This is a genomic window from Paenibacillus antibioticophila (assembly GCF_000455265.1).
GTDB classification, from domain to species: Bacteria; Bacillota; Bacilli; order Paenibacillales; family Paenibacillaceae; genus Fontibacillus; species Fontibacillus antibioticophila.
Map to the genome: position 1 here is coordinate 2,383,151 of NZ_HG005139.1, position 115,343 is coordinate 2,498,493.

112 protein-coding genes, 2 tRNA genes and 1 pseudogene (1 of these 115 cut by a window edge) are annotated in these 115,343 nt (G+C 50.4%); 31 read left to right on the forward strand and 84 right to left on the reverse strand.

The features are described 5' to 3' along the window. The first annotated feature begins 104 nt into the window (after nt 1–104). Together msrB and TX85_RS10980 are read left to right on the forward strand one after the other, a co-directional pair. Nucleotides 105–1,079 (forward strand): peptide-methionine (R)-S-oxide reductase MsrB, encoded by a 975-nt coding sequence (gene msrB / locus TX85_RS27570; protein WP_233500743.1) that lies wholly within the window; start codon nt 105–107, stop codon nt 1,077–1,079. A 17-nt stretch (nt 1,080–1,096) separates the two neighbouring features. Next, nucleotides 1,097–1,459: a DUF423 domain-containing protein gene (locus TX85_RS10980; RefSeq protein ID WP_044479159.1), complete on the forward strand. Its 363-nt coding sequence runs from the start codon at nt 1,097–1,099 to the stop codon at nt 1,457–1,459. 56 nt (nt 1,460–1,515) lie between these two features. Here TX85_RS10980 and TX85_RS10985 read toward each other — a convergent pair whose 3' ends face one another. Next, a complete protein-coding gene (locus TX85_RS10985) occupies nt 1,516–2,175 on the reverse strand; it encodes a YitT family protein (RefSeq protein WP_044479160.1) in 660 nt (219 codons plus the stop codon). A gap of 295 nt (nt 2,176–2,470) precedes the next feature. Continuing rightward, nucleotides 2,471–2,971, reverse strand: a complete 501-nt coding sequence (locus TX85_RS10990; RefSeq protein ID WP_044479161.1) for a Crp/Fnr family transcriptional regulator — start codon at nt 2,969–2,971, stop codon at nt 2,471–2,473. Nucleotides 2,972–3,138: 167 nt separating this feature from the next. Between TX85_RS10990 and TX85_RS10995 the strand changes: the two genes are divergently transcribed. Continuing rightward, nucleotides 3,139–4,353, forward strand: a complete 1,215-nt coding sequence (locus tag TX85_RS10995; protein ID WP_101781137.1) for a chromate transporter — start codon at nt 3,139–3,141, stop codon at nt 4,351–4,353. Here the strand turns inward: TX85_RS10995 and TX85_RS11000 are convergent, their stop codons facing one another. From TX85_RS11000 to TX85_RS11040, 9 genes are all read right to left on the reverse strand, one after another. Further along, nucleotides 4,354–4,833, reverse strand: a complete 480-nt coding sequence (locus TX85_RS11000; RefSeq protein ID WP_044479162.1) for a hypothetical protein — start codon at nt 4,831–4,833, stop codon at nt 4,354–4,356. Then, nucleotides 4,830–6,083, reverse strand: coding sequence for a DNA polymerase IV (locus TX85_RS11005; RefSeq protein WP_044479992.1), 1,254 nt, complete (start codon nt 6,081–6,083; stop codon nt 4,830–4,832). The genes TX85_RS11000 and TX85_RS11005 overlap by 4 nt, the downstream gene beginning before the upstream one ends. 199 nt (nt 6,084–6,282) lie before the next feature. After that, nucleotides 6,283–7,029: a type I methionyl aminopeptidase gene (gene map / locus TX85_RS11010; protein ID WP_044479163.1), complete on the reverse strand. Its 747-nt coding sequence runs from the start codon at nt 7,027–7,029 to the stop codon at nt 6,283–6,285. Between the two features lie 56 nt (nt 7,030–7,085). Next, entirely contained in the window at nt 7,086–7,787 is a 702-nt protein-coding gene (locus TX85_RS11015) for a TetR/AcrR family transcriptional regulator (RefSeq protein ID WP_044479164.1), read from the reverse strand. 609 nt (nt 7,788–8,396) lie between these two features. Beyond that, nucleotides 8,397–8,684 (reverse strand): stage VI sporulation protein F, encoded by a 288-nt coding sequence (locus TX85_RS11020; RefSeq protein WP_044479165.1) that lies wholly within the window; start codon nt 8,682–8,684, stop codon nt 8,397–8,399. Nucleotides 8,685–8,764: 80 nt separating this feature from the next. Continuing rightward, complete coding sequence (gene recG / locus TX85_RS11025; RefSeq protein ID WP_044479166.1) at nt 8,765–10,810, reverse strand: ATP-dependent DNA helicase RecG; 2,046 nt, start codon at nt 10,808–10,810, stop codon at nt 8,765–8,767. A gap of 14 nt (nt 10,811–10,824) precedes the next feature. After that, the gene (locus TX85_RS11030; protein WP_044479167.1) at nt 10,825–11,697 is read right to left on the reverse strand and encodes a DegV family protein; all 873 of its coding nucleotides are present in this window, start codon (nt 11,695–11,697) and stop codon (nt 10,825–10,827) included. 28 nt (nt 11,698–11,725) lie between these two features. Beyond that, complete coding sequence (locus tag TX85_RS11035) at nt 11,726–13,489, reverse strand: DAK2 domain-containing protein (RefSeq protein WP_044479168.1); 1,764 nt, start codon at nt 13,487–13,489, stop codon at nt 11,726–11,728. A 14-nt stretch (nt 13,490–13,503) separates the two neighbouring features. Beyond that, nucleotides 13,504–13,863 (reverse strand): Asp23/Gls24 family envelope stress response protein, encoded by a 360-nt coding sequence (locus tag TX85_RS11040; RefSeq protein ID WP_044479169.1) that lies wholly within the window; start codon nt 13,861–13,863, stop codon nt 13,504–13,506. A gap of 307 nt (nt 13,864–14,170) precedes the next feature. Here TX85_RS11040 and rpmB point away from each other — a divergent pair, with 307 nt between their 5' ends. Further along, the gene (rpmB, locus tag TX85_RS11045; RefSeq protein ID WP_044479170.1) at nt 14,171–14,359 is read left to right on the forward strand and encodes a 50S ribosomal protein L28; all 189 of its coding nucleotides are present in this window, start codon (nt 14,171–14,173) and stop codon (nt 14,357–14,359) included. A gap of 95 nt (nt 14,360–14,454) precedes the next feature. Here rpmB and spoVM read toward each other — a convergent pair whose 3' ends face one another. From spoVM to TX85_RS11080, 7 genes are all read right to left on the reverse strand, one after another. After that, entirely contained in the window at nt 14,455–14,535 is an 81-nt protein-coding gene (spoVM, locus tag TX85_RS11050; RefSeq protein WP_044479171.1) for a stage V sporulation protein SpoVM, read from the reverse strand. Nucleotides 14,536–14,712: 177 nt separating this feature from the next. Beyond that, nucleotides 14,713–15,369 carry a ribulose-phosphate 3-epimerase gene (gene rpe, locus TX85_RS11055; protein ID WP_044479172.1) on the reverse strand — a complete coding sequence of 219 codons (657 nt, stop codon included), beginning with the start codon at nt 15,367–15,369 and terminating at the stop codon, nt 14,713–14,715. A gap of 11 nt (nt 15,370–15,380) precedes the next feature. Continuing rightward, nucleotides 15,381–16,289, reverse strand: a complete 909-nt coding sequence (gene rsgA, locus TX85_RS11060) for a ribosome small subunit-dependent GTPase A (protein ID WP_044479173.1) — start codon at nt 16,287–16,289, stop codon at nt 15,381–15,383. 245 nt (nt 16,290–16,534) lie between these two features. After that, nucleotides 16,535–18,598, reverse strand: coding sequence for a Stk1 family PASTA domain-containing Ser/Thr kinase (gene pknB / locus TX85_RS11065; RefSeq protein WP_081671700.1), 2,064 nt, complete (start codon nt 18,596–18,598; stop codon nt 16,535–16,537). Further along, nucleotides 18,595–19,368, reverse strand: a complete 774-nt coding sequence (locus TX85_RS11070; protein ID WP_044479174.1) for a Stp1/IreP family PP2C-type Ser/Thr phosphatase — start codon at nt 19,366–19,368, stop codon at nt 18,595–18,597. Before TX85_RS11070 ends, pknB begins: the two co-directional genes overlap by 4 nt. Before the next feature lie 6 nt (nt 19,369–19,374). Continuing rightward, the gene (gene rlmN, locus TX85_RS11075) at nt 19,375–20,421 is read right to left on the reverse strand and encodes a 23S rRNA (adenine(2503)-C(2))-methyltransferase RlmN (RefSeq protein ID WP_044479175.1); all 1,047 of its coding nucleotides are present in this window, start codon (nt 20,419–20,421) and stop codon (nt 19,375–19,377) included. Between the two features lie 114 nt (nt 20,422–20,535). After that, nucleotides 20,536–21,519, reverse strand: coding sequence for an AraC family transcriptional regulator (locus tag TX85_RS11080; RefSeq protein WP_049894903.1), 984 nt, complete (start codon nt 21,517–21,519; stop codon nt 20,536–20,538). 184 nt (nt 21,520–21,703) lie between these two features. Between TX85_RS11080 and TX85_RS11085 the strand changes: the two genes are divergently transcribed. Then, nucleotides 21,704–22,435, forward strand: coding sequence for an SDR family oxidoreductase (locus TX85_RS11085; protein ID WP_044479176.1), 732 nt, complete (start codon nt 21,704–21,706; stop codon nt 22,433–22,435). 150 nt (nt 22,436–22,585) lie between these two features. Here TX85_RS11085 and TX85_RS11090 read toward each other — a convergent pair whose 3' ends face one another. From TX85_RS11090 to TX85_RS11160, 15 genes and pseudogenes are all read right to left on the reverse strand, one after another. Then, complete coding sequence (locus tag TX85_RS11090; RefSeq protein ID WP_049894904.1) at nt 22,586–23,257, reverse strand: DUF1048 domain-containing protein; 672 nt, start codon at nt 23,255–23,257, stop codon at nt 22,586–22,588. After that, complete coding sequence (locus TX85_RS11095; protein WP_044479996.1) at nt 23,244–23,561, reverse strand: PadR family transcriptional regulator; 318 nt, start codon at nt 23,559–23,561, stop codon at nt 23,244–23,246. Before TX85_RS11095 ends, TX85_RS11090 begins: the two co-directional genes overlap by 14 nt. A 290-nt stretch (nt 23,562–23,851) precedes the next feature. Continuing rightward, nucleotides 23,852–25,246 (reverse strand): 16S rRNA (cytosine(967)-C(5))-methyltransferase RsmB, encoded by a 1,395-nt coding sequence (gene rsmB, locus TX85_RS11100; RefSeq protein ID WP_071784186.1) that lies wholly within the window; start codon nt 25,244–25,246, stop codon nt 23,852–23,854. Then, nucleotides 25,243–26,193, reverse strand: a complete 951-nt coding sequence (gene fmt / locus TX85_RS11105) for a methionyl-tRNA formyltransferase (RefSeq protein ID WP_044479998.1) — start codon at nt 26,191–26,193, stop codon at nt 25,243–25,245. Before fmt ends, rsmB begins: the two co-directional genes overlap by 4 nt. Nucleotides 26,194–26,225: 32 nt before the next feature. Beyond that, nucleotides 26,226–26,722, reverse strand: a pseudogene (def, locus tag TX85_RS11110) (peptide deformylase). 244 nt (nt 26,723–26,966) lie between these two features. Next, nucleotides 26,967–29,516, reverse strand: coding sequence for a primosomal protein N' (gene priA / locus TX85_RS11115; protein ID WP_044479177.1), 2,550 nt, complete (start codon nt 29,514–29,516; stop codon nt 26,967–26,969). Next, entirely contained in the window at nt 29,513–30,733 is a 1,221-nt protein-coding gene (gene coaBC / locus TX85_RS11120) for a bifunctional phosphopantothenoylcysteine decarboxylase/phosphopantothenate--cysteine ligase CoaBC (RefSeq protein WP_044479178.1), read from the reverse strand. The genes priA and coaBC overlap by 4 nt, the downstream gene beginning before the upstream one ends. A gap of 122 nt (nt 30,734–30,855) precedes the next feature. After that, on the reverse strand, nt 30,856–31,077 hold the full coding sequence (gene rpoZ, locus TX85_RS11125; protein WP_044479179.1) for a DNA-directed RNA polymerase subunit omega: 222 nt from the start codon (nt 31,075–31,077) through the stop codon (nt 30,856–30,858). A 31-nt stretch (nt 31,078–31,108) separates the two neighbouring features. Continuing rightward, a complete protein-coding gene (gene gmk, locus TX85_RS11130) occupies nt 31,109–31,705 on the reverse strand; it encodes a guanylate kinase (protein ID WP_044479180.1) in 597 nt (198 codons plus the stop codon). A gap of 13 nt (nt 31,706–31,718) precedes the next feature. Beyond that, a complete protein-coding gene (gene remA, locus TX85_RS11135; RefSeq protein ID WP_044479181.1) occupies nt 31,719–31,979 on the reverse strand; it encodes an extracellular matrix/biofilm regulator RemA in 261 nt (86 codons plus the stop codon). 50 nt (nt 31,980–32,029) lie between these two features. Further along, nucleotides 32,030–32,917 (reverse strand): YicC/YloC family endoribonuclease, encoded by an 888-nt coding sequence (locus TX85_RS11140; protein ID WP_044479182.1) that lies wholly within the window; start codon nt 32,915–32,917, stop codon nt 32,030–32,032. Nucleotides 32,918–32,952: 35 nt separating this feature from the next. Next, nucleotides 32,953–34,869: a bifunctional homocysteine S-methyltransferase/methylenetetrahydrofolate reductase gene (locus TX85_RS11145; protein WP_044479183.1), complete on the reverse strand. Its 1,917-nt coding sequence runs from the start codon at nt 34,867–34,869 to the stop codon at nt 32,953–32,955. Between the two features lie 612 nt (nt 34,870–35,481). Further along, complete coding sequence (gene dapF, locus TX85_RS11150) at nt 35,482–36,315, reverse strand: diaminopimelate epimerase (RefSeq protein ID WP_044479184.1); 834 nt, start codon at nt 36,313–36,315, stop codon at nt 35,482–35,484. 103 nt (nt 36,316–36,418) lie between these two features. Then, nucleotides 36,419–39,217 carry a calcium-translocating P-type ATPase, SERCA-type gene (locus TX85_RS11155; RefSeq protein WP_044479185.1) on the reverse strand — a complete coding sequence of 933 codons (2,799 nt, stop codon included), beginning with the start codon at nt 39,215–39,217 and terminating at the stop codon, nt 36,419–36,421. 1,115 nt (nt 39,218–40,332) lie between these two features. Next, entirely contained in the window at nt 40,333–41,460 is a 1,128-nt protein-coding gene (locus TX85_RS11160; protein ID WP_044479186.1) for an IS110 family RNA-guided transposase, read from the reverse strand. A 730-nt stretch (nt 41,461–42,190) separates the two neighbouring features. Between TX85_RS11160 and TX85_RS11165 the strand changes: the two genes are divergently transcribed. Then, a complete protein-coding gene (locus TX85_RS11165) occupies nt 42,191–43,960 on the forward strand; it encodes an Rqc2 family fibronectin-binding protein (RefSeq protein ID WP_044479187.1) in 1,770 nt (589 codons plus the stop codon). Nucleotides 43,961–43,991: 31 nt separating this feature from the next. Here TX85_RS11165 and TX85_RS11170 read toward each other — a convergent pair whose 3' ends face one another. From TX85_RS11170 to TX85_RS11205, 8 genes are all read right to left on the reverse strand, one after another. Then, nucleotides 43,992–44,855, reverse strand: coding sequence for a PHP domain-containing protein (locus TX85_RS11170; protein ID WP_101781138.1), 864 nt, complete (start codon nt 44,853–44,855; stop codon nt 43,992–43,994). Between the two features lie 47 nt (nt 44,856–44,902). Beyond that, nucleotides 44,903–45,808 carry a selenium metabolism-associated LysR family transcriptional regulator gene (locus TX85_RS11175; RefSeq protein ID WP_044479189.1) on the reverse strand — a complete coding sequence of 302 codons (906 nt, stop codon included), beginning with the start codon at nt 45,806–45,808 and terminating at the stop codon, nt 44,903–44,905. Between the two features lie 121 nt (nt 45,809–45,929). Further along, nucleotides 45,930–46,361 (reverse strand): hypothetical protein, encoded by a 432-nt coding sequence (locus TX85_RS11180; protein ID WP_044479190.1) that lies wholly within the window; start codon nt 46,359–46,361, stop codon nt 45,930–45,932. Nucleotides 46,362–46,540: 179 nt separating this feature from the next. Further along, nucleotides 46,541–46,804 carry a YlbG family protein gene (locus TX85_RS11185; protein ID WP_044479191.1) on the reverse strand — a complete coding sequence of 88 codons (264 nt, stop codon included), beginning with the start codon at nt 46,802–46,804 and terminating at the stop codon, nt 46,541–46,543. A gap of 39 nt (nt 46,805–46,843) precedes the next feature. After that, nucleotides 46,844–47,284, reverse strand: a complete 441-nt coding sequence (locus tag TX85_RS11190; protein ID WP_044479999.1) for a YlbF family regulator — start codon at nt 47,282–47,284, stop codon at nt 46,844–46,846. A gap of 116 nt (nt 47,285–47,400) precedes the next feature. Next, nucleotides 47,401–49,098 (reverse strand): helicase-associated domain-containing protein, encoded by a 1,698-nt coding sequence (locus TX85_RS11195; protein ID WP_044479192.1) that lies wholly within the window; start codon nt 49,096–49,098, stop codon nt 47,401–47,403. Beyond that, the gene (locus TX85_RS11200) at nt 49,049–50,791 is read right to left on the reverse strand and encodes a DNA repair helicase XPB (RefSeq protein WP_044479193.1); all 1,743 of its coding nucleotides are present in this window, start codon (nt 50,789–50,791) and stop codon (nt 49,049–49,051) included. The genes TX85_RS11195 and TX85_RS11200 overlap by 50 nt, the downstream gene beginning before the upstream one ends. A gap of 158 nt (nt 50,792–50,949) precedes the next feature. Continuing rightward, nucleotides 50,950–52,122, reverse strand: a complete 1,173-nt coding sequence (locus tag TX85_RS11205) for an amidohydrolase (RefSeq protein WP_081671701.1) — start codon at nt 52,120–52,122, stop codon at nt 50,950–50,952. A 210-nt stretch (nt 52,123–52,332) separates the two neighbouring features. On the opposite strand from TX85_RS11205, the gene TX85_RS11210 reads away from it, so the two are divergent. Next, nucleotides 52,333–52,674, forward strand: coding sequence for a YugN family protein (locus TX85_RS11210; protein ID WP_044479194.1), 342 nt, complete (start codon nt 52,333–52,335; stop codon nt 52,672–52,674). A gap of 10 nt (nt 52,675–52,684) precedes the next feature. Then, on the forward strand, nt 52,685–53,941 hold the full coding sequence (gene ftsW / locus TX85_RS11215; RefSeq protein ID WP_044479195.1) for a putative lipid II flippase FtsW: 1,257 nt from the start codon (nt 52,685–52,687) through the stop codon (nt 53,939–53,941). 85 nt (nt 53,942–54,026) lie between these two features. Here ftsW and TX85_RS11220 read toward each other — a convergent pair whose 3' ends face one another. Then, nucleotides 54,027–54,389, reverse strand: coding sequence for an Asp23/Gls24 family envelope stress response protein (locus tag TX85_RS11220; RefSeq protein ID WP_044479196.1), 363 nt, complete (start codon nt 54,387–54,389; stop codon nt 54,027–54,029). A 156-nt stretch (nt 54,390–54,545) separates the two neighbouring features. Here TX85_RS11220 and cax point away from each other — a divergent pair, with 156 nt between their 5' ends. Then, complete coding sequence (gene cax / locus TX85_RS11225; RefSeq protein ID WP_044479197.1) at nt 54,546–55,616, forward strand: calcium/proton exchanger; 1,071 nt, start codon at nt 54,546–54,548, stop codon at nt 55,614–55,616. A gap of 64 nt (nt 55,617–55,680) precedes the next feature. Here the strand turns inward: cax and TX85_RS11230 are convergent, their stop codons facing one another. From TX85_RS11230 to TX85_RS11250, 5 genes are all read right to left on the reverse strand, one after another. After that, nucleotides 55,681–55,968 (reverse strand): YlaN family protein, encoded by a 288-nt coding sequence (locus tag TX85_RS11230; protein WP_044479198.1) that lies wholly within the window; start codon nt 55,966–55,968, stop codon nt 55,681–55,683. A gap of 148 nt (nt 55,969–56,116) precedes the next feature. Further along, complete coding sequence (locus TX85_RS11235) at nt 56,117–56,362, reverse strand: HPr family phosphocarrier protein (protein WP_044480002.1); 246 nt, start codon at nt 56,360–56,362, stop codon at nt 56,117–56,119. 77 nt (nt 56,363–56,439) lie between these two features. Next, the gene (locus TX85_RS11240; RefSeq protein ID WP_044479199.1) at nt 56,440–57,558 is read right to left on the reverse strand and encodes an aminopeptidase; all 1,119 of its coding nucleotides are present in this window, start codon (nt 57,556–57,558) and stop codon (nt 56,440–56,442) included. 141 nt (nt 57,559–57,699) lie between these two features. After that, a complete protein-coding gene (locus TX85_RS11245; protein ID WP_148444358.1) occupies nt 57,700–58,491 on the reverse strand; it encodes a hypothetical protein in 792 nt (263 codons plus the stop codon). Nucleotides 58,492–58,700: 209 nt separating this feature from the next. Then, on the reverse strand, nt 58,701–60,656 hold the full coding sequence (locus TX85_RS11250; RefSeq protein ID WP_233500686.1) for a sensor domain-containing diguanylate cyclase: 1,956 nt from the start codon (nt 60,654–60,656) through the stop codon (nt 58,701–58,703). Between the two features lie 467 nt (nt 60,657–61,123). Between TX85_RS11250 and rpsD the strand changes: the two genes are divergently transcribed. After that, a complete protein-coding gene (gene rpsD, locus TX85_RS11255) occupies nt 61,124–61,723 on the forward strand; it encodes a 30S ribosomal protein S4 (protein WP_044479201.1) in 600 nt (199 codons plus the stop codon). Between the two features lie 59 nt (nt 61,724–61,782). On the opposite strand, the gene TX85_RS25370 is transcribed toward rpsD, so the two are convergent. Continuing rightward, nucleotides 61,783–64,392 (reverse strand): EAL domain-containing protein, encoded by a 2,610-nt coding sequence (locus tag TX85_RS25370; RefSeq protein WP_049894905.1) that lies wholly within the window; start codon nt 64,390–64,392, stop codon nt 61,783–61,785. A 397-nt stretch (nt 64,393–64,789) separates the two neighbouring features. On the opposite strand from TX85_RS25370, the gene TX85_RS11265 reads away from it, so the two are divergent. Continuing rightward, nucleotides 64,790–67,888, forward strand: a complete 3,099-nt coding sequence (locus tag TX85_RS11265) for a transglycosylase domain-containing protein (protein WP_044479202.1) — start codon at nt 64,790–64,792, stop codon at nt 67,886–67,888. A gap of 70 nt (nt 67,889–67,958) precedes the next feature. Here TX85_RS11265 and acsA read toward each other — a convergent pair whose 3' ends face one another. Continuing rightward, nucleotides 67,959–69,686 carry an acetate--CoA ligase gene (gene acsA, locus TX85_RS11270; RefSeq protein ID WP_044479203.1) on the reverse strand — a complete coding sequence of 576 codons (1,728 nt, stop codon included), beginning with the start codon at nt 69,684–69,686 and terminating at the stop codon, nt 67,959–67,961. Nucleotides 69,687–69,953: 267 nt separating this feature from the next. On the opposite strand from acsA, the gene TX85_RS11275 reads away from it, so the two are divergent. Both TX85_RS11275 and TX85_RS11280 read left to right on the forward strand, forming a co-directional pair. After that, complete coding sequence (locus tag TX85_RS11275) at nt 69,954–70,586, forward strand: GNAT family N-acetyltransferase (protein WP_044479204.1); 633 nt, start codon at nt 69,954–69,956, stop codon at nt 70,584–70,586. 37 nt (nt 70,587–70,623) lie between these two features. Continuing rightward, the gene (locus tag TX85_RS11280; protein ID WP_081671702.1) at nt 70,624–71,841 is read left to right on the forward strand and encodes an acetoin utilization protein AcuC; all 1,218 of its coding nucleotides are present in this window, start codon (nt 70,624–70,626) and stop codon (nt 71,839–71,841) included. On the opposite strand, the gene TX85_RS11285 is transcribed toward TX85_RS11280, so the two are convergent. From TX85_RS11285 to TX85_RS11300, 4 genes are all read right to left on the reverse strand, one after another. Beyond that, nucleotides 71,825–72,529, reverse strand: a complete 705-nt coding sequence (locus TX85_RS11285; protein WP_262362631.1) for a 5'-methylthioadenosine/adenosylhomocysteine nucleosidase — start codon at nt 72,527–72,529, stop codon at nt 71,825–71,827. The genes TX85_RS11280 and TX85_RS11285 overlap by 17 nt on opposite strands. Before the next feature lie 138 nt (nt 72,530–72,667). Further along, nucleotides 72,668–73,672: a catabolite control protein A gene (ccpA, locus tag TX85_RS11290; RefSeq protein ID WP_044479207.1), complete on the reverse strand. Its 1,005-nt coding sequence runs from the start codon at nt 73,670–73,672 to the stop codon at nt 72,668–72,670. 78 nt (nt 73,673–73,750) lie between these two features. Continuing rightward, nucleotides 73,751–74,095 (reverse strand): bacillithiol system redox-active protein YtxJ, encoded by a 345-nt coding sequence (ytxJ, locus tag TX85_RS11295; protein WP_044479208.1) that lies wholly within the window; start codon nt 74,093–74,095, stop codon nt 73,751–73,753. Nucleotides 74,096–74,202: 107 nt separating this feature from the next. After that, nucleotides 74,203–74,643, reverse strand: a complete 441-nt coding sequence (locus TX85_RS11300) for a hypothetical protein (protein ID WP_044479209.1) — start codon at nt 74,641–74,643, stop codon at nt 74,203–74,205. 134 nt (nt 74,644–74,777) lie between these two features. On the opposite strand from TX85_RS11300, the gene TX85_RS11305 reads away from it, so the two are divergent. Continuing rightward, nucleotides 74,778–75,305 carry a type 1 glutamine amidotransferase domain-containing protein gene (locus tag TX85_RS11305; protein ID WP_044479210.1) on the forward strand — a complete coding sequence of 176 codons (528 nt, stop codon included), beginning with the start codon at nt 74,778–74,780 and terminating at the stop codon, nt 75,303–75,305. Nucleotides 75,306–75,472: 167 nt separating this feature from the next. Here the strand turns inward: TX85_RS11305 and ptsP are convergent, their stop codons facing one another. From ptsP to TX85_RS11335, 6 genes are all read right to left on the reverse strand, one after another. After that, nucleotides 75,473–77,191 (reverse strand): phosphoenolpyruvate--protein phosphotransferase, encoded by a 1,719-nt coding sequence (gene ptsP / locus TX85_RS11310; RefSeq protein WP_044479211.1) that lies wholly within the window; start codon nt 77,189–77,191, stop codon nt 75,473–75,475. A gap of 172 nt (nt 77,192–77,363) precedes the next feature. After that, nucleotides 77,364–77,789 (reverse strand): CoA-binding protein, encoded by a 426-nt coding sequence (locus tag TX85_RS11315; RefSeq protein ID WP_044479212.1) that lies wholly within the window; start codon nt 77,787–77,789, stop codon nt 77,364–77,366. A 27-nt stretch (nt 77,790–77,816) separates the two neighbouring features. Further along, nucleotides 77,817–79,109, reverse strand: a complete 1,293-nt coding sequence (aroA, locus tag TX85_RS11320) for a 3-phosphoshikimate 1-carboxyvinyltransferase (protein ID WP_044479213.1) — start codon at nt 79,107–79,109, stop codon at nt 77,817–77,819. Between the two features lie 36 nt (nt 79,110–79,145). Further along, the gene (locus tag TX85_RS11325; RefSeq protein ID WP_044479214.1) at nt 79,146–79,670 is read right to left on the reverse strand and encodes a shikimate kinase; all 525 of its coding nucleotides are present in this window, start codon (nt 79,668–79,670) and stop codon (nt 79,146–79,148) included. A 176-nt stretch (nt 79,671–79,846) separates the two neighbouring features. Continuing rightward, a complete protein-coding gene (gene gndA, locus TX85_RS11330) occupies nt 79,847–81,256 on the reverse strand; it encodes an NADP-dependent phosphogluconate dehydrogenase (protein ID WP_044479215.1) in 1,410 nt (469 codons plus the stop codon). A gap of 162 nt (nt 81,257–81,418) precedes the next feature. After that, nucleotides 81,419–82,015 carry a hypothetical protein gene (locus TX85_RS11335; RefSeq protein WP_044479216.1) on the reverse strand — a complete coding sequence of 199 codons (597 nt, stop codon included), beginning with the start codon at nt 82,013–82,015 and terminating at the stop codon, nt 81,419–81,421. A 186-nt stretch (nt 82,016–82,201) separates the two neighbouring features. On the opposite strand from TX85_RS11335, the gene TX85_RS11340 reads away from it, so the two are divergent. Then, a complete protein-coding gene (locus TX85_RS11340; protein ID WP_044479217.1) occupies nt 82,202–82,825 on the forward strand; it encodes a YktB family protein in 624 nt (207 codons plus the stop codon). On the opposite strand, the gene TX85_RS11345 is transcribed toward TX85_RS11340, so the two are convergent. Beyond that, nucleotides 82,817–84,130, reverse strand: a complete 1,314-nt coding sequence (locus TX85_RS11345; protein ID WP_044479218.1) for an MFS transporter — start codon at nt 84,128–84,130, stop codon at nt 82,817–82,819. The two genes, TX85_RS11340 and TX85_RS11345, sit on opposite strands and share 9 nt — an antisense overlap. A gap of 195 nt (nt 84,131–84,325) precedes the next feature. Here TX85_RS11345 and TX85_RS11350 point away from each other — a divergent pair, with 195 nt between their 5' ends. Next, nucleotides 84,326–85,801, forward strand: coding sequence for an aminotransferase class I/II-fold pyridoxal phosphate-dependent enzyme (locus TX85_RS11350; protein WP_044479219.1), 1,476 nt, complete (start codon nt 84,326–84,328; stop codon nt 85,799–85,801). A 390-nt stretch (nt 85,802–86,191) separates the two neighbouring features. Here the strand turns inward: TX85_RS11350 and TX85_RS11355 are convergent, their stop codons facing one another. The 5 genes from TX85_RS11355 to TX85_RS11375 form a co-directional block, all read right to left on the reverse strand. Then, entirely contained in the window at nt 86,192–87,721 is a 1,530-nt protein-coding gene (locus TX85_RS11355) for a choice-of-anchor Q domain-containing protein (protein ID WP_044479220.1), read from the reverse strand. A gap of 19 nt (nt 87,722–87,740) precedes the next feature. Then, nucleotides 87,741–88,256 carry a carbohydrate kinase family protein gene (locus TX85_RS11360; RefSeq protein ID WP_233500687.1) on the reverse strand — a complete coding sequence of 172 codons (516 nt, stop codon included), beginning with the start codon at nt 88,254–88,256 and terminating at the stop codon, nt 87,741–87,743. Then, nucleotides 88,253–88,852, reverse strand: a complete 600-nt coding sequence (locus TX85_RS11365; RefSeq protein WP_233500688.1) for a family 4 glycosyl hydrolase — start codon at nt 88,850–88,852, stop codon at nt 88,253–88,255. The genes TX85_RS11360 and TX85_RS11365 overlap by 4 nt, the downstream gene beginning before the upstream one ends. Nucleotides 88,853–89,218: 366 nt before the next feature. Continuing rightward, nucleotides 89,219–89,536: a DUF1292 domain-containing protein gene (locus TX85_RS11370; protein ID WP_044479221.1), complete on the reverse strand. Its 318-nt coding sequence runs from the start codon at nt 89,534–89,536 to the stop codon at nt 89,219–89,221. 90 nt (nt 89,537–89,626) lie between these two features. Beyond that, nucleotides 89,627–90,181 (reverse strand): copper amine oxidase, encoded by a 555-nt coding sequence (locus TX85_RS11375; protein WP_044479222.1) that lies wholly within the window; start codon nt 90,179–90,181, stop codon nt 89,627–89,629. Nucleotides 90,182–90,330: 149 nt separating this feature from the next. On the opposite strand from TX85_RS11375, the gene TX85_RS11380 reads away from it, so the two are divergent. After that, nucleotides 90,331–91,065: an MBL fold metallo-hydrolase gene (locus TX85_RS11380; protein ID WP_044479223.1), complete on the forward strand. Its 735-nt coding sequence runs from the start codon at nt 90,331–90,333 to the stop codon at nt 91,063–91,065. 61 nt (nt 91,066–91,126) lie between these two features. On the opposite strand, the gene TX85_RS11385 is transcribed toward TX85_RS11380, so the two are convergent. The 4 genes from TX85_RS11385 to TX85_RS11400 form a co-directional block, all read right to left on the reverse strand. Then, nucleotides 91,127–91,372, reverse strand: coding sequence for a DUF3892 domain-containing protein (locus TX85_RS11385; RefSeq protein WP_044479224.1), 246 nt, complete (start codon nt 91,370–91,372; stop codon nt 91,127–91,129). An 88-nt stretch (nt 91,373–91,460) separates the two neighbouring features. Further along, the gene (locus tag TX85_RS11390; RefSeq protein WP_044479225.1) at nt 91,461–91,904 is read right to left on the reverse strand and encodes a GNAT family N-acetyltransferase; all 444 of its coding nucleotides are present in this window, start codon (nt 91,902–91,904) and stop codon (nt 91,461–91,463) included. Nucleotides 91,905–92,132: 228 nt separating this feature from the next. Beyond that, complete coding sequence (locus tag TX85_RS11395; protein ID WP_044479226.1) at nt 92,133–92,339, reverse strand: hypothetical protein; 207 nt, start codon at nt 92,337–92,339, stop codon at nt 92,133–92,135. 161 nt (nt 92,340–92,500) lie between these two features. Continuing rightward, entirely contained in the window at nt 92,501–92,689 is a 189-nt protein-coding gene (locus tag TX85_RS11400) for a hypothetical protein (RefSeq protein ID WP_044479227.1), read from the reverse strand. Nucleotides 92,690–92,828: 139 nt separating this feature from the next. On the opposite strand from TX85_RS11400, the gene TX85_RS11405 reads away from it, so the two are divergent. The 5 genes from TX85_RS11405 to TX85_RS11420 all read left to right on the forward strand — a co-directional run bounded on the left by TX85_RS11405 (nt 92,829) and on the right by TX85_RS11420 (nt 95,051). Next, nucleotides 92,829–92,901 (forward strand) — tRNA-Val (locus tag TX85_RS11405). Nucleotides 92,902–93,273: 372 nt separating this feature from the next. Continuing rightward, nucleotides 93,274–93,558, forward strand: a complete 285-nt coding sequence (locus TX85_RS11410) for a hypothetical protein (RefSeq protein WP_044479228.1) — start codon at nt 93,274–93,276, stop codon at nt 93,556–93,558. 95 nt (nt 93,559–93,653) lie between these two features. Next, the gene (locus TX85_RS27960) at nt 93,654–93,737 is read left to right on the forward strand and encodes a putative holin-like toxin (RefSeq protein ID WP_222860711.1); all 84 of its coding nucleotides are present in this window, start codon (nt 93,654–93,656) and stop codon (nt 93,735–93,737) included. Between the two features lie 328 nt (nt 93,738–94,065). Next, complete coding sequence (locus TX85_RS11415) at nt 94,066–94,833, forward strand: polysaccharide deacetylase family protein (RefSeq protein WP_049894906.1); 768 nt, start codon at nt 94,066–94,068, stop codon at nt 94,831–94,833. A 26-nt stretch (nt 94,834–94,859) separates the two neighbouring features. Next, nucleotides 94,860–95,051 carry a hypothetical protein gene (locus TX85_RS11420; RefSeq protein ID WP_044479229.1) on the forward strand — a complete coding sequence of 64 codons (192 nt, stop codon included), beginning with the start codon at nt 94,860–94,862 and terminating at the stop codon, nt 95,049–95,051. A 133-nt stretch (nt 95,052–95,184) separates the two neighbouring features. On the opposite strand, the gene TX85_RS11425 is transcribed toward TX85_RS11420, so the two are convergent. Then, on the reverse strand, nt 95,185–95,913 hold the full coding sequence (locus TX85_RS11425) for a PIG-L deacetylase family protein (RefSeq protein WP_044479230.1): 729 nt from the start codon (nt 95,911–95,913) through the stop codon (nt 95,185–95,187). A gap of 104 nt (nt 95,914–96,017) precedes the next feature. Here TX85_RS11425 and TX85_RS11430 point away from each other — a divergent pair, with 104 nt between their 5' ends. Further along, the gene (locus tag TX85_RS11430) at nt 96,018–96,647 is read left to right on the forward strand and encodes a helix-turn-helix transcriptional regulator (RefSeq protein ID WP_044479231.1); all 630 of its coding nucleotides are present in this window, start codon (nt 96,018–96,020) and stop codon (nt 96,645–96,647) included. 60 nt (nt 96,648–96,707) lie between these two features. On the opposite strand, the gene TX85_RS11435 is transcribed toward TX85_RS11430, so the two are convergent. Beyond that, nucleotides 96,708–96,968, reverse strand: coding sequence for a DUF1450 domain-containing protein (locus tag TX85_RS11435; RefSeq protein WP_044479232.1), 261 nt, complete (start codon nt 96,966–96,968; stop codon nt 96,708–96,710). Between the two features lie 199 nt (nt 96,969–97,167). On the opposite strand from TX85_RS11435, the gene TX85_RS11440 reads away from it, so the two are divergent. After that, nucleotides 97,168–97,779 carry a superoxide dismutase gene (locus TX85_RS11440; protein ID WP_044479233.1) on the forward strand — a complete coding sequence of 204 codons (612 nt, stop codon included), beginning with the start codon at nt 97,168–97,170 and terminating at the stop codon, nt 97,777–97,779. An 81-nt stretch (nt 97,780–97,860) separates the two neighbouring features. Here the strand turns inward: TX85_RS11440 and TX85_RS11445 are convergent, their stop codons facing one another. Further along, nucleotides 97,861–98,886, reverse strand: coding sequence for a LacI family DNA-binding transcriptional regulator (locus tag TX85_RS11445; RefSeq protein ID WP_044479234.1), 1,026 nt, complete (start codon nt 98,884–98,886; stop codon nt 97,861–97,863). Between the two features lie 110 nt (nt 98,887–98,996). On the opposite strand from TX85_RS11445, the gene TX85_RS11450 reads away from it, so the two are divergent. Continuing rightward, the gene (locus tag TX85_RS11450) at nt 98,997–99,914 is read left to right on the forward strand and encodes an ROK family protein (protein ID WP_081671703.1); all 918 of its coding nucleotides are present in this window, start codon (nt 98,997–98,999) and stop codon (nt 99,912–99,914) included. A 39-nt stretch (nt 99,915–99,953) separates the two neighbouring features. Then, nucleotides 99,954–100,898, forward strand: a complete 945-nt coding sequence (gene manA / locus TX85_RS11455) for a mannose-6-phosphate isomerase, class I (protein ID WP_044479236.1) — start codon at nt 99,954–99,956, stop codon at nt 100,896–100,898. Between the two features lie 60 nt (nt 100,899–100,958). On the opposite strand, the gene TX85_RS11460 is transcribed toward manA, so the two are convergent. From TX85_RS11460 to TX85_RS11475, 4 genes are all read right to left on the reverse strand, one after another. Then, nucleotides 100,959–101,486 (reverse strand): DinB family protein, encoded by a 528-nt coding sequence (locus tag TX85_RS11460; protein ID WP_044479237.1) that lies wholly within the window; start codon nt 101,484–101,486, stop codon nt 100,959–100,961. A 41-nt stretch (nt 101,487–101,527) separates the two neighbouring features. After that, entirely contained in the window at nt 101,528–101,740 is a 213-nt protein-coding gene (locus TX85_RS11465; protein ID WP_392391819.1) for a DUF3006 domain-containing protein, read from the reverse strand. 5 nt (nt 101,741–101,745) lie between these two features. Next, nucleotides 101,746–102,678, reverse strand: a complete 933-nt coding sequence (locus tag TX85_RS11470) for a ComEC/Rec2 family competence protein (RefSeq protein WP_049894907.1) — start codon at nt 102,676–102,678, stop codon at nt 101,746–101,748. 139 nt (nt 102,679–102,817) lie between these two features. After that, nucleotides 102,818–105,040: an Ig-like domain-containing protein gene (locus TX85_RS11475; protein WP_044479238.1), complete on the reverse strand. Its 2,223-nt coding sequence runs from the start codon at nt 105,038–105,040 to the stop codon at nt 102,818–102,820. A 252-nt stretch (nt 105,041–105,292) separates the two neighbouring features. Here TX85_RS11475 and TX85_RS11480 point away from each other — a divergent pair. Next, nucleotides 105,293–105,378 (forward strand) — tRNA-Leu (locus tag TX85_RS11480). 110 nt (nt 105,379–105,488) lie between these two features. Here the strand turns inward: TX85_RS11480 and TX85_RS27580 are convergent. Both TX85_RS27580 and TX85_RS11490 read right to left on the reverse strand, forming a co-directional pair. Then, nucleotides 105,489–105,998: a WGxxGxxG family protein gene (locus TX85_RS27580; RefSeq protein ID WP_049894908.1), complete on the reverse strand. Its 510-nt coding sequence runs from the start codon at nt 105,996–105,998 to the stop codon at nt 105,489–105,491. Nucleotides 105,999–106,068: 70 nt separating this feature from the next. Then, nucleotides 106,069–107,424 (reverse strand): aminotransferase-like domain-containing protein, encoded by a 1,356-nt coding sequence (locus tag TX85_RS11490; RefSeq protein ID WP_044479239.1) that lies wholly within the window; start codon nt 107,422–107,424, stop codon nt 106,069–106,071. Nucleotides 107,425–107,500: 76 nt separating this feature from the next. Here TX85_RS11490 and TX85_RS11495 point away from each other — a divergent pair, with 76 nt between their 5' ends. Beyond that, nucleotides 107,501–108,310 carry a PhzF family phenazine biosynthesis protein gene (locus TX85_RS11495; RefSeq protein WP_044479240.1) on the forward strand — a complete coding sequence of 270 codons (810 nt, stop codon included), beginning with the start codon at nt 107,501–107,503 and terminating at the stop codon, nt 108,308–108,310. Here TX85_RS11495 and TX85_RS11500 read toward each other — a convergent pair. The 4 genes from TX85_RS11500 to TX85_RS11515 all read right to left on the reverse strand — a co-directional run bounded on the left by TX85_RS11500 (nt 108,290) and on the right by TX85_RS11515 (nt 113,200). Continuing rightward, entirely contained in the window at nt 108,290–108,757 is a 468-nt protein-coding gene (locus tag TX85_RS11500; RefSeq protein WP_233500690.1) for an ASCH domain-containing protein, read from the reverse strand. The genes TX85_RS11495 and TX85_RS11500 overlap by 21 nt on opposite strands. A gap of 23 nt (nt 108,758–108,780) precedes the next feature. Continuing rightward, on the reverse strand, nt 108,781–109,320 hold the full coding sequence (locus TX85_RS11505; RefSeq protein ID WP_049894909.1) for a CDP-alcohol phosphatidyltransferase family protein: 540 nt from the start codon (nt 109,318–109,320) through the stop codon (nt 108,781–108,783). A gap of 96 nt (nt 109,321–109,416) precedes the next feature. Next, the gene (locus TX85_RS25875) at nt 109,417–112,668 is read right to left on the reverse strand and encodes a carbohydrate binding domain-containing protein (RefSeq protein ID WP_071784187.1); all 3,252 of its coding nucleotides are present in this window, start codon (nt 112,666–112,668) and stop codon (nt 109,417–109,419) included. 331 nt (nt 112,669–112,999) lie between these two features. Next, complete coding sequence (locus TX85_RS11515) at nt 113,000–113,200, reverse strand: hypothetical protein (RefSeq protein ID WP_044479241.1); 201 nt, start codon at nt 113,198–113,200, stop codon at nt 113,000–113,002. A 318-nt stretch (nt 113,201–113,518) separates the two neighbouring features. Between TX85_RS11515 and TX85_RS11520 the strand changes: the two genes are divergently transcribed. After that, the gene (locus TX85_RS11520; RefSeq protein WP_044479242.1) at nt 113,519–113,812 is read left to right on the forward strand and encodes a hypothetical protein; all 294 of its coding nucleotides are present in this window, start codon (nt 113,519–113,521) and stop codon (nt 113,810–113,812) included. 115 nt (nt 113,813–113,927) lie between these two features. Here TX85_RS11520 and TX85_RS26785 read toward each other — a convergent pair whose 3' ends face one another. Further along, nucleotides 113,928–114,113: a hypothetical protein gene (locus TX85_RS26785; RefSeq protein WP_148444359.1), complete on the reverse strand. Its 186-nt coding sequence runs from the start codon at nt 114,111–114,113 to the stop codon at nt 113,928–113,930. Nucleotides 114,114–114,298: 185 nt separating this feature from the next. On the opposite strand from TX85_RS26785, the gene TX85_RS11525 reads away from it, so the two are divergent. Together TX85_RS11525 and TX85_RS11530 are read left to right on the forward strand one after the other, a co-directional pair. Continuing rightward, nucleotides 114,299–114,493 (forward strand): type II toxin-antitoxin system HicA family toxin, encoded by a 195-nt coding sequence (locus TX85_RS11525; protein ID WP_044479243.1) that lies wholly within the window; start codon nt 114,299–114,301, stop codon nt 114,491–114,493. 102 nt (nt 114,494–114,595) lie between these two features. Continuing rightward, entirely contained in the window at nt 114,596–114,958 is a 363-nt protein-coding gene (locus TX85_RS11530) for a type II toxin-antitoxin system HicB family antitoxin (protein ID WP_158297323.1), read from the forward strand. Nucleotides 114,959–115,052: 94 nt separating this feature from the next. Here TX85_RS11530 and TX85_RS11535 read toward each other — a convergent pair whose 3' ends face one another. Beyond that, nucleotides 115,053–115,343, reverse strand: the 3' portion of a protein-coding gene (locus tag TX85_RS11535; protein ID WP_044479245.1) for a YmaF family protein. 105 nt of this gene lie beyond the right edge of the window; 291 of the gene's 396 nt are visible here — the last part of the coding sequence; its start codon lies beyond the right edge, outside the window; it ends in the stop codon at nt 115,053–115,055.

Here is a 115,343-nt window from a genome sequence, read left to right on the forward strand (position 1 = left end):
GACCCTGGACAGCTTTCAGTTTTGGGGCAAAAAACGTTATACTGGAAGCCGGAGCAAGTTCCAGCCTGTTATTAATGATGCCAAATGAAAATGGAGGGATCAGCATGAATATACCGCAATCTTCCGGCCGCGAGCTGGCCACCTTTGCAGGAGGCTGCTTCTGGTGCATGGTTTCGCCCTTTGAAGAGCTTCCCGGAATACACGGGATCGTATCCGGTTATACCGGCGGCCGTACCGCCAATCCGACATACGAGGAAGTCTGCGCCGGAGATACGGGCCATTATGAAGCCGTACAGATTACGTTCGATCCGGCCATCTTTCCTTACCAAAAGCTCCTGGAGCTATTCTGGCAGCAGATTGACCCGACGGATGAAGGCGGGCAATTCCATGATCGGGGAGAATCGTACCGGACAGCTATTTTCTACCATAGTGAGCAACAGCGGGTAGAAGCGGAGCATTCCAAGGCAGAGCTTGCCGCCAGCGGCCGTTTTGACAAGCCGATTGTAACAGAGATTTTGCCGGCTGCCCCATTCTATGCCGCTGAGGACTATCATCAAGACTACCATCGTAAGAATCCCGGACATTACAAACGCTATCGCAAGGGCTCGGGCCGGGAAGACTTCATTGATCGTCATTGGTCGGGTCCCGCCAATCCGGAGGAGTTGAAGACGCGCCTCACACCTATCCAATACGAGGTCACGCAAAAAAATGCTACTGAACGTCCCTTTACCGGCGAATACTGGAACCACACGGATGAAGGAATCTATGTGGACATCGTATCCGGAGAGCCGCTGTTCAGCTCGCTCGACAAATATGATGCCGGCTGCGGCTGGCCGAGCTTTACCCGTCCCTTGCGTTCCTACAGCATCAAGGAAAAGACAGATACCAGCCATTTCATGATCCGCACGGAAGTGCGCAGCCGGGAAGGGGATTCCCACCTGGGGCATGTATTCGAGGACGGCCCCGAACCTACCGGACTTCGCTACTGCATTAATTCCGCCGCGCTTCGCTTCGTACCGAAAGAGAAGATGGAGGCGGAAGGCTACGGCGAATACCTGTATTTATTCGAGAACAAATAGCAATGAGGTGATGATCGATGCATACATTGCTCGTGCTCGGCGGAATCATGATGTTCCTTGCCGTAGCGCTCGGAGCCTTCGGGGCCCATGCCCTGAAAGACAAATTGACTCCGGATCGTATGAAGAACTACCAGACAGGAATCCAATACCAGATCGCACATGGACTCGGCCTGCTTCTTCTCGGTACTGTGCAGGGAGATACGGTGAATACTTCTCAGATCACTGTCTCCGGCTGGTTGTTGACTGCCGGAATCGTGCTGTTCTCCGGGAGTCTGTATGTGCTTAGTCTGACAGGAATCCGGAAGCTGGGTGCAATTACGCCGCTTGGCGGACTCTGCTTTCTTGCCGGATGGGTGCTGTTTATCGTTGCCGTGGTCTAGGTCCTGTTCTATGATCTTCTCTGTAGTCACAAAAAAACGGCTCAAGCCCAGAAGGCTTAAGCCGTTTTCTTCTTCATGCCGTAAGTAACCGGACGCCGCGGAGCAGCAGCTCTGTGTCCAAACTGTACGGTCCATGTAATCATCTGTCCGGCGATCATGACCGCCAATATTGTAAACATCGTCTCTTTCAATGGTAAATATAACAACGAGACAACGAGCACGATGGCATCCATCGCCATGAACACGGTGCCGATCTTTAAACCGGTCCACTGACTTATCATGAGCGATAAAATGTCGTCCCCGCCTGTTGCGCCCCCTGCACGGATAACCAGACCCGCACCCAAGCCGGTTAGCAATCCGGAGAATAGCGCCGCCATCAACAGATTGGAACCAAAGTCCATCCGCAGCGGCGAGAAGCTGTCACATAATTCATAAAATAACGAAAACGACATCGAGGCAATAAGCGTATGTGCAATGAATTTCCGGCCCTTCAGCCATACAGCTAATATAAAGATCGGAATATCCAGCACAAGCATTGTCAGTGCAGGCGGCAAATCAAACAAATATTTACCCAATAGCGCAAGTCCAACAAATCCGCCCTCCGACAGGCCATTCTGAAAATTAATATGATAGTAAGAAAATGCCAATAAAAACGAACCTGACAACATGATGAGTAACTGTCTACTGTTAATTTTCCATTTTGTTATGTTCCTCATTTGATATCCCTCTTATCGCAGATTGGTTGACTTTATGGTCCAACCCTACGTGTAAGAAGGCTCTTGAGGAATTCATCCTTCGCATGATTACACGCTTCTTTCGTAGGATTGTTGGCCATAAACCGACGCTCCACGAAACAAGCTAAGTGTAAGAGAGATCATAACGTTTCCAAATCGTCCTTGGGGAATTTGTCCTTCGGGAACACATGGTATCCTGATCCTTTCTGTTTTTGTCTTATCTTATTATAACACAAAAATTTTAATGACTAAACAGCTTAGCAGCTTCCATCTTTTTTTAGTTATGATGGCGCAATAACCGATTGACAGTCTCCCGCCGCACGCCGATAAATTGTCCGATTTCTTCCTGTGTCAAATACTCCGTAAGCGGCGCTCCGTTCGCGTGCCGGCCAAGCCAGCCCGATAGCAGCTCCAGTCGTTCGGCAGGGGTACCGATCGTCAAATGATCAAGCCGTTCCTGCATGAACCTGACCTTTTCCTGCGGCAGACGGGCTACATCCATCGTTTTCGCAGGATCCTCCTCCAGCTCCTTGTACCATTTCTGGGCCGGGATCATCTCTACCTCGCTCTTGATTAAGGCGATAGCCGTTCCGTGCGCATCCTGCGGCGAGATCAGAGAATGATGGGGAACCGTCTCCCCGGGATACAGGATATTAAACAGCACGATATTTCCGTTCTCATGAAGTCGGGTCACCTTGAACAATCCGCTTTTGATGTGATATAAATAATTCCCCTCATCTCCTTGCCGGAACAAGATGTCTCCTTTATGTAATATCATGCTATCTCTCCATTTCTCTGCGTACTCTGACCCTATTATAACAAAAATCACTTCCTGAGGGCATAGGATTATCCACTTATGATTGTCTGATAATTTATTTTCACGTAGAATCACATTAGGCAGCTTGCGTCCGTGTCGGAATTGACGATAAAGGAGGAGTAACAGGCGTGAATAATCATAAAATCACAGCCCGTCAGGGATATAGAAATAAGTTGCGATCATTTCTTGAAGTGCTGGCTGTATCAACTAAACTTGGTCTTATCTCATTCGGAGGCCCCATCGCTCATCTGGGGTATTTTCATGACGAGTATGTTCGCCGCCGCAAATGGTTGGACGAGCGAAGCTATGCCGATCTGGTTGCACTGTGTCAATTTCTTCCTGGTCCTGCCAGCAGTCAGGTAGGCATCGGAATCGGCGTCATCCGTGCAGGACTGCTCGGCGGACTGACCGCTTGGCTTGGCTTCACGCTTCCATCGGTCATCGCGCTCGTCCTGTTCGCCCTTCTTTTGCAAGGGTTTGATATTGGGAGTGCAGGCTGGATTCATGGTCTTAAGATTGTCGCTGTTGTCATTGTCGCTCAAGCCATCCTTGGCATGGGTAAAAAACTTATTTCTGATCGGAATACAGCAACCATTGCCATTATTAGCACATCCATAACTCTTTTATGGCAGACTGCTTTTAATCAGGTTCTGCTTATTGCTATTGCAGGCATAATCGGCATCATGTTGTACAAGAAAACGCTAATCTCTGAAACAGCAGACTTGAACATTCCCGTTAGCCGCGGCTTTGCTGTCCTCTGCTTAGCCGTCTTTTTTGGACTCCTGATTTTTCTGCCGTTCGTGAGGCAATTTGCTGATTCGGATTGGCTGTCTTTGTTCGATAGCTTTTACCGGTCAGGATCGCTTGTTTTTGGTGGCGGCCATGTCGTTCTTCCGTTGCTGGAGCGGGAAGTTGTACCTACAGGCTTAATCAGCGAATCCGACTTTTTAGCAGGATATGGTGCGGCTCAAGCTGTGCCCGGCCCCTTATTCACCTTTGCCGGATATTTGGGAATGATGATAAGCGGAGGGAAGGGCGCCTTAATTGCTACGGCAGCCATTTTTCTTCCTGCCTTTCTTTTAATCGTAGGAGCACTTCCCTTCTGGAGCACTTTGCGCAAAAACGCTAAAGTTCAAGGTGCCTTAATCGGAATTAATGCAGCAGTGGTAGGCATCTTGTTGGCGGCGCTGTATAATCCGCTTTGGACTACGGCGATCCTAGCCCCTGCCGATTTTGCGCTGGCGTCTATTTTATTTTTGATGCTCGTTTTTTGGAAAGCTCCGCCGTGGGTTATTGTCATTGCCGGCGCTATCGGCGGCACTATAATCAGCTTTGCAACCTAGTTAAATAGACTGCTCCTCCCTGTTTAATTGAGAGAGAATACGCATCGAGTATTTCGTAAAGCGGACGCTGATCTCGGACCGCAATACTTCTCTCACAATACCAAACCGATCCTCATAGCCGCGGCAAATATAACGATGATAAATAATTCCGTCATGGGTCTCATCGCTAAATATTTTTATGTTCCGTTGCCTTAATTCCCGATTGGTTTTGGACAAATCTCTGGAGATGTCCTTCATTATGATTTGAATGAATTGTTCATGGATTTGCTTAAATAAATGAGTTGAAATCCGAAGATCCTGCAAACTCTTCTCACACATGGTCAACATATAGGGAAACATAATAGCGTCCCGAATCATCGTGAGCTCTTCCGTCGTGACCCTTCCTGTCTGAGGATGCTTATTCCGGTTCTCATACTGCTCCTGGTGTTCCGTTAAAAGCATCTTCGACTTCCATCTCTCATTTCCATCAAGCTTGCTCATTTAAAATGCCCCCCAATCTGACCTGCACGCTCTCGTGCTACACCAGCCTCCACCAACGAAGAGGCTCTGATAATCGCATCGCTGCCATACCGTTCCTTAATGCGGTCGGTAGCCCGTTCAACTGCATAGGCAGCGTTCCTATCCTCAAACAGAGTCAATTGATCAATTCGATCGTCCGACAGCTGTGTTAACGAAATATGCAAACGGCTTACCGGCAGCCCGTTCCAGTGATCCAGGAACAGCTTTCGAGCGGCCTGGGCAACCTCATGGGTTAATGAGGTGGGTTGATGCAACGTCATCTGACGGCTAAACGAGAAAGTCTTCTCCCCGTCCGTCTCCACTGCTCCAACAGACACGCCCCGGCCTTGATAACCATGCCTGCGCGCCCGCCGGCAAACCTCGATCACCAGCTCAAGCAAGACAACTTCAATATCCTCCAGGCGCCCGTACAAGCTGCTCCTCAAGGCTTTTCCGTGGCTTATTGATTTCAACGCACCGCGAATGGAGGAGACTACGGGGCTGGAATCCTTACCGTTCGCAATTTGCCAGTAGTACTCTGATTGAATATCGGATTGCTTTCGGAACTCCCTGCGCATCATTTGCTTAAATTGGCCTAACTCCAGACGGGCAATATCACCTATGGTGTTTAGACCCATATGGCGAAAATGCTTGGTCATACGGGAGCCGACCATAAACATCTGGTGAATCGGCAAGGGCCACAAATCCCTCTCCATATTTTCAAAGCCCAATTTAAAAATACCGTCCTGCCTTTTTTTCGCAAAATTATCCGTTGCCATCTTGGCTAGGATTTTTGTAGGACCCATCCCGACCCTGGACCATACCCCCGTCGATAGTTTTACTTGCCACTGAATCCATTGAGCAATCTCATCTGCAGACCCGCATAGGGATATAGAACCTGTTACATCCAAAAATTGCTCGTCAATACTGTAGGGCTCAACTTGATCTGTTACGGATTCAAATATTTGCGTAATTAATAAAGATATGGTGATATAGCGCTGCATTCTGGGGCGAATAACTACCAAATCAGGACAGAGGGCTAATGCTTCTCCGACACGTTGCGCGGTAGTAACCCCTCTTGACTTGGCAAGAGGACAGGCTGCTAAGATAATTCCCGATCGGCGAGACGGATCACCTACAGCTACAGGCTTGTTGTAATATTCCGGATGAGCTGCTTTTTCAATGGAGGCATAAAAAGACTGTCCGTCCACAAGAAAAATGATGTTAGACATTTCCGAATCACCAGCTTTGTCGTATTGAGGTTTCTTTAAGGCAGTTGTTCGCCGCCCGGAACACTTGTTCTTATTATATTCATAATACGAACAAATATTCTCATCCGTCAACAGGTTAATACTGGATACGCCGATATACAAAAAAAGACCGCCGCGACCACAGCATCACGCTGCCTCGGGACGGTCTTTGATCGTCTTTTTATTGAGCTGTCAGAATCAACGGCCCTTCGCTAGTAATTGCAATCGTATGTTCAAATTGCGCCGACAGCTTGCCGTCAGCCGTTCGGGCTGTCCATCCATCCTCATCAATCCGGATTCGGAAGGTGCCTTCATTAATCATCGGCTCGATAGTGAACACCATTCCCTCCTTCAAACGAATGCCTTTTCCAGGTACTCCAACATGCTCATATTCGGGCTCTTCATGCAGCTGTCGGCCGATGCCATGCCCGAGCAGATCCCTTACCACCCCATAGCCGTGGGATTCAGCATGCCGCTGAATAGCCGATGTCACATCGCCAAGCCGGTTCCCGGGAAAGGCTTGGGAAATCCCCAGCTCCAGACATTCATAGGTTACCTGCAGCAGCTTCTCCGCGGCCGGGGAAGGCGTGCCAACCGTATAGCACCAGCATGAATCACCGAACCAGCCTTCATATTCGGCTACAATATCGATTTTGAGCAAATCCCCGTCCACCAACGGACGGGAAGAAGGAAAGCCGTGCGCAATCACATCATTGACAGACATACAGGTTTCCGCCGGAAAGCCGTTGTATCCTTTCGTAAATTGCTTGGCGCCAAGCTCCTCGATATGCCGGGCGATCATGTCATTCAGTTCCTGTGTGGTTCTTCCCGGAACGATCGATTTGGCAATCTCCCGGTGGCAGGCCGCCACGACCTCGCCGGCCCGCTTCATTTCTTCAATTTCCCGCATGGATTTCAATGTGATCATATTGGTTCATCTCCCCACTCTGCTTCTGATTCAATTCTTGATCAATCCGCTTATTTTCATACAAATCCTCTTCCTGCCGCAAAGCGGATAAGCTCTTCCATCTCACCCTTCAAGGCGCCCCGCCGGATCGAAGGCAATGCACAGGCGGCAAGCGCGGCCAGCAGCCATTCCCCCTGACGCTCTGCCTCAGCTCTATGCTGTACATTACTAGTATGCGCTGCTTCCTGTACCAGAATAGCTTCTACCTGGGAAACCAGCGGCAGCAGCACGGCGGAACGGTAAGCAGGGGACAATCGCGCTGCTGTCTCCGGCTGGAGCATCCGGTATTGATCCGTCCCCAGATAACAAGCCAGAAAAAGAGCCCGATCTCTTTCCCAGGCATGGAGCAATACTGAACACGCCTCTCTCAGCCGTTCCATAACACGCAAAGAACCCCTTTCCTCGCCACGAGGACTCCTATCCTCACCAACAGAAGCCGTTGCCATGCCGCCAGAGTCTGATCTCCCGTCCGGGGACAGCTCACCAACCCATAATTCCTCAGCTCTCTCCAGCGCCTGATATAGCATATCTGATACAAGATCATTCTTGTTATTGTAATAATGGTATACCGTGCCATAACCCAGTCCTGCCGCAGCCGCCACATCGCGGATCTCCAGCAGAATCCCCTTATCCAGATATACCTCCGCCGCAGCCTGTAAAATCTCGCGGATACGACGCAGCCGGATCTCTTCATTTTGTTCTTTCGTTCGCGGTGTCATAGACCAGGCACCTCACTCTTCCCACAAGCTTATTTTTGACATGCTCTCATGTCGATATAAAAAGTATAACAGATTATGTAAAGAAATAATATACTGGTGCTTTAAAATGTCTTATAAGCCGAAAGCAGAACCCGCAGCATGAGGATATCGACTGGAATCCGCAAGGAGGAAAGGTCTGTTTTGTACGATATTTCATACAAAGCACCTCCTTTTCATGGTAATAATAGTGTTTTATACGAAAAACCGTACAACTTTTTAAGTTTGAGGTACCGGGCCTTATTGTTTATACGATTTTTCGTATAACATACATCAATCAGGATAGGTTTTGGAACAACTTGTGTGGAAAATCGTACAAATCCCTTTGTGCTTCATCATAAGTATTCGTTTTCGAATCTATAAGTGTTCGAATAAGTGTCCGGTCTATAATTGTTCAAGTCTAATATTGCTCAGGCCGCGCCCCAAGGGGCTCTCCGGATCTTCAATCGCGTCAAGCACCGATTTTAAAGTCCCAGCCCGCCTCAAAATACAAAAAAAAAATCAGCCGGAACCTTCCGGCTGACAGCTTCGCCCGCCGCACTCTCATCTCACCTTGCCTGCTCCGTTATGTCCCTAACGGAACATACTCCACAGACGAATGAGATGGAGCGTGCTTTGGGGATCGATCTTTTGATACAACACAAACTGGACAATCTGCTCCTCCTGAACGCTGGTCAGCCTCTCTCCCATCAGTGCGGCAGACTTCTTCACCAGCCGCCTTACCTTCACTCTGTCTTGAAGATCGGCTTTGGTCAAACCTTCGACAAGCTTCTTCACCCGCTCCTTGGTCGTCGGATTCTTCATTTTGAGCTTAATCCGTTCCACAAGCTGGGGACTGATTCCGAATTGCTTATAACTCAAAGACAGCGACACCTCCCGTTCAATGGGCCTTCTTTCTAGTGTATGAAGGGAGGGCTGTACAATGTGACAACAACGATCCGCTAGTCGATAATCTCGCCCTGCAAAATCTGCTCCCGCTGCAAATAGCTCCGCAGCGGCCCATACTCCGGCGACGTCCAGAAGACGCGCTCGCCGACCAGCCGGGCGGCATCGTCCCGCGCCGCCTCCAGCACCGCGAAATCGCTGACCATGTCCGCGATTCGGAACTCCGGCACCCCGCTCTGCTTGGTGCCGAAGAAATCCCCGGGACCGCGCAGCTCCAGGTCCCGCCTTGCCACCTCGAAGCCGTCGTCCGTATCGGTCATGACCTTCATCCGCTCCTGACCGACCTCCGACTTCGGATCCGCGATGAGCACGCAGTACGAGGCGTGCTCGCCCCGGCCGACCCGGCCCCGCAGCTGGTGCAGCTGCGAAAGGCCGAACCGGTCGGCATCCATCACAATCATCAGCGTCGCGTTCGGCACATCGACCCCGACCTCCACCACCGTGGTCGAGACAAGCAGCTGCACCTCGCCATCGTAAAATGCCCGCATAACCTCGTCCTTCTCCGCCGAGGTCATCCTTCCGTGCAGCAGGCCAACCTTATAATCAGGGAATGCCTGCTGCATCGCCACGTACAGGTCGATCGCATTCTGTACGTCCAGCTTGTCCGATTCTTCGATTAGCGGGCAGATCAGGTAAGCCTGCCGCCCCTGCGAAATCTCGCCGGAGATAAAGCCCAGCACCCGATCCATCATCGAGTGCTTGACCCAATACGTCGTAATCGGCTTCCGGCCTTTGGGCCGCTCCGACAGCGTCGATACATCCATATCCCCGAAAGCCGTTATCGCCAGCGTGCGCGGAATCGGCGTTGCTGTCATCGTCAGCACATCAGGGCTAAAGCCCTTGCGGCGCAGAATACTGCGCTGATTCACGCCAAAGCGGTGCTGCTCATCCGTTACCACCAGGCTAAGCGAGCGAAAGAACACATCCTCCTGGATCAGGGCGTGCGTACCGACGACAATATCAATCAGCCCCATCTGGAGCGAAGCCAGCAAATCCTTGCGCTTGCGTCCGGTTACACTGCCGGTCAACAGGCCGACCTGGATGCCGAATGGCTCGAACATCCGAGTCAGCGAGCGGACATGCTGCTCTGCCAAAATTTCGGTCGGCACCATGAAGGCGCCTTGATGACCGGACTTGACCGCTGCGAACAACGCGATAGCCGCGATAACCGTCTTGCCTGAGCCGACATCGCCTTGCAGCAGCCGGTTCATACAGTAAGAAGAGCGCATATCCTTGAGGATTTCCAGCTCCACCCGCTTCTGGGCATCGGTCAGCTCAAAGGGAAGACTGCGCACGAATTCGCGAATCTCTGAATTGGTGGCTCCATGGCTTACGCCGTCCTGCCGCTCGTGATTCATAGCACGATAAGCTTGCAGCTTAAGCTGAAAAAGGAATAGCTCTTCATACACCATCCGGCGCCGGGCCCACCCGCCCTCTTCGCTGTCCGTAGGCTGATGGATGCACTGAATGGCCCGGCGGCGCGGCATCAGATCATATTTCTTCAGCAGCTCGCCCGGCAAATTCTCCGGAATCATCTCCCCATACTGGCGGAGTGCCTGTCCGATCGTCTTGCGGATCCAGGCCTGCGTAATCTTTCCGCCAACCGAATAGACCGGCTGCAGGCTTCCGCTCCGCAGCGTCCCTTTATCGGGGAACTCCGATTCGGATACCGTAAGCTGGCTGCGCCGCAGATCCCATTTCCCGGTCAATATAATATCCCGCCCCGCCGTCAGCTCCTCCCGTAAAAAGTGACGGTTAAACCAGGTCGCCGTAAACATCCAGTCCTCCGCCACCATCTTGCAGGTCAATCTTGACTTTTTACCGTACCGCTGCAGGACCGGAACCCCGATAATTTTAGCCTGAACCGTTATTTTATCGCCATCCTTCGCCTCGGTCAGCGAGCGAAGACGATAATCCTCATACCGGTACGGATAATATTCAATTAGATCATTTACCGTAAAGACGCCAAAGGCGTGAAGCTCTCCTTCTTTAAGAGCGCTCACGCCGCTGACCTGCCTTACCGGAATCTCATGTAATTCCATAAGACTCTCCTATCTTATTCTGCTGGCCAGATAAAGGTAGCCACCGTTCCCGGCCCGACGTGAGTGCCGACAACTGCGCCGATACTGGTCCGCACGACCTCATGGATCGTGAAGTGCTCACCCATCAGTCTGAGGATTTCCTCGGCTCCCTCCGGATTCACACAATCGCAGACTGCAATATTAATGTCCCTCTGGTCACCGTAATCCTTCACGAACAATTCAACGACCCGGGATACAGCTTTCTTATGTCCTCTGATCTTGTCGACGGCATAGATCGCACCCTCGTCATTGACGGACAGGATTGGCTTAATATTCAATAGCGTACCAAAAATCGCAGCGGCTTTGCCCAGCCGACCGCCCTTTTGCAGATAATCCAGGACATCGACGAGAAAATAAACCTGCCGCGCCTTGCCGACACGATCTACTTCGGCGACGATTTCCGGAACGGAAGCTCCGGCTTTGGCCATCCGCGCCGCAAGGACGACTTGTAGACCGAAGCCATAGGTCGCGGACAAGGAATCGATGACGGTAATGTCAACAGCCTCGCCGTGCTCCTCCTCGATCATGCTCTTGGCCAGCACCGCGGACTGGTACGTGCCACTCATGCCGGATGAAATATGAATCGAAATAATCGATGCTTCCGGATATTGCTGCATCAGGTTCTGATACACTTCAACGTACTGGGATGGAGAGGTTTGTGAAGTCGTTGGCAGGTCCCGCGATTTTGACAGCCTGTCATAAAATTCTTCTACGGTGATGTCAATTCCTTCTATAAAGGTCTCCTCTCCAAAAGCGAGGCGCATAGGCACGATATGAATCCCATACTCCTCGACTATCGCCTTTGGCACGTCTGCGGTACTGTCAGCAACGATAATAATCTGCTTCATAGATATCCCCGCCCTTTCATGGCTCCGATCAGGATTCAACCGAGAACAAATAATAATAGATCGGCTGTCCGCCGCTGTGAATCTCTACTTCGGCTTCAGGATACGTTTCCTCTATCCAGGCTTGAAGCTGTTCCGTAATGGCCTCATCCGCCTCTTCGCCAACAAGCATGGTCACAATTTCATCCCCGTTCACAATCATCCTGGCAAGCAGTGCCTGACTGGTCTCAAGCAGCCCCGCTTCCGTGCTGACAATCTTGGAGTCGGCGATGCCGATATAGTGTCCTGCAGTAATCTCAAGCTCGTCGAAAACTGTATCACGGACCGCATAAGTCACTTGCCCTGTCTTCACATGGGCAACCGCGTTCATCATGTTCTCCGTGTTGTTCTCTACACTTTCATCCTCCTGGAAAGCGAAAGCGGCCGCAATGCCTTGAGGAATACTCTTGCTTGTGATCACGGTTACGCTGCGCTCGCCTTCAAGCAAATCGCGCGCTTGCTGGGCTGCCAGAACAATATTCGAGTTGTTCGGAAGCACAAATACATGCTGGGCGGAAATCGAGTGGATCGCCTTCACGAAATCCTCCGTGCTCGGATTCATCGTCTGTCCGCCGGACAGAACCACATCTACGCCCAGACTCGTGAAAATATCAGTAATGCCCTGGCCCGAGGCCACAGCAATAAATCCGTAAGGAGCGAGCTCGTCGGCGGGCAGCTTGGCCGGATCGGCCGAACGTGCCGGCTCCGCAGGGATATCGGCAAACAGCTCCGGCATCGGAGCCGCATCCATGCCCGCTGTAAGCAAATCTCGATGCTGCTCGCGCATGTTCAGAATATGAATCTGCGTAATTTCTCCGTAAAGCAAAGCAAGATTGAGCACTTCGCCAGGAGCTTTAGAATGAACATGTACTTTAATGATTTCATCGTCTGCAATTACAATGATGGAATCTCCATTTTGTGACAGCGCTTTCCGGAATTGATCCTCATCGAAGAGAGATCCGGGAACGCCCCCTAATTTACGATTGATAAAAAATTCCATATCATATAAAAATTCAATGTCTTCTGTTTCCAGCTTGGCCTGCGCGGAAGAAGCGTGCACATGATCCGCTGCCAATTTAACCGGTTGAGCCGGTGCAAATTCCACAGCTTGTCCCTGTACGGCTGGATCAGGCTGTACCTGTCCTGTAAGCTGCGCCAGGAATCCTTCATAAATATAGACAAGACCTTGACCGCCGGAATCAACTACCCCTACCTGTTTCAATACCGGCAGCAGTTCAGGCGTATTGGCGAGCGCTTCCTTCGCCTTTGCGAGCACCTCCGTCATGAGCTCGGTGACGTCCGTTGTCCGTCTGGCATAAAACACGGCATGCTTTGCAGCTTCTTTGGCTACCGTAAGGATCGTGCCTTCTACCGGCTTGACCACAGCTTTGTAAGCGGTATCTACCCCGCTCTGCAGAGCCGCTGCGAATTGAACCGTATTCAGCTCTTCATAGGAAGCTGCGTACCGTCCGAAGCCACGGAACAATTGCGAAAGGATCACGCCGGAGTTTCCGCGGGCGCCCATCAGCAATCCCTTGGACAGAACTCCTGCACGGCTGCCAAGACCGCCTGTTCCGTTGCTTTTCAATTCATTTACGCCGGCCGTCATCGTCAGGTTCATATTCGTGCCCGTATCCCCGTCGGGAACCGGAAAGACATTAAGTGAATTGACATGCTCGGCGTACTGTGAGAGACGCTGCGCCCCGGCAAGTACCATGGCGGTAAAATCTGTTCCATTTAAAGAACGCTTACTCAAGAGAATTCCCCTTCCTAGCTTGATACACGTACGCCTTGTACTACGATGCCGACCTCAGCTACATCGAGTCCAACGATTTCATTCAATACGTACTTTACTTTTTGCTGTATGTTGTGTGCGACCTCGGAAATTTTTGTCCCATAACTGACTATAATATAAAGATGAATTGCCAATCGGTTATTCTCAAGGTTCACTTCCACACCCCTGGTCAGATTCTCGCGACCAATCAACTCGGCGATGCCGTCCTTAAATTGCTTTCGGCTTGCCATTCCTACCAGTCCATAACACTCCATGGCGGCCGATCCGGCGATAACCGCTATCGTTTCATCCGAGATATCGATGTGTCCATATTCGGTATCCAATTGTATAGCCACGCCTGCACTCACTCCTCCCTTGAAATTATTATGGACTAAACAATATTGTACTATAAGAATACAGAGAAATAAATAAAAGATACAATCGGACTATGAAATAAAGTTCCATGATCTGTTGACGCCGCTTTTTTCACTGTGATATTATATAAAAGTATTGTTTTATGCGGTTTCTTATGGCTTCATCCCGCTCAGGGCAAGAATCATCAGGAATCGACCGGCACTTTCAGGCCGGCTTGAACAATAACCGTGAGTACGCTTTAGAGCTGTTATTTTCAAGAATGGTGTATTGGAACAGGAGGTGTAAGGAATGTCTCGCAAATGTTATGTAACTGGCAAGAAACCAAGCAGCGGTAACCATGTCTCCCATGCTAACAACCGCAATCGTCGCAGCTGGGGCGTAAACGTGCAAAAAGTTCGCATCCTGGTTGACGGTAAGCCTAAGCGCGTATACGTTAGTACCCGGGCTTTGAAATCCGGTAAAGTGACCCGCGTGTAAGGGTTCGAATAAGCATATAGACAAAAAGCACCTTTTCTGATTAGAGGTGCTTTTTTCGTGTTCTATGAAGGCCCGCCGCAGAAGTATAGTGTGTATTAATTTTTGTGGAATGTGTTCAGTACGGCCTTAACGAAGCCTCCAAGAAATTTAGGCAGCTTGAATGTGTAAAATCTCATCGTTCACCCTCCCCATCATTCTCATGCCCTTACCTTATTGTATGATTCGATCCTTCGTTCAGTGTATTCTCACCGCAAAAAAAAGGCTACATGAGAACCCTGCTCATGTAACCCATTGTATGCGCCGCTTCTTTGGCCTATGCCATGGATTCGGCGGAATGTATTGGATCGAGGCCGCTACGCCCGGCCAAGACTGGTCCTGATCTCCTCCATCGCTGCGCGGCGGTCACTGCGCCCGAATACCGCATTGCCTGCTACCAGCACATCCGCGCCGGCCTCTACGACCAGCGGAGCGGTAGGAGCGGCAATTCCTCCATCAACCTCAATCCGGTAGTTATACCCGTGCTGCGTTCTCAGCTCATCGAGCTCGCGGATTTTCCGCAAGGTTGCCGGTATAAAGGCTTGTCCTCCGAAGCCTGGATTCACTGTCATGACAAGCACCAGGTCCACATCCTCCAGCACCTCGCGGATCGCGGATACAGGCGTTGCCGGATTAATGGCTACTCCGGCCTTTGCACCCTGTTCCTTGATCAAATGCAAGACCCGGTGCAAATGCACGCAAGCTTCGGCATGAACCGTAATCACATGTGCGCCCGCCGCTGCGAACGCGGGAATATATTGCTCCGGCCGTTCGATCATAAGGTGAACATCCAGCGGCAGCTGGGTCAAGGGTGCGATAGCTCCCATCACCAGCGGCCCGAAGGTCAGGTTCGGTACGAAATGTCCGTCCATGACGTCGACATGCAGCCAGTCCGCACCACCGGACTCCACCTCGGCCACTTCCTGCCCCAGCCTCGAAAAGTCGGCGGATAAAATAGAAGGTGCAATAAACACTGCGACATCAGCTAGTACCTCCTCTTCTTGTCTTTCATCTCTTGTTGAAATTGCACGTAATGCTCATAGCGGCTTGAAGCCACCTCACCGCGCTCCAACGCTTCTCTGACCCGGCAGCCCGGCTCGTGCAGATGGCTGCAGCCCCGGAACTTGCAATCGTCCGCAAGCTCCCGGAATTCCCTGAAGCAGGAGGAGAGCTCCTCTACGCCCAGCTCCAGAAAATCCAGCTGGCTGAATCCCGGCGTATCGGCCACATATCCCCCGTTATCCAATTCGATCAGCTCCACATGACGGGTGGTGTGCCTTCCCCGGCCCAGCTTCAGGCTAATCTCGCTCGTTTCGAGCGATAAGCCCGGCAGCATGGCATTCAGCAGGGTGGATTTGCCTACCCCGGACTGTCCGGAGAATACACTGATCTCGCCGGCCAGTCGGGATCGGACCTCATCGGTGCCGAGTCCGCTTACCGAGCTGGTAACGATCACATCGTAGCCAATCTCTTCATAGAGCTGCTTCACCTGTTCGGTTGGATCGGCTTCCTCCGCCTTATCCGCTTCCCCAAGCAGGTCCTCCTTGGTCAAGCAGATAAGCGCTCTCAGCCCGGCGTGTTCAATATGTACCAGGAACTTGTCCAGCAATGACAAGTTCAAATCCGGCTCCTTCAAAGAGAAGAGCAGCACGGCAAGCCGGGCATTGGCAATAGGAGGACGGACCAGCTCCGTCGCGCGCGGCAGAATTTCATCCACTGTGCCCTCCCCATTCTCCGTAGGCGTATAGATAACCTGGTCGCCCACGAGCGGAGTCAGTCCCTTCTTTTTGAAAATGCCCCGCCCCCGGCATTGAATGACTTCCCCGGGAGCGGAACCTTCCGGCTTAACATAGTAATATCCGCTTAGTGCTTTTACAATCAAGCCCTCAGGCATAATCGGCCTCGCTTTCACTCGATTTAAGAGGTTGTTCAAAAAGTCATCTTTTGATCACGAAGTATCCCAAGGAGTTGATTCGACATCGAATCTTGCGTTCACCCTCGAAGTCCGAGCGGATGCTTACGAGGTATGCTTCCTTTGGAAGCATTTCGCTCATGCAGGTTCTGCCTACACTCCGTTCCTCCTTCTTCGGGTTCTCGCAACCTTCTCGGTGCTAAAAACCTGATTTTTGAACACGCACTTTAAGGGTTCACAACTATTCCCGTATCCGGAATTTCTTCCTCTCCGTCCCCCATCGTATCATCTACCTGTTCTCCAGGAAGCGGCAGGGTCGGTACGGTGCCTTGCTTCGCATCGATATAGGATACCGGATAGGTCTCCAGGAAGGCCCCGTCCCGATGCACGGATACGGCAGCATCCTTGTTCGGAGCCAGAACGAGATTGACGGTCAAATACTGCGGCTTGCCTACCGTCTGGGTGCCCCATTCCTGGTTTTCTCCGCGTGCATCCGTGTATACGATACGGATTTTGCTCATTTGGCCTTCTGCGGCCGGCGCTACCGGCACTTCAAAGGTATATTCCACTGCTTCCGGAGGATAACCGGTGCTTACGAACAATGTAACCCCCTCTGAGTCGGCAGGCACCTGCTCATTTGGCGGAAACGGCCATTGCTCTACAATTTTGCCGGCCTCCACCTCAAAGCTGGGCTTCTCCTTGATTCCATCCTTTGCAATCGGTATGCCACGCTCCTTCAGAAGAGCCTGCGCTTCCTTGAGTGTCTTATTGTACAGGTCAGGCATTTCTGTGCTCTCTTTGCCCTTGCTGACGGTAAGCAGTACCTCTACGTCCGTAAGATCGTAGTCCACGCCTTCCTCCGGGGATTGTATGAATATCTTTCCAGGCTCTGCAGTATCGGAGAAGTCCTCCTTCATTTTAATACGGGATCTGTCAATTCCCTCGAGAATAAGCTTTTCCACTGCATCCTCGTAAGTCAGTCCGAGAACAGACTCCATTTTCTCCAGCGGCTTGACCGTGCCCACCTTCAGATCGATCAATGAGCCCTTTTTTACCTTGATGCCTTCCGGCTTGCTCTGCTCGAATACGATGCCTTCCTCGACACCCTCTTTATACACTCTGTCAATCGTGCCGATCTCAATGCCGGCCTCCGACAGCTTCAACGTGGCTTCCTGTTCACTGAGATTCACCACATTAGGGACCGGCACCTCAGGTACAGTTACCATTTTATTGACGTAAAGCGCCACGCCCAGCATGGCGAGCAGCACAACGACTGTCAAGCTGATCCACAGAACCGCTCTGCTTTTGCCCGAGGATTTCTTGGGAGATCTGTACTCATCCGCTGACTGGGAATCCCGCGACAGCTTGGAGGCTCCGCCCATAGCTTTGCCTGTCGGCTTAATGGCGGGAATAATTCGGGTGCTGTCGGCATCCTCTTCATCGGAGAAGTACAGCTTGGATTCCGTTCGCCGCTCCGGCAAGAGACTGGTCTCCAGGTCACGAAGCATTTCCTTGGCGGATTGGTAGCGCTCGGCCGGATTTTTGCGCATGGATTTCAGAATAATATTTTCCACGCTCTGCGGGATCATCGGATTGACCAGCCTCGGCTCCTCGAACTGCTCCTGCAGATGCTTCAAGGCTACGCTGATCGGACTTTCCCCGAGAAAAGGCAGCTGTCCGGTCAGCATTTGATAGAGAACAATGCCGAGCGAATACAGGTCGGACTTTTCACCGGTAGCTACCCCCTTGGCATGCTCCGGAGAGAAATAATGCACCGATCCGACCACAGAGCCTGTCTGTGTAATCGTGGCAGAGGTCACCGCTCTGGCAATGCCGAAGTCGGTCACCTTCACCCGGCCATTGCGGCCGATCAGAATATTATGCGGCTTAATGTCCCGGTGAATAATCTGGTTATGATGGGCATGATCCAGCGCATCTGCAATTTGGGAAGCAATTCGTACGGACTCTTCCACCTGCAGCGGTGCGCGTTCTTTTATAATTTCATTAAGATTTTGGCCTTCTACGTACTCCATCACGATATAATGGACGTCTTCCTCCTGCCCTACATCGTAGACACTGACAATGTTCGGATGTGACAATGATGCAGCTGACTGCGCTTCACGGCGGAAACGGCGGATAAACTCCTCGTCATTCACAAATTGCTGACGCAATACTTTTATGGCAACGTAACGGTTCAGCAGAATGTCCTGCGCCTTATAGACCAGGGCCATTCCGCCTCCGCCGATACGCTCGATAATTTGGTAGCGACCGCCCAACTCGTGTCCGATCATGAATTCCACTCCTCTCCGCTTGACAATTCCTCGGCACATTGCTCCAGAAGCGCAACGGTAATGTTGTCATCGCCCCCGGCATCCAAAGCAAACTGCAATAGTCTGCCTGCCCGCTCATCGAGGCTGAGATCGTCAGCCTGCAGCGTGAGAATCATCTGGTCAAGCGTTACATAGTTGCTGAGCCCATCACTGCAGAGCAGCAGCATTTCCCCTTGCTCCAGGGAAACAAAGTGCAGATCAGCCTCCACCTTGGGATCTGTTCCGACCGCCCGGGTTACCACATTGCGGTGCGGATGGACGCTCGCCTGCTCCTCGCTGATCTGCTTCGTCTTGAGCAGTTCGTTAACCAGCGAATGATCCTCGGTCAGCTGTACCATTTTGCCGCTACGGTACTTATATACCCGGCTGTCTCCAATATGTCCGATAATGCCGTCCTTCTCGTTCAGCAGCACCGCTACAACCGTCGTTCCCATGTTATGATACTCGTCGCTCTCCGATGCCTTCTGATACACCACATCGTTCGCATGCAGAATGGCTTGCTTCAGCTGCTCGGCCAGCTCTTCGACTTCCAGCCCTGGAGGGAGCGGCTGCAATTGGCTCACAATGGTCTCCACCGTCAGCTTGCTGGCCAGATCGCCAGCCTGGTGTCCTCCCATTCCATCTGCGACAATGGCCAGGGTGTAACCCTGCTCCAGAGAGGATACCCAGGAACTGTCCTCGTTGACCGAACGGACATGTCCCACATCGCTTACATACACAGTTCTAATCACACTTGATCACCTCGCACCAGACTCCATGTGCTTCGCCCGCAATTGACCGCAGGCTGCCGCAATATCATGGCCTTGCTCACGGCGGATCGTAACATTAATTCCTTTCTCCGCCAATATCCGCTGGAACTGAAAAATGTCATTTCTGGATGTTCTGACGTACTTGCGTTCAGGAACATGGTTGACCGGAATCAGATTGACATGGCAGAGCATGTTCTTCAGAACCTGCGCCAGCTCCTCCGCATGCTCGGGGCGATCATTCACACCGCCAATCAAAGCATACTCGAAGGACACTCTGCGTCCGGTCTTGGCTATATAGTAACGGAGCGATTCCATTACATCGTCAAAAGGAAATCTCCGATTGACCGGCATCAGCTTGGACCGCAGCGCATCGTTAGGCGCATGAATCGAAATCGCGAGATTGATCTGAGTGTCCTCGTCGGCAAACTTGTAAATGTTCGGGACAATCCCGCTCGTTGATACAGTAATATGCCGTTGTCCGATATTCAAGCCCTTTTCATGGATCATTATCCGCAAAAATTTCATAGTCTCTTCGTAATTTTCAAACGGCTCGCCGGTTCCCATAATTACGATACTGCTGACCCGCTCTCCACGGGGATCCAATATTTTCTGTGCCTGAACCACTTGGGCAACAATCTCTCCCGCGGTCAGATTCCGTTTAAGCCCTCCAAGTGTCGAGGCGCAGAACGTACAGCCCACCTTGCAGCCGACCTGGGTCGTCACACAGATGCTATTGCCGTAATTATGCTTCATAATAACGGTCTCGATCGCATGATCATCATGCAGGCCGAACAAGAATTTGACCGTGCCGTCCTTCGACTCATATTTCGTAATCTCATTCAGCGTGACGAAGGCGAATTGCTCGTCCAGCTGCTCGCGCAGCCGCTTGGACAGGTTCGTCATCTCTTCGAACGAGTTCACCCGCTTCACATACAGCCAGTCAAAAATCTGCCCTCCGCGAAAGGCCGGCTCCCCTTGCTCTACGGCCCATTCCTGAAGTTCCTCCAGGCTGTAGTCATATATAAAAGGTTTCATTTATTCACACACCATTTCATAAAAATTGAGTTCAACTAGTACAAATAGCCACTCATTCTTTCTATTTTAACATAAATAGCTATACTACTAAAGCATGTCTGGGTCAAGGCAGTTCTAACTCCCGTTTCCCCCGCTTGCAGATGTTGAAGCTGATCCGCTCGCAGCCTGCAGCGACTCTCTCAATTGCTGGACGTCCAGCATAGGCGGCTTCCCGAACATGCGAGCGTACTCGCGGCTGAATTGCGACGGACTCTCGTAGCCCACCCGGAAGGCGGCATCCGCCACCTGGGTTCCCTCCGCCAGCATTAAACGTCTGGCTTCGTGCAAGCGAACCGATTTCTGATATTGCAGCGGACTAAATGCGGTAACCTGCTTAAAATGTTTGTGAAATGCAGATACGCTCATATTTACCGACTTAGCTAACTGTTCTACGGTCAACATGCGGTCGTATTGCCGGTTTATAATGCGGATTGCTTGAGCGATATTGTAAGCATGGCTGCCATGGATACCAAACTGTTCAAGGCTGCCTGATGGCTGATCCTGAACGATACGATACAGAATTTCACGTATAATCAACGGCTCCAGTACAGGTATATCGCCCGGTGTATCCAGCAGACCTACCAGCCGGACGACGGCATTCAGCAACGCCGAAGAGGTTTGTTGCACCGAGAGTCCCCGATGGCTTTCCACTCGGGAAGCCTCCTCGCGAGCGGAACGGAGCGAAGCCGCTTGCATGGCAATCTCCACAATCATCTCGGGCTTAAAGCACAGCTTCAACCCTAAATACGGAACCGAGGGCGACGCTTCAACAATACTGCTTGCTACAGGCAACTGTACAGAGGTAAGGAAGTACGCCGAGGAATCATACCGATAGATTTGACCCGCGAGTGTGGACAGCTTGGCTCCTTGCGCCACAATACAAACCGAGGGCTTGTAGACCGACTCAAAGGGGGCCGACGGCTGCACTGCGTGCATTAGTGACAAGGAAGGAATCGCCGTCTGATACGTTCCAGCAGCCGGAGCATGGCGGTACAACAGATGTGTTAACTGCTGTAACGCTTCCGTTCTGGATTGTGCTTCATCCGCTATCTGTTTCATCAAGGGGCTCCTTTGCTACCGTATTTATTCGTTGTTTTATTATAGAAGTGTGAAAGAGGATTAGGCAAGAACGGAAGATGAATGAGCTAACAGGCAGCCCTTCGCTCTGGTTATAATCATCTCACAAGGGCCCGGAAGGCATATCTAAGCTTGGCCTTAATTATCGAAGCGGAGGAGAAGGACTATGCATGGAAAAGTAGCTATCATCACCGGGGCCTCACGGGGCATCGGGAGACAAACAGCCATTCAACTCGCCCAGGCGGGGGCGAAGGTCGTGATCAATTATTCAACCCGGCAGGAAGAGGCGGAAGAAGTGGTGAAGGGCATCGTAGAAAGCGGCGGCGAAGCCCTGGCCATTCAGGCTGACCTCAGTCAAGTTAATCAGGTGGAGGCATTATTCGCAGAGACCATAGGCCGGTTCGGCCGCGTGGACATTCTGGTTAATAACGGCGGGATCATGAACAACTACCCTCTTGAGGAGGTTACGGAAGAGATTTTCGACCGCCATTTCTCTATTAATGTAAAAGGAACCTATTTTGCTTGCCAGCAAGCTATGAAGCATATGGCGCCGGGCGGAGCTATCGTGAATTTCTCCACCTCTGTATCCGGTGCGATGCTGCCAACTTACAGCGTCTACGCAGCCACCAAAGGAGCCGTCGAGCAACTGACACGGCAACTGGCGAAGGAGTTCGGACCGCGGAATATTACAATTAACTGTATCGCCCCAGGTCAAGTAGCTACGGAGCTGTTCCTGACCGGAAAATCTCCGGAGCAAATCGAAGCCTTTACGCGGATGAACGCCTTTGGCCGACTGGGTGAGCCCGAAGATATCGCCAGCGCTATCGAACTGCTTGTCAGCGACAAGGCCCGCTGGATCACGGGGCAGACCTTGAGAGTCAACGGCGGGTTCAATTAAAGGAATTTTTAACAGAGCAGCAGGTCGATTTGCCGGGTTGGTATACGAACGAAAATAGAGCGAGCCAGAAGTCTGTAAGAACCGACTTTCTGGCTCGCTCGATTTTACATAGCACATAATTATATTGTCCCTATCCACAATCCACAGATGTCAATTACGGGAGAGCTTCAAATCGGCTTTGTTGGAGAGCCTCTTGAACCACTGGTGCAGGAGGAACATAACTATCGTGACGGCAAGGCAGGACCAGAAATTAATTGGAACAGTCCAGATGCCCTTGAACACAATGGTTGAATAGACATACCCGCCAATCGCTATGAGATAGACCCCAATGCCAAGAATAAACCAGGTTTTGGTGCCAAATATGGAAGCTTTAAGGGCGTATAGCACAACAAGGATGGTAATCCCTGATAGGCCAATAATGACCACAAAGGGCAGCAAGCTAATGCTTTCCGTTTTGAGTGAAGGAATGAAATAAGAGAGCAGTTGAACAACTGTATAGACCGCAAAAAGGGTTGAAAACAAAAGGGTTGTGTATCTCAATATATCCAGCAGCCAGGACTGCTTGCTTTGCCGGGGAATATCGGCAATTAAGGCATCGCAATAGGCATGCAGATCGTCGCCGAAAACATCCTGTGCGGATTTTCCATGCTGTTGAGCTTCAATCAGATGTTCCAATAGCTCCAGCAAGATGCTTTCCGTTGCATACTCAGAGCGGGCATTTAATCGAATGTATATCATGGCGTCTTCATACACCTTCAGGTTTTCTTTATTCAGAAGTTCACGTCGTTCATTGTTGCGTTTAATCATTTCAGTTGTGTTCATCGCGTTTCCTCCTTAAATAAGTGATGGCCTGGGACAACTGAGCCCAGCTTTCGTCAAACAGTTGCAAGGCCTGTTCTCCTTGCTCAGTAAGATGATAGTACTTGCGGTCTGGTCCACTTGCCGAAGGCTTCATGGTGCCCTCGATCAGCCCATTTTTCTGCATACGCAGCAGCAACGGATAAATACTGCCTTCCTTGACCATGACCAATCCTGCTTCATGCAGCTTCTCACTTAATTCATACCCGTATACTTCCTTTTCTGAAATAATAGCAAGCATGCAGCCCTCAAGCAGCCCTTTCAGCATCTGGCTCTGACTATCCAACTTCCGATTCCCCTTTCTCTATATTGCAATGCAAGATACCTTGGCGCAAAAGCACACTATATTGCATTACAAGTTAGATAATAAGTGAAGTGTAACATACACTACTTTGCAATGCAAGTTAGCGGTGGGATAATTTAAGGGTAGTGCAACCTCATTATTTTCACCGAATACCGGCCGCACAAGAAAAGCCAGGCCTCCCGAAAACGGCAGAGGCCTGGCCCTGTTTTCCTTGCTTTAGAATTGTGGCGGCTTATTTCGCTACTCTGTTACCGTCACGCTTGATCATGCTTCTTGCGTAACCGTGCGATATAGAAACCGTCGGAATGAGCATCCTGAGGCAGGATTTGCAAGCCGATGCTCCCACGCGCCGATGCCGCAGCCAGCGGCTCAGTCTCCCAGGCTGACGGCTTGTCTGCAGCCAATTCGAACTCTGGATGGCGGCTTAAAAAGTTGCTCACCATCTCCACATTTTCACGCGGCTCAATCGTACAGGTGCTGTAGACCAGCAGGCCGCCCGGTTTAAGCAAGTCTCCAGCCGTGTCGAGCAACGTACGTTGAATGCCGGCAATTTCTGCAATATCGCCAGCCGTCTTGGCCCATTTCAAGTCCGGCTTGCGGCGAATCACACCGAGTCCGGAGCAAGGGGCATCCAATAAGATGCGGTCAAAGGAATTCTGCTCCAAGCGCTCACCCAGCTTCGAAGCGTCTCCCGTCGAAATATCGATATTGGTCAGACCCAGACGGTTCGCTTGATCCTCGACTAGCTTCGCCTTATGCGGATGGATGTCGTTGGCCAGCACCAGGCCGCTGCCCTGCATGATCTCGGCGATATGACAGGTTTTCCCTCCAGGAGCTGCGCAGCAATCCAGCACGGACATGCCTGGCTCCGGATCTAGCGCTTCGGCCACCAGCACAGAGCTTTCGTCCTGTACAGAAATCAAACCCTCCCGATACCAGGGAGTGAGGGCCATATTGCCCCCGCCGCCCTCCACTACGATTCCGTCTTGGGAAAGCTTGGATGGAGCGGCCGACAGCCCTTGTTCCTTTAGCAATCGCAGCATGTCTTCCCGGCTTGTCTTCGCCCGGTTCACGCGAATACTGATCGAAGGCGGCTCGTTATTGGCCCGGCAAATTGCCTCCGCCGTTTGTTCGCCATACTGCTCCAGTAAGCGTGCCACCAGCCATTCCGGGTGAGAATGCTCCAGGGCGATGCGCTGAACAGGGCGAAGTCCCTCCGGCAGCTTCAACTCCTCCTTACGGCGGAGTACGTTGCGGAGCACTCCGTTAACCATACCCGAGATACCTTGATGGCCTCGCTTCTTCGCCAGGTTCACCGCCTCGTTGACTACGGCGTGCGGGGGAATACGATCAAGATAATAAAGCTGATAGAAGCTCATCCGCAGCAAATTGCGGACCCAGGGGGCCAACTTCCCCATCCCCTTGGTCACAAACGGCTCCAGCAAGAAATCAATCGTGTTAAGCCGCTGAATTGTCCCATAAACCAGTTCTGTAGCTAGCCCCGCATCAGGCCCGGAAAGGCCGGATTTCTGCAACGCCCCATTGAGCAGCAAGTTGCTGTATGCCCCCTCCTGTTCCACGGCGGTCAGCACTTGCAGCGCTACACTTCGGGACGTGGATTTGGCCGGACTGCGCCCGCCGCTGCTCATGATAGAACCGTCCCTGGCTTCATAACCCCGCCGCGGATGAACTCTTCCGCTTCCATCGCCTTCTTGCCGGCAGGCTGAACCCGTGTCAGCCATACCGAGCCGTCCCCGGTTTTCACTTCAATGCCTTGCGGTGAGAGGCTTAGCACGGTACCAGGAGCTTGCCCGCCACCATTACCGGCAACTGTCCCTTCCGCGTTCCCGTATTCTGCATCAGGCTTGGCAACCGCCCAGATCTTGAACACCTCGCCGTTCCAGGTCGTAAATCCACCGGCAAAGGGAACCAACCCCCGTACGCGATCATAAATGGCACGCGAACTGGCTGACCAGTCAATTCGCTCATCCTCACGCGTCAAGTTGGACGCATAGGTTGATTCCTCGTCATTTTGCGGAATGCGGTCAGACGTTCCTGCCAAAATGGATGGCAGCTGCTCCACCAACAGCTTAGCCCCGGCTTCGCTCAGCTTCTCAAACAGCATGCCCGAGGTATCCTCGTCTTCGATCGGGACAACAGCTCTTGCGATCATATCGCCCGTGTCCAGGCCCTCCGCCATATACATCAGCGTAATGCCCGTTTCCTTCTCGCCGTTGATAATGGCGCGCTGGATCGGCGCCCCTCCGCGATATTTGGGCAGCAGCGAGCCGTGTACGTTCAGACAGCCGAATCGCGGCAAATCCAGCACCGACTTGGGCAAAATCTGACCATAAGCCGCTGTCACGATCAAATCCGGCGCCAGCGCAGCCACCTCCGCTACCGCTTCCGGAGCGCGAAGCCGCTGCGGCTGCAATACCTGGAGGCCATGACGCAGAGCCGCTTCCTTGACCGGAGTCGGCGTAAGCACCTTCTTCCGCCCTTGCGGGCGGTCAGGCTGGGTGACTACCCCGACGATCTTGTAGCCGGCGGAGATGAGCGCCTCCAGAGACGGAACTGCGAAGTCAGGGGTTCCCATAAATAAAATGCTTATTGATGAAGTTGTCTGGCTCACGCTTCCGCCTCCTCTTCGTTCTCTTCCTCCTGGTCCGTAATTTCGTAGACACGTTCAGCAAGCGAGGTATACAATACCCCGTTCAAATGGTCAATCTCGTGTAAAAATGCTCTGGCAAGCAGATCCGTACCCGTATAGGTCACTCTTTTGCCATTGCGGTCCAGGCCTTTTACGGTCACCGTCTGTGCACGTCGGACATCCCCGCGAAAGCCCGGGATGCTGAGACAGCCTTCCGGTCCGAATTGCTCGCCCTCTGCGGAGACCACTTCCGGATTAATCAACTCGATCAGCCCATGATCGTCTCCCACTCAACCACAATCAGCCGTTTCAATACACCGATTTGCGGGGCGGCCAGCCCGACTCCATCCGCCTCATACATGGTATCGGCCATATCGGTAAGCAGCTTCTTCACCCTTGGTGTAACCCGGTCTACCTTTTCCGCTACCTGGTGCAGCACTTCATTCGGCTCAAGCACTATTTTTCTGACTGCCATTTAGGTCACCATCTTTCTCGATAAGTTATAAGTTGAATAATGGTTATACGTGCTGGGGCAACGTGTGAAGTGTACTTACGATCGCTGTTGTTCGCGGATTTCTTGAATGAATCAAACCATTTCAGGGTAGAATTCCACTCACAAAGGCGAACGCTCTGCTTCTTCAGTACACTTCACACTTATGCCCTAATACGTTTTAATTAGTTCAACTTATATAAATCGCTCATGTTATATATATTTATGATTACATCAGCATTTGCGGATCCACATCGATACTGATTTGCAGCGAAGCATCCTTCAGCTGGCCCAGCATCGCCTCCGCCATCTCCTTCACCAACGCAACTGCATCCAGGTCACCGCGGTATTTCACCATGCATTGGAAGCGGTAGCGGTTCTTGATGCGCGGAATCGGCGAAGCAACCGGCCCCAGAATATCCAGCGCCTCCGCAGAAAGGCGATCGAGGCTGCCGAACCAGCCAAGCCTCTGCGCCTTCAAGCGCAAGTCCCCGGCGAAATTCTCTGCCATTCGCAGCAGCAGCGGCAGCTTCTCATGAGACATCGTCACCAGAATAAGCCGGCTGTACGGCGGATAATGCAGCGTCCTGCGGTGCTTAAGCTCCTCGCGAACATACGAAGCATAATCATGCCCGCTTGCATGGACAATCGAATAATGCTCCGGCATATAGGTCTGGATGAATACTTCGCCCGGAAGCTGATGGCGGCCAGCGCGTCCGGCTACTTGGGTCAGGAGCTGGAACGTCTTTTCTGCCGAGCGGAAATCAGGAAAATTAAGAGCCGTATCGGCTGCGATTACACCCACGAGAGTCACGTCAGGAAAATCAAGTCCCTTGGCGACCATCTGCGTGCCGAGCAGCACATCTCCCTTTTTCTCCCGAAACGTCTGGAGCAGGCGTTCATGCGAGCCCTTCTCGGTTGTGGTGTCCACATCCATTCGAATCACCCGTATCCCGGGGAATAGCTTGGCAAGCTCCGCCTCAACCCGTTGGGTACCCGTTCCGAAATACCGGATATGCTCGCTTCCGCACTCCGGACATACGGCCGGCGCAGGTGCTGCGTACCCGCAATAATGACAACGCAAATTGTTCGACTTCTGATGATAGGTCAGCGAAATATCGCATTCCGGGCATCCGGCGACATAGCCGCAGGTACGGCACATCACAAAGGTAGAATGCCCTCTCCGGTTCAGAAACAGTACGGTCTGCTCGCCCTTTTCAAGCCTGGAGGCAATCCCTGCATGCAGCGCCCGGCTAAACATCGAGCGATTGCCATCCTTCAATTCTTCACGCATATCGACAACCCGAACCTCCGGCAGTCTGCTTCCGGATGGCCGCTGCTTCATCTCCAGCAGCAACGGGGCGAACAGATCGTCGGATTGTGAGCGCGCTGCATAATAGCTCTCAAGCGACGGCGTAGCGGAGCCAAGAATAACGGCGGCTCCATGCTGTCTGGCACGGCGAACCGCCACATCTCGGGCATGATACTTCGGCGTCTCCTCCTGTTTATAGGAGGTCTCATGCTCCTCATCAATCACAATCAGTCCAAGCTCGGAAAAAGGAGCAAAGATCGCGGACCGCGCTCCGATCGCGACCTGTACTCTCCCTTCCCTGATTTTACGCCATTCATCATAGCGTTCACCTGTAGACAAGCGGCTGTGCATTACAGCCACCTTGCCGCCAAAGCGTCCCTTAAAGCGCTCCACCATTTGCGGTGTGAGCGATATTTCCGGAACAAGCACGATAGCTTGTCTATCCTGAGCAATACAGCGTTCGATCGTCTGCAGGTACACCTCGGTCTTGCCGCTTCCGGTTACACCGTGCAACAGGAATACGCCATACTCCCTGGCATCCAGCGCCTCGCTTACCTTATGGTACACCTGCTCTTGTTCCGGCGTTCGTTCCAGCGCTTCCGTTCCCTTGAATCTGCGGCCTGCGTAAGGATCGCGGAATACCTCCCTGTCCTCAATAACGACATAGCCTTTCTCAGCAAGCTTGTTTACAGTTCCCGCGGTAACGCGCAGCTCGGACAGTACCTCCTGCAAGGACAGAGTAATCCCTGCCTCCACCAGAAACTGCAGCACTTCCTTTTGCCTGCGGGCCTGCGTGCTGAAGGACGCCAAGGCAGCTACTGACGCTTCTCCGGTCACAGCTGCTGTTACAGTCTTCACGGTCTTCTTCCGGATCTTGTCTTTGATCATCTGGCTTTCGGTAAGCAGGCCGCGTCCGATCAAGCCTTTGATCTCGGCCGCTCGCTCAGGATAACGCTTGCTTAGATGCTCCAGCGTTGTCTGTCCTGCCGAAGCAACGTAATCCATGATTTCCCGTTCCTCGCCGCTTAACAGAGAGAGCAGTGCCTGATTGGCGTTAACACCGGACTCCGCTTTAACAGTCTCGGCTTCGGAAGCAGCGGTCTCTGCCACCGATACCATTACTTCCGCCCTGCCCTTTAATGCTGTAGGAATCATCGCTTGAAGCACCGCGATCTTGCTGCATGCATATTTTCCGCTCATCCAATAGGCAAGCTCCACCAGATCCTGCGGCAGCGGCGGCGTCAGGTCCAGCAGTTCCTGGATCGCTTTCATCCGCTTCGGATCCATTTCCGATTCCGTGTGAAGGGAGACGACAAACCCTTGCACCGTCCTCCGCCCAAATGGAACGCCAACTCTGCTTCCTACCTCGATCCAGTGGCTCATGCTTTCCGGAATTAAATAATCAAAAGGCCGATCGGTCTCCCGGCTCGGCACGTCAACAATTACTTTAGCCACGGTATAAGTCATGACTTATACTCCTCCAGCCGCTTGGCGGCCAGTTCAAGAATGTACAATCCAAGCTGATCCTTGGACATCATCGGCATTGCCTCAACAAGCCCGTTCCGGTCATAAATATGAACGATATTCGTATCTGTACCGAAGCCGGCCCCCTCACGGGTTACATCGTTGGCAATAAGAAGATCGCAATTTTTACGCTTCAACTTATCCATCGCATACTGCTCCAGATCGTCCGTCTCGGCCGCAAAGCCGATCATAAACTGGGACGATTTCTGTTGTCCCATGGTTTCCAGAATATCGATATTCTTGACCAGCTCCAATGTCAGCGTATCTCCGGCTTTCTTGATCTTTCGATCAGCGGCCTTCTTCGGCCGATAATCCGCCACGGCTGCAGCCATGATCAGAATGCCGGTATTGCTCCAGTGCTCCTGGACTGCCTCGTACATTTCCTGTGCTGATTCCAGGCGAATCACCTGAACGCCAGCCGGGGAAGGCAAGGCCGTATTGGCTGCGATCAGCACTACCTCCGCCCCCAACTGCTGCGCGGCCTTTGCAAGGGCAAAGCCCATTTTGCCGGTGGAGTCATTGGAAATATAACGCACCGGATCAATCCGCTCCAGCGTGCCTCCGGCAGTAATCACTACCTTGTGCCCGCGCAAGGGAGCTTGTGCCTGAGCACTGCGGCGTTCAAAGAAATTCTTTACCACGCTCACAATTTGCTCCGGCTCCTCCAGCCTTCCCTTTCCGACATAGCCGCAAGCAAGCAGCCCCTCACCCGGCTCCACGAACATAACCCCCCGGGAAGCCAGTTCATTCATATTCCGCAGAACCGCCGGATGAGAATACATATGGACATTCATCGCCGGAGCAACCATGATCGGTGACTGCGTCGCAAGCAGAGTCGTGGACAGCATGTCATCCGCAATCCCCGCCGCCATTTTGCCAATAATATTCGCGGTTGCAGGAGCGATTAGCACCAAGTCGGCCCAGCCGGCCAATTGGATATGTGATATCTCGGCTGGATGCTTTTCATCAAAAGTATCGGTATAAACCGGGTTTTTGGACAGCGCCTGCATCGTCAGCTCGGTGATCAATTTGGTAGCCGATTCGGTCATGATAACCCGTACCTCCGCTCCCTGCTGCACCAGCTTGCTGCACAATGCAGCCGCTTTGAAGGCGGCAATACCACCTGATACGCCCAGCAAAATCTTCTTCCCGTTAAGCAACGTAAATCCCCCGCTTTCTATCTGAACGAGCCTGAATGCCCGCTGCAGAAAAAAATAACAACCTCGCGGCTGTCATAGAGAGGTTGTTGAAGATATCTTGCGACCACGAGGTCCGATTGGTATTATTTATTTTCGTCAGGCTCAACCTGGGAGCCTTGCTTCAGCACCACGAGATCACCATAGATTTCTTCAAGCGCAACGCCGACCTGTTTGTGGGACTTAGGCGTTTGCAGCTCGGTCTTCTCGCCTTCACGCAGTTGTCTGGCTCTACGGGAAGCAGCCACCACCAGCGAATACTTACTACCAACCTTCTCCAGCATCTTATCAATCGATGGATACAGCATGAACTCAGCACCTCTTCTTTTAGACTCTATATTACCGGGCAGCAATCTCTTCGCACTTAGGCCTGATTTTGCAGTGTTCGGCTACGATAATCGACTGGATTCTGTGACAGGCCTGATCGATCTCGTCATTAACGACTGCATAATCGTAATTTTCCATCAATCCAATCTCGTCAGCAGCAACGGACATCCGGTGATCAATCGTCGCCTGATTCTCCGTTCCCCGTCCTACAATCCGGCCCTTCAGCTCATCGAGCGACGGCGGCAGCAGGAACACAAAGATGCCCTCCGGAAATTTACTCTTAACCTTCAGCGCCCCCTGCACCTCAATCTCCAGAATAATATCCTTGCCGCTCTGGAGCGTTGCCTCGACGAAATCACGGGGGGTTCCGTAATAGTTGCCGACATATTCGGCAAATTCCAGAAGCTGATCGTTAGCGATCATTTCTTCAAATTGCTCCCGGCTCTTAAAAAAATAGTTCACTCCATTCTCTTCGCCAAGACGGGGGTTCCGCGTAGTGGCCGAGACGGAGTAGACAAGATCGGGCAGGCGTCTGCGAAGCTCGTTGCAGACTGTTCCTTTTCCGACTCCCGAAGGACCTGATAGTACGATAAGTAATCCTTTACCCATATTTCTCTCCATTTTATTCGTCGTTGTCATCATCTTTGGCTGACAGGCGGTGAGCAACCGTCTCCGGCTGCACGGCCGACAAGATGACATGGTCGCTATCCGTAATAATTACTGCACGGGTGCGGCGTCCGTAGGTAGCATCAATCAGCATGTGGCGATCTCTCGCCTCCTGGATGATTCGCTTGATCGGTGCAGACTCCGGGCTCACAATCGAAATGATTCGATTGGCGGAAACGATATTTCCAAAGCCAATGTTAATAAGTTTAATCGCCATATGAAGGTGTTCCCCCTATTTTAATTGACTCTACTGTGTCCAATGTAACGTTATTCGAGATTTGCCGCTTGCTCGCGGATTTTCTCCAGTTCCGCTTTCATTTCTACGACACGGTTGACCAGAGCCAAATGGTTGGCTTTCGATCCAATCGTATTCGTCTCCCGGTTCATTTCCTGAATCAAGAAATCCAGCTTTCTGCCGACAGGCTCTGTGGAGCCCAACAATTCACGGCACTGGGCAAAATGGCTGGCAAGCCGGATCAGTTCCTCATCAATGTTGGATCGGTCCGCAAAAACTGCAACCTCCATGGCGAAGCGATGCTCATCCACGGCGCCATCCAGCAGCTCGTTCAACCGTCCGCGAAGCTTAGCCCGATATTCCAAAGCAACCTCCGGAGCCAGAGCCGTCAGTTCCGCATGCATTTCCTCCAGACGGTTAAAACGTTCCTCCAAGTCCTTCCGGAGATGCTCCCCCTCCTGCTTGCGCATCGTAACCAGATTGATCATGGCCTCTTCCAGGCCATCCAGCAGCGTTGCCTCCCAAGGCTCTTCATCCCTTGCCTCCTGGCTTGACCAGTCCGGAGCGATCAATATGTCCGGCAGAGACAACAACTCGCTCGCACTAAGGGAGCTCTCCAGACCATACCGTTCCCGAAGCTCTTCAGCAGCCCGCAAGTACGACTCCGCCAGTCCGGTATTCAGAACAAAGGGCAGGGTGCCAGCTTGCTCCTGCTCCTTGTTAATATATACATCTATCCGCCCTCGCTTAATATAACGCTGCACCAGGCGTTTCAGACCATCCTCGTAACATGTCCATTCTCTGGGCATGCGCACTACCACTTCGCAATAGCGGTGGTTCACGGATTTGGCTTCGATCTGAATCAGATAGCCCCCGCAGCGTCTGGCGGAATGGCCGTATCCTGTCATACTGTGCGACATAGGCATCACATCCGTTACCCTATTGTAATTGATAATTACAGACGAGACAAGGGGGAGGGCGTCTCTTTCGTGCGCTCCTGCACATATTTCGTTAATGCCACATTCATCTCATAGAACATGAACGGTGTCATCAGGTATATCCCATTAAAATGGTCCATAGCCGTATCCAGCAGTTCCTTGGCAATCTCCACTCCCATCGCCCGGCCCTCTTCGCCTTGCAGTCCTCGCATCCGGTCCAGCACTTCCTCGGACAATTGAATGCCCGGCACTTCATTGTGCAAATACTCGGCGTTCTTGCCGCTGGCAAGCGGCATAATCCCGATAAAGATCGGGATATCCAGGTGAGCCGTCGCCTCCTTGATGCGAACGATCAATTCGCGGTCATAGACCGGCTGGGTCATAATATAATCCGCTCCGGAAGCGATCTTCTTCTCCAGCCGCTCAACGGCTTTATGAAGATGCTTCACATTCGGATTGAACGCCGCACCGACCACGAAGCGGGCTTTCTGCTTCAGCGGCTTGCCGGAGAAGGCAATCCCTTCATTTAATTGCTTGATCATACGAATAATCTCAAAGGAGGTAGTATCGTAAACCGAGCTTGCACCAGGCAAATCGCCGAATCTTGCTGGATCTCCCGTAACGGCAAGGACATGGTCGATGCCCAGTGCGTCGAAGCCCATCATATGGGATTGCGTACCGATCAGGTTCCGGTCGCGGCAGGCAATATGAATCAACGGCCGCAGTCCGATCTGGGTTTTGATCAAATGTCCAAGCGCCATATTGCTCATCCGGGTTACCGCAAGCGAATTATCCGCCAAGGTAAGTGCGTCTACCCCCGCCTCTTTAAGAGCGGCTGCTCCCTCCATGAATTTGCTGATGTCCAGATCCCGCGGCGGGTCCAGCTCTACAATAATAGTGTGCCGCTCGCGAACCAGCTCAGTAATGCTGCGTTCTGTATGCTCCTCCCCACAGCTGCATGCGGGAGCAGCATTTGCGGTTTCACCACGGCTGGAGACAGCGCGTTCTCTTATCTCCAGACGCTCCTTCACCTTTGGAAGCGGCTTGCCCTCTGTCAGCGGCGTTGCTTTATAGCCCCGTAAGGCTCGAGCCGTCGCCGCAATGTGCTCCGGCGTTGTACCGCAGCATCCGCCGATCAGTCTGGCGCCCAGCTCCGCAAAGGAAACTGCACAATCCCCGAAATAATCGGGAGATGCTCCATATATATATTCTCCATCGACATAGTCGGCCAAACCCGCATTCGGAAACACCGAGAGCGGGAACGTCAGCGGACCGTCCAGCCGTGACATAACCGACATAATACCGTTAGGCCCGGAATGACAATTGAAGCCCAGCACATCCGCGCCTTCTTGATTCAGAATATGGAACGCTTCCTCAATGGTATATCCGTCCAATGTGCGTCCAAGCTGATCCACACCAAACTGGCAAATAACCGGGCGCTCTGTAAGCTTGCGGGCAAGGCGAAGAGCAAGCCGCATTTCCTCCAGCTCGTAAAAGGTCTCCAGCAGCAAGGCATCCGTTCCCTCGGTAAGCAGAGCTGACATCTGCTGCTCATAATACCTTGCCAGTTCCGCATCGGTCACATTCAACCGTTTTCCGCCCAAAATCGAGCCGACAGCTCCGGCCACGTACACCTGCTCTCCCGCAGCCTCACGCGCGATGCGGACCGCTGCACGGTTAATCTCTTCCACCTGGGACTCCAGGCCGAGCTTGGACAGTTTATAGTAATTGGCAGAGAAGCTGTTCGTCTCGATCAAACCTGCTCCAGCCGCAATATATTCACGATGAACACTGCCTATGATCTCAGGCTGCAGGAGATTAAGCTCCTCGAAGGATATCCCGACGGGAAATCCGAATTTATATAAATAGGTGCCCATTGCACCATCGCCTATGATAACGCCTGTCTCCCAAGCTGTACGCAAGTCCGGTTTCATAGCAGTACCTCCGTCGATAATTTCATTCTAATGTAACATAAAACTACCTGAATGATAAGAATTATCGACACAAAAAAAAGTTTGCCTGAACACAGATGCCTGCCTCTCCTTATCAGACTCCTCTTTGGGGGCAACCGATTCTCTGATTAGCCATCTGCCGCTCGCTGTCGGATATTTCAAACTCGCTAACGGACATTCTAGCCTCTTAGCAGACTTGTTCTCATGATTCGAAGGGTTAACGGACATTTCGGGCGCTTAGGACGCTCAAACGACTCTGATTCACTCCATTCTACTCTCTTAGCAGCCAAAATGTCCGTTACAATTCTGGCTCATCCAAAGGCGGACCGTAAGGAGATATAATGCCCGTTAGACCAAGTATGTAAAGAGAAACCGTCTCCTTGTGGTTTATGGTTGGGTGGTACCTCCATTTTCCAGAGAGCGGCTTCTTTTTATTTGACAAAATGAGAGAGGGTGCCCCCAATCATTATGCTGTCATCTTATGATCACTTTTGGGGACACCCTCTTAACACTTCACACTTATGCCATTTCTACTTAGCTTCTTATGTCCAACTAATATACATCACAGTCTCAAGCAAAATTCAATCCAGTTCCTCAACCGATGCGGCCCTGATACACTGCCTCTGCCGGTCCGGTCATATAGACATGATTATTTTGTTCATTCCATTCAATATACAGGTCTCCGCCCTTAAGTCCAATCCAGGCGGCACGATCCGTGTGCCCGTTCAGTACAGAGGATACCAGAGTAGCGCATGCCCCCGTGCCGCAAGCTAAGGTTGATCCTGCCCCGCGTTCCCATACCCGCATTTCTACCCGGTCGCGTGCAGTCACACTAGCGAATTCCACATTCACTTTGCGCGGAAAATAAGGATGAGTCTCCAGACGCGGCCCCCATTCCAGCACCTCAAAGCTCGGAGCATCATCCACATAGATGACACAGTGCGGATTTCCCATAGATACCGCAGTAAACCTGAATTCGCGTCCTGCCGCTTCGATCGGTTCGTCCAGCACCGGCTTGCCGGACAGGGTTGTCGGCACAGCACGGCCATCCAGGATCGGCTCGCCCATGTCAACCGTAACCGTACTGACCGCTCCCTCCACGACGTTCAGCGTAACTTGCTGCACGCCGGCACCCAATGTTTCTATCGTAATCTGCGATCGATCTGTATACCCGTGATCATAGACGTATTTGGATACACAGCGAATGGCGTTCCCGCACTGCTCCGCCTCGGTTCCGTCCGAATTAATAATTCTCATCTTAAAATCAGCCCGTTCGGAAGGCAGAATAAACACCAGGCCATCCCCACCAGCCCCAAAGAACCGGTTGCACCACTGGATAGCCAGCTCTGACACATTGGCAGGAAGCTCATTCAGGCCATAAAATACAAGAAAGTCGTTACCAAGTCCGTGCATTTTCGTGAATTCCATCAGATGTCCACCCCTTTAAGTGCGAGTTCAAAAAGTCAGCTTTTTATGAACTTCCTCTTTATGGGGTAAGTCTATATTTTGCAGGGGTGGATTGGTATTGATTCTATGCACGAATGTTTGTACTTTTCGCGGTCATCATCGGCCCTGGACCGGTATACTTCCGGCGACGCCGGCCGGACCATACACTGCCGGCACCGAGCAGGAAGGTCGGAATGCCTGCCGCCACCAGGGTGATTGCCCATTCCCGGGTTCCGAGCGGCACTGTCTTGAAGATCGGCTGAAGCGCCTCAATGTACATAACTCCGAGAAGCAGCAGTACGGAAGACAAGACGGCAACCACCAAATATTTATTCTGCAAAATATTGCGATGGAAGATGGATCTGGAGCTGCGGCAATCAAACACGTGAATGAGTTGAGCCATTACCAGCGTTGCAAATGCTACAGACTGTGCGGTTGCAAGCTGCTGTGCGCTGCTCGGGTCCGCACTGTACGTAATCCAGAATGCTGCCAGGGTGCACACACCGATCAGCAAGCCCCGGCTAAGAATCTTCCAGCCCAGTCTTCTGGCAAATATATTCTCGTTTGCGCCACGGGGCTTATGCTCCATCAGGTCCTTCTCCGGCTGATCGACGCCAAGCGCCATCGCCGGCAGACCGTCCGTCACCAGATTAACCCAGAGGATCTGGATCGGGAGTAGCGGCAACGGCAAGCCTGCAAGCATTGCGAAGAGCATGGTCAGAATCTCACCGACATTGGATGCGAGCAAATAACGGATAAATTTGCGGATATTTTCGTAAATATTCCGTCCCTCTTCAATCGCTGCGACGATCGAGGTGAAATTATCATCGCTCAGGATGAGAGATGAGGCTTCCTTCGAAACGTCCGTTCCGGTGATCCCCATGGCAATCCCAATGTCCGCTGCTTTGATGGCCGGAGCATCATTTACCCCATCCCCGGTCATGGCTACCACATGGCCCTTCCGCTGGAGCGCCTTGACGATGCGAAGCTTGTGCTCCGGCGCAACCCGGGAATACACACAGACCAGATCAACCTGGCGTTCCAGCTCCTCATCGCTCATTCCGGCGAGTTGATGTCCTGCCAAGGAAGAGCCGCCCCGCTGCAAAATCCCCAGCTCTGCCGCAATGGCCTCCGCCGTCAGCTTGTGATCGCCCGTGATCATGATTGTCTTGATTCCGGCCCGCCGGCACACCGAGATTGCCTCCTTCGCTTCCTTACGGGGAGGATCAATCATGCCAGCCAGGCCTACAAAGACCAGATGAGATTCCACAATATCCTGGTCCTCCATATTTTCATTCGGCTTAAGATCACGATAGGCCATACCGAGCACACGAAGCGCACCCCGGGCAAGCTCTTCATTCTCACATTGCACCCGGTGGCGAAGGGTCCCGGTAAATGGAACGACCTTCCCATCCCACAGTATATAGGAGCACTTATCAAGCAGCATATCCGGCGCTCCCTTGACAAGCGCCATATGCCCGCCTTGGTGGGCCACAACCACGGACATCATCTTGCGTTGGGAGTCAAACGGAAACTCCTGCTCTCTCTTATAGACAGTGCTCAGTGCATGAGAGGTCAAGCCCAGCTTGGCGGATAGAACTACTAGCGCTCCCTCGGTCGGGTCTCCCTTTAGCTTCCATTGCAGCTCGGCGGGCTCTTCCCGCGTTTTCTTTTTTCCACGCATGCTGGACTCTTCCTCATAAATTTCCGCATTGGAGCAAAGCGCGCTTGCCTGCAGCAGCCGGCGCAGGCTCTGATCCTTCTTGAGGTCAACCGGCTTGCCGTTCTCCAAAATATGACCGACCGGCTCATATCCTTCTCCGGTTACCTCCAGTGTACGTCCTTCCAGCCATAGACGTGTAACGGTCATCTTGTTCTGCGTTAAGGTTCCCGTTTTGTCGGAGCAGATGACAGAGGCACAGCCCAGCGTCTCTACGGAAGGCAGCTTGCGCACAATCGCCTTGCGCTTGATCATCCGCTGGACGCCAAGCGCCAGGGCAATCGTAACGATGGCGGGCAAGCCCTCCGGAATCGCGGCTACCGCCAGACTTACACCCGCGAAGAACATAGCCCCAGCAGGCTGCCCATGCATAATACCCACAAGGACCACAAGCACGGTCAGGCCGAGTGCCAAATAAATCAGAATTTTCCCAAGCTGCTCAAGCCGTCGTTGAAGCGGGGTCTCTTGTACATCTGTACTTTGAATCAGATCCGCGATCTTACCCATTTCGGTATCCATGCCGCTGCGGATGACAACGCCCCTTCCACTGCCACGGGTGACCATCGTTCCCATAAAGCCAAGATTCTTCTGGTCTCCAAGCGGCACCTCCGCCTCGATCAATTTGCCTGCGTGCTTGGCTACCGGATGTGACTCACCGGTCAATGCCGACTCCTCTACATCCAGACTATGCGCAGACAACCAGCGGATATCAGCCGGAATACGGTCTCCGCTCTCTACAGCGATAATATCGCCAGGAACCAGCTCTTTAGCCGGAATATTCCGGACTACTCCCTCCCGGAGAACATTGGCATGGGGCGCTGACAATTGCTTCAACGCGCGAAGGGAACGCTCTGCCCGAAATTCTTGTACAAACCCGAGCACACTGTTCAAAATAATGATCGCTATTATCGTTATGGCGTCGAGATATTCACCCAGAATTCCCGAGATCAAGGTGGCCCCCATCAATACCAGCATCATAAAATCCTTGAACTGGTTCAAGAACAGCAGAAGCGGGGAAATGCGTTCTCCCTCTGACAGTTCATTCCAGCCGTACTGCTCTCTCCGCTTCTCGGCCTCACTCGGAGTCAGACCTAGATCACGCTCAACCCCGAGATGGGCCAAAACTTCCTCTCCACTCCACTGGTGCCAGTTTTTTTGCTCCATCCTCCCGATTCCCCTCCCGTATTTTGCGGTAAACAGTGCTAAGGCTTTTCCACCTACTGGTAAACTGTATTCCAGCCAGTCCAAAAATATCACAGCCCGTACACTTGAAATTAACATCGGGGGGCTAGTTTGAAGGGGCAACGTGTGAGGTGTGCTTACGATCGCTGTTGCTCGCGGATTTCTCTTATTGGACTAAGTTCAAACAAGGGAGAAATCCACTCACAAAGGCGAACGCTGACGCTTCTTCAGCACACTTCACACTTATGCCCTTGCTACTTCGCCTTTGCAGTTTAACTGAAACACAGTTGCACATGGCTGCGCCACATGTTGCATTACAGTAAGCTTGCCGCCTGCCGGCACGCAAGCAGAAAACTTCACGCAAGCCTCCTTTCAACTTCACCTTGCTGCCAGGCTCGCCTTAGTCGCCCTAGGCTAGGCATCGCAAATGGAAGCCTGCGCAATTCACTTTACGCACAGCCCCATGGAACACTGGCGCCTGGAGTTGCGCCCAGTCGCACGTTGCTTCGGCCTTATGCGGAACACGGAACTTCGTTATCCTACTTGGTATTCCAGTCTTGATCCGAGCTTTACTCATCCTACTTACTCAGTATCATTCCGGTCATGCTCCAGTGAAATTTCTTACCTTAAATTCTTCATTCAGCGCTCAAACCCGATTTTAGTGAAAAAAATTACCTTAGATCTCCAGTATCTAGTTAAACCCACGGTATAGCCCACTTTAAGCGAAAAAAATTCACTATATCCGTATTTCTATCATTTCCACTGAATTTAGGGTAACTTTCTTCACTGCTATGAACGTTTTTTGTCAATCCCCTATTCCTTTACCTTTTTAACCAAGGTTTATATCCATTCTTCGGGCACGGGAACAAAATGCGAGTCAACGGCTGGCAGACTGCTATCCGTGGGTTGGTTCCACATGTTATGCCTTTCGTACAGGAGGACCTTCCGATAACTGCAGACGCACGTCAGGTAACATACCCTGTGCAAGTGAAAATCGCGGATTATCCTCCAAACCTTTCTCTTTGTTCCCATGCCCCAAGATTGTATACGAGTGGTATATCACAAATAATCTAACTCATTGAATCCATACAAGTAGCTTATGCAACTTGATGTTGTGCAGATCTTTCAACACTTACGGCTATCGACCAAATAAATCCCACGAGTTCTCTACCGATCGCAGCGACAACGAGGTTTTTGTGTTTTCCCTTCCGGAGAAGCCTTAGATATTTCGAATGTAAACGATGTTGAGCTTTCCAGGATACTTCCTGGGTATGAGCCGACTGCCCCTCAAGGCGCTTTTCCAAATCTCCTTTAACCGCTGGTCGATGACGGTAACTCCATGCCGCTTCAATGAGCGCACGTCTTACCCTTGAGTTACCTGTTTTTGTTAATCTTCCTCGTTTGGTTGTTATCCCGGACGATTGTTCACGAGGTACGAGCCCCAAGTAACTCATCAATTGAGCAGGAGAGCGGAAACGCTCGAAGTTTTCAATCTCCACAACCAAAGTAATGGCAGTTAGTAGTGCTACCCCTCTCAGCCCTTGAATAGCGCGAATAACTGGAGCGTGCGTACAAATCTCTGCAGCTTCTTGCATAGCTGTTTCCAGACGTTTAATCCGCTCTTCGATTTCCCGAAGCTGTTGCAGGTACTCATCGAATACTGTTTGCTCCACTTTTCTTTCGAAAGTAAGCGTAGCAAGCCATTGGCGGTACATTTTGGTCCAGCGTCTCTTCATGCTTGCTGGTGGATGAATGTGATGACGCAGTAAAAAATGAATGATACGCTGACGTGCCCGATGAAGGTCTTCTTTTACATCTTCACGTGCTCTGACAAGATCTCTTAAAGCCTCTGTTTCTCGTGTCGGTACATGAATAGGAGTCAACTCCCCAGCACGATGCAACTGAGCCAGCCGCTCGGCATCCCGGCGGTCCGTCTTAATGGAGTCGCCTGCACGAACAGGAATTCTTGAAGGGGCAATGACTGCGCAACTCACTCCCATTCGGGTAATCCAATGATACAAATCGTATCCCGTTGGACCGGCCTCATAACACACCTCAAGAACAACATCTTTCTCTTGAAGCTTTCGGATCAGCTTGGCCACAGCATCTGGATTATGGGCAATGGTTCCATAAAATCTTGGTGCTTCCCGGCCCTCATCCGCAATGGCGACAGCAATCTTATCTTTCGATACATCCATTCCTACGTATTTTGTGGTATTCTTCATATTAGCAGCTCCTTTCGTATGTAGCTCTGAAATAGTGGTTTCTCACCTTCTATTTTAACCTACGATTTGCGAATAGGGGCTGTACTACGTTCATCATAACTGCATCCGCAAGATTCATATTTCATGCGGACGACCGATCGTCATACTGCGAAACACCGCGCGCTGGAAGCTGTGCTCGGTGCGAGGTTACTCATAACGTACTTGGCCGGTATTATGCAGAATCTACTGGAATAGCCCTTGCTCTGTCTGCTTGTTGAAATTGGGGCATCACCCAATGATGATGCGGTGTTGCCAATGTACTGTTTGTAATGCATCAGGCATCAAGATGCTATGCTGAATGAACGAGCCTGTAGGCTAGGCAAGTGATTCTGGAGCATTCTGCCGTGCATCCGACGTGCGGAGGGGTACTACTATAGTCCATCCGGCACTATAAAGCCGAATTAAGTAGCCTGCGTAGAAAGGGCATAAGTGTGAAGAGTGCTGAAGAAACGGAGTGTTCGCCTTTGCGAGTGGATTGCTACAATTTCAGATTTTATTTAATCAAAGGAATCCGCGAGCAACAGCGATCGTAAGCACACTTCACACGTTGCCCCCATACGCAGCACCAGCTTTTTATTGCTGCGCTCTCGCACGACACCGCGTCAAAAGTTGAAGGTACCTTTTGAATATCCGGAGGAAGTATGGCATCATAATTGGGTAAGACAGATTGATAGACAGGAGAACTTATGTCATGGCATTAGACGGAATCGTAACCCGCGCTATCGTCCGGGAGCTGCAAAGCATCGTCGGCGGGCGCATCAACAAAATACATCAGCCTTCCCAGAGCGATATCGTAATCCAGCTGCGGGGAGCCGGCAGCGGACGCCGCTTGCTGTTATCGGCCAATCCTACCTATCCGCGGGTCCAGTTCACCGAAGAGAGCTTCCCGAATCCCCAGGAGGCGCCGATGTTCTGTATGCTGTTACGGAAGTACTGTGAGGGCGGAACCATTGAGTCGGTTTCCCAAGCGGGATTAGAGCGGATTATTCACATTGAGGTTCGCCAACGCGATGAGATGGGAGATGTGTCTCTAAAGCGTCTCGTTATCGAATTGATGGGACGGCACAGCAACATTATTTTGCTCGACCCGGCAACACAGGTGCAGCTGGACGGTATACATCATGTGACCCCGGCTATTAGCAGCTATCGGGTCGTTATGCCGGGATTTACCTATACAGAGCCCCCTGCGCAGGATAAGATCCATCCGCTGGATAGCAGCAAAGAACAGTTCCTCGCTGCATTCAAAAATGCAGTGGAAGAAGGAAATGCCGCCCATTCCGGATGGCTCGTCGCTGCATACAGCGGATTCAGTCCCCTCATCGCAGAGGAAATCTATTGGCGTGCCTTTGGCATCAGCAAGCCGGGAGCCGATGGAGTGGAACAGACTGTAGACGCAGATAAGCTCTGGAACGCCTTTTCGGAACTGACTGCAGAGGCAAGAGAGCATCAGTACGAACCCATGATCGGAGATAATGCCAAGGGGAAAAGTGTATTTTCTGCTGTCCGGCTTAGTCTGATTCAGGAAAATCGCAAGGAATTCGACTCGATCAGCGCCTGTATGGAGGAGTATTTCGGGGAAAAAGCGCTCCGGGATACCGTTAAGCAGAAGACCAGCGATCTGCTGCGCTTCCTGCAAAATGAACGCAATAAAAACGTGAAGAAAATCTCCAATCTGGAAAAGGATCTGGCCGAAGCGGAGGATGCCGAGCAGTACCGGATTCGGGGCGAGCTGCTCCTATCCTCGCTGCATAGCATTAAGAAGGGCGATCCATCCGTTGAGCTCGTTAACTATTATGATGAGAACCAGGCAGTGGAGACCATTCCTCTGGACCCGCTGCTGACTCCATCGGAAAATGCCCAACGTTACTTCAAGAAGTACAATAAATTCAAAAACAGCCTCGCCGTAATCGACGAGCAGATGAACAAGACCCGCTCGGAAATTCGATATCTGGACGAGCTGCTGCAGCAGCTATCCTATGCGACGATGAATGATGTCGATGAAATTCGCGAGGAGTTGATCCAGCAAGGATACCTGCGGGACCGGAGCAAGAAGGGAAAGAAGAAAAAGAAGCAGGATAAGCCTACCCTGCATGTATACACCTCTTCCGAGGGAATTGAGATCTATGTCGGAAAAAACAACCTGCAAAATGAATATGTAACGAATCGGCTCGGCAGTCCGAACGATACCTGGCTGCATACCAAGGATATTCCAGGCTCCCATGTGCTGATCCGCAGTCAGACCTTTGGCGACGCTACGCTCAATGAGGCCGCTCAATTGGCCGCTTATTTCAGCCAGGCCAAGTCGTCCAGCAGCGTACCTGTCGATTGCACGCTGATCCGCTATGTCCGCAAGCCAAACGGCGCAAAGCCTGGATTTGTTATTTACGATCATCAGCGTACTTTGTTCATCACTCCGGATGAACAGTTAATCAAGAATTTGCCAAGCACGGTTAAGAAATAAAATAGTCACGTGCAGCTCCAGCCGCTTCCCCCTAAGAACGGGAAGCGGCTTTTTTCTGCAGGTGTTGCACGATATCAGCCGTTACGTATTTGCTGCCCAGCTCTCCGTGAAACACCTCGCCCTGCCGGACCCCGTGATAGTCGGAGCCGCCCGTTGGAATCAGGGCGTGTCTCATTGCCAATGCCATGTAACGTTTCTCTTCATCCGGGCCATGATCGGAATGGTATACTTCAATCCCATCCGGCCGTCCTTGCAGAATGATCTCCTCCACCAGCCGGTCATCGCCATATAATCCCGGATGAGCGATAACAGCCACCCCGCCTGCCTCCCTGATCCAGTCCATCGCCTCAAGCGGCGCGATACGGGGTAAAGAAACATAGCCCGCCTTGCCTTCCGCAAGATAACGGTCAAACGCGTCTCTAAGATCTCTCGCGTAGCCCTTATGGACGAGCGCATCAGCAATATGCGGTCTTCCAAGGCTCTCCCCGCTCCGCAGCGGTCTGCCCATAGCAGCAATAACCTCGTCGAGGGTAATCTCAAGGCCGAGCTCCTGCAGCCTGGCAATCATCAGGTCATTCCGTGAGTCGCGGGTTGCACGCAGACTAGCCAGACGCTGCTGCAGCAGCTCATTATCGATATCAGGATAATACCCCAGAATATGAATGTCCTTCTCCTTGGCACGGGTGCTGATCTCCACACCGGGAACGATGGCGATGCCAAGCCGGCTCCCTTCCTCAAGCGCCTCCTTCACTCCGGCCACAGTATCATGATCTGTGATCGCGATGCCCGCCAGACCTCGTTCTCCAGCCAAGCGAACCTGCTCCGAAGGGGAATTCATACCGTCAGACGCACGGGTATGGGTGTGCATATCATATCGCTTTGTCTCTGTCTCCATCATTTCTACTCCTTTACCTGCAGCTACTGTGCTCTGCAATAGCCTGCCTATACAGTCAATGTTTGTTCGCGTAAATAATTCAAGAAGGTAACCGCCGAGCCCGGCAGAAGCATGGACTTCAAGTGAACGGAGTAAAATTGCCGTTTGAAGCGTGCATCTTCGATATCAAGCACCTCGACCAGTCCCAGCTCGCGTTCATGCTTAACCGAGGAGGGCGAGATGATGGTGATGCCAAGCCCCGCTTCTACTGCTGATTTTACGGCACCCGTACTGCCCAGCTCCATCGTCGCATCCAGCCGGTCAGGCTGAAACCCGAGCCTTATCAGCTCGGTCTCCATCACTTGGCGTGTACCTGATCCCTTTTCCCGCAGGACAAATGGATAAGTCACGACCTCATCCAAGGTAATCCGCTCTCGTGCTGTTAACGGATGGCCCGAAGGAACAATCAGCTTCAGTTCATCCGCCATAACCGGCTCGGATATCATATCCGGATGATGGACCGGCGCCTCCACTAGTCCGAAATTCAACTGATGGCCTGCAATCTCGTCCATAATTTGCGCCGTATTCATGACTTTTAATGCAATGGAAATATCCGGGTACTGCTTTCCGAAGGGGCCAAGCAGACGGGGCAGCACATACTCTCCGATCGTCAAGCTCGCTCCGAGCTGCAGTCTGCCCTGAAGCTTGGTGGCAAAGGCCGCCATCGCTTCCTCTGTGCTGCGCATCAGCCCGATGGCATCCTTGGCATAAGGCAGCAGCGCTCTCCCTGCTTCGGTTAGCTCCAGCTTTTTGGTCGATCTGATCAGCAGCTTGCTCCCGAAATAGTCCTCAAGCGATTGAATCTGCATTGTCACCGCTGGCTGGGTCATATGCAGCGCCTGGGCGGCTGCGGAGAAGCTTCCCTGTTCGGCCACCAGATAGAAAATATGCAGTTGATGATAGTTTAAAGGCATGTCACCGATCTCTCCTTTACTGCCTATACAATATCATTTCTATCCCCGAAACGACAAACGGCATAAACACACAGCATAAACACAAAAAAGCGCGCCTGCGGGCACGCTATTCATCAAGTCTCTATCTCCGTTTGCGCGTATTCTTCATCAAGGTCATTCGTCTGGAATGACGGAGCCAGGAATAATAGGATTTCAGATCACGAAGCTCGATCGTCTCTGACATTCGCCCCAAAAAGGTGACGACAATCATCCGATGAAGCGGACGTCCCGCCTCATCAAACTGATCCGGCAAGTCCGCAAATTCAGCCACCATCACCAGATCATCATCGACAAGATATACATCCTGCTCATTTCGGTAATAAGGGGTGATCCTGCCTTCCCTCAACCAAGTCCATGCCCATTTGGCTATCTCATGAACCCCGCTGTCACCCTGACCGATTCGATCCGCATAACGTCTTTCGGCATGATGTGTAATGACAATGTCTGCCACCCGTTTGTCACCCAGTGGAATATGTATAGCGCCGCTCTTCAGTGCCGTGCCTTTTTCCCTCATGCCGCACCTCGCAATGTTAGGTCTTAAAGACTAAGTATAATTACCTATTATATTACAGCACTGGCTATCTTTCGACAAGACTTCATCGTATTTTTTGTGCAAACTTATCTAAATATATAGAAAAAGCGGCCTGAAGGGCCGCTTTGCATTGGCGTTGCCTATAAAAGCTGTAAAACTCATCACAATCCGTAATACTGGGTTTTATCCTGAACATCCTTGGAATATTCCGTCTTAATCTCATTCCGATAGGAGCGTTCAATTTTGCGGACATAAGGAAGCTTGCGCACATTCTTCATCGTCTCCTCCGCACGGTCCGCGTTCACATACATCACAACATAGTGCATTCGGCGGGATAAGTAATGTACGCTCCCGTATTTATCCAAATTTCTTGCCGCTTTCAAATCACTTACCCAAATGATATAACCTGTACGTTCTGGAAACATGCTGTCCCCTCTCCAATCCACGGAAGTTCTAAGACGGCCTTAGCCGCATCCGCAGCTTCCGCCGCCTCCACAGCCGCCCGTCTTCACATTAGGATCATTGCTCGGCACCTTGATACTCTCGGAGACCGCGTAGGCAATCGTCTCCGACATCTGGTGCAATATGTCGTCCAGTTCCTTCTCGGCTGCTTTGAATCTTCTAACCGCTTCGAATTGCTCCAGTTCCACCTCTACCTCTGTCACCTTATCCTTGGCTTCATGGTAGTTAGGATGGAAATGGCCGAAACGCTGTGTCTCTTCAAATAATACCTTCTGAGCATCCAGCTTCCGGACCAGGGCCTGAATATCCCGATCGGCTTCCACCCGTTGCTTCCAATATAAATAATCGGAGACGGCGGTGGAATTGTTTATCATATCGCCTAATTCATAGGCGTTAATCAACAGCTCGGCCATGTCGACCGTGTGGGATTCCATTACGCTCATGAATTTCATCTCGATTCTTTGTAAAATGGTTATCTGCAATGATGCAGACTTCATCATCATACCATACTCTGTCTATGTGCGGAAGAAGGCAGCAAGCTCCCGTATCCATCCTGCTGCTAATTGATCAGCGGCAGGAGCAAACCTATCTCCTCCCACTGATCCGGTGTAAGCAGGATGCCCTCTTCAACATGCCGATCTTGCGACTCTCCCCTTACAAGGTTTCCACGAACCATCCACCTGTGCTCTCCAGTAATTTGAACAGGGAGGAACACCGCGCATTCTCCGCTTTTCAAATTCATTTCTACCCCTGTCCGCCAGAGCATGGCTTGATCCATCAGGCTGCGGGCCGTCGAGTCATGATACTGCCTCCGCTCTCTAATCCACATGGAAGGAACGCGGCTTCTTCCTGGAAATAGCTCCTCTGCCCCCGGGATCTCGGTGGCAGGTTCATAAAGATATGCTCTGAAGCCTTGATTGATCCATGCCGCGTCGTGCCTTGTCGCAAATGTGCCGCTGCCGTGCATACCCGGCTTAATCCGCGGATAGAGCAAAACGGGTTGTTTTCGCTCATTCAGGGCCAATGATTGTCCGGCCTCGCCTGTGAGCTGATGCTGCTCAGTACCCCCGAATTCGCATTCCCAATCCGTAAGGACCTGCGCAATGTTGCCGGGAACCCCATGGGAGCATGACGTCAAAAGCTCCAGCAAATCAAGTGGCGTTCGTCCCCGCTGATAAGCATGGACCGCCCGGCTCCGGGTCAATCTGTAGACGGTCATTCTATCGTTAACCAGGCATTCGCAGCAGCACTCCAGCTCCCAGCGAATATGAAGGGAGACGTCGGGAGGAACCAGAATCTCGAAATCAGGCTGAACGTAGCAGCGTCCCCCCGGCTCTCCGGCAGGATTGCTATGTTGTTCCCTTGCTGCAAGGAATTCACCCTTTAGCCTAGGTCTGTTGCACCAGCGAAATATTAAATCCTCCTCAGTATCCCTCCCAAGCTCCAGCCAACCGAATGCGCTCAAGGCAAAGAGCCAGCCATACAGCCAGCTCTGCTCGCGATCGGCAACCCTCGCGATCAGGCCGCTCTCGAGCAGCGACTGGAGCAGACTATCGACTGAATACCAGTGCGCCATGGCCAGATCAGGCTGTACCAGCCGATAAGCGATATGCCATATCCCCGGCTCGTCCGGAAGATAGCGATCCAGCAGCTCCTGGAGAAGAATTGTATCCCGTTCAGATGCATCCAGGGCGAGCCAGGCAGACAGCTGTTCCGGTGCAACCGTTAGACAGGAGCTGTCTTGGTCTTGAGACAACAGGCCAAGGGACAGCAGCATGTCCAAAACAACTGCAAGCCCTAGCGGACACCAAGTCTGGTGAGGATGCTGCAACCCCAGGGCCGACAAATCTTCCTCATGCAGACTTATGACTTCATGAAGCTTATCGATGGTTCTCCGATGAATCGTTCCCTTCGAGGTGAACGGAAGAAAGCCCTGCTGCCCTATCCAGGACAATGTGCGGAACAGATCAGCAGCCAGCCCGTTTCCAGGCTCTTTGATCCTCCTTGCCATTGATCCGTCCCTCGCTTTTGGTGCTGCGGGCTTTAGCTCTTCCCAAATCCCCGGAATGGCGGAGCGGGAGATACAGTAGATTCTTTCATCCCGACTCCTCTTCATAGCGATAAGCTGTCCGCTTCGGAGCATTCCCGGAATCAATGCGCGCAGCTCAGCCCCGCTCACTCTGCCTGCTGCCGCTCCATTCACATGATCAAGCGTGAACGGAAGTCCTGCGAAACGGCGATACAGATACTCTATCATCCCCTGTTCCCTCCTGTTCCAGAACTATTCCGTATTGATATCCCTGCTCAATAAGAAATAATTGCCGTTTCCGGGCAAAATCCTGCTCGCTCGTCGCTTCCGAGACGATGGTATAAAAATGCGCCGTTCGCCAGTCCGCCTTGGGACGAAGAATACGCCCGAGGCGTTGTGCCTCCTCCTGACGGGATCCAAAGCTCCCTGATATCTGGATCGCAACCGAGGCATCAGGCAGATCCACAGCGAAATTGGCAACCTTCGATACAACAAGCACAGGAATCTCCCCCTGTCTGAACTGGTCAAAAAGCTGAACCCGCTCTTCCTGAGACGTATTTCCGGCGATTAAAGGAACCCCCAGCTCTTCGGCAATCAGCCGCAGCTGCTCCAAATATTGTCCGATAATTAATATGCCGCTGCCCTCGTGGCGCGCCAGCAGCCTCCGGATGACTTCCAGCTTTCTTGGATTCTCAGCTGCTATCCGGTGCTTTTCCCGGTTCGCCGCCTTCAGATATGAATCCTTAAGGCTGTCCGGGAGCGGTATGCGTAGCTCGCTGCATTCAACTTCTGCAATAAAGCCTTGCTCCTCCAGAGCCTTCCACGGCAGCTCATACCGCTTCGGTCCAATCAATGAGAACACATCCTGCTCACAGCCATCCTCACGGACAAGCGTTGCGGTCAGCCCAAGCCTTCTGGTCGCCTGGATTTCTGCCGTGGCGCGAAAAACAGGGGCCGGCAAGAGATGAACCTCATCATAAATAATCAGACCCCAGTCCCGCTCCCCAAACAATCGCATATGCTTGAAGTCGTTGCCGGCCCGATCACGGTGAGTCAAAATTTGATACGTGGACACGGTAACCGGAGTGATCTGCTTGTGGAGACCGGTATACTCGCCAACGGATTCTCGCGGCAATGTCGTCTTTGCTCCGATCTCATGTATCCATTGGCGGACAGATGTGACGTTAGAGGTTAAAATCAGCGTCTCGCATTGCAGCCTCTCCATGGCCGCCAGTCCAACGATCGTCTTTCCTGCTCCACAAGGAAGAACAATGACCCCGCTTCCGCCTCCGCCTTCTCCCTCTGACCCCGTGAAAGCCTCCACCGCCGCTTGTTGATACGGGCGCAGCATAAATCCGCCTGCTCCAGAGGAGAAGGCAAGTTGAAGCGGCAAGGCTTGGCCTGGATGATATCCCGCTTGATCCAGAACAGGATATCCCATGCGAATAAGCTCCTGCTTCATAGCTCCCCGCCATTTCGCAGGGAACGTTAAGGAGTCGGAGCTATCCTCTGTAAAACGCAATTGGAAAGCCCTCTTCTTATCGCCCAGCAGCTTGAGGAGAAGTCCTGGCCGCGCAGAGCTGCTGCTGAGCAGGAGCCTGTCATGTTCTTCCGGGGCTCTGCCCAGCCTGAGCAGCCCATATCTGGACATGTGTTCTCCGATTTCAAGCTCAAGGCTTTGAGGCAGCTCCCAACGAGACATATTGCGAAGCATTCCTAAAATATCCTCAGGACGGCTGCCTCCCGCAGCAGCGTTCCAAAGCGACAAAGGGGTAATGCGGTATGTATGGAAGCCCGCCGGGCTCTTGACCAGCTCCGCAAATCTTCCCAGACAATCCCTCGCATACTCAAATCCCGGATGATCCGTCTCCAGCAAGATAGTGAAGTCCCGCTGCACGATACAGGCACCATTCTGGTTCACGGGTTAGAATACCTCCTTAAGGTTCGAGGCGTAGCCAATTTAAAAAAGAAGCTCGCCGGCTGCAAACCGCGAACTTCTCTCCTTGAGGTATATCATTCCGGCAAAGCAGGAATTTTATGCGTCCGGTACTCATGCAAGGTATGCCTGCATTCCGTTCTTTAAGCTTTATTCTCCAGACAATACGCTTCTCTCATGGCAACCAGAAGGGTCGCGGCATGGAGCATGCTCTCTTCATCGATATCAAATTTCGGGTGATGATGGGGATAGATGATCCCCTTGTCCTTATTGCCCGCTCCAACCAGTACAAAGCATCCGGGCACTTCCTTCAAGTAATAAGCAAAATCCTCGGCTGGCATGATAGGTGCAGCCAGTACAGGCTTCAGGCCTGCTTCCGGTCCTGCAATGGAATAAAAGCGATCGTACTCCTGCTTATGATTGATCAGGCTAGGATATCCGGTGGTATAAGCAATCTCTGCTTCAGCTCCGTAAGCTGCAGCAGTCCCCTCAACCACCTGGCGAACCAGACGAGCGATCATGGTCCGCGTCTCCTCGTTGAAGCAGCGAACCGTCCCCGAGAGCCGGCAGCGGTCTGCAATCACATTCTGCGCCATGCCTCCCTGAATCGAGCCGATCGTTAATACTGCGGGCTGAAGCGGATCGACCGAACGGCTGACAATAGATTGCAGCTGGAGCACCAGAGCCGAGGCAGCCACCACGCTGTCGATCGCCATATGCGGCATTCCCCCATGCCCCCCTTTGCCGCGCAGCTCAATCACAAAATCATCGTTGGAGGCCATCAGCGCCCCCGGTGCACTGCCTGCCGTTCCGATTGGAATGGGTGTCCACAGATGCACTCCATAAATGACGTCTACATCGTTAAGGGCTCCTGCCTCAATCATAGAGCGGGCGCCCCCCGGACAAACCTCTTCAGCAGGCTGAAAGATCAATACGATATTTCCTTCAACCTCTTCCCGCCGCGACGAATAGTATTCCGCAAGGGCAAGCAGCATGGCCGTGTGTCCATCATGTCCGCAGGCATGCATGACACCGGGGACCTGCGAAGCGTAGTCACACTGCTTCTCATCCTGGATCGGCAAGGCATCCATATCCGCGCGAAAAGCCACGGTCTTCCCGGGTTTACCGCCTCGAATTCTCCCGATGATTCCGGTTCCTCCGATCCCGGTAATAAGTTCAATGCCCATACGCTTCAAGTGCCCGGCAACATAGCCCGAGGTTTCCTTTTCCTTGAAGGACAGCTCCGGATGACGATGCAGATAGCGGCGGTGCCCTACCATGACAGGGTATAACTGTACGAGCGTTTCCTTGTCCACACAGTCCACTTCCTCTTTACAGATATGTATGTAGTTTATTGTAGCAGAAAAACTTCAGGGCTTCCTGCAAGCTTCCGCACTCGCTCCATAGCGAAAAATTCACGATCTGCAAGGCTTTCCCATGCTTGCACAAGCGTTGGAAACATAATATCATGGGAGAAGAACTTTTGGTGTCTTTTTTACGAACTTTTAAAGGGGGCCTTCAGGAAGATGATTGTGGAAAACTCAGGATTAGACGGGCTTAAGAGCGATCTGGCCTATTTGGATGAATCCGCCGAAAAGGTTGGCTTTATCCGTTGGCAATGGGAGTACTACCGCGCTACATATGACTATAAAATTGAGTTTGAGCAAGATGAATACTTCCTGCGGATTAATACCCGCGCAATTGAGGGTAAGCTGGAACGTCCGGATACCGTTCTGGCCATTGAAGCGGTCTATATGGGGCGGGCCACTTTCCCTCACGGACTTGAATATGAATCAGAAGTTCCCGCTCAGGTCATGAAGACCGCCAGCGCGAGACTCGCTGAGCTCAAGCAGCTACTGGAGGCTTAAGCCGGCCATCATGAGGGACAACAAAGAAGAGGAGAGACGCGGCGCTCCCGATTTCCAGCTGCTGATTTTAACTTTGCTGCTCGTTGGATTCGGGATCGTCATGGTGTTCAGCTCCAGCTCCAGCATCGCACAGGTAAGTCAGACCTTTAATAACGACCCGATGTACTTTACCAAGCGGCAAATCGCATTTGGTCTTGCAGGAATGCTTGGAATGTTAATCACGATGAACATCCCCTACGAGAAGTTCAAGAAGTTATTTGTTCCGGTGTTTATTCTGGCGATTATCCTTTTGATGATCGTTCCCTTCGCCGATAGCATTAACGGTGCCAGCAGTTGGCTCAAGGTCGGAACCTTCGGCATTCAGCCTACTGAGCTTGCGAAAATTACGACGATTATGTATCTGTCCGCCCTGATCTCCAAGAAAGGGGAACGGTTTCGGGATTTGCGTACCGGCTATATTCCGGTCATGGTGATCGTCGGCTTTGTTGCCGGTCTGATCATGCTGCAGCCTGACCTCGGCTCGTGCTTCATTCTGGTAGCGACGGCTGGTCTGTTAATTTTTGCAGGCGGGGCAAATCTGAAGCATATTTTGGGCTCGATTGGCTTGCTCATACTTGGCGCCAGCATCGTCTTAGGAGCTAGCACGCTATGGGACAGGATCAACCCGAGTGAGACAACAAGTGCCAAAAGCAGTTATAAATTGAATCGGATTCAAGCTTTTCTTGATCCCTGGAAAGATACTCAGGATTCCGGCTACAACCTGATCCAGTCGATGACTGCGATCGGTCACGGCGGATTGACCGGCACCGGCTTTGGACAAGGGATCCAGAAGCTGCACTATCTCCCGAATGCCTACAATGACTTTATTTTCTCCGTTATCGGTGAAGAATTCGGATTTATCGGCAGCATCCTGTTTCTGTTGGTCTATATCTACTTTATCTGGCGAGGAATTCTTGTATCCCTGCGGTCGCATACTACCTATGGTACGCTGATGGGTGTAGGAGTCATGGGCCTTATTGCCATTCAAGCATTTATTAATATTGGCGGCGTGACAAGAACCATTCCGATCACCGGCGTAACCCTGCCGTTCATCAGTTATGGAGGTTCTTCCCTGCTTGTTATGATGGTATCCATGGGAATCGTGCTTAGTATTTCCAGGGATTCGTCAATTCCTGTCAAACAGGAGCGTACTAAATCTGTTGTCGTCAAGACGGCCGGAGCCGTGCCCTTTGAGCCTGACCGCCGCAGACGCCACCATCTGAGTTAAAATGATCCATAGTCGCATCCGCAAAAAAAGACTTCCGGAGAACGCTGCATGCAGCTCTCCTGAAGTCTTTTTGCTACTGTCGAATTTAAATTTCGTCATCCTTGAAGGCAACGCCCTCAACCTTGACATTGACTTCTACAATCTTCAGTCCGCTCATATTCTCAACCGCTTCCCGCACGTTTTGCTGAAGCATGCGGCACACTTCATGAATCGGGGTTTCGTACAGTACGATGATTCTGAGATCAACTGCGGCTTCCAATTGACCGACTTCAACGGTGACGCCTTTTTGTACATTTTTACCGCTGAGACGCTTGGCCCATCCTTCCGACAAGCCTCCGGACATGGCAGCAATGCCTGGCGTTTCAAGAGCCGCCATTCCGGCGATCTTGGCAACCACGTCATCTGAAATTCGAATATGTCCCATATCTAATTGTAATTGCTCGGTCATGGTCATTCCTCCTTTAACCTCATTAATTTCATTGTAAATCCTAACCTCTTTTTTCGCAAATTATAGACCGATTCCGACCCATCGTTTATAATCTTCACGTTATTGGTGAATATTGAATTAGATTCCTATTTCTTAAGGAGGCAGAGGTGTTGATTCGTGAAAAAGTACATATCTCCCGGCTTGCTGGTCTTCTTCTTTCTACTCAGCGCCATCGGGCACTACGCCCACTTTCCGGCAACTCTTGAGTTCATCGTGTCAGCGGTTGCCGTTATCTTCGTGGCAGGCTTTCTGGGAAAGGCTACGGAAAGCGTGGCCCACTATGCAGGACAGCGTCTGGGCGGCTTCCTGAATGCAACCTTCGGCAATGCAGCCGAGCTGATTATCGGTGTGCTGCTGATCCGTGAGGGACTCTTCGATATGGTTAAAGCCAGCATCACCGGCTCGATTATCGGGAATCTTCTGCTCGTGCTTGGACTAAGCCTGTTTGCAGGAGGGCTAAAGCATAAAGTGCAGAGATATAATGTTACCCTGGCCGGGATGAACGGTTCGCTCATGATCGTAGCGATCATCGCCCTGTTTGTGCCCGCAATCTTCCTTAATACGCATGTGCTGCACGAAGAAGATCGCAATTCCGTCAGTCTTGTCGTAGCCGGTATCTTAATTGTGGCCTATCTGTTGTGGCTCGTCTTCTCGATGATCACCCATAAAAATGTTCTAGCCGATGTTGCGGACAATGCGCAGGAAGAACTGCCCCATGAGCATGCTCCTGCCTGGTCCAAACAACGCTCCATCATCTATTTGGTCCTTGCAACCGTCATGGTAGCCTTTGTCAGTGAATGGCTGGTTCATACGCTGGATACGTTCACCGCCAAGTTCGGATTGAGCGAAATTTTCGTTGGTGCCTTCGTCGTTGCGATCGTCGGAAATGCTGCCGAACACAGTGCGGCAATCATGCTGGCGATGAAAAACAAGATTGGTGCCGCCGTCGAGATTGCAGTAGGAAGCAGTCTGCAAATCGCCTTGTTTGTCGCTCCGGTCATGATCTTCATCAGCCACTTGATCGGCAGGCCGATGGATATTGTCTTTACCGTTGTTGAGCTTGCGGCGATCGGCGTCTCTGTCTTTATCGCGAAATCCATCACCCAGGACGGCCAGACCAACTGGTATGAGGGACTGCTGCTCATCGCCGTCTATTGTATACTGGGGTACTCGTTCTATCTCGTCTAAAAGGCGAACAAAAGAAGCGCACGATCCTCTGAGATCGTGCGCTTTGTTCCTGAATTAGGATGGATTATTCTTTATTATTCAGCGCCTCATACAGCGTTGCCAAGTTTCTTTCCAGCTTGCTGAGGATTTGCTTGCCTACGGCCTCCTGTACAAGCCCGACACGCACAGCATAATCGACTTGCCGGGAGAAGCCGTACATCTGAGTATCCAATACTTCCTCATAGAGAGGACAATATCGAGTAGCCAGATTCTCCATCTGCACTTCAATCAGCTTTTCTATTTTATCGGCATCTTCCTTCAGAAGATGTAATGCCCTGAGATTCAGTTGCTCCTGCAAATCAGATGAAGTCATGTATATCCCCCCCTATATCCTCCGCATAAACCACAAATCTATTCTATTCTTAATATTAGACGAAATTGCAGACCAATACAAGAAGCAGCATCCGATTACAGCCTGAAAAAAAACACCCCCGCTTATTAGCAGGAGTGTCTCGCACTTCTTACTCGGCTACAACTTTTACATCCAGACCGTGTTTGGCAAAAACAGCGGATACGGCAGCCTTGGCTTCATCAGCATCCGGCCCGTGAACATGAAGTTCATAGCTTTTCGTATTAACCAAAGTAGTGAAGAGGCCAAGAATACTCTTTACGTCGATATACTTATTGTCTGCTTGAAGCACGATCGAAGAAGTGTACTTACCAGCGGTTTGCGCAATTTCTACTACAGCCTGATTATTATTCGACATCGTAATCCCTCCGTGAGCAACATTAAAAACATACCTCAATGATACATTGAATCCGCTTTCCAAGCAAGGGATTTCTCCTATATCAGGTTCTCCGGATTCAATCCTTCCAATTCAGGAAGGACAAAAATTCCATCCTTGCGAATGAGCACATCATCAAAGTAAATTTCCCCGCCGCCGTAATCCGGACGTTGGATCAGAACCAGGTCCCAATGGATGGAGGAGCGGTTGCCGTTATCCGTTACACCCTCATAGGCCTGACCTGGAGTAAAGTGCAGACTTCCCGCAATTTTCTCGTCAAACAAAATGTCCTTCATCGGGTGCAAAATATACGGGTTAAAGCCAATCGCAAATTCTCCGATGTATCTCGCACCTTCGTCTGAATCCAGAATCTCATTCAGGCGAGTTGTATCACTGCCGGTCGCTTCCACAATCTTGCCGTTCTCAAAGCGGAATTTGATATTTTCAAAGGTAATTCCATTATAGAGCGTTGCCGCGTTATAGCTGATCGTACCATTAACGGAATCACGCACAGGAGCAGTGTATACCTCGCCGTCAGGAATATTTTTCTGACCGGAGCATTTTTCGGATTCGATGCCCTTGATCGAGAAGGACAGATCCGTTCCCGGTCCTGTGATGCGTACCTTGTCGGTCCGGTTCATCAGTTCGGACAATGCGTCCTGAGCCCGGTCCATCTTGGCATAATCCAGATTGCAGACGTCAAAATAAAAGTCCTCAAAGGCCTCTGTGCTCATACTTGCCAACTGAGCCATGCTGGCATTCGGATAGCGAAGCACAACCCACTTCGTCTGCTTTACCCGTTGCTCGCTATGTACCGGGTGAGAATACAGCGAATTATACAGCTTCATCTTGTCTTTTGGCACGTCGGACATGTCGTTGACGTTGGAGCCTGCACGAATGCCGATATAGCAATCCATCATCTTCATGCGAACCAGATCATATTCAGCCCAGGCTTTGATTCCCTCCTCAGTCGCATATTTCAGCTGCGAGCTTTGCACGGCCTTGTCTGTCAGCTCCACAAAAGCGTTGCCGCCCTTCTTCCCGATTTCCTCGACAACTGCCTTAAGCAGGTCGCGCTCGTCGCCAATCATCTCTACGAGTACATTTTCTCCTGGTTGAACATCGACCGAATAACCGACCAGGTTCTCCGCTAATTTCTGAATTCTTGGATCTTTCATGTAGAGCAGCCTCCTCCAGATACTTGCTTTCGCCTATTTTCGCAGCGAGCCCGCTGCCTGAACACCGTTCGACATTTAGTTGAACAATGGTTAATTTATCTATTTCATTGTAGCACGGCACAGGACAGAAGTCAGCACAGCCTATTTACCATATTCAAATTTACTGTCCGTAAGCAATGCCTCCTGCTCCTGAATGCCACGGGTATTCGTATAGAGCAGCCTGGTCTCTGAGGTCATACGTTCAGGAAGCCCTGTGTTCCGGTTAATCGTCAAATAATAAACGGTTTCTGCCTGACAAGCAGTAAGCATGTTGTCGAGATGCTTCCTCCCCTTTGACCATTCCCGTTCCAGTTCCGATTCCACCTCTTTGCGCTGACCCCCCGAGAGGTTTTGCAGCCTGCGCTGCCAGCCGGTACGCACCGCTTCCATTTCCTCGACCAATTGCTTGTTCAATACCCTCTTCGCGGCTTCCGGGTCAAGCTGTATACGCAATACCCGGGTTCCCCTCGCCGCCGCATGCTCCTCGGTAATGGTCTTGGCTGCGCGGCGAATAGATTCCAGCTGTTCCAGCGGATTAAGTCTGGACAGCCCGGCCGTGAGCGCGGAGACTTGGCTATCTGCTACTTTCCAGGTTTCACCGTTCCAGGCAAGCTGAATCTGAGCTTGCGAGGTACCGGCCGCCTCGATCTGCTGCCCCTTGTCCTGGCCCGCTTCCGTTGAAGGGAGAGTGCTCTGCATACTCAGCTTCTGATGATCCTTCAACTCGCCGCTGTACCCCAACTGCTCATCCAGACTCCAGCGCTGCCCCCTTGCTACTGCCGCTTGCCCCTTGAACTTGAGCGTATCAATCCCTGCCAGTCCGGACCAGGTGAAATCAAACCACTCCTCAGCCGTTTTCGATTCCTGCCAGCCGCAAGACGCTAGAAGAAACATTACCATGTACAGGCAAGCCACTCTGCCTATCGTAGATTTTCGCATCCGATCTTCACCTTCCCAATCAGTATTTCAGTATTTTGTATATTCGCGCCTTTTCCTTACTTATTCCGGTGTTTATTTAGGCTTAGACTGTCCTTCGCATGAAAATCTATACAAAAAAAGAAGCCTGCATCATTCGACCTGCAGGCTTCCTGCCAGTTGACGCACTACCCAACGCACGACTGGTTTCTTCCGCTCTTTTTTGCTTTATACAACGCCATATCAGCCAAATAGAACAAAGACTCTACGCTGACCTTTTCCGATTCAAGTGTCCACCCTGATATTCCGCAGGAAACGGTGACCTGAGGATCGGTCTCGGAGGCGACTCTCAGACGTATCTTCTCCGCAATTTGTTGTCCGATATGAACGTCTGCCTCCGGTAAGTAGATTGCCAGTTCTTCCCCGCCCCAGCGGGCTGAAATATCGCTTTTCCGGACTGTACTCTTTATAATTGCACATACTTGCTTTAATATCCGATCACCGACCTGGTGGCCAAAGGTATCATTAATCTGCTTAAAGGAATCGATGTCAACGATAATCAAGCATCCCTTTTCATGAAGCCTAAGCATTTGCGACACCCGATCATCCAGATACCGCCTAGCATACAGCTCCGTCAGCATGTCCTGGTTAGCCATTCGCTGCACTTCCGCATGCAGCGAAGCATTCGCAATCGAAAGAGCTATATGGGAAGACAGAACTTGCAGCAGCCTATAGTTATCATAGGAGAAGAAATGCTCCTTCCGATGTGCAAGCATAATGGTGCCGATCACCTCTCCCCTCACAATGAGCGGGGTAACGATCAATGACCGTGAGCCCGTATCCTCCATAAGCTTGGACTGCATTTTATTATCAGCCTTGTAATCTGATAATATCATCGGCTCCCGAGTGGAATAGACCACACCTGAGAATCCATAATCCTTAGGAAAATGCTCCTTGGATAACTCCGGAATATTGCAAGCCATCACCTCAAAATACTCGCCGTCTCTGTCAATCTGACAGATGCAGCAGTATTCCGCATGGAAAATAGACAGAAGTTCTTCTGTTGCAAATTTGAATACTTCCTTCAAACGAAGGCTTCCATTTAAGCGCTTAGTCAATTCATTAATCAGCCGAAACTCGCTCACAAGAAGATTGGACTGCTCGTACAATTTGGCATTTTCAAAGGCAGAACCGGCCGTATCCGCCAACATTTCAATCAAACGGAGGTCCGCTTCCTCAATATCATCCCGGGGAATCACTAAATGAAACACGCCGTATACTCCTTGCTTTCCGGTTAGCGGGACTGCAACTTCCAGACATGGTTGCCGCATTTCATTGAGACACTCATGTCGAAGCATCTTCCCTTGCATAAATGCTCTAACACACATGTGGTCGTCTTCCCCCTGCAGCTGCAAGGATTTAACCCTCGGGTCTCGGCTAAGATAATCCTGGGACATTAGAAGTTCTACCTCAACTCCCGGATACATTCCCGAAATCCGCTCGAACACTTCGGTAAGCACGGCATCCACATCAATTTGATCGTGCAGCTTTTGAACCACCTGAAACAGAATGTTCCTCCGGTGTTCCTCCTGGCTTGACTTGTGCTGAAGACTCAGTACATCCGAGACAAATAACGCTTTAAAGAATTTGTAAAAGCACGACAAAAAATACCTTCCGGCCATCTCAACCCAGGACAGTGCGAGCGGTGCGTTGTCCGGCTGCAACCCGCTGACCCTGCAGCCCAGCACTGCAAACAGCTCCTTGGTATGCCTGGACAGCAAGGGAACAGCAAGGTAGTGACTGCCTTCGGAGAGAGAAGATGCGACTGCGGAGCGGTTCACACAATCCCGTGCGACCCGATTGCCCTCCTCCATCTCTTGATGAAGAAGCAATTGTCCTGAATAGTCGGCAATAAACCAGACGACCTCATCTATGCCCGGAAGCGAAGGCAGTTCCTTCGACCATTCTTCATAGGTCTCAAGGAGTAGCGGTGTAATATAAGGATAGTCATAAGAAGTTATATCCACGAATTCGAGCCAGTCCGTATAGTCCATACGTGTCCGGGCTGAATCTACGGTTTGGAGAGAAAAGCCAGCGTTGCCTTGCAATGTCGTCATCAGATCGTCATGGGGATGTTTGGCCATAGATAGCTCCCTTTCACTCTCGTCTTCTCTTGAGAAGCGAAGAAGTCATGTACTCGAAGCCTTTCGATTCTGGATGCAGGATGATTAACGAATTGATAGCCGCTTGTCCGTATAATTTATGTACATCCATTCTACTATCTAATTAACACGTTTGCATTAAAAAATCTCTATTTTCCAAGCTTTCCCTAGGACAAAAGAACTATCGACAAAATTCCAGGAGAACATGCATATTACGCCCTTGACTTTATAGCACTAATTCATATAATATTTATTGTTGATAAAGATCAGGATAGGATCTTGATTAGGGCGTAACGCATGCGAGCACCCTCTCGGTTTTTGTTGCCGACAAGACAGCGGCTGAACTTTCTTGTCGGAGGGCGGACATCTATCCTCCGCACGCACAAACAAAACCCGCGCAAGTAGAACCCTACACAGAAAATTATTGATAAAAGGAGTCTACCTATACAATGGCACGTTACACTGGTCCTAAATTTAAACTCAGCCGCCGCCTTGGCATTTCCTTGAGCGGTACTGGCAAAGACTTGAAACGCCCTTTCCCTCCAGGACAACATGGTCCTAACCAACGCAGAAAGGTTTCCAACTACGGCATGCAGCTGTTGGAGAAGCAAAAACTGCGTCATATGTACGGTTTGGGTGAAAAGCAATTCCGCACACTCTTCGCACACGCGCAAAAACAACCGGGTATTGCCGGTGAAAACTTTATGGCCCTGCTCGAAAGCCGCCTGGACAACCTGGTATACCGTCTTGGCTTCGCTAATTCCCGTGCAGGTGCACGCCAATTGGTAGCCCATGGTCATATCACAGTGAACGGCAAGAAAGTAGATATCGCTTCCTACCGTGTGAGCCTGGGTGACGTAATTGGTCTTCGCGAAAGAAGCCGCGGCTTGTCTTCCGTGAAGGAAGCCCTGGAAAACCGTTCGCATCTTCCAGCTTACCTGGAGTACAACGACAACGCTATGGAAGGCAAGTACATCCGCCTGCCAGAACGTTCCGAGTTGTCCCAAGACATCGACGAGAAGCAAATCGTCGAATTCTACAACCGTTAATAACGAGAACAGCCGTCCGCGTGGACGGCTGTTCCTTTATGTTCCAAGATGTATCTTCTCTAAATTATTTCTTCAGTATGGAGCCCCTGCTCTGCGGCAGCATACCTTTCGAAGCTTCGGGAGTCCAGCGGCGGACTGAAAAGGTTCCCTTGCAATTCCTCACAATTTAACTCTACAAACAATTCCTGCTCGGTTTCTGTCTCTATACCTTCTGCAGTAACCTTGAGCCCCATGCTGTTAACCAGACCGGCAATTCCTTTCACTACAGAGGCGTTATCTTCGGTAAGATCTTCTCCATTATGAAAAAAGGTCCGATCCAGCTTCACGGTTGAAACCGGCAGATGCCGAAGTCTGCTTAAGGAGGTATAACCGGTTCCAAATTCCTCAATGACAATTTCAATTCCCATTCTCTTAAGTTCCTGCAAGGCCTCGACGACCTGTTCAGTCTGATTCATAAATACACTTTCCGTAAGTTCTAGCCCCAAATAATGCGGCTCAAGACCTGTCTGGCGCAAGATTGAATGTATGCGTCCTACAATGTTCATCCGGTAGAAATGCTTGGTGGACAGGTTCACAGAGATTGGCAGTTTATGGACCTTAAGTTCATGCCATTCCTTCGTCTGTCTGCATGCTTCCCGGAGCATCCAGAAATCAATATCCGCGATCACACCCGAGGCTTCGGCAATCGGAATGAACTTTGACGGAGGAATCGCTCCCAGTTCGGGATGATTCCAACGGATGAGCGCCTCATATCCCCTCATTCGCCCTGTTACCGGATTCACTTTAGGCTGATAGACCAGATATAACTGCTCTTCATGCAAAGCGGTTCTTAGACCGTTCTCCAGAAGCACGGTTTCATTCATCGCATTCTCTCTGTCTCTGTTGAAAATATAGTAGCTGCCCTCCCCCTTCTCTCTGGCCGCATACATGGCCATATCCGCTTTCCTGACGATCTCATCCTGACTGATCCCATGCTCTGGATAGATACTGACTCCAATACTCAACGTAATATAAATATAATTCCCCTCGAGCTCGAGCGGGGAGTCAAACAGCCTGCCGATCCGCTTGGCCATTTCAGGAAGATCGTCATCCGAAATATATTTGTACAGGAAAATGAATTCATCTCCTCCCAGCCGGAACACCTCGCACTGCTCATCAGCAAGCTGCTCAAAACGAAGAGACACCTTCAGCAGCAGCAAATCCCCTGAGATATGTCCCAGGGCGTCATTCACTTCTTTAAACCGGTTAATGTCGACAAATAGGACCGCTATCTTCTCCCGAAAGCCCGTATCCCTGATCATTTCACTGAGCCGCTGACGAAACCTTAGCCGATTCGGCAGCCCGGTCAAAGTATCGTAGTAAGCAAGATATTTCAGCTTCTCCTCCGAAACGCGCAACCGGCTATTTATCGACTCCATTTCTTCGAACCTGTTCAGTAATTCGTCTGATATGCTTTTAAAATTATGCGCTAACGAATCAATCTCCAGAATCCCGCTGGAGGACCAGTCAGGTACAGCCATCTGCCTGAGCTTGACCGGCAAACGGCTTGAATTGAGCTCCAGCCGTTTTAGGCTTCGTTCAAGCCAGGCGTTGATACACAGAGCCAAGCATACCGCAATGGAAGCGCTTGCCATCATGTACAGGATTTGATATATGTACTCCAGAAAAATGGCTGTCTGATAAGGCATAACAGGCAGGATGACCGATATCAGATATTCCTGCTTGTCCGAAGATGCTGTGTAGACATAATTCGCATCATGCCAGCGTCCGGTGGGAAGCAGGGTGGTCTCCTCAGGAAGGTCAATCTCGAACCTGCTCTCGACCGGCTTCAGTGGCTCCATCGGCTTCCAGTTTGCATATAAGCTCATATCGCTGGCAGCCAATGCAACCCCCTCCTTGTCTGCAATAACGATGTTGAGCAGGTCAGGAGAAGGGGTTGCGAAGCGGGATGCAATCTCCTGCAGATCCCCGGTCTGAAGTCTCTCTTCTCCCCTGTGCTCCAGCTCGCTTAAAATACGTTCAGCCGTGCTCTCCGAAGTCTTGAGTGCATTCATCTTGGAGGAATCGATAGAATGCCAGCCACCAACGGTCAGGTTAATCAAGAAGGGGAGCGATACGGTGGTGACCGTTAGATGGAATAAGACGCGCTTGAACGGAATCGGCGGACGGTATTCTTTTGCAGGTGGTATGACTCTTCTCATCACATAGTAGTCCAGCATATCGGCTGTAAGGATATTAAACAGGCTGTTGGACACCGTGATTGCAAACAGAAGTGCAAATTCGATCATCGTATAGGAGCCGCTTGTGAAGAATAAAGCCGCCGTTAAGGGGAGCCCGATCAAAAGCCAGAAGTACAGGTCAAGCTTCAGTATCTGTCCTTGATTTCTGTGAATACAAGTCGCAATCCAGAGCAGTTCCAGGAAAAAGATCAGCACAAAGGCAGGAGCGGCATTCAGTGCAATCATGATTCCATAAGCGCTTGCAGATACCAGGATACCCATCCGGATCCCTTGGAGTCGAATAAGTCCAATAAGAAAAATGTTCGTAAAAACGACGGTGATTCCAAAAATAAGATGCGGGCGAGTGAACGTGCTCACGAACGCCAGCATCATCAAAACAGCGATACACACCCGCCGGACCAGGTCTGTCTCCGCACTATCCTTTTTCATTCATCACTCCTCCTCCAAAAAAGCCGCCTGCTTGAAAAAAAAGACCTAATGGGGGCCTGAAAGGTCCATTCGGTCTTATACAAATCTGTCCTATTAGGTTAAGCAGTTGTGAGATAATCGGATCTCGATCCAATTCTACAATAGAATTACACAAATTCATAGAACCTTCGACCTATAGAAGTGAAAATTCTGTCTATTTTATCACAAGCCTGGCAAATTTCCGTTTTCCTGCCTGGAAAATGTCCCCGTCAGACCATTGAATTTCAACATTCGGGCCGGCCACTTTCCCTTCGTTCGGCTTCATCGGCTCGTGCTGAATGATGTCCAAAATGCACGAAAGCTAAACTTAAAAGCCAATTTATGCTATAATGGGGACGGTAAAAAAGGAGGAACATCCATGGTTCAAGAGAATGAGAACAGCTCCGGAAAGAAGCGGAGATCGAAACCGAAAAAAGCGCAACCTGCCCGCAGACGCAAACGCGGACGCTGGGTCTGGGCAACTCTCGGATGGCTTTTCCTGCTGGGCATTGCCGGGGGCTTGTTCGCCGGGGGCGCTGTATTCGGATATGTCACTTCCTTTGTAAAGGAGGAGCCTATACGGTCCCAGGCTGATATTGAGAACAAGATAAATTACAATACCATTACCGGATTTGCATATTTCCGTGACGGGCAGCCGATTGGACAGCTTCGTTCGGAAGAGGACCGCCGGCCCGTGAATTATAAGGAAATTCCCGCAACCGTCATTGACGCGGTTCTCGCGATTGAAGATAACCATTTTCGGGAGCATATCGGCGTCGACTTCAAGGGAACCCTTCGTGCCGTCAAGCAAAGATTGTTGAACGAAGACATTCAAACCGGCGGAAGTACATTGACCCAGCAGCTTGCCCGAAGAGTATTTCTGAATCTCGATCAAACGGACAACCGGAAGGTCAAGGAAATTCTACTTGCACTGCGCCTGGAGCGCTTTTTGGGTAAGGATGAGATTCTAACCGCCTACCTGAATAAGGTTCCGTTCGGCAACGGTTCCAACGGATATCAGGTCTATGGAATCAAGGCTGCGGCCAAAGGAATTTTTAATATTACTAATCTAGAGGATCTCAATATCGCACAATCTGCTTATCTGGCGGGTCTTCCGCAGCTTCCCTCCTCCTATTCGGCCTTCAACGGCAAGGGGGAATTCAACCAGGAAGCCTTCGACCGTGCTCTGAAGAGACAGCGGTTGGTGCTTCAGCGAATGCTTGAGGAGAACAAAATTACCGAGTCTCAATATCATGAAGCACTCGCCTTTGATATTAAGTCTTCCCTGGCTCCGCAGACGAAGAAGGCTTATGATACCTTCCCTTACCTGATGCTGGAGACAGAGCGTCAAGCAGCCATTGTCATTGCTATGCTCAACAATCCGGAGCTGACCAAGGAAGAAGCGTCCGGCAATTCTCAGATTCTGGAGGAGGCAAGGCAGGAGCTGTTGACCGGTGGATACCGCGTCTTTACGACGATTGATAAAAAGGTCTATAACTCCATGCACAAAATCTCTGACGATGCGAATAACTTCTCGCCTTATAGCGAGACCAAGGGATTGGAACAGGTTGCCGGCATGATGATCGACAATACCACAGGAGCCATCCTGGGCATGATTGAGGGTCGGGACTTCTATACAGAGCAGATGAACTATGCCACCCAAATGGTCCGGCAGCCCGGCTCTACCATGAAGCCGATAGCCGCCATCCTGCCTGCAATGGAAGAAGGACTCGTCCAGCCGGCAAGCATCATCGACGATTCGCCGATCATCCTGCGCGATTACCAGAAGGGTTATCACATTCCGGTAAATTCAAGCGGAGGCTATAAGGGACTGGTAACCGCCAGAACCGCACTTAACGAGTCTCGCAACGTCCCTGCTCTGAAGATTTTCAATAACATCCTAGGGATAGATAAAGCATGGGATTTTACGAAAAAGCTCGGAATTACTACTCTGGATGAGCAGGATTATTCTGCGCAAACCGGGGTGCTTGGCGGCCTGAAATACGGAGTATCGGTTGAGGAATTGACGAATGCCTATTCCGCCATCGGCAATGGCGGACAGTTCAATGACGCCTATATGATCTCTAAAATTACCGATTCCAATGGAAATGTTGTCTACCTGCACGAGAATGACCCGCAGCGTGTGTTCTCCAAGCAGACAGCTTACCTGATGACCGATATGCTTCGCACAGTCATCACAAGCGGAACCGGGACGTCCATCAAGAGCGATTTTGACAAATACGGAAAAATCCCTGTGGTCGGCAAAACCGGATCAACGCAAAATTATGCGGATGTCTGGTTCATGGGATATACGCCGGATGTGACTCTGGGAATCTGGATCGGCTACAAGGAGCCGGTCAATACCCTTTCCAGTGAGGGTAAATCTCGTGCCAGAAAAATTTGGGCGCTCGTTATGAACGAAGTGACCGATAATGTCCCCGATCTGTTCGTGACTAACGAATTTGCCAAGCCTGAGGGAATCGTCAGTAAAACCGTGTCCGGCTATAGCGGCAAGCTGCCGACAGATTTGACAAGGCAGGCCGGCAAGACGGTTACAGATATTTTCAACTCAAAATTCGTGCCTACCGAACCGGATGATGTATTGGTCCGTATGAAATACATCACTTATGAAGGCGTCAATTATATCCCTCAAGAGGCCACACCTGAGGATATGGTTCTCGAAAAGGTCGTCATGAAGCGTGAAAAGCCGATCCAGGCGCTGATTGAAGAGCTGGAAAATGCCTTTAAAGTCATGAAGAATCACAAGTCGCTCAGTTTTTATATGCCGAAGGATGCCGGAGAAGATGCGCCTGGCAAGCCGGATCCACGGGTTGACGACGGTAATCCTCCTGCCGCACCAGCCAATGTAAGGCTGGATAGCTCAAGCGGAGCAGCTGTTGTAAGCTTCGACAAGAATCCGGAAAGTGATGTTGTAGGTTATAGGCTCTATCGGTCTATGGACGGAAACACCTTCCAATACACAGGAAGCGTTGCACGGACTGGCGGGGACACGGTGATCAAGGATCCTGGCAACGGCGGCTTTAGCAGTTCCTATTATGTGACTGCGGTTGACGTGGCAGGCAAAGAATCCGTACCAAGTGCGATTGTCGGTTACAATGACTGGTTGCCTGATTTCCCTGACGCTTCGGAGGGCGGAGAAGGAAGCGGAAACGGCAGCGATTCGTCCGGAGAACAGCAGGGTGAAATCTTCCTGCCGCCAGCTGCACCAGGACAGGTCAGCGTACAAAATAATGATAACAGCATTACGGTAACTTGGCAGTCCGGAAGTCTTGCGGATCAAGTGATCAGCTACAATATTTACTATTCGGAGCATGAAGCAGGTCCATTTAATCTGCTTGGCACCTCCTCCACCGCACAATTCAGCTTTATGAGCGACAAGGGCGGATGGGTCCAGGTAACGGCAGTGAATGCTCTTGGGGAATCTTCTCCTTCTGCACCGACCAAAATCACGAATTAAAAAATGGCTGTCTCAAGCTCTATAGCAGAGCTTGAGACAGCCATTCTCATATATTCAACTATTCAACCCTCTAGTCCTCAATTGTCGACAAATCACCAGCCGGGAGATTCAGCTCCCATGCCTTCAGGACACGACGCATAATCTTACCTGAACGGGTCTTCGGCAGCTTATCCTTGAACTCGATCTCCCTTGGAGCCGCATGCGCCGACAAGCCTTCCTTCACAAAGCGCGATATCTCTGCCTTCAGCTCTTCTGTCGGGTGATAGCCTTCTCTCAATGAGATAAATGCCTTGATCACCTCTCCCCGCACCGGATCAGGCTTTCCGATAACGCCCGCTTCGGCCACTGCCGGATGCTCGACAAGCTTGCTCTCGACTTCAAAGGGGCCTACTCGCTCCCCGGATGAATTGATCACGTCATCGATCCGGCCTTGAAACCAGAAATACCCGTCCTCATCCATATAGGCCGTGTCCCCGGAAATGTACCATCCGGGAATTCGGAAATATTCCTCGAATTTGGGCGCATTGTTCCAGACAAGCCGCATCATGGACGGCCAAGGCGTGCGGATGGCCAGATTCCCCATACGGTTCGGCGGCAATTCCTTGCCATTGTCATCAATGATAGCCGCCTGAATGCCGGGAACGGGTTTCCCCATCGAACCCGGCTTGATCGGCAGGGACGGATAATTACAAATCAGCTGTCCTCCCGTCTCCGTCATCCACCAGGTATCGTGAATCCGGTGTCCATACGTCTTATGCCCCCATCGTACAACCTCCGGGTTCAAGGCTTCTCCGACAGACAGGACATGGCGCAAGGAGGACAAGTCATACTCCCTAACAATATCTTCACCGGCGCCCATCAGCATCCGGAAGGCCGTCGGAGCACTATACCAGACTGTGACAGCATAACGCTGGATAGTGTCATACCAGTCCCCCGGGCTGAAACGTCCGCCCCGTACCACATTAGTTACGCCATGCAGCCAGGGTGCAAAGATCCCATAGGAGGTGCCTGTAACCCAGCCCGGATCGGCAGTGCACCAGTATACGTCATCCTGCTTCAGGTCCAGTACAACTTTACCGGTATAATAGTGCTGGAGCATGGCATTATGGACATGGTAGATGCCCTTCGGCTTTCCCGTTGAACCGGAGGTATAATGCAGGATCAATCCGTCCTCACGGTTCACCCACTCCATCTCCGCATTTGTGGAGGCCTGACTCATTTCACTGTGATAGTCAAGGATCCCGTCTTCCTTCTGCACATGATCACCAGCAACAAAGACATATTTCAGCAGCGGCAATTCATCCCGCCGTACACGCGGCAGCAACGCAGTTGTTGTCACAAGCGCAACCGCTCCGCTATCCTCAAGACGATCCTTAACCGCTGTCTCCATGAAGGCTTCGAACAAGGGCCCGGCGATCGCTCCTATCTTGAGAATGCCAAGGAGGCAAATGTATAGCTCCGGGCTGCGAGGCATGAATACAAATACCCGGTTTCCCTTTGAAATCCCCTTGCTTCGAAGCACATTCGCAAACTGGTTCGACTTTGCCTGGAGCTCTTCAAAGGTATAGGATTCTTGTCGTCCATCGCCGTCCTGATACAGAAGGGCAATCCGTCCCCCTCTTCCCTCGTCCACATGACGATCAATCGCTTCATAGGCCATGTTGACCTTCCCGGTCTCATACCAGGTGAACTGCTTCTCCACATCTTCCCAATGAAATTGACTGCAGGCTTCATCATAATTGCCCAAATTGGAAGAAGCAGCTCCTGCAGCTATAATCTCTCCTTGCAATTGACTCATTGTTCCATCCTCCCCTTGAAAATCTTCAACTTATAGCCGTTGCTTTCAATGAAAACGGATTCAAATCTGAATAGAACATAAATTGCAGAATTTCTGAATTGAGCTTGAAAGAAGCAGAAATTGATATTAAAATCACATTGTCAAGATGTAAATGTGAAAATATTATGTCGGAGAACATTATAGCACACCCCTCTGCAAGCGGCTATACTTTTCAGGAATTGATTTTTTTGGTATAAGTGAGGGAAATGAACCAAGGAGGCGGCCAGGATGGAGCATCGAAAAACGTATATCCGCCACACCCTACCCTATGGTGAAGAGGAAATTGTACTGGAGGGGCCTGTATCTCCTTCCCACCTTCGTACTTTGCGAATGCATCCCGATCTGGACGCCTTCCGAAGGCCCCAGGAACAGTGGAAGGCCCTGATTGAGATCGCCGAGCTGCCGGAGGGGCGAATCATTCTCGCACGGGTACTGGACGAAATTATCGGCTACGTTACCTTTCATTATCCCGATGAGATGGAGCGGTGGTCTCAGGGCAGGATGGAGGATTTGATTGAGCTTGGAGCCATCGAAGTAGCGAATGCGTACCGCTCCTCTAAGATCGGGTCCCGGATGATTCAAACGGCGTTCGAGGGGGAGCAAATGGAGAACTACATCGTATTTACCACGGAGTATTATTGGCATTGGGACTTAAAGACAAGCGGACTCTCCGTCTGGGATTACCGCAAAATGATGGAACGGCTGATGCAGACGGTCGGGATGGTCTGGTACGCTACAGACGATCCGGAAATATGCTCGCATCCGGCCAATTGCTTAATGGTTCGCATAGGTAAAGAGGTACCCATTGAGTCGGAGGAAAAGTTCGACCGAATCCGGTTTCAGCAGCGATTTATGTATTAGAATTAAAGTTTTGAATGGAAAAGGGATGGGGGAGGCTATGAGCGGAAGAGCATTATTTGTAAATCATGATAGAGCGGCAAATTACCGTTTTCATGATCGGCATCCTTTTCATCCGATTCGTCTGGAGCTTACCGTCGATCTGCTGTCCTGCATCGGCGCTCTTGAGCCCGGACACGTACTGAAATCCCGGTCTGCCGAGGAAGAGGAGCTGAGATGGGTCCACCAGCCTGCATATATCGAAGCAGTTAAAGCCTTGAGCGTGCCATCTCCGCAACCGGAGATCATCCGGAACGCGGAACGTTACGGATTGCTGGATGAGGATACACCTTACTTCACAGGCATGCATGAGGCAGCTTCGGATGTTGCAGGCGGGACTGTCACGGCCGTAGAAGCCGTGCTGTCCGGGCAATGTGAGCACGCCCTGCATCTGGGCGGCGGTCTTCATCATGCACTCCCTGCCAAAGCAGCCGGATTCTGTGTATACAACGACGCCGCTGTTGCAATCGAATATGCCCGGAGACGCTATGGGGCAAGGGTCTTATATATCGATACAGATGTTCATCATGGGGATGGAGTGCAATGGAGCTTCTACTCCGATCCAGATGTATGCACCTATTCTATCCATGAGACTGGCAAATATCTGTTCCCCGGTACCGGATTCGTCACGGAACGCGGGGAGCATCATGGGTATGGCGCCTCTGTGAACATTCCGCTCCAGCCCTACACGGAGGATGCCTCCTGGATGGAGTGCTTTACCCGGTCGATCTGGAGGCTGGCTGACCACTTCAAGCCTGACCTGATCTTGAGCCTGCATGGCTGTGATGCCCACGCATTAGATCCGCTCTCGCACATCCATTGCAGTATGGAGATCTATAACCAGATGCCGCATATCCTTCATGAGTTAGCTCATACCTATTGCAGCGGCCGCTGGGTCGCTATCGGCGGCGGGGGCTACGACATCTGGCGGGTTGTTCCCAGAGCCTGGAGCCTGCTGTGGCTGGAGATGAGCCACCATTCGCTCAAGCAGCTGCTACTGGAATCTTCTCCTCTCCTGCCGCTGCCTTCCGCCTGGATCGAAAAATGGCAGCCGCAGACGTCGTTCAAGCTGCCAGCCTGCTGGCTGGATGATATGTCTCACTGGGAAGGAATTCCCCGGGAAGCGGAGATTACAGCAAAAAACCGCGAGACCCTCGCGGTTGCCATGCAGGAGTATCCGGAAATTCGGGAGCAGCGAACGATCAGCCCTCATAATTAGCAAGCATGTCCGCTATGATCTCATAAGAACGGCTTGCGGCCTCTACCGAGAACTCCGAGTAATTTGCGCTTGCCGTACCGTCCGCCTTGTCAGACATGGAGCGGAGCATCACATACGGAATTTCATTCCTGTAGCACACTTGTGCCACAGCCGCCCCCTCCATTTCCACACAGGCACCATCCATCTCCTCATAGAATTGCTTGATGAGCACTGAATCGGCGATAAATTGATCCCCGGAGAGCACCCGGCCTGTCAGATAGCTGCTGTTGGTACAGACTCTCACGCAAGCCTGCTGCGCAAGAACAATAAACGGCGGGTGGGCCGGAAAATCGGATACCTCCTGATAGGGTGTTACTCCAACCGGATATCCCAACGGCGAGCAATCCATGTCATGCTGCTGGCAAGAGGAGGAGATCACGATATCTCCGATGTCCAGCGACGGATCGACCGCACCGGCCACCCCCGTAAACCATACGGCACCGATATCGAAGCGGTCAATCAACAGTTGGGCGGTCATTGCCGCGTTTACCTTTCCAACTCCGGACTTGCATACCACAATTTCTTTACCATGAAAATTTCCCTTGCTAAAGGAAGTGCCTGCATAGCTGAAGTTCTCGGTTGCTTCTAAGCCCTGTAATAAAAGCTGAATTTCTTCATCCATCGCGCCTATGATTCCAAGTGTTGCCACTACCGCAATTCACGCTCCCTCAATCGTCCCAGATTTTTTGAAATTTCAAAAAAAGCTCCTTATGCAAGGAGCTTTTTTCCGTGTTAACCTTTTTCATATATTTGTCTTTATAATTATCTCTATTTGTACAGCTGTTAGTTACACATGACTTACAGACAGACGCAAGATCGTCTCATGCGGCAAAATCACCCGAGGGTTGTCCACCGCTTCTTTCTTCATCAGCTTGGTCAACAGACGCATCGCTACCGCGCCAAGGTCATACATCGGCTGCGCCACGGTTGTAAGCTGAGGCCGAACCATGGAAGCCATGCGGATGTTATCAACACTGATTACGGAGAAATCATCCGGAACCCGCAAGCCTTCATCCTGGATGCTGTGAATCGCACCGATTGCCATCTCATCCGTTGCTGCGAATACTGCCGTCGGCCGCTTCTTGAAGCCGAGGAAGTACTTCATAGCCTCTACACCGGATTCGTAGCGGTAATTGCCGATTCGGACCAAGTCCTCATCATATGGAATATCCGCCGTCTCCAGTGCACGCTTGTAGCCCTGGAACCGGGCATATCCGTTCGCCGGATCCTGGAGCGTACCGCTGATCATCGCAATATGGCGATGCCCATGACGAATCAAAGTGCTGACCGCATCAAATGCCGCTGCTTCATGGTCGATGTCGACAGAAGGAATTGTGTCGTGCTCTTCACTCGTCGCGCACAGAACAATCGGAACCGCAGAGGTCTGGAACGCTTGAAGATGCTCATCGGTTACGGTGCCGCCCATGAACAGAAGTCCGTCCACCTGCTTTTCAAGCAAGGTATTGATTACACGGATTTCCTTCTCCTTCTTCTTGTCGGCGTTACACAAAATAATGTTGTAGTGATACATGTTCGCAATATCCTCGATACCGCGTGCAATTTCCGCAAAAATCGAATTGGAAATATCGGGAATGACCACGCCTACCGTGGTCGTCTTCTTGCTGGCGAGGCCTCTTGCCACAGCATTCGGGCGATATCCGAGCCGTTCAATCGCTTCATAGACTTTCTTTCGAGTCTGCGGCTTCACATTCGGATTGTTGTTCACAACCCGGGAAACCGTAGCCATCGAAACGCCCGCTTCACGTGCCACATCGTAAATGGTTACTGTCACATTCTTCTCTCCATTGCCAATAGATTTTCAATTAAAAATATGATACGACAAAAAAATACTTTACGCAATGATAACGCTTTAATTCGATAAGACTTCCTCTAATGCGTCGGCAGTAATTCTCGAATGGGAGGTGTTCCATACCGCCTGTCCGTTCTTGACAAGAATCGCCTGCGGAGATTCATGCTTGACCCTCAGCTTGTCCGCAGCCTCATTGGATATCTCCCGCTCCTCCACTACATAAATCAAACCGTATGTAACTTGTTCATTCGGTGTCTGACTCAAGTAAGCTTCTGCTTCCCGATAGGCTTCCGCACTGATCGGACATCTTGTGCTGTGCTTGAACAGCAGGACCGGCTGCTCTGCCGACCGTGTCAGCAAGGCCGATAGTTCCTCTTTGGAGACGATTCTTTTCCATTCCGGCATCAAGTTTCATCCCTTTCAGAAAACTGCTTTTTCATTTTCTAATCATATCTTACCAAAAAAAGAAAGTTAAACACAACTCCATTTAGGAAAAACATCTAAAATTCTCTTTATTTCGCCCCAGAATATTGGCGTTTACTAACAAAATTCGACAGAGTGGCTAAGCGGACCGTGATTTCATTCATCCAATTTTTGTCGTCCGATTTTTGAGCACAGCCGTATAAGTCGAGCAAAAGATTAATTCGCTCCTCGCAGCTCTTCACCAGCATGGCCTCATTGAGGTCGCCTTCCAGCATCGGATCAGTAAACAAGCCGTACAGGACGTCAGCCAGTTCATTCACCTCAGGAAACAGGATTAACCCGGTCTCGCCCTGCTCCTCCAATTGGAACAGAAGATCCAGCAGATCGGATTTCACAGCAGGAAGCACTTCATAGCGTTCGCAATCATCACATTCCATAATCGGCACCCGGTCTACCTGAATCCCATTCTTGTATATAACCAGACGGAAACCGAGGCTCATACGATGTCCGCAACGGCATAGCTTGCGCACAGGATCACCTCATCTAATCATCAGCAATTTTCATAGAAAAAATTTTAACGAATCACGACTTTTTGATACAATCTAAATATTACGGATGGAATAGGCTGCTCGTCAACGGAAATAATAGACAGGAGGAGACGGATTTGAGATTATCTGGTAAAAAAATTATTGCTTTGGTCGATGATGAATTTGAGGATTTGGAGCTTTGGTATCCGATTTATCGCGTTCGTGAGGAAGGGGCAACTGTACATCTTGCCGGCCCGGAGAAAGGCAAAAAATACATTGGGAAATACGGTGTTCCCGCGGAAAGCGAGCTTTCCTTCGATGAGCTGTCTGCCGCTGATTATGACGGCATTCTCGTTCCCGGCGGATGGGCCCCGGACAAGCTTCGCCGCTACAAGCAAGTGATTCAGGTGGTTCGAGAGCTGCATGAAGCGAAGAAGCCGATCGGGCAAATTTGTCATGCGGGATGGGTGCTAATTTCAGCAGGAATTCTAAAAGGGGTCACTGTCACCTCAACCCCAGGCATTCGCGATGATATGGAAAATGCGGGGGCCATCTGGAAGGATGAAGCCGTTGTCGTTGATGGTCATATTGTTTCCGCACGCCGACCGCCTGACCTGCCGGAATACGGCAAGGCATTTGTTGATGCCGTTGCAGGGCAGGTCTGAAGCAAGTTATATAAGTTGAACTCTGAATAATTTTACGTTATGGGGGCAACGTGTGAAGCACACTTATGCCCCTTCTACGTAGTTTTCTAGTTCAACTCATGATAAAAGGGTAAGGGCAATTTCACGGAACTGATCGTTCCCGTGAAATTGCCCTTTCGCTTATATTTTTAGCTTTTCGTCCATCTTGTAAGCGCTGCTTCAATCTCTTCAGTGGTTGTGAGCGTGTAGCAATGCTTGCCCTGCTCCATCCCCTCGGCCAATGTGCTGTTCAGAATCCGGTGCTTCACTCGAAGCAAGGATTGAGGCGACATGCTCAGATTGGTCACACCAAGATAGAGCCAGAGCGGAAGCGCCTTTTCATCGCCGGCCATTTCCCCGCAGACGCTAACGGAAATCCCGGCTTCCTTGGCGGCCAGCACCGTCTGCCGCAGCAGACGAATAACGGCCGGATGATAGGGATGATAGAGATGCGCAACCTTCTCGTTCATCCGGTCTACGGCCAGCACATATTGGACCAGGTCATTCGTGCCGATACTGAAAAAGTCGACCTCCTGCGCCAGCAAATCAGCAATTGCAGCAGCCGCAGGAATCTCAATCATGATTCCGGTCTCAATATCTTTGTTGAAGGGCAGCTCACGGCGAAGCAGCTCCTGCTTGGCTTCCTCCAGAAGCGCATTGGCTTGCCGCACCTCCTCCAGAGTATGAATCATCGGATACAAAATCTTGATCTGTCCGTACGCACTCGCCCGCAGAAGCGCCCGAAGCTGGGTCTTAAACATCTCAGCCTCATCCAGACTGATTCGGATCGCTCTGAAGCCGAGGACAGGATTCTCTTCCTCAAACAGCGGGAAGTACTCCAGCTGCTTATCTCCGCCAATATCGAGCGTACGAATCACTACCGGATGCCCGCCGGCCGCTTCCACGACCTGTCGATACACTTCGAACTGCTCCTCTTCGGATGGAAAGGCAGAACGGTCCATATACAGAAACTCCGTCCGGAACAATCCGACCCCTTCGGCCCCATATTTGACCGCTTGCTCTACATCCTTTACAGAGCTGATGTTGCCGGCCAGTCTCATGCGGTAGCCGTCCTTGGTGACCGCATCGACCGATGCCAGCAGTTGAAGCTGCTCCTTGCGCAGACGCTGCTCCTCGGCAATCCGGTTAAACTGCTCTAGAAGCGCCCGGGAAGGCTCCCGATATACGGTGCCCTCATCCCCGTCAATGATGAGCAGATCGCCGGTTGAGAGCGGCTCTTCCGTCAGGCTTTCCAGCCCCGAGACCAGCGGGATTCCGAGCGCCCGCGCCATAATGGCCGAATGGGAGGTCTTTCCCCCTGACATAGTAACCATGCCGAGTACATTTTCCGGATTCAAATGAACCAGTTGGGAGGGAGAAAGTTCCTTAGCCACCAGAATATAAGGCTGTGTATCAGAAGGCAAAGTGATCTCCGGCGTACCCAGCAGATGCTTCAGCAGCCGGTTCCCCACATCCTTGATATCCAGTGCCCGCTCCTTCATGTATTCATCATCCAGCAGATCGAACATCGTGACAAAGTGGTCGATGGCTTCTTTCACCGCAACCTCGGCCGCTTTATACTGACGCTCGATGATTCCTTGAATTTCACTCATAAATACAGGATCGTCAAGAATTGCAATGTGCGCATCGAAAATGCTGGATTCCTCAGCACCGACGGTTTCCCTGATTTCATTCTTCATGACCTCGATCTCGGTCTTGGACGTACGGATTCCTTCGTACAGGCGCTCAAATTCCTTGGCCAGATCCACCTTTTCCATCCGGCGATCCGGAACATCCCATTCCCAGGCGGGCAGCACAAAAGCCTTGCCGATAGCTACGCCCGAGGCTGCACCGATACCCTGTATCATGTTTCGACCCCCTAATCTTCTGCCGTGCTTATTCTCGCAAGTTAGGATTTGCTTCTCTCTAGTTCTTTATGGTAAGCCCAGCCTGTCAAATTTGTCAAAGGAAATTCCGCAGAACGAAGAAAGACCCGGATGTCTGAGCACAGCCGGGTCAGCCAATCATGGCTTGATTCATTTATCTTTTTCCGAGCAAAATACTGTCTTCCACCTTGATACAGCGATCCATGATCACGGTAAGTCCGCCCTCGGCAGCGATGCTCCCTGCCTCCTCGCTCACGATCCCTTGCTGCAGCCACAGTACCTTTGCCCCGATTTGAACGGCTTCACGGGCAACCTCTGGCGTATGCTCGCTGCGCCGGAATACATTCACGATATCAATCGGCTCCGGGATGTCGGACAGGGAGGCATAGACCTTCTCTTCAAGAATTTCCCCCTGCACCGCAGGGTTTACCGGAATGATCCGGTAGCCTTTTTGCTGCATGGCAGCGGCAACCATATACGAGGTACGGTCGCTTTTGTCCGACAAGCCTACAACAGCGATATTGCCTGCCTGTTCAAGAATCTCCTTGATTTGCTCGCGATCCGGATTTTCAAATGCCACAAAGCATCTCTCCTTTCAGACTCAAGCTTATTTTACCCATTCCACCGAAGCGCCAAGCGCCTGCAAATGGTCGAAAAACTGCGGATACGATTTGGCCACATGATGCGCATCCTTGATCAAAAGCGGCTCCTTGCAGCGTAAGCCGACAACGGTGAGCGCCATGATCACCCGGTGATCAAAGTGGGCATTGATCGTCGCGCCGCCCTCCAGACCGCCAGGTCTGCCGTGCACAATGATCTCTGATCTGCCTTCCTCAACCTTCGCTCCCGCCTTCTTCAGCTCGTTCAAGTAGTCTGTGATCCGGTCGCATTCCTTATACCGCAGGTTCTCCACGTTATAGAATCTGGAGGTTCCATCCGCAAAGACGGCGGCTGCCACCATCGCAAGCACGGCATCCGTTGCCGCATCTCCATCGAATTCAACCGGGCGAAGGCGGCCGTTACCGGTTACATGAACCGTACCGTCCTGGTGCTTCAGCGGCACATCCATCATTTGCAGCACATCTACAATCGCCCGTTCGCCCTGCTTGCTCTTCTCCATCAGGCGATGTACCTTCACATCGGATTTCGTGACAGCCGCAGCCGCCAGAATCGCCGCAGAGCCAGGATAATCCCCTTGAACGGTGTAGTTCTTGGCCTGATAAGCCTGGCGTCCGGGCACACGAAACCGGGAGTAATCGGAGGAAGCGTCGATCTGAATGCCCGCCTGCTCAAGCACCTCCAGAGTCTGGCCGATTACAACCTTCGACTTCAGATCGCCGAGCACCGTAATCTCGCTGTCTTCCTCCAACAGAGGCGTCAAGAACAGCAGGGCGCTCAAATATTGGGAGCTGACCTCGCCGGAGACCGATATTTTGCCGCCTTGCGGCTTCCCGCCCATAATCCGGATCGGCAGCTTGCCGTCCTGATGCTCGATTTGCACTCCCATGCCTTCAAGCGCAACAATCAGATCGCTGTGCGGCCGCTTGCCAAGAGAATCAGGATAACTGTTCACAAAGGTAACATCCGGACAGAGCGAGGCGATCGCCATCAAAAAGCGCAGCACCGCCCCGGCATTGCCGACATTCAACTCCTTCACATCGCGCGGACGTCCTCCAAAGCCGGTGATCACAATTTTCTCTTCATCCTCTTCCAGCACAGCGCCCAGCTCCTGAATGCAGCGGCGCATGGCATCGCTGTCTTCGCTATGAGCCGGATAATAGACCGTACTCGTTCCTTCCGCCAGAGCGGCAACTAATAAATAGCGTGTCGTATAATTTTTTGACGATAATGCTCCGATTTCGCCATTCAATTCCGGTGTAGGTCTCACGATCAAGTCCATGGATACAGCTCCCCTTCATTCAATTCAACTGATTGATTAATTCGATGAACCGCGGTAATGCGTTAAAATTTCAGCCGATACTTCTTCCGGACTTTTCCCGGAGGTATCGATGATCACATGGGCAAAATCGTACGCCTGTCTTCGTTGCTCCAGTAAAGCCTCTACCCGAGATCTGGCCCCGCCGGCCAAGAGCGGCCGCCCAGGGTCCTCGCCGACCCGGCTGACAATCTCGTCCAGGGTAGCCTTCAGGGCCACGACCCAGCCCCGAGAGGTCATCTCCAGGCAGTTCTCTTTGCGGAGCACCGCGCCGCCGCCAGTAGCCAGGATGATGCCCTCCTGTGCCAACACATCCTTCAGAACAGCGGCCTCCAGGTCTCGGAAATAGGGCTCTCCCCGCTCTGCAAACAGCTGCGGGATCGGACAACCGGCCGTCTCCGAGATCAAGGCATCCAGATCAACGAGCGGATAGCCTGTCTCCTCTGCCAGCCTTGCGCCAACGGTTGTCTTGCCGGTGCCCATCATGCCGATCAGCACGATGTTGTCCTGCTTCTCCTTCACCATCTCACCCGCTTCAGCGCAGCCTGCTTCATCAGGCCGCCGTATTCAACTTTCTCATATACTAAACTTTTTCATATCATAACACACGCCGGAAGCTTTCGGCATCCAGGTTAAAAAAAAGGCGCCGCAGCCTGCGGATTTCCGCGGCCGGGCGCCCTTCTTCAAGCAAGCGTCTGCTCTTAGAACCATTGATGGTGGAATACGCCTTCCTTGTCCACACGTTGGAACGTATGAGCGCCAAAGTAGTCGCGTTGTGCCTGCAGCAGGTTGGCTGGCAGACGCTCCGTACGATAGCTGTCATAGTAGGAGAGCGCGCTGGAGAAGCCCGGAACCGGAATTCCGTTCTCTACAGCAGCCGCCACAACCTTACGCCATGCGTCCTGATAGCTTTCGACTACATTCTTGAAATAGGAATCAAGCAGCAGATTCTTGAGCTGCGGATCACGATCATAAGCATCCTTGATATTTTGCAGGAACTGCGAACGGATAATGCAGCCGCCGCGGAAAATCATCGCGATGTTGCCGTATTTCAAATCCCAGCCGTATTCATCGGAAGCATAGCGCATTTGAGCGAAGCCTTGCGCATAGGATACGATCTTGCTTGCGAACAACGCCTTGCGTACCTGCTCAATGAATTCAGCCTTGTCGCCGGCGAAGGATTTCACTTCAGGGCCGCTCAGCACCTTGCTTGCCGCAATCCGCTCGTCCTTCATGGCAGACAGGAAGCGGGAGAACACCGATTCCGTAATCATGGAGAGAGGCACACCAAGATCCAATGCGCTTTGGCTTGTCCATTTGCCCGTACCCTTTTGTCCTGCAGCATCCAAGATTACGTCAACCATCGGCTTGCCGGTCTCTTCATCGTACTGCGAGAAGATATCCGCCGTAATCTCGATTAGATAGCTATCCAACTCGCCTTTATTCCATTCGGTAAAGATCTCATGAAGCTCCTTGGCATCCAGACCCAGAACATCCTTGAGCAAATGATATGCCTCGCCAATCAGCTGCATATCGCCATATTCGATACCGTTATGAACCATCTTCACATAATGGCCTGCACCGCCAGGTCCGATATATGTACAGCAAGGATCACCGTTTACTTTAGCCGAAATTGCCGTCAGAATCGGTTCAACCAGCTTGTAGGCACTCTCTTGTCCGCCAGGCATGATGGAAGGACCGTTCAGCGCGCCCTCTTCGCCGCCGGATACGCCGGTACCGATAAACCGGAAGCCCTTTCCTTCCAGCTCCTTGCTGCGGCGCTGTGTATCCGGGAAGTAGGCATTGCCTCCGTCAATAATAATATCGCCTTGATCCAGGTAAGGCAGCAGGCTCTCGATTGTAGCGTCTGTTGCTTTACCGGCTTGTACCATAATTAAAATTTTGCGAGGAACCTCTAATGATTCAACAAATTCCTGCACAGAGAATGTGCCTACAAGATTCTTGCCCTTGCCTTCATGTTCAAGAAGGTCATGCGTTTTCTCCGGGGAGCGGTTAAACACCGATACGGTGAAGCCTCTGCTTTCAATATTCAAGGCCAGGTTTTTGCCCATGACAGCCAGGCCGATAACGCCAATCTGTTGTTTTGACATATTCTCCATCCTTTTCTCACTTTTTTAACAATAATATCATTTTAACTGTTTTGAGTACAGACGTTAAATCGTAAATTCCGATCTCCTTTTTCACAAAACAATCCCCCTGAGTCTCAGGGGGCTGAGCCGAAGCCGGTGAAAGCTATAGTATGCCCGTTCTTCTTACCATTCAAGCTGAAGCAGCAACCTTCTGATCTTCTTCAGCCGCTCCTTACACTGCTCGGAAGCCGACCTATCCCCGCTCTGGAGCGCTTCATGCAACCGTTCAAGCTCGTGATCCAGCTCCCGCTGAAGCTGCTCCAGCTGTCGCTCGGCTGACTGGGAGATGAACAGGTCGATCATTTGCTCCGCATCCATCATCATGTTTTTCTGATACAGGATCCGATGCTCTACCCCCGTAATCTCGACAAGGCGGATGACCTCTCCGAACAAAATATTCTCCACCAGAATCTGGCGGTCCTTGAATCGTTTCACTACGGCATGCCCCCGCAAGTCGCCGATCAGCTTCTCCAGCCACTCCGCCAGCCTTGCATCGCGGATCACGTAATCGCCGGCCAGCCGGTATTCTTGGCCCATGCGCTGAAAATGCAGCTTGGTCAGCTTGCGGCCCGTGCGCACAGAGATAATGAATACATCTTCATTTTCGCTCCAATATAAGGAATATCCATCCTGGATCAAATCGCGAATCAGCTGCTGTATGTGCCGGCGGTCAAAACGGAGTTCCAGATTGCAGTATTCCACCTCATAGCTTTTATTCACGGCACTCCCTCCCTATCGAATGACACTCCTGCGTTTACTACATCCTATGTAACGGGACTCGGTTTATTGATTATTTTTACCCGTTTCGGGCTATTTCTGACGCAAGCAGGTGTCCGGGCCTGTGCTATAATAATGACTTAGGACTTGCTGTTCGACAGGAGAAGACTTTTGACAGGAGGAATCAAGATGACTTATCCCGGATTTACCGGACAAGATTTCGATAGCTTGACTGTACCCGGGCTTGAGCCGCGGATGAACGCGATCATTACCCATATCAGACCGAAGCTAGAGGAGCTCGGGCAGTCCTTTGCCCCCTTTCTTTCCACACTGTGCGGAGAAGAAATGTATCATCATGTAGCCAAGCATGCCAGACGCAAAGTCAATCCGCCAAAGGATACCTGGGTAGCCTGGGCGCCTAATAAACGGGGCTATAAAGCATTCCCGCATTTTGAGGTTGGCATGTTTGAATCTCATTTATTCGTGATCTTTGCAGTTATTTATGAAAGTCCGAATAAGTCTATTTTCGCCGAATCTTTACGGAAACAAGCATCCAGGTATAAAAAAATGCTGCCTGACCATTTTTACTGGTCCATGGATCATATGGATCCGGGAGGAACGCCTAACGGAGAGGTTAGCATCAAGGGCCTGAAAGAAATGGCGGAGAAGCTGCGAACTGTTAAAAAAGCGGAAATTCTCTGCGGCCTGCGCATTGACCGCGATGATCCGCTGCTGATGGATGGAGAACGCCTCTCCTCCACGATTGAGGAGACATTTACGACGCTGCTTCCATTGTATAAAGCTTCATTCTAAGCGATCCCTGCCCGCTGCCGATGGAAGTGCTTCCTGTCCATCGCGGCGGACATTTTTGTGTGAGAGCCGCAAATGAATGAGGAACAAAAGGCTCATCGCCCCGGCGCTTGCCAAGAAAGGAGCATGCGGACCGAAGAAGTCCCAAAGCCTGCCGGACACGACCGGCCCTATCACCATGCCTGTCCCCTGAATGGCAAGGAAGAATCCCCAGACCGCCCCCTTCTCTTTCTTCGGCAGAAGTGTCGATACCATCGTATTCCAGGACGGAAGGATACAGGCATAGCTGGCCCCGATCAGAATGACGAGCCCCCATACCAGCAAGCCCGGCATTCCTTTTGCATACGCAAACAGGCCTATGGACACGGCAGCCAAAGCGAATCCGGCATTCAGAAACGAGGTTGTTCCCCATTGATCCACGAGCCGTCCGACCGGGATCAGCCCAAGTACAGTAAATCCCCCGCCCACAATCAGCATGAGGCTGAACTGCTCAGGCGACAACCCCAGCTCGGTTCGCACAAACAGAGTGATCACTGGAGTCAGCAAGCCCACGGCAAAGGATTGCAGAAATAACGCCGGATACAGCAAGCGGCTCACGTGAATATTGCGGCGCACCTCCCCAATCGTCCGCACCAACCGCCCCTGAAGATGCTTGAGCTTGTCAAATGGCCTGGACGTGTTAACTTTACCTCTCCTTGGAGCCTCCTCTTCTTCCGCCTCCTTTACTACGCCAGGCAATGCCAATGAGATCAGCAGAACGGCTCCGATACAGCCAAGCAATACGCTGAACACCAGTGCATACGAAATTCCGACGAGAAAATTGATCAGGACCGGACCGAGACCTGTTCCGCCCAGACTTGAGATTTGAATCACGCCCATGGCCGTGGCAAAATTCTGATTCTTTTCCGTAACCGATGACACCCCCAGCATGACACAGGGCCACAAGGGAGAGGTCCCCGCCCCAAGCAACGCGCAGCCGAGCACGATATAGCCGATCTGATGCGTGAAGGCAATCAGCAGGACTGCAATCAGCATAATACTGATGCCCAGCGTCATCGCGAGCCGGAAGCCGATTCTGCTTATGAGCCAGCCAGCAGGGGCTCGGAATAGATTGTCCCCGATATATTGAGTGGAGAAAGACAAACCGATCGCGAGAGCGCTAAGTCCCAGCACATCTCCCATATAGACAGGGAGAATAGAGACCAAGAGCGCGCCTTTTACAAATTCAATCAAAAACATCATCGTCCACAAGCAGAGGAAGGTGGGCGTAAGCAATTTACGGTTTACTTTCGGCAAAGGAATCTCCATGTGGTCTCCCCCTCCGTATACAGTCTGATTGGTGCTCCGTCTATCCTATTATTTCCTCTCCAAGCTTCTTAATAACCCTGGGTAATGTCCAGTGATATCCAACACGGCTTTCGCCCAAAACTTCGCTTGCATTCCGGGCCCATTTTGCTATACTCAAGCTTGTTGAAAATTTACTTGAAAGGCAGGGACGGCTCTATGGATCATCAAAGAACGCCGCTATTTTCCGCGCTGAAGCAGCACGCTGCTGCTGGTCCCGTACAGTTTCATATTCCCGGGCACAAAAAAGGGCTCGGAACCGATACCGAATTCCGTGAATTTATCGGCGATAACGCCCTTGCTATCGATTTGATCAATATTGCTCCGCTTGATGATCTTCATCAGCCGACCGGAGTTATTGAAGAAGCACAACAGCTCGCTGCCGATGCTTTCGGCGCTGACTATACCTTTTTCTCCATTCAGGGGACAAGCGGGGCCATCATGACTATGGTCATGTCTGTCTGCTCTCCCGGGGACAAGATTATCGTCCCGCGAAATGTCCATAAATCCGTCATGTCGGCTATTATTTTCGCCGGGGCCAAGCCTGTGTTCGTATCTCCGGCTCAGGACGAGAATCTTGGAATCGATCATGGGATTACTACCTCCTCGGTCCGCCGCGCCTTGGAGCGGCATCCTGATGCGAAGGCAGTGCTTGTTATCAACCCGACTTATTTCGGCGTATGTGCTCATTTGCAGGAAATTGTTGAGCTTGCACACAGCTTCCATGTGCCTGTTCTCGTAGACGAGGCGCATGGCGTGCATATTCATTTCCACGAGGAGCTGCCAATGTCTGCAATGGAGGCCGGGGCTGATCTCGCGGCAACCAGCGTGCATAAGCTTGGCGGGTCTATGACCCAGAGCTCCGTGCTTAATCTGAACGCCAAGAACGGTTACATCAACCCTCAGCGCGTGCAGACGATTATCAGCATGCTGACTACAACTTCGACTTCTTATGTGCTGCTGGCCTCGCTCGATGCAGCCCGGAGAAACCTCGCCCTTCACGGACATGAGATGATCCAGGAGACGCTTGCGCTTGCCCATGATCTGCGAAGTAAAATCAATGAGATTCCCGGCCTGTACAGCTTCGGGCGTGAAATTCTGGGGGGCGAGGCCACCTTTGATCTGGATCCGACCAAGGTAACGATTCATGTTCGGCACCTTGGAATTACCGGCTATGAGACAGAGAACTGGCTGCGTGAGCATTATCGGATCGAAGTCGAGCTTAGCGACATGTATAATATTCTCTGTATCATTACCCCTGGAGACACGAAGGAATCGGTGGATACCTTGCTTGCAGCCTTGCGGGAATTGTCAGTGACCTACTATAAAGAGAACAATGCAAACGAATTGGTGGTCAAAATCCCGGAGATTCCGCATCTCTCACTGATCCCTCGGGACGCCTTCTATGCGGATACCGAGGTTATTCCGTTCAAGGAGTCTGCAGGCCGGATTATTGCAGAGTTCATCTATGTCTATCCGCCGGGAATTCCGATCCTGCTGCCGGGCGAGGTAATCTCCCAGAGCCACATTGACTATATCGTTGATCATGTAGAGGTCGGGCTGCCGGTCAAAGGACCGGAGGATCGTTACATTAATCAGGTGAAGGTCATCGTTGAAGCAAATCCGATTTTCTAAGTATCCGGGATACGCAGTCGGCTTCCTTCAGATTCCGCCTCACAGCCGACACTCTGCCTTTGACTATAATAAGTTGAACTAATGATACGCTGGGGGCAACGTGTGAAGTGTGCCTACGATCGCTGTTGTTCGCGGATTTCTCTGACTGAACTAAGCCATTATAAGGTAGAAATCCACTCACAAAGGCGAACGCTGACGAGCTTATGCTCCCGAAGCAGCCTTCTTGCAGAAAGCTTTCACTTCAGCACACTTCACACTTATGCCCTTTGCGTGACTTCTTAAGTTCAACTAATATAGAAAAAAGAAGGCCTTGGGGGCAACGATTAATCGGGCTCCCAAGGCCTTCTTACATGTACTAGCGTTTATCAGCTTAGAAGATATAACCACACCTTACTCATCCGCGCCGATATTGACGGCAGCTCCCTGAACTCGCGGGTCACCGTCAATATCTACGGTGCCGATGATGGCGGTGTCCGTATCTCCGGCATCAATTGCAGGAGATGAAGACTTCAGATGGAAGTTGCCGGCGGCGGCATTCACAAACTGAGGATCCACGAACAGGGAATGCGCATCATTGCCCGTCCCGGCCTGATAGTCGGAGAAGCCCCAGTAATCCTGGTTCTTCCAGGTAAAGCTCGCTTCGCTGCTGCCCCCGGAAGTAAAATACAGGTTATAATCCAGAATATTACCGGCGTTTTGAGTGTACTCGTTGTATATTAGCACATCGGTGTCGCTGGCTACAAAAATATTGTTCTTGATTACGTTGTTCTTCGTATCAAATTGAACATACAGTTGGCCGCTGCCATCGCCTACAGTATCATTCTTGTACACCGTGTTATTTACAATAATACAATTTTCCGTGGAGCCGCGTTCGGTATCATAGCCGCCCATCGCGATCCCTGTCAGGCGGTTGTTGTAGATAACGTTGCTGCGAACGGTAATGTTGCTTGTTGCCCGTCCGGCATGCTCCGAGGCAATTTCAACACCGATATCGTTGTTATAGCTGTAGTTCTGTTCAATGATGCTGTCCTTGCCCCCATCCACATAAATCCCCCCCGCTGCATTGCTGCCATTCGGTAGCTTCTTGCCATAAGAAGGATTGTTGTTGGAGGAAATATTATACACCCGGTTGCCCTTCACCAAGCCATTGCGCGCCTGATCATAATTTGCATCCGGAGCGGTCTCCTCAAAGCCGATCAGATCGATGCCAATATTATCATTATCATGAATGAGGTTATCAGTCACAGCAAAGCCATCTACATTGCCGTTGATAACAAGAGATTCACTGGAGCCAAGTACAAGATTGTACAGCTCATTGCCACTAATGGTCAGATCATGAATCGAAGCAGGCGCTTTCGTTCCATATACGGCCAGACCATGAGCATCACGTCCCAGCAAATCGCTGCCGGACGGAGTAGCTGTGTTCTTGATATCATGAATTTTGTTATCAGCCAATGTAATGAAGCCGCCTGCACCATGAACATAAATGCCTATTGGCACAGCATTTTTGGATGAGGTCGTGAAGTTGCGGATTTCCAAGCCCTGAACCGTCATATAGCTCACATCGTCCAACTCTACCAATCCCTGGGAACCGCTAACCGACAGTCCGGTACCATCGATGATAGCGCTCTCCGTCCCATAGCTCGTGAACACAATCGGGCCCGCTGATGCCGACCCGGAACGGGTAATCTTCAGCTTCTCATTATACACGCCGCTACGTACATAAACGGTACTGCCCGCAGGAACAACATCGGCAGCATGCTGCAGCGTCTTCCAAGGCGCACTGCTCGTTCCCGCATTGGAATCACTGCCCGTCGTCGCCACATAATATTCGTCACCAGCCGCAAATGCCGTCGGCGGCTGCACTGCTTCTCCTCCTACTCCAAATATCAGGAGCAGACCCAGTATAGCTTTAAACATTTCTTCTCACCTCATTCTTTTAAACTTGTCTCATTTGTATTCCAGTTACAGCTTTAATGGTAGGCAAGCTCCCTGTGCCGCCGATTCCTAATGTCGATACAGCCCCGCAGGCATTGGCAAACCGCAGCAGTTCGGCCGGAATATATTCCGGCGCAAGCAGCGGAATGCTGCCGGCATAGGTCAGCAAGCCGCGGTCAGCAGGGGTAGAGAAGGACATTGTCACCCCGGTCTTGACCACTGAAAGCCGGGTCACATGCTCGGTGTTCACGCCCATACGCTGCAGCTCATCCGTGCATAACCGTCCGAAGTCGTCATCGCCTACTACGCTGACAAACCGCACGTCCGCTCCCAAACTGGCCAGCGCACAGGCCGTAATCGCGGAGGATGAGCCGAGTACAACCTCAAAGCCCTCCACCAGCTTCTCCCGGTTCCATTCCGGCATCACATCACCGCCGGACACAATGATATCTACATTGAACTCGCCCGCGACAACGATGAGGGGGCGAGACTCCGGCGACGCCTGTGACCGCATCATTTCAGCACCGGAACAAAACCCTGTTCCGCCTCATACAATTCTTCAAACATGCGGCCGATTTCCTCCAGTGAGCATACTGCAGCCGTCAACGGGTCTACCATCAATGCATGACGGGCCATTTCCTTGTCACCCTGTCGCACCGCCTCCACAGCCAGGTCAAAGAAGGCCATATTTGAGCGGCACAGGGCGGCCAGGTGCTCTGGCAGCTTGCCAAAGCGGGTAGGCTGAATACCCTTGCGGTCCACCAGACAAGCAACCTCGACTATCCCCTCCGGCGACAGGTTCTCAATCAGTCCTCGGTTTGGAACTTTGCCGTATATGAACTTCGGCTCGTTCTTCAATACAGCTTCAATGATAACCGCCGCATATTCATTGCTGGACTGCAGCTCAAGCGGCAGCGTGCCCTCAAGCTGACGGACAATCTCCTCGTCGTTCTCCTTGCGCCAGATCGGCCAATTGTCAGCATAGAAGCCAGTAGCTCCATTATAGCCTGTACTGCAATGTGCGTCGATCAACGACTGGCGCTTGCGGTAATACGGAATGTACTCGGAGAAGTGCCCGCTCGATTCCGAGACGAAGGCGCCCAGATATTTCATGGCGTCGAATAGATCAGGAGCTGCATAACCGTTTCAAAGGGCAGTTTCTTCTTGCGGGTAAAGTCTGTTCCAGTTTTTTTACACAAGGTGCTGGTGCGGCTGACATTTCTTGTATGAGGGATGCCAGCGTTTGTTTTAGTGAATTCGCATACTCATCCATTGGCAAAACCTCCTCGTTTTTCAAGGGGCTTCGCTACACACTTCAGGCCAATTGTCAAGTCCATTTTTTTCTTTTCGCGCAAAAAAAGAGCGGGCTATCTTTTCGATAACCTGCTCTTGTTCTTGATTTTTTGGATCAACGCCTTAACTTAATGACATTGCCCTTGCGGGAGCTTCTTCTGTATATAACCAATGGAGGTTTGCAGCCTATTCTTGAGATTGAACCAATTCATTATAGGCTTCTTCGACCTGTTTCCATTCCTCTTCGTCTTCGATATTGTAAAGCACCATTTCTTCGTTCTCTTCTTCCATACGAAGAATAATGCCGTCTGCACCAGGATTGTTACGCTCAAGCAGCAATGCATAGAGCTTCTCGCCCACGTCGAAGGTCTCGACAAGAACCATCTCAACGTCCTTGCCCTCTTCGTCTGTCAGCGTTAAAACAAATTCCTCATGCTCGTGCTCATGATCATGTCCGCAGCCGCAAGCGTCGCCATGCGCGTGATCGTGATTGTGATCGCTCATTCAAATACCTCGCTTTGATTTATTGGATAGTTAACCTGCCGGTTTCTCCCGTATCGTAACATTTTCAGAGAAAGAGGTCAATTTGAAGCCTTATTTGAGCACATTGATGATTTTCTCGGAGACGAGAACAAAATCTCCGCCGTCCGCAGGCTTCATATAGAATCCGACTGTGTATTTCCCTGAGCTCTTAAAGTCATAGGTGTAGTCTTCCGTGCGGAACCAGAAGTTATCCTTTTGATCCTTAATCTCGCTGCTTTGAATCACTTTCGAGCTGCCATCCGGCGACGTAATCGATACACGGACCTCGGAAATATTGGTGCGCAGACTATCAATTTGGGAGAAGACATTGAACTTCAGCTTCCCGGTTTTCTTAATTTCACCAAATACAGTATCATCCGCAAACAGGAACATATGCACATTAGGTTTATTATAGGTTACTGTCTTGGAGCTCTCATCATATTTAACCAGTCCTTCAAGCTGACGAACCGGAACATAGGTCTTTCCATCAATCACATAACCGCCTTCCTCCAGCTCGCTTCCATTTAATAGAAGCTTCACTTTCTGGGAAGCCGAATCCGCAAACAGCAGCGATCCTCCCATTAAGGAGAAAGCAACGACTAGAATTGCAACTCTTCTCCATTTCATTATTCAAAACCTCCAATTGGTTTAATTCATGTTGATGTAAATGTATACTCTATAAGAGAAGGCAAGTTGCGCTATTTTCACGAAAGAAAAGAAGATTTTTAACTTACAATGCCGTATTTATTATTGTCCCGATAAAGGAGGAAGGTACTTTGGCGCTTCATTTACAAATGCTGGGCACGGGCGGCGCTTTCGCTAAGGCTTATTATAATAATAACGCGTTGCTCTCGACCGATGATTTCACCTTATTGATCGACTGCGGGATTACAGCTCCGATGGCCATGCATCAGCTTGGGATCACCCCGGAGAAGATTGATGCGCTGCTCGTCACTCATATTCACGGCGATCACGTCGGCGGTCTGGAGGAATTTGCGTTCCGGATGAAGTACGGCGCAGGGCGCAAGCCAGTGCTTTATGTGGCGGAGACTTTGGCCGGCCCCCTATGGGACCATACGCTAAAAGGAGGACTGGGGCAAGACGGGATAACCTGTCTTGAGGATGTCTTCGATGTTCGCTTGCTGACGGAAGGAGTTCCGTGCAAAATCGCTGAGGGCTTGAAGGTGGAATTGATCCGGACTCCTCATATCCCGGGAAAAACAAGCTTCTCCCTCTATATCAACGAGGAAATCTTCTACAGTGCGGATATGATATTCCAGCCTAAGCTCCTACAACAGCTTGTTGACGAGAGGGACTGCCGCAAGATCCTGCATGAGGTTCAGCTTACAGGACCCGGTGAAGTCCACACCACACTGTCCGAACTGCTTTCGCTTCCCCAGAAGCTGCGGGCGATGATCTCGCTCATGCACTACGGGGATGAGATGGAGTCATTTAACGGTCAGACCGGAGAGATGGACTTCCTTCGCCAGCATAAACTCTATACGCTCTAAGCACAGTACAGGAAAGGCCGCCTCCGAAGATCCATCATTTTCGGGAGCGGCCTTGTGCGTGCTATTCAGTTTCGAATCCTGGCAGAGAATCCAGGTTGTTAGACGGATCTCCATCGGCATCGCTCCGAATATACTGCTCGCCGTCTCTTCCTTTAAAGAGATTCACACCAGCAATAGCCCCGGCCTGAACCTCCTGCTTAGCCTGCTCATAATCCAGAATGCGGCCGCTTGATGTCTTGAATGCTTTAAGATCACCGTCGCCGTTTTTTTGAACTGCGATGAAGGTCTCTCTCGAATCGAGTGCCATGACGATCTCATCTCCTCCGTATTATTTCCCTCTGGGGATCTGGGGATAGAGATAGTATGCCCTGCTTTTCAAAGAAACATGACCCCACTTACAAAGACTTGGTCATCCGTACATGAGGAATCCCGGCATCATCGAACGGTTCCGTCGAAATCGTCTCATAGCCCAGCTTCGTATAGAATGCTTCTGCCTGACATTGAGCATCAAGCACGGACTTGGTTAGTCCGAGTTCACGGGCCAACGCCTCCATGCCGAGCAGAAGTACACTTCCTATTCCATGGGAGCGATATTCCTTACGCACAGCAATCCGCTGCATTTTAGCGGCATTATCGACATAATAGATCAGTCTGCCGGTTGCAGCAGGCTCTCCACCGACTTCAACAAGAACATGATGCACCTGATCTCCAATCACATCATATTCATCGATCTCCAGATCCATCGGCACCTTCTGCTCTATCACGAATACCTCTTTGCGAATCTCAAGGCATTCCTTTAATTGTATATCGTTCTCTACGTGAATGATGACTGCTGCCATAGCTTTCCCTCCGCCTCCTTTACATCGTAGCATTATACAAAAAAAGTATTATCGTGTATAGTTGGGACAGAAAAAGACCATGCAGTGAAGGAGCCGATCTTCGTGGGTATAACAATTGCCGCCTCTATTGTCATCGCGATTCTTCTCATCTCATCGATGTTCTATGTAACGAAAAAGGGCTACTCCCGCAACTGGGACGAGGAGCAGGAGTAGCCGGTTGCCGCCGGGTTACGGATAGATCGGTGCACCGGGATAGACCTCCTTCAGCACCTCTTGCGGGTACACCTCATCCGCCAGCGCCGGCACCAGCCACCAAGGCTCGCTTTGCTGGCGCTCCAATGTAGCTTGGCTGGATGTGAACGTGCAGCCTGCGGTCAATATAGACATCACTAAGAGCCCAGCCGCAAGCACGCTTATCTTTTTCCAGATCGTCATAAGTCGAATATCCTCCCTTTACATCTGTCTGTCCAGTATTGCCATGGAAGAGAGGGTTATACCGCCTTGAAGCGGACACAGGCAAAACAACCCCTGATATAGATATATCCGGAGCTGGGGTAGATCAGTGTTATTATGGTAAATCCGCATTCATTAAGACATTAGGAATCCGAGGGCGGTTCCTTTGTCTTGTCCTTGTCCTGTTTTGAAAAACCAGCTTCGAATGCAACTCCCAAAGCCACGCCTAAAGCTATTCCTATAGCAATATTGTCAAAAACGATCCAATAAAGCACGCCAAAGCTTATTCCCATAGCTATGCCTGATCCGGTCGATGAGCTCTTCTTCTTCAAAATTGCACCTCCTGCTGTTTCTTACTATTTACGTCTTAAGGAAAGGAGGGTTCCATTCTACTGTTCTGACACTCTGTGGGTTTGTATTGACATTCCTCTTGGTCCCTGATATTATCTATTTTATCTTCACTATACAAACGATCTGCTAGCTCAGCTGGGAGAGCACCATCTTGACAGGGTGGGGGTCAGTGGTTCGAGCCCACTGCAGATCATACAGAAAAACCCTTGTATATCAAGGGTTTTTTGCTTTTTGTGGGCAATGTGATGTGCTTAAATAAGCCCCGCAATATGAAATTAGTGCCGGATCGGTGCCCTTTATTCAGCTAAAGTGTCCGTTGTCTTATCTTGGCTTCTTCAGCGTCTATTGCATCCTGCTTAATAGGAACCCACGCCGCATCTTTCACTTTCGATCCTTTCCGTCGCTAACTCCAATGACGAATTCCAAGGGTTCTTCTTGACATTCTTATCCTTACTTACGGTCATACTAGATTCCTCCTATATTTTTCCTTGAACGGACCATTTCTCTGTAGAAATGAATGAATGTATTTGTTACAATGTCATCATAAAGACAAGGAGCGGTACTTATGGATAATAAACAATTTGAAATCATAAATCAGCAATTTGAGAAAATGAACTCTCGCCTAGATAGTGTTGACCAACATCTCAGCCGTGTTGACGAACATCTCAGCCGTGTTGACGAACGTCTCAGCCGTATTGAAGAGGATCAGCACTTAATTAAAAGAGCAGTGTTAGATACGAATGAACGGGTAATGAAAATGGAATCCGTCCTAGAGAATCAACATAGAATCATTGAACTGCTTTCTACGCGTTCTATCCAGCAAGAAGCTGAATTGAAAAGAATTAAGTAAATCGATCCGGTGCCGGTGCATCGGATTTTCTTTTTATGCACCTTATTACTGTTTGAGGGTTGAATGTTAGAGTCTCCCGGAGGGGAGGTGATGCCATGGAGGTTTATCAAGCAATTTCATTAATGTTCATGTTCGGCATGTTCATTATTGCACTGCTATACTACCTCAAAAAGAAATAGACCGACCTCAGGAAAGGTTTCGGTCTAATTTCTAAATCATCCTGTTATGCCTATCGCCCTTAAAAGCGACTATTGCCGTGGAGTCGTGTGTCCAGCACGGCTCCTTACTAATTTCATTTTATCATTTAGTTTTAATTGTATCAACATGTCGGTCTATTTTATTAACTAAGTGATACTTCTTTTAAACTTATCTGGACCTCTTACAGGCGATACCACATAGCTCCTGCCATGCATGGATTCCCCCTCCTTGCTGCACAATAGTTGAACGGACATCCTGCATCCGACCCGGATGCCAATCAATGTAAAGTGTAATGGAGGAACTTTATTGATGAGACTCAAGACTGCAAGCTGTATAGCCTTATGCCTGTCGTTTACGTTTTTGATCCAATCGGTACCAACGGATGCCGCCCCGGCAGCCAACCTGAGGGGCAGAGAATATTATGAGGAGCGCGGTGATATCGTCTGGGAGGTTCCCACGGAAGAGAAATATATCGCCCTGACCTTCGATGACGGTCCCGATGAGAAGCAAACGCTGCTCATTCTGGATTTGCTTAGCCAATATCATGCCAAGGCTACGTTCTTTGTGGTCGGCGACAGGGTGGAACGATATCCCGAAATTGTTCGCAGGGAACTTGCGGAAGGCCACGAGGTGGCAAATCACTCATATACTCATCCGGCATTCCAGCGTCTGTCAAGCGGGTCTATGGAGGAGGAATTAAATCGTACTCAGGAAGCGGTCTTCAAGGCAACAGGGACAAGACCGATCTTATTTCGCCCGCCCGGAGGCTACTACAATGAGCGCCTGATTTCCCTTTCAAAGCTGCATCATCTTCAAATGGTCTTGTGGTCCTGGCATCAGGACACAAAAGATTGGCGCTCACCGGGCGTGCAAGTCATCGCAAACAAGGTGCTTGATAATGCACGAAGCGGCGACATCGTGCTTATGCATGATTTTGTGCATAGGAGCTCCCAGACATACGAAGCCTTGCGGATCATTCTGCCTGAGCTGAAGCGTCGAGGATACTCCCTGGTGACAGTGTCCGAGCTGCTTTCACATAAAGTCGCCCCGAAAAACCACATCAAGGTAAGCTACTAATTAGCCTAAAAAAGGAGTTATACACTATGGATAGCCATGCTTCTTCAAAGCCCTCTAAGCAAAGTAAGAAGGAAACAGAATTGGGCCCCGGTGTTGATTCTATTCCCACGCCCAAACAACCGTTATCTTCTACGGATGGCCTGGAAGATATTGTGGGTGCGCTCATGAATGGGGATGCAGACTCGCAGCAGCCAGTTAATTCCTCAGAGAACAACTAAAGAGCCGATTCATCCCTCTTACCAACATATGAAGAGCCGCATACACTTGGAGCAATCTGCCTCCTGAACGTGCATGCGGCTCTTCTTTTGTTAGGTGTATGAATACTGTCGCTTCTTCCTTTTTACGAAAAACTCAGTTCAGATCCTCACCAGCTTCCAGCCCGTCAAACACGCTTTTCTCAGGCATTGACTTAGCAGACGGATGACGTTCCCAGACCAGCTCAAAGGTTTCATAGCGGTATTGCGGCAGCATATTCGGACCTAATCGACCGAACACACGCTCAACGCTGAACATCTGGGATTCATGAGCTTCAAGGGCACGACGCTTTATATCCCATTTACCTTCCCCGTCTATTCTCAGAAGTCCCGACATTCCTGACATATCCGACAGAGGTGACCCCAAGTGATTGTAATACAATTTTTGCACAGAAGAAGCCTTTCCCCCGTAGATAACACTGTTCACAGCATGATGAATGACAATATGGTCCTGATGACCGGAAATACCGTCCTCAGGGAAGGTGACAACGATGTCGGCCTGATGAAGATTCAGAAAATCTGCAATCTCCTGCTGAATCCGTTCCGGGTCAGTATCCTTCAATTTCCCGTCTCCTAGATCCAGCTGCTTGACTGCGGAAATCCCCAACACATTAGCTGCCTGCTCCAGCTCTTGATCACGCCTCGCAGCCAGCTCCTCCCGGCTCATCTCACCTAACCGCCCAGTCTTTCCCGCTTCCCCACGGGTTGCTGTCAGAAGCACCGCTTGACCGCCTCGATCCGTAATATCCTGAATTAAATACGAACAACCGAATGTTTCATCATCTGGATGAGCGTAAATAAACGCCGCTGTAAAATTTTTACGCATATCGATCCCTCCAACTATTTCTATACTTACTATACTTCAATATTGACTAAGTGCTTAAAATTCTCTACAATTCAGTAGAATCTACTATAAACAGGTGATCTGGCATGAGTCAACCCAAAGAAATGCCCACGCGGAATAAAATTCTGCAGATGATGAAGACTACCGGACCGATGAGTACCCGGGAAATAACAGCCGAGTTGGGAATTACGGAGATGGCGGTGCGCCGTCACCTGGGTGTGATGGAGCGCGATGGGCTTATTGAGTCGAAGATGATCCGCCAGACGCTGGGGCGTCCTACCGCGGTATTCGGGCTTACTGAGCATGGAGAAAGCTTATTCCCTAAAAATTACCACTCTTTAACATTGGATTTGCTTGGCGAGCTGGAGCAGGAGCTTGGCGAGGATACGGTGAAGCATTTGTTCGATCGGCGCAAAGTGAAGCTGAACCATCAATACGAGCCGGAGATGCAGGGAAAAGATTTTCATGAGAAGGTATTACGTCTGGCTGAAATTCAGAATGAAAATGGTTATATGACCGAATGCGTGAAAAAGGACGACGACCATTATGTTCTGATGGAGTACAATTGCCCGATCTCTCAAATCGCTAACCGGTATAACCATGCTTGCGACTGTGAGCTCAAGCTGTTCGAAAGTCTGCTTGATGCCGATGTCGAACGAACGGAATGTCTTGCCCAAGAAGGGCGAAAATGCGTCTATATCATCAAAAGTAAATAGAACTTTTTCATAATGAATAGCCGGTAATCTGCCGCATTATAGTGGAGGCCGGCTATTTTTTTATGGATCTATCCCATGGAACGCCGCAAGTTCCGCTTGAATCTGTTGGCGTATTAGCGCGAGACATTCTTCGGAGGTCTTAGCAAATACTTTCTTTCCATTAACCATGGCATAAGGTCTAGCTCTACAAAGCCCGCACAGGTTCAAGCAATCGAGCCGCAGTACGGCGATTTCCGGGAACTCCTCCTCCAACTTCTCTATATCCAGCGAGGACAGCAGGTTCGCTTCACAGATCTCAACGATAACTATCCCTAATCCCATGTTTCAAAACCTCCTGTTACGGGTATAATTTATCCGATCAATCATTATGATAAATACGTGGGCTTTTGTCAACGTGTTCAAGATTGGCATCACAATAAAGCATACTTACTATACATGTATGTTGACTAAGTTCGTGAGGATAATTATAATAGATTGTGTTGAGACTATCTTACATATTCCATTTGGAGGTTGATAACTTATGGCACACCAATTACCGGCATTGCCTTATGCCAACAACGCACTTGAACCGCATATCGATGAAACAACGATGATGATTCACCATGATCGTCACCACAATACGTATGTTACAAACCTGAACGCTGCTCTGGAATCTGCTCCTGAGCTCCAATCCAAATCCGTTGAAGAACTGATCAAAGATTTGGACAGTGTTCCAGAAGGTATCCGTACGGCTGTCCGCAACAATGGCGGCGGACATGCCAACCACTCCTTGTTCTGGGAGACAATCGGTCCTAACGGCGGCGGACAGCCTTCCGGCAAGCTGGCAGCAGCCATCGATAGTGAGCTTGGCGGCTTCGACAAGTTCAAGGAAGACTTTACGAAAGCAGCTACAACCCGCTTCGGCAGCGGCTGGGCGTTCCTGGCTGTAGATACTAACGGCAAATTGTCCGTATACAGCCTGCCTAACCAAGACTCCCCGATCATGGAAGGCAAGACACCGATCCTGGGTCTGGATGTCTGGGAGCATGCTTATTACCTGAAATATCAAAACAAGCGTCCGGATTACATTAACGCCTTCTTCAATGTTATTAACTGGGCTGAAGTGGAAAAACGTTACGAAGCTGCCCTGTAAGTTGTCTTCGTAAGATTATTTAGCGACAAAAAAGCCGTTCTTGGAGCAATGATCAGTTCAATGCTCCAAGAATGGCTTGTTTTATGGCTTCAAATGTGAGGTTCGGGATATCAAGGTTGGGCGAACGTAGATCCGAACTGCTTCCCGGAGACTTTCAGTCAAGGAGAGCAGCAAGTCGGCCGCCGCTTCACACATCCGCTCCTTCTCTACCCGCATCGTTGTTAAGGCAATATCAATGCTTCCTTTATATTGAAGATCGTCAAACCCGACTAACGCAATATCTTCCGGTATCTTTAATCCCCGCTGCTCCAATTCCTTAGCTAGTAAATAAGCGATCCGGTCATTTCCGCAAAAAAACGCCTGCGGTAATGGATCCATTCCCTTTACAAAGTTGTAAATCTCCCGCTCCGAGTCCTGATAACTGCCGGAATGCGTAAGAATATATTCCCTCTGGATCGTCAAATCGTGATCAAACATCGCCTTCCAGTAGCCTTGCCAGCGCTCTTCGTGGCTCGATGCCAGATTCACCGGACCAATAAAGCCGATCTCCTGATGCCCCGAAGCAATCAACAAGGATACCGCCTCATAGGCACCTTCTACATTCGCGGACACGACTGCGGGACAAGGCAGGCTCCGGTGATACGAGTCCAGCATAACAAGCGGTACATCCAGGTCCCACACGCGTCTCACATAAGCTTCTTTAAGCGCGCCAAACAGAACAATTCCCCTGTAGGCAATCTCCGCGCAATGACGCGGAAGCTCCAGCCGCTGTTCCATATCGGCGGTAATTCTGACAAGCACGGCATTAAGCCCGCGGTTCCGGATGCTGCCTTCAATTCCCCAGATCATATCGTGGAAGAACTGAAAGTGATCGTTATCCTCATAGTCCATAACCCGCTCCGGTACAAGCACCAGAATATTTCCGCGCTCGGGCAGCCTAGGCTCTCCAAACCGACCGTAACCAAGCTCCTTTGCCGCTTCAATCACCCGTCTTCTTACCTCTTCACTGACACCCTTTTTATTCAGCAGGGCAAGCGATACCGCATTCTTCGAAATTTGTAAATGGTCAGCAATCGTCTGCATAGATACTTTCTTTTTCCGGGCCATCAGCTTTTCATTCCTTCCAAAACATGATACACTTGGCCTAACATTACTTTACAAAAATAATTCTGTCAAGTTTGTCAAGTAAATCAATGAAACATCGGAGGGTTAAACCATTGAATTACGCAATTGGTATCGACATTGGCGGCACGAAGACCGCCATCGGTCTCGTGGATTCCGAAGGCAATGTTAAGGATAAACTATCCTTGCCGACGGACCAATCTGTAAGTCCTAGCGAAATGGTGGACCGTATGGCTTCAGCGGTGCGGCAGCTGGCTGATCAAGCTGGATTATCTATCGAATCGCTCACAGGCATCGGAATAGGTGCTCCCGGGCCGCTGAACACGAAGCTGGGACAAATCTCCGAGCCGCCCAACTTACGCGGCTGGTGGGGGTTCCCGGTTGTTGAAGCCGTAAAGCGGCACTTTGATCTGCCGGTCTTCTTCGAGAACGACGCTACAGCCGCTGCGCTGGCGGAGAAATGGATCGGTGCGGCACGCGACTCTCAGCATTTTATCTACATCACGATCAGCACAGGTATCGGAGCCGGCATCTACAGCCACGGTCGTCTGATTACTGGCGCTTCCGGCAACGCCGGAGACGTCGGACATTTTGTCGTCGCTCCGGAAGCAGGCCAATGCGTCTGCGGTCAAGAAGGCTGCTGGGAATTCGTTGCCTCCGGCACAGCCATTGCGAGACAAGCCAGCGAGCTTCTCGGACGCCCCGTGTCTACCAAGGAAGCCATTGATTTGGCGGTCTCTGGCGATCATCCTGAGATGACCGCACTGATTGAGCGAATCTTCAAATACATTGGGGTGGGCTGTGTAACCCTGATTAATACGCAGGATCCCGAAATGCTCGTGCTCGGTGGCGGAGTAAGCCAGGTAGGAGAACCATTGTTCAATGCGGTCAAAAATTATGTATCCCGCTATGCGCTTAATCCGACTGGCCGCGAGACACGGATTGTCCCTGCTGCGTTATCTCAGGATGCCGGCCTGATCGGTGCGGCAGCGTTGGTACACGTATCTTATTAATAATGAACCATAAATGAACCACATAGGAGGAATTTCATAATGAATCAACCCATTTTTTTAGAACCTGTATTTCAAGAACGAATCTGGGGCGGTACGAAATTGAAGGAGCTCTTCCAGTACGACATTCCTAGTGAACATACTGGTGAATGCTGGGCCATCTCAGCACACCCGAACGGACAGAGTATTGTCAGCAGCGGAGCCTACCAAGGTCTCAAGCTCGGCGAGCTATGGAGCCGGCATCCGGAGCTGTTCCGTTCCTCTTCCTCTGTATTCCCTCTGTTAACGAAGCTTCTCGATGCTTCTGATGACCTGTCTGTACAGGTTCATCCTGATGATGAATATGCCGGCAAGCATGAGAATGGTGAATTGGGCAAGACGGAATGCTGGTATATCGTTGATGCTGAGCCAGGAGCCGAGATCATTTATGGAATTGAAGCAACTACCAAGGAAGAGCTTGCACGTATGATCCGTGCAGGCGAGTGGGACCAGCTCCTCACCAAAGTCCCTGTTAAAGCCGGAGACTTCTTCTATGTACCTAGCGGTACCGTACATGCATTAGGAAAGGGAATCGTCGTACTGGAAACACAGCAGAGCTCCGATACGACCTACCGTGTATATGATTATGACCGGAGAGATGCTCAAGGAAATCTGCGGGATCTGCATCTAGAAAAGGCGATCGACGTGACAACAGTACCTCAAAGCTATGTTCCTGTATCATATACCGTATCCGAGGAGAAGAACCTTAAGAAAACCTCCTTTGTCTCGAACTCCTTCTTTACGGTGGAAAAATGGGAAGTGACCGGGCAGGCAGAGGCAGCCGAGCAAGCCAAATACACCTTGTTCAGCGTCATTGAAGGCAGCGGTGAGCTTCGTCATCAAGATTCCGTGTACCCATTGAAGAAAGGTACGCACTTTATTGCACCGGTGGACTTTGGAGCATTTGCTTTGTCCGGAGAATTAACAATGATCGTTGCTCACGAATAGAGCGCATATAAATAGGCCGGGTTGCTGTTCATAATGAACACGACCCGGCCTTTATTTTTATTAATCTTGAATAGCCGAAAGATAACGGTCTTTCATAATTCCCATATGATGGATAGCATGTCCTGCGATAATATAGGCAATTGCTCTTGCAGTAGTATCATGCCCCGAGGCATTGCCGACACGCATCCAGGACTCATCATCCAGTTGACGGAACAGAGAGAGTGTAGCGATTCTTACAGCAGCAAAATCCTGAAGCAGATCATTCATTGAGCGAGTGTCGGCCTGAGAATGAGCAACGAACAGATTTTCCTCAAAGCCGGGAAGCGGGGTCTTATCCCCTCTGGCTATCCGCAAAAGTCTGTAGCTCATGATACGCTCCGTATCCGCAATATGTCCAAGCACTTCCTTCAGACTCCATTTTCCCTCTGCATAACGGAATTTAGATTGTTCCTCAGAAACGCCTGACAATAGTTGAATGCATTCTTCAATTTGTGATTCCAGCAACACGGCTAAATCAACATCTGGAACTTTTTCAACATACGGTTCAAAATGACTTCCATATTCTCCAGCCAACGGGCGCTCCAGCATATCATCACACTCCTGTAGGGTTCATATCATCATTCGCAGCTTCAATCTTCCCATACTTGCTCCATCAGTCTCCGGATCTTCGACGACCTTTCTTTCGTTAAGGCAAGATCCACATTCCACTTGTGTCCATCCCATACAACAACATCTCCAGGCTTCACTTCCGGCGACACAAGCGCTCGCGGCACGTCCTGATGGACCCCATCGAGCTCCAGAATACATATTTCCTCTTCCATTCCCTCGACGATGGCTGTCAAACGCCTCACCTCCCTGTCAAGACCTCGATTTGTTCTCCATTTGTGGAGATCTCGATGGAGCCTTGAAGATCATTACGATATACCCTTACTCCGGCCTCCGCCAGACGGTTCAAAATCTCTTCCTTGGGATGGCCGTAAGAGTTCTCCCCCACCTGAATAACACCCACCTGAGGACGAACACGCTCTAGAAAGCTGACTGACGTCGAGGACTTCGACCCATGATGACCCACCAAGAGGACATCTGCTTGCAGATCGGCGCCGGATTCCAGCATTAATTTCTCGCTCTCCCGCTCCGCATCTCCGGTCAGCAGGAACGAGACTTTTCCGTAAGTGACCTTCAGCACTGCGCTCATATTATTGCTGTCATCGCTCGTCTTCACCGGGGCAAGCATCTGAATCTGCACTTCCTCGTCCCAATCAGGAACCACCCCTGCCTTGGCTGTCTTCACCTTAAGCCCTTTGCGCTGGATCGATTCCAGCAAGGACTCGAACGTCCTCGTATTCGCCTGGATCTTCGGCATATAGATAGCGCCAATATCATGGTGATCGATGACACGATCCAATCCGCCGATATGATCCGCGTCCGGGTGGGTTCCGATCATCACGTCGATCCGGCCAATTCCATACATCTCCAGATAATCCAGCATTACCTGCTCCTGATCGTTATTCCCTCCATCAATCAGCATCGTCTTTCCTGATGGACTAATTAACAGCTGGGAAGCTCCTTGGCCTACATCCAGGAAAACAACCCGCAGATTCCTGTTCTGCGCATCGGAAGATGCATTCCAAACCTCATGTTCTTGGCCCGCTTCCGCGAGAAGCTCTGTCCAATTCGCTGAACAGCCGGCCAATCCCAGCATTAGACAAAAGCCCAATACATAGGTGCCGATTGTCTTGCTTAACTTCTTTAATTGCCTAAACCGATCGTGTCTGCCCATAGATGCCATTACCTCTTCTTCATAAATCTTTTTCTACTATAGCATAAATGATTGCCGTTCTCATCTATTACCAAGCAAAAAAAAGGGCTGCTCCGTTGGATCCATGATCCTTCAGAACAGCCCAGATTGTAAAAGTGAATTATTTTACAGAAACGCGAATCGTCACTGTCTTGCCGCCATAGACCGCTTTGATTGTTGCGCTACCCTTGGCAACAGCCTCAATCTTGCCTCCGGTTACCTTAGCAACAGATGGCTTTGAGCTTGTCCAGACCGCACTGCCCGTTACAGTCGCCTTGCTGCCTGTATCGTATTCTGCTGTCAGAACAACTGTTTTGGCGGAGCCTGGAGGCAGAACCAGGGACTTCTCATCCACAGTAACCTTGCTTAATTTGGCTACAACACTAACATTAATGCTAATCTTATGTCCTTGATAGGACCCGGTCAGTGTTGTAGTTCCCAGAGCTACTGCCTTGACGGATGTCGAAGAAATCGTAGCCACTTCGGGATTCGAGGATTCCCAGCCCATCTTGCTGGACAGGTTAACTGTCTTGCCATTGCTATAGAATCCAGTTACCTTGATCGACTTGGATTTCTTAAGGTTCAGTTCAATACTAGTTGGATTCACGACAACCTTTGTAATTTTCTGTTCAATCGTTACTGGAATCGAAATGGTTTTATTGGAGAAGGTGCCTTTCAGCGTAGCAGATCCCTTCGTCAAGCCTTTAATCGTTTTTCCTGTTGCAGAAGTTTTAATTACGCCGTTCGAGCCTGAGAGTGTCCACTCTACCGTTGCCGAAACATCGCCCTCTTCTCCATCTTCCCAGACAGCAGTAATTACAGGCAACTTCGTCTCTTCACCAATTACCACGCTTAATTTCTCTTCATCCGACAGCAAGGTGAGCACCTTTTCAGTTACTTCAAGAGTAACACTGATCTCGCTGTCACGGACGCTTAAGCCCGTGCCTGCAAGAGACGGAAGCTTCGCCGTAAGTGTCACCGTTCCCTTGGCAACAGCAACAACCTTGCCGTTCTCGATTTTGGCAATGCTCTCATCTGCTGAGGTCCACTTCACAATATCGCTGACATCCAGTTCCTCCTCGTCCAGCTTCGTTGCTGTCATCTTCGGCAGGCTGGAGGAATCTCCCTTGAACAGCTCCAGCTTCGTCTTCTCCGCCTTCAGAGCTGTTACAGTTGGATGTACCGTTACTTTGATCGATTTGCTGATCCCCATATGGCTGACCTTAATGGTAGCCGAACCAGCTGCTCTTGCAACGATCTTGCCATCGCTTACCGTAGCCACCAGCAGATTGGAGGATGTCCATTCCGCAATTGACGTAACATTATCATCCCTGTTTGCACCGCTTCTCATTCTTGCTTCCGCATCAATCTGTTCAGCGATGAACATCGACTGATCTGCGGACGGATTCACAATAATGACCTCATAAGGCGTACGAACATAAACGTCCGTTTTCGCCGTTACTCCGAGGTGGGTCGCAGTAACAGTAGCTTTCCCCAAGCCAACCGCTTTGATCTTTCCCTTCTCAACAGTGACTACAGAACTGTCCGAAGTACTCCAGGTTGCTTTTTCCGTAACATCTGTCTTGGAATCCTTATCGTCTGTATGCGTTGATTGCGCATTTACTTGCAATTCATCGCCAACGACAAGCTCCAAATCCTCAGCCGTTTCTGTTGTTCCATTCGGAGTGTATTGCAGCTCCAATTTGGAATAAGGCAAGATTACCGTGACCTTGAATGTCTCAGTCAATCCTGCATATTTGGCCGTTACTGTCGCCGTACCTTCGCCAACCAGAGTTAGCTGGCCTTTTTCAACGGTAAGTACAGAAGTATTGGAAGAACTCCAGGTTGCATCTTTCGTAACATCCGTGTCCTTCGACGTTCCCGCTCCGTCCACAACGCTCGTCACCAGCGCCTTGACTGCAAGATCGCTTTCCTCTGCATCGAGACTGTATTTGCCTTCAGAACTGTATTCCAGCTTCAATTCCTTATGAGATTCTTTAATGGTTACTGTAATTGAAGAGGTAGCACTGTTGTAATCGGCACGAATTGTTGCCGTACCCACCTTAATGGCAGTCAGCGTTCCCTTCACCACTGTAACAACCGAATTATCGGAGGAACTCCAGGTTGCAGTATTCGTTAAATCTTGCGTCCCTGTGGAGCCTTCAAATGTCCCCCACACCTTAATCTCTTTAGAGCCGCCTACCGTCATCTCCAGCGTGGTTCCTTCTCCATCAATGGCAATGGATTTAAGATCACCCGTAGCCGCCATCGCTCCATGAGGCAGTATAGTTGTAAGCAGTAAGGTGAGCATCAGGAGCCAGCCCGTCATTTTTCTCTTCACCATTTGTTTTCTCCTTTAATTCCATTATTTGCCGGAGTCCATTCCAGGCCTATAGGTTTTTTATCGGAAAAAGCAGCGTCAAAAGTAACCTCCATCCCAAAAAACATGACCATTGTCCTAGGAGTCTGTTTTCCAGAATTACCTCATGGCTGAATCCTGATAAAGCAAATATGGGGGTGGCTCATTTTGTCTTAGTGAATTAGGGATTGCAATGATGACAAAAACATGGTATATTCATTTTTGCGCTGATATTTTGCCGGGGTGGCGGAATTGGCAGACGCACAGGACTTAAAATCCTGCGGTAGGTGACTACCGTACCGGTTCGATCCCGGTCCTCGGCATATGATCGATTGAACGAAAACAGCCAGTTTGAATCATGAATATGATTCAGACCGGCTGTTTTTTTGTTGCACCATAAAGTTATTAAAATTTAATCTGAAGCTAATGTTGCTTAAGCACGGTCGCTTTCGCGTCTGCGCATTCCTGCCAGACCAAATAGTCCAAGCAGACCAAGCCATCCCCAATTGGATCCTGTCCCGGTCACAGCCCGGGCACGGACCGTATTTGTCCGGTAGTTGCCTGTTCCTGTCGTATTGTAGTCCCGTGTCGTTGTACGGTTATTCAGGGAATTGCTTCTCATCGTATTTCGATTAGTGTTCATATTCGGATTCATTCCATTGTAATTTGTACCATCGAACGTATTCGGGCCATTGTTCAGCATATTGGTACCCATATTGGTATTTGGAACATTCATCCGATAACCATTGCCCGAATAGCCGTTAGTGGACAAATCCCGTTCCAGATTGTTGGTCATTCTTTCAATGGGATTGTTCGCCATATTTCCCCGCACGGGTGCTCCGCCGGTGGTCGTGTCACCAAGCGTACCGTAAGCACTTGCTGGAACAACTAAAGCTGCTGATAAGGACATGGTTGCAATAAGTGCAGTTAATTTTTTGTCCAACCGTAACACCTCCATCGATATTTTTGCTTACGATGGTAAGCTTCCCGGAAGCCCAGGCACTTATGCAGATTTAAGGCTGCAGCATTTTGCCAGCGTGGAGAAGCAATTTCATCCCTTCAGCAAGCTGCTTCTCATTCAGATAAGAATAACTAAGACGGATGTACGGAGTGGACGAATCCCACGGATCGCAAATAGCTCCCGGCAGAAAACTGACGGATGCCTTCAATGAATGATGGATTAGCATGTTCACATCCCAGCCTGGGGGAAGCTTCACCCAAAGATTGAGACCTCCCTTCGGACTAATCCATGTTAGGCCGCTGCCTTCTAATTGCTGTTCCATACACGCTTTACGGAGTTGCATCGCTATTCGAAGCTTTGCGATATGTCCCTGCATCCGATCTGTAAAAAAAATATGCCGGAATACCGCTTGATTAAACAAGGGACTTCCATTGTCTGTCATCGCTTTTATGCGCAGCAACTTGACGATCCGGTCTCCTCGGGCCATCATAACTGAAATTCTCAGGCCAGGTGAAATATACTTACTGAAGCTGCGAATATAGACCACTACTCCTTCGGTATCATAAAAGAAGCATGGAGGCGGAGGCGGTGCGTCAAAGTATATGTCATGGCAAACATCATCCTCCAAAAGAAGGCACTTATACTGTTCCGCCAATTCCACCAGTTCCTTGCGCTGATAGGCTGACAAGGTAAATCCGGTTGGATTATGAAAGGTCGGATTTATATAAAATAGGACAGGCTGGTGTGTTCGCATCAAATGCTCCACCTGATTCATATCGTATCCACTTTCCGTAAAATCAACAGGATGAAGCGTCGCCTTCTGCTCCTGAAAAGCTTCAATCGCCGGACCATAGGTAGGCCGTTCAATCAGCACATGATCCCCCGGCTTCACGAATGCACGCGCAGCGAGATCAATAGCCTGTTGAGCACCGCTTGTTATCAACAGCTCGTCCGCTGTTACCGAGAAGCTGGAGGTCTCCAGCAAATAATCAGCCAAGCTCTCTCTTAAACGCAAATCGCCAGCGGTAGACGAATAGGTTCCTAAGAGCCTTGGCTCCATATCCAGCAATTGCTTGATATCGCTCGATAAATGCCTGTTTGGAAGTAAATCCGGGGCAATCAGGGCACGGGACATCTGATACAGGATCGAATCATCTTTATAACTCGGGGACTCAACATAAGGCTTCTTTGTCTCCACAGACTTCTCACATACATAGAAACCGGACTTGGTTCTTACATCAATCCATCCATCCTCCTGCAAGCGCTGATATGCCTTAAGTACAGTCAACCGGTGAACGCCAAGCCTGCTGCCCATGCATCGGACCGAGGGAAGCTTGTCTCCCGGCTTCCATTCCTCTTTTAGAATGGCTTGAACTACTGTTTCATATACCTGCTCTGATTTCGACATCGCGATCCCTCTGTTCTATTTTTGGCAATCTGTTCTATTCTAATTCTATTATAGTAAAAGAAAAGGAGGAGACCACATGAAATATTACGTAGTGGATGCGTTCAGTGAACAATTATTTAAAGGAAACCCCGCAGGTGTCTGTATTTCCGATTCATTTCCAGACGCACGCCTTATGCAGAACATTGCCATGGAAAACAATCTTTCCGAGACCGCATTCCTCGTCCCGAGAGAACAACAAGGACATTTCGACTTGAAATGGTATACGCCGGAACTCGAAATTGAATTGTGCGGACATGCCACCATCGCAAGCGCTTATGTTGTCCATCATCATATCGATTCCAGCCTGAAGGAGATCTCATTTCACACTTTAAGCGGTGTACTTACCGTCAGCGTGCATGAACCGCTGTATGAATTGGATTTTCCGTCTCGTCCGCCTGTGTACAGCAACACCTCTGAGCTGCTTGAAGAGGTCTTGGGAAGCACACCTGTAGAGACCTTTATGACCGTAAATGACATAGGAATTCGTTATTATGCCGTGCTTGAGAATGAGCTACAAGTCCGAAGCTTTGCTCCCGATTTTGCCAAGATTAAAGCTATCCCCGGCAATTTTGGTCTGGTCCTTACGGCAAAAGGCGACAAGGAGGACTTCGTGTCTCGCTTTTTTGCTCCTGCAGCAGGAGTCAATGAGGATCCGGTGACCGGGTCGATCCATACCACCCTGATTCCCTATTGGACCGATAAGCTGGGAAAATCAAAGCTCATTGCACGACAGGTCTCCAAGCGTGGAGGCGTGCTCTATTGTGAACATAAGGGTGAAAGGGTCAAAATCGGAGGACATGCCATTCAGTATCTTGAAGGGGAATTATTAGTAGGTCCAACTCCATAAACCAAGCTTGCCTTTGCAAGGAGCCGGTAAGATCAGCTTATTCAGGCCACGAATTTCCCAAGCATAACGCCCTTCGGAATAATCGCCAAAGCAGATTTCGAGGGCATCGCGTTCGGCGCTAAGATGGACGAACTCGTCGTCATGCACCAGAATTACATCCTGTTTTTCTTCAGAAAAGGATTGAATTTGATAGCACGCTGCAAGCTCGCCCACAGCAATTACGGCCCCGGTAGGCAAGTCTGCCGGGGAACCGTACCCGTGCTTTGCAAGCACCCTGCGTATCGGTTTGGAGTTGCAAGCACTCATATCCGCGGTTTTGCCAGCATGAATGGCAATTTGTCCCCGGTAACGGACAGGCCAGCTTCGAGTTTCAAATTTCTTTTCTCCCACTGCGATTAAAGTGGCCCAAGGCTGTTTTATAGTAATGGCCTTCATTTCGCCCTTCATATCGAATACCCTTTCTAGATGAATTAATGGTGAAATATAGACTTTATGTCCCGATGCAGCACTTTGGATGTCGCATTGATTAACAGCTCTTCTAATGCCGATATACTTGCGACACTGCAAAGCAGTAGAATCGTTATGCTCAGCGGAAACATCGAATAAAGAAACGGAAAGAGGAATAAAGCGAACCCGGTCGCCTTGTTACTATAAGTATGTAAAAATGTTAGTTTACCGTATTTTCTGAACCCCACGATGATAGATAAAAATCGGGCAGCAGCAATCAGAATAATCCATGGGATGGACCACCCTGGAAGTGCTATATATGTAATATAGATGAAGAGCAAAATTCCAATAAATAGAAAATCAGAAACACTGTCAAGCGCCTGACCAAAATTGCTGGTCGCACCCAGCCTTCTCGCCAAATAGCCGTCCAGCACATCACTTAGACCACAGACTATATAAAGTGTATAGAAAAGAGGAGAGAAAGGCTCCGCAAATAACAAGCTCACAGCGCCGAATAATCTTATCAGCGTTATAAAATTGGGTATGAAAGAGATGCTGCTCACCCCGCTTGAGGTTTCATGCTTGCTATTATACCATAGAGTCCCCCCCTTGGCTCACACGGGGAGGACTCTTTATCATATCCCTATCCTTATCAGGCTCTATGATGCAGTCAGCCCTGGTCTCAGCTGCAAAGCTGAAACTGGGGATACTGGAGCCCCTGGCTGGATATTTCCAGAGCCTGAATAAGTCCACGTTCCAGTATTAAAGAAATAATTTCTGCCGTTATTGCTATCCCATTGTCCATTTCCGTTGTTGAAGCATGCCTCCAAGCGAGTTGCTTCTCCAATATTGACTGTAAGCTTGCTGTAGCCCATCACTTCCGAGAATTCCATCGCTACTCCCGGCACGGCTGTCCATATCCCGCCTTCCGGGCGGTAATGCAAGTAAGGTGTGCTGAAGCCATGCTTATAATATACCGTCACTGTATTGGCAGTTGTCGGATCGGGTGCTCCTTCTACGATCTGACCATTACCATTGTATGTCCATGTACCCGTGCCGAAAAAATAGTTTCTCTGATTATTGCTGTCCCATTGCCCGGCCCCGTTATTAAAGCAAGCCTCCAGGCGCGCTGCTGTTCCAATATCAACCGTAAGCTTGCTGTAGCCGGGAACTTCAGAAGCTTCCATGGCAACTCCCGGTACGGATGTCCAGATTCCTCCTTCGGAACGATAGTGCATGTAAGGCGTGCTGAAGCCGTGCTTATAGTATACTGTCACTTTGTTGCCCGTTCCGCTAGGTTCCGTAGCGGCTTCTAAAGCTTCACTCGGGTCCGACTCATTGTTGGCGGCATCACGAGCTTTAACGATATATGAATACGACGTTTCCGGAGAAAGTCCTGAATCCGTAAAGGTAGTAGCAGTAGAACTCCCGACCTTAGCTCCATTCCGGTAAATATCATACCTTGTTACTGCAATATTGTCGGTGGAAGCATCCCAGACTAATGTAATAGTCTTATCCGTTGCCTTAGTGGAGCGCAAATTTCCAGGTGCACTTGGAGCAACCGTATCTCCTTCTCCATCCGGGTTAGCATCATGCCAAGCGCCATCATACCAGCCTTCGGCACTCCTTATGAATCCGGCTTGATTTTGCCCAGGGTTTTGCTTGCCGGTTCCGTCCCTGAAAATCACCGAGGCAGTGTCGACACCGTCGATCTTATAAGAATACCAATCTCCGGCTTCGTGGACCATGGCCGGGGCAGTAGCCCAGGTTGGCTCAACAATCTTGGGTGAGGTGCCATAGTAATACAAATACGGATTTCCCCAGTCTGCCGGCTTCTTGAAGTGGATTGTCAGTCCGGCATTAGGATCCTTCTTGGTATATTGATACTGCTGGGTCGATACTCCTTCCTCATTCTCCGCATACAATCTCAGCGTGGTCACTTCATCAAAACTCATATCTTCGCCGATCGATAATAATGTTCCATCTGTAAATTCGATACCCTGACGCGGATCCGTGCCATCCAGGGTATACTTCCCGCTTGCTGCCTTATCCAAGAGCAGCTTAATCGTCAATGTTTCGGTCTTGAAGGTTCCTCCGGCAGGCGATGCCGATAGAATCGGAAGCTTGGTTTCCGCTCCCTGCTCAATTAATATCAGCCCGTTCTCCCCCGGCGTAAAAGCAGCCATGCCGCCGCTTACAATAGTCTCGTTTCCAGTATAAAAATCCCGAACCATGGTCCCGTCAGGGAATGCCGCAGCTACATTCACACTCGTAGATCCCGATGCCCCCACAACAACGACTACCTTGTCCTCAATTCCGTCCTTGCTATACGCCCGTTTAAACGTATAGGGGGTGTCACTGATTTTTTCATGACTGCCTGCCCCCACAGAAATATGATTATTGCGGAACTGCCCTACTTTCTGCCAATGCGACAAAACATTCTGATTCAAGTTGTTCCAATCCATCGATGAACGCGTTCCTTGCTGCGGATCGGATCCGGTCTCGCCAAAAGCCCGAGCCGATTCATCGCCGTAGAAGGTTTGAATCCCGCCAGGCAGAAGAAGCAAAGCGGTCCCGGCCTGGATTAATCGGCTTCGATCGTAGAGTCGCGTATCATGTGAGGAAATGTAGCTAAGTACATTGAAGTTAGGATCGCTGTTGATTTTTGAGGCATAATCCGCATAGATTCCTTCCAGCGAATTGATGTTGGCATCCTGGAACGAGAAGTTGATGATCGAATCAAAGCCGTTGTTGAAATATTCGCTTTTGCCTACGCCATGGCCCCATACCTCCCCGGTCATCCAGAAGTTGTCCGTCCAGTCTGCTCCAGGCTTACCCGGATTGTTTTGTCTCCACCGTTCGAGCGCAGCGCTGCTATCGTTCTTAAGCTGCTTCCAGCGGTTTAATTCTACATGCTTTGCCGTATCTGCACGGAACCCGTCAATCCCGAATTCTTCGACCCATGCTGCCAGCCACTTGCTCAAGTAGTCTGCCGGCGCGATGCCCAAGTCTTTACGCAAATTTTTGGCTGCAGGAACAATCCACGGCTCATAACCGCTGGTCTCCTTTCCCCATTTCGTTACAAGAAGCGGCGGCAGTCCGATGCTACTCGCCACATTCGTGCGAAAATCCGGCAAATCGCCTACACACAGCGTCAAATCACTTCCGCCGCAATTTTCATAACCGGCAATTCCTGCACGTACCCAACCGCCCCACCAGGAGGACCAAGCGGAAGAATCATTATAATTAATATGGTCATGATAGCTGTGCCATGTCTGACCGCTGACCGGCGTCCAGTCGGCACCGATCCCGTTCCTTGCGCCGAAGCTATATTCCTCCATATCCTTCAAGGTCCCATATCCCGCGTGATTCATAACCACGTCGAGCACAACTCGAATTCCCTTGGCATGAGCCGTATCGACAAACTCGCGCATCTCTTCCACAGTGCCCATATTTTTGTCCATCATCGTGAAATCAAGCGCATAATATCCATGATAGCCATAATGAGCGAAGTCACCGCCAGTTCCTCCGCCCACCCAGCCATGCATCTGTTCATAAGGGGCCGTAATCCAGATTGCATTCGTTCCTAGCTCGGTAAAATACCCTTCATTCAGTTTTTGTGTAAGCCCTTTTAAATCACCGCCGTGGAAAGTCCCAATACTTTTCCCGGTTACGTCGACGCTTGGTCGGCCGTAAGAATTGTTGTTGTTCGGGTTTCCATCTTTAAATCGATCCGTCAGTACAAAATATATGTTAGCGTTATCCCAACTGAAAGGTTTATTTGCAAGCTCAGTTGCTTGCCTTGTTGCAGCAGCAGCTTTTTGAGGCTCAAATCCTTGTAGGACATAGATGGAGGTGACTAGAAAAACAATGCTAAGAAATAAAGAACTTATCTTCTTGAATTCTCTCATCACAAAATTGTCTCCTCTCATTTTTTGTGCAAACGTTTGAATTTTAGCTTATACTCGCTTCGATTCCGTTTAATAGAAAAATAATTATGCCAGGAATCCTTGTGTGCTCTTGTTTTAACTTCCCTCCTCCTTTCTATAAAGTGTGTAATTACAACCCAATGGAAGCACTTACAATAATCAATATGCTATTAGTGTTTAATATTGTAAAATGCTTAAGGGGATTGTACCAGATATTGTCTCTTCCTGTATACTCTTTCTTGTCCAAAATTCCATTTCAGCAAAATCAATGATCCCCTTTCCAGGCAAAATAAAAAAGCACCCAAAGGTGCTTCTACTCAAAATATGCTGATTTGCTGCCATCAACCTCAAAGATTAAGATCGCAGTATGTACTATACGAGCATAAGCTTCTTCATAGACTGCCGTGTACTTAAGATCCTTATATTTAATTTTGTCGCAGTTATCACTGAGAAATTGGTTGATTTCAGCATCCATCTTTTCAAGAGACGTATAGCTGAATGATTTTACTTTCACCTCGTCACCTCCCTTAACAATCTCTTTTCCTCTTCCAGTATCAGACAATAAATGATCTTGGTCAAGGTTTTGGTTGTGTTAATGTGCTTCTGCTTAATGGCGCCCTTCACTTCCTTCTTTGACCAGTAGGCGCAGGCGCTTTATCGCTATGTCCGTAAGCTTTACACAAGATGCTTGTCGTCATCCAACTTCCTCCTTCGCTTTATTTGTTTGCATTAAAATTCGATTTCATTTTTTTGATCTATGGGCATTTGCCGTGAGCGGAATGGGTTGAAGTCCATAGACTGTACTCGAGTTATAATTTTGAGGAGGTTATCCATGGATACCAATTATCAACAAGTCGCATGGCACTGTATGAATAAATATGTTGGTATTACTACTTCTGACGGACAGTCTCATGACGGGTTTATAGCACATGTTGATCAAGACTATATTACGCTTGCTATTCCCACAAACGAGATGTATGGGCAGATGAACGGAATGCCCGCAAGAGAAGCTACGTATAGACAATTTGGATTCTTTCCAGGCTTTTTTCCACGCCGCCGCTTCTTTCCGAGACGCATACCATTTGGTGCAGTTACCGGGTTATTTTTGCTTCCGTTTTTCATTTAAAAAAATGTATGATGGACTATCCCCACTCAAAAGCGTTTGTTCATCCTTTTAGGTGGGATAGTCCGCCTATTTTATTAATTTCTAAAGTACCAAAACTTTTCATTTGACATAGATTTTACTTTTGAAACGCCCGCCGGCGTTCTTGCTCGGAAGCATTAAATCGGAAAGATTCGCTGACGCTATTACTTGGTTGTCTGAAGCTTTGTTTTATCTTCCAAGACTCATCATCAAGCTTTTCACCTAAAAATAAGACCATACGTTTGGCAAATGGGCCGGAAATGGCCCTCCCGAGTTCGTTCATCCGGTTATAAACGCTACTCCGTTACCTTTCATCAACTTCTCGACTTCTCATTTATACTTCTTGAATTACGTTTGGTCAGAACTATCAAGAATTATATACAAAACAATTCCTCTATTCCACTCCATCCAATAACAATATTGAAGCACGTATCAACACGTGTTATAATGAATGTGAAGGTGAAAAGGATGCGAAGTTATTCTTCAAGAGAAATTATAAAAATTCTTAAGAATAACGAATGGTTTTGGGTGAAGACAGTTGGGGACCATTGGCAGTTCAAACATCCAACTATAAGAGCTAAAGTCACCATAGTTCATCCAGAAAAGGACGTAGCTATACATATCCTAAAGGATATCGAGAAGAAATCGGGGCTCAAATTCTAGCCCCTCTTCTCTTAAACATAAGAATAAAAAATGCAAAAATGCAAGTTGGTATATTAATTTTCGATGAAAGGAATGAGTTCCTTGAAGAATGAGTTTCAATATGTGGCTGTGCTGGATTTTACAGGAAAGCATATTGCCATTACTTTCCCTGATCTCGACGAAGCATTATCACAAGCAAACGATATCGAGACAGCCATACGAAGAGCAGATGAAGTGCTGAAGCTGACAATCGAGAGTCGCATTGAGGATGAGGAAGAAATTCCTGAGCCGACTCCGTTAGACAAAATTGCCTTACATGATGGTCAGCGCACGATTGTTGCAAAGTGTGTAATAAAAGAAAAAATCAAATACGACAAGAAAACATTAACCTTACCGCATGACCTTAATCTTGCTGCCGAAGCAGCTGGACTAAATTTCTCACAAGTCTTGCAAAAAGCTTTGCGTGAGGAATTAGCTGAAAGATAAAAAAGCACTTCCCTGATCGACAATCGGTCAGGGAAGCGCTTTTTAGATTGGATTAAAACCTGGGATAATGGTGTGGGCAATTCTGTGTGAGATGTTACTGTTTAGCTCTTTCATTACCTGTGTTTCCACCATAACGGTGATTATGTGGGATCCTGCCATCTATTGTGGTATACCCCTCAAAATAATGATAGTGCCCACCACCTGCCAAGGGTATGGCAGGGCCAGTTGTTCCTCTAATCATGTGTTTGTGTTGGTCATTAAATGATGTTTGGGCATGATAATTATGGACGTGTGGAACACCACTTGGAGCCGGTTCAGTTACACCCACGTAATGATGGAAATGTCCAACATCAAAGGATGTATCTCCTTCAAAGGGATGAACATG

Excerpts from the sequence above, each read along its gene's own strand:
- TX85_RS11195 (WP_044479192.1), bottom strand. The coding sequence starts at position 49,098 with ATGATAGAGTATCTGTATCGCCGTTTCGCAGGACTTCCGTTCACGCTT.
- TX85_RS11415 (WP_049894906.1), top strand. The coding sequence starts at position 94,066 with ATGAGACTCAAGACTGCAAGCTGTATAGCCTTATGCCTGTCGTTTACG.
- TX85_RS11015 (WP_044479164.1), bottom strand. The coding sequence starts at position 7,787 with ATGACACCGCGAACGAAAGAACAAAATGAAGAGATCCGGCTGCGTCGT.
- TX85_RS11180 (WP_044479190.1), bottom strand. The coding sequence starts at position 46,361 with ATGAGGGAAAAAGGCACGGCACTGAAGAGCGGCGCTATACATATTCCA.
- TX85_RS11425 (WP_044479230.1), bottom strand. The coding sequence starts at position 95,913 with ATGCGTAAAAATTTTACAGCGGCGTTTATTTACGCTCATCCAGATGAT.
- TX85_RS11470 (WP_049894907.1), bottom strand. The coding sequence starts at position 102,678 with ATGGGCAGACACGATCGGTTTAGGCAATTAAAGAAGTTAAGCAAGACA.
- priA (WP_044479177.1), bottom strand. The coding sequence starts at position 29,516 with ATGACTTATACCGTGGCTAAAGTAATTGTTGACGTGCCGAGCCGGGAG.
- TX85_RS11525 (WP_044479243.1), top strand. The coding sequence starts at position 114,299 with ATGCGAAGTTATTCTTCAAGAGAAATTATAAAAATTCTTAAGAATAAC.
- TX85_RS11410 (WP_044479228.1), top strand. The coding sequence starts at position 93,274 with ATGGATAATAAACAATTTGAAATCATAAATCAGCAATTTGAGAAAATG.
- rsgA (WP_044479173.1), bottom strand. The coding sequence starts at position 16,289 with ATGCCTGAGGGCTTGATTGTAAAAGCACTAAGCGGATATTACTATGTT.
- TX85_RS11420 (WP_044479229.1), top strand. The coding sequence starts at position 94,860 with ATGGATAGCCATGCTTCTTCAAAGCCCTCTAAGCAAAGTAAGAAGGAA.
- pknB (WP_081671700.1), bottom strand. The coding sequence starts at position 18,598 with ATGATCGGACACGAGTTGGGCGGTCGCTACCAAATTATCGAGCGTATC.
- TX85_RS11500 (WP_233500690.1), bottom strand. The coding sequence starts at position 108,757 with ATGAAGGGCGAAATGAAGGCCATTACTATAAAACAGCCTTGGGCCACT.
- ftsW (WP_044479195.1), top strand. The coding sequence starts at position 52,685 with ATGAGGGACAACAAAGAAGAGGAGAGACGCGGCGCTCCCGATTTCCAG.
- TX85_RS11370 (WP_044479221.1), bottom strand. The coding sequence starts at position 89,536 with ATGAGCGATCACAATCACGATCACGCGCATGGCGACGCTTGCGGCTGC.
- TX85_RS11005 (WP_044479992.1), bottom strand. The coding sequence starts at position 6,083 with ATGTCTAACATCATTTTTCTTGTGGACGGACAGTCTTTTTATGCCTCC.
- TX85_RS10985 (WP_044479160.1), bottom strand. The coding sequence starts at position 2,175 with ATGAGGAACATAACAAAATGGAAAATTAACAGTAGACAGTTACTCATC.
- TX85_RS11090 (WP_049894904.1), bottom strand. The coding sequence starts at position 23,257 with ATGAACACAACTGAAATGATTAAACGCAACAATGAACGACGTGAACTT.
- TX85_RS26785 (WP_148444359.1), bottom strand. The coding sequence starts at position 114,113 with ATGAACGAACTCGGGAGGGCCATTTCCGGCCCATTTGCCAAACGTATG.
- TX85_RS11220 (WP_044479196.1), bottom strand. The coding sequence starts at position 54,389 with ATGACCGAGCAATTACAATTAGATATGGGACATATTCGAATTTCAGAT.
- TX85_RS11235 (WP_044480002.1), bottom strand. The coding sequence starts at position 56,362 with ATGTCGAATAATAATCAGGCTGTAGTAGAAATTGCGCAAACCGCTGGT.
- aroA (WP_044479213.1), bottom strand. The coding sequence starts at position 79,109 with ATGGACTTGATCGTGAGACCTACACCGGAATTGAATGGCGAAATCGGA.
- TX85_RS11395 (WP_044479226.1), bottom strand. The coding sequence starts at position 92,339 with ATGACGATCTGGAAAAAGATAAGCGTGCTTGCGGCTGGGCTCTTAGTG.
- TX85_RS25370 (WP_049894905.1), bottom strand. The coding sequence starts at position 64,392 with ATGAAAAAGGATAGTGCGGAGACAGACCTGGTCCGGCGGGTGTGTATC.
- TX85_RS11345 (WP_044479218.1), bottom strand. The coding sequence starts at position 84,130 with ATGGAGATTCCTTTGCCGAAAGTAAACCGTAAATTGCTTACGCCCACC.
- TX85_RS11340 (WP_044479217.1), top strand. The coding sequence starts at position 82,202 with ATGACTTATCCCGGATTTACCGGACAAGATTTCGATAGCTTGACTGTA.
- TX85_RS11360 (WP_233500687.1), bottom strand. The coding sequence starts at position 88,256 with ATGATGCGGTCACAGGCGTCGCCGGAGTCTCGCCCCCTCATCGTTGTC.
- TX85_RS11155 (WP_044479185.1), bottom strand. The coding sequence starts at position 39,217 with ATGGAGCAAAAAAACTGGCACCAGTGGAGTGGAGAGGAAGTTTTGGCC.
- TX85_RS11490 (WP_044479239.1), bottom strand. The coding sequence starts at position 107,424 with ATGTCGAAATCAGAGCAGGTATATGAAACAGTAGTTCAAGCCATTCTA.
- TX85_RS11190 (WP_044479999.1), bottom strand. The coding sequence starts at position 47,284 with ATGAGCGTAATGGAATCCCACACGGTCGACATGGCCGAGCTGTTGATT.
- TX85_RS11170 (WP_101781138.1), bottom strand. The coding sequence starts at position 44,855 with ATGGAGACAGAGACAAAGCGATATGATATGCACACCCATACCCGTGCG.
- fmt (WP_044479998.1), bottom strand. The coding sequence starts at position 26,193 with ATGGGAACCCCTGACTTCGCAGTTCCGTCTCTGGAGGCGCTCATCTCC.
- TX85_RS11265 (WP_044479202.1), top strand. The coding sequence starts at position 64,790 with ATGGTTCAAGAGAATGAGAACAGCTCCGGAAAGAAGCGGAGATCGAAA.
- TX85_RS11440 (WP_044479233.1), top strand. The coding sequence starts at position 97,168 with ATGGCACACCAATTACCGGCATTGCCTTATGCCAACAACGCACTTGAA.
- rpsD (WP_044479201.1), top strand. The coding sequence starts at position 61,124 with ATGGCACGTTACACTGGTCCTAAATTTAAACTCAGCCGCCGCCTTGGC.
- gndA (WP_044479215.1), bottom strand. The coding sequence starts at position 81,256 with ATGTCAAAACAACAGATTGGCGTTATCGGCCTGGCTGTCATGGGCAAA.
- TX85_RS11325 (WP_044479214.1), bottom strand. The coding sequence starts at position 79,670 with ATGGTGAAGGAGAAGCAGGACAACATCGTGCTGATCGGCATGATGGGC.
- TX85_RS11000 (WP_044479162.1), bottom strand. The coding sequence starts at position 4,833 with ATGAGCAAGCTTGATGGAAATGAGAGATGGAAGTCGAAGATGCTTTTA.
- TX85_RS11520 (WP_044479242.1), top strand. The coding sequence starts at position 113,519 with ATGGATACCAATTATCAACAAGTCGCATGGCACTGTATGAATAAATAT.
- TX85_RS11445 (WP_044479234.1), bottom strand. The coding sequence starts at position 98,886 with ATGGCCCGGAAAAAGAAAGTATCTATGCAGACGATTGCTGACCATTTA.
- rpoZ (WP_044479179.1), bottom strand. The coding sequence starts at position 31,077 with ATGCTGTATCCATCGATTGATAAGATGCTGGAGAAGGTTGGTAGTAAG.
- spoVM (WP_044479171.1), bottom strand. The coding sequence starts at position 14,535 with ATGAGATTTTACACATTCAAGCTGCCTAAATTTCTTGGAGGCTTCGTT.
- TX85_RS11390 (WP_044479225.1), bottom strand. The coding sequence starts at position 91,904 with ATGGCAGCAGTCATCATTCACGTAGAGAACGATATACAATTAAAGGAA.
- TX85_RS10990 (WP_044479161.1), bottom strand. The coding sequence starts at position 2,971 with ATGATATTACATAAAGGAGACATCTTGTTCCGGCAAGGAGATGAGGGG.
- TX85_RS11430 (WP_044479231.1), top strand. The coding sequence starts at position 96,018 with ATGAGTCAACCCAAAGAAATGCCCACGCGGAATAAAATTCTGCAGATG.
- TX85_RS11185 (WP_044479191.1), bottom strand. The coding sequence starts at position 46,804 with ATGTTTCCAGAACGTACAGGTTATATCATTTGGGTAAGTGATTTGAAA.
- TX85_RS11250 (WP_233500686.1), bottom strand. The coding sequence starts at position 60,656 with ATGGCCAAACATCCCCATGACGATCTGATGACGACATTGCAAGGCAAC.
- TX85_RS11240 (WP_044479199.1), bottom strand. The coding sequence starts at position 57,558 with ATGAAAGATCCAAGAATTCAGAAATTAGCGGAGAACCTGGTCGGTTAT.
- rlmN (WP_044479175.1), bottom strand. The coding sequence starts at position 20,421 with ATGAAACCTTTTATATATGACTACAGCCTGGAGGAACTTCAGGAATGG.
- msrB (WP_233500743.1), top strand. The coding sequence starts at position 105 with ATGAATATACCGCAATCTTCCGGCCGCGAGCTGGCCACCTTTGCAGGA.
- TX85_RS11460 (WP_044479237.1), bottom strand. The coding sequence starts at position 101,486 with ATGCTGGAGCGCCCGTTGGCTGGAGAATATGGAAGTCATTTTGAACCG.
- TX85_RS11145 (WP_044479183.1), bottom strand. The coding sequence starts at position 34,869 with ATGAAACCGGACTTGCGTACAGCTTGGGAGACAGGCGTTATCATAGGC.
- TX85_RS27960 (WP_222860711.1), top strand. The coding sequence starts at position 93,654 with ATGGAGGTTTATCAAGCAATTTCATTAATGTTCATGTTCGGCATGTTC.
- TX85_RS11355 (WP_044479220.1), bottom strand. The coding sequence starts at position 87,721 with ATGTTTAAAGCTATACTGGGTCTGCTCCTGATATTTGGAGTAGGAGGA.
- TX85_RS11085 (WP_044479176.1), top strand. The coding sequence starts at position 21,704 with ATGCATGGAAAAGTAGCTATCATCACCGGGGCCTCACGGGGCATCGGG.
- TX85_RS11230 (WP_044479198.1), bottom strand. The coding sequence starts at position 55,968 with ATGACTTCATCTGATTTGCAGGAGCAACTGAATCTCAGGGCATTACAT.
- TX85_RS11030 (WP_044479167.1), bottom strand. The coding sequence starts at position 11,697 with ATGAAGCAGATTATTATCGTTGCTGACAGTACCGCAGACGTGCCAAAG.
- TX85_RS11275 (WP_044479204.1), top strand. The coding sequence starts at position 69,954 with ATGGAGCATCGAAAAACGTATATCCGCCACACCCTACCCTATGGTGAA.
- recG (WP_044479166.1), bottom strand. The coding sequence starts at position 10,810 with ATGGAATTACATGAGATTCCGGTAAGGCAGGTCAGCGGCGTGAGCGCT.
- manA (WP_044479236.1), top strand. The coding sequence starts at position 99,954 with ATGAATCAACCCATTTTTTTAGAACCTGTATTTCAAGAACGAATCTGG.
- TX85_RS11175 (WP_044479189.1), bottom strand. The coding sequence starts at position 45,808 with ATGCCTTTAAACTATCATCAACTGCATATTTTCTATCTGGTGGCCGAA.
- TX85_RS11475 (WP_044479238.1), bottom strand. The coding sequence starts at position 105,040 with ATGGTGAAGAGAAAAATGACGGGCTGGCTCCTGATGCTCACCTTACTG.
- rsmB (WP_071784186.1), bottom strand. The coding sequence starts at position 25,246 with ATGAGCAGCGGCGGGCGCAGTCCGGCCAAATCCACGTCCCGAAGTGTA.
- rpmB (WP_044479170.1), top strand. The coding sequence starts at position 14,171 with ATGTCTCGCAAATGTTATGTAACTGGCAAGAAACCAAGCAGCGGTAAC.
- TX85_RS11350 (WP_044479219.1), top strand. The coding sequence starts at position 84,326 with ATGGATCATCAAAGAACGCCGCTATTTTCCGCGCTGAAGCAGCACGCT.
- acsA (WP_044479203.1), bottom strand. The coding sequence starts at position 69,686 with ATGAGTCAATTGCAAGGAGAGATTATAGCTGCAGGAGCTGCTTCTTCC.
- TX85_RS25875 (WP_071784187.1), bottom strand. The coding sequence starts at position 112,668 with ATGAGAGAATTCAAGAAGATAAGTTCTTTATTTCTTAGCATTGTTTTT.
- TX85_RS10980 (WP_044479159.1), top strand. The coding sequence starts at position 1,097 with ATGCATACATTGCTCGTGCTCGGCGGAATCATGATGTTCCTTGCCGTA.
- TX85_RS11210 (WP_044479194.1), top strand. The coding sequence starts at position 52,333 with ATGATTGTGGAAAACTCAGGATTAGACGGGCTTAAGAGCGATCTGGCC.
- gmk (WP_044479180.1), bottom strand. The coding sequence starts at position 31,705 with ATGGGTAAAGGATTACTTATCGTACTATCAGGTCCTTCGGGAGTCGGA.
- TX85_RS11140 (WP_044479182.1), bottom strand. The coding sequence starts at position 32,917 with ATGTCGCACAGTATGACAGGATACGGCCATTCCGCCAGACGCTGCGGG.
- TX85_RS11280 (WP_081671702.1), top strand. The coding sequence starts at position 70,624 with ATGAGCGGAAGAGCATTATTTGTAAATCATGATAGAGCGGCAAATTAC.
- ptsP (WP_044479211.1), bottom strand. The coding sequence starts at position 77,191 with ATGATACAGGGTATCGGTGCAGCCTCGGGCGTAGCTATCGGCAAGGCT.
- TX85_RS11160 (WP_044479186.1), bottom strand. The coding sequence starts at position 41,460 with ATGAAGAATACCACAAAATACGTAGGAATGGATGTATCGAAAGATAAG.
- map (WP_044479163.1), bottom strand. The coding sequence starts at position 7,029 with ATGATCACATTGAAATCCATGCGGGAAATTGAAGAAATGAAGCGGGCC.
- ytxJ (WP_044479208.1), bottom strand. The coding sequence starts at position 74,095 with ATGCCGGAATGGAAAAGAATCGTCTCCAAAGAGGAACTATCGGCCTTG.
- TX85_RS11095 (WP_044479996.1), bottom strand. The coding sequence starts at position 23,561 with ATGCTGAAAGGGCTGCTTGAGGGCTGCATGCTTGCTATTATTTCAGAA.
- remA (WP_044479181.1), bottom strand. The coding sequence starts at position 31,979 with ATGGCGATTAAACTTATTAACATTGGCTTTGGAAATATCGTTTCCGCC.
- dapF (WP_044479184.1), bottom strand. The coding sequence starts at position 36,315 with ATGGAATTCACGAAAATGCACGGACTTGGTAACGACTTTCTTGTATTT.
- TX85_RS11165 (WP_044479187.1), top strand. The coding sequence starts at position 42,191 with ATGGCATTAGACGGAATCGTAACCCGCGCTATCGTCCGGGAGCTGCAA.
- TX85_RS11245 (WP_148444358.1), bottom strand. The coding sequence starts at position 58,491 with ATGTTTCTTCTAGCGTCTTGCGGCTGGCAGGAATCGAAAACGGCTGAG.
- TX85_RS11375 (WP_044479222.1), bottom strand. The coding sequence starts at position 90,181 with ATGAAATGGAGAAGAGTTGCAATTCTAGTCGTTGCTTTCTCCTTAATG.
- TX85_RS11495 (WP_044479240.1), top strand. The coding sequence starts at position 107,501 with ATGAAATATTACGTAGTGGATGCGTTCAGTGAACAATTATTTAAAGGA.
- TX85_RS11435 (WP_044479232.1), bottom strand. The coding sequence starts at position 96,968 with ATGGGATTAGGGATAGTTATCGTTGAGATCTGTGAAGCGAACCTGCTG.
- TX85_RS11385 (WP_044479224.1), bottom strand. The coding sequence starts at position 91,372 with ATGGCACTCGATTCGAGAGAGACCTTCATCGCAGTTCAAAAAAACGGC.
- TX85_RS11080 (WP_049894903.1), bottom strand. The coding sequence starts at position 21,519 with ATGAAACAGATAGCGGATGAAGCACAATCCAGAACGGAAGCGTTACAG.
- TX85_RS11365 (WP_233500688.1), bottom strand. The coding sequence starts at position 88,852 with ATGAAATATCTGGGCGCCTTCGTCTCGGAATCGAGCGGGCACTTCTCC.